Here is a 114,513-nt window from a genome sequence, read left to right as displayed (position 1 = left end):
TCTATTCCTCCGATGCCAGCCTCTATCGCCTGGTCCCGGAGGCGGTGGCCTACCCGCGCACGGTCGACGAACTGGTGGCGGTGGTGGACGCCGCCCGGGCATCGGGTACGCCGCTGACCAGCCGCGGGGCGGGAACCAGCTGCGCCGGCAACGCGGTGGGCCCGGGTCTGGTGGTGGACACCCGGCGCCACCTGCACCGGGTGCTGTCCATCGACGCCGCGGCCCGCACGGCGACGGTACAACCCGGCACCGTGCACGCGATGCTGCAGCTGGCCGCCACCGCACAGGGGCTGCGGTTCGGGCCGGACCCGTCCACCCACACCCGCTGCACCGTCGGCGGGATGGTCGGCAACAACGCGTGCGGGCCCCGGGCGATGGGCTATGGGCGGACCGCCGACAACGTGGTGGCCGCGGAAATCGTGTGTGGCAATGGAGAGCGGCTGCGCGTGGTCTCCGGGGAGTCGACGCCGGCATCCCCCACGCTGGACCGGCTGCGCGAGCTGGTCGCAGACAACCTGGCGTTGATCCGCACCGAGTTCGGTCGCTTCGGCCGGCAGGTGTCGGGCTATTCGCTGGAGCACCTGCTGCCCGAGCGCGGCTTCGACGTGGCACGCTTCCTGGCCGGCACGGAGGGAACGCTGGCGGTGTTCACCGAGCTGACGATGCGGCTGGTGGCGGACGCGCCGCACAAGGCGATGGTCGCCCTGGGGTACGCCAGCATGGCCGACGCCGGTGACGACGCGGTCGTGCTCGCTCGCCACTCCCCGACCGCCGCCGAGGGGTTGGACCGGCGCATCGTCAACGTGGTGGAGCGGGCCAAGGGCGCGGGTTCAGTGCCGCGGTTGCCGAATGGCGACGGGTGGATGCTGGTCGAGTTGGTCGACGACGACCCGGTACGCCTGCGCGAGCGCGCCGACGCGCTGCTCGCCGACGCGAACCCGATCGACGGCTGGGTGGTCGCCGATCCCGCGGAGGCCCTTGCCCTGTGGAAGATCCGCGAGGACGGTGCCGGGCTGGCCGGGGTGTCACTGGAGCGGCCCGCCTATGGCGGCTGGGAGGACGCCGCCGTGCCGCCGGAGAAGCTGGGCGCCTATCTGCGCGACTTCGACGCGCTGCTGAAGCGCCACGGGTTGCACGGGCTGCCCTATGGCCACTTCGGCGACGGGTGTGTGCACTGCCGGATCGACTTCCCGCTGGAGGCCGACGGCGGTGCCGAGGCGTATCGGGCCTTCGTCGAGGAGGCCGCCGATCTGGTCGCCTCCTTTGGCGGGTCGATGTCGGGCGAACACGGGGACGGGCGCGCCCGCTCGGCGCTGCTGCCGCGGATGTATTCGGCCGAGGCGATCGCGCTGATGGGAAAGGTGAAGACGATCTTCGACCCGGAGAACCTGCTGAATCCCGGCGTGCTGGTCGATCCGCGGCCGGTCGAGGGTGACCTGCGCGTGCCGCAGATCCGGCAGAAGTCGTTGTTCCGCAGCGATCCGCACCTGGTGGAGCAGGTGCACCAGTGTTCCGGGGTGGGCAAGTGCCTGGCCGATTCGACCGCGGGCGGGCAGGTGATGTGCCCCTCCTATCTGGCCACCGGTGAGGAGAAGGATTCCACCCGCGGCCGCGCCAGGGTGCTGCAGGAGCTGGTGAACGGCGAGCTGGTCACCGGGTGGGAATCCCCCGAGGTGCACCAGGCGCTGGATCTCTGCCTTTCCTGCAAAGGGTGTTATCGCGACTGCCCGACCGGGATCGACATGGCCACCTACAAGTCGATCGCCACCGATCGGGCCTTTGCCGGGAAGCTGCGGCCCCGGGCGCACTATGCGCTGGGCTGGCTGCCCCGCTGGGGTCGGCTGATCGGGGCAACCCGGGTCGGGCCACTGGTCAACCTGGCCGGTCGGCTGCCGGGAATCTCCGCGGTGCTGAAGAAGACGGCCGGGGTGGACCGTCGCCGGGCCCTCCCCCGATTCGCCGCCGGGTCGAATCGGGCGCGCGCCGAGGCGCCGGCCACCTCGGGCCGTCCGGTCGCGGTCTGGGTGGACTCGTTCTCGGACTGCTTCGACGGCGGTGACCTGGAGGCGCTGCTGGAGGTCCTCGTTTCGGCCGGTTGGGCCCCGCAGGTGGTGCAGCGCAACGCCTGCTGCGGACTCACCTGGATCAGCACTGGACAGCGGGAGGGAGCCAGGCGCCAACTGCGGGATGCCGTCGAGGTGCTGCACCCGCTCGTCGCCGCGGGTGTGCCGATCGTCGGCGTGGAGCCGTCGTGCACGGCCGTGTGGCGCACCGACGCCCTCGAGCTGCTGCCGGACGACCCGCGGGTGGCGGAGCTGGCGTCGGGGATCCTCACCCTGGCTGAGCTTCTGACCCGCTCACCCGAGTGGCAGGTACCGGACCTCAGGGGCGTACACGTGGTGGCGCAGCCGCACTGTCATCACGCCTCGGTGCTGGGGTGGAAGACCGACGCCGCGTTGCTGGCCCGGACCGGCGCCGAGGTGACGACGGTCGGCGGATGCTGTGGCCTGGCAGGGAACTTCGGGGTCGAAGAGGGGCACTACGAGGTGTCGGTGGCAGTCGCCGAGCACGACCTGCTGCCCGCGGTCCGGGGCGCCGGAGCGGGCGCGGTGGTGCTCGCCGACGGGTTCAGCTGCCGATTGCAGCTCGACGAGCTCGAGGGCCGCAGTGCGGTGACGTTGGCCGAGTTGCTCAGCTCGGCGGCCCGGCGTCCCTGAGCAGCATCGTTCAGCCTCCGCTGGAGATCCGCCGGGCCTCGGCGTCGAGCTGCTGGTGGTTCAGCGACAGCCCGGCCTCGGGATAGGCGACGTCCACCCCCGGACCGGTGCAGCGTACGCCCGGACGGCCCGCCACCTGCGTGCGTTCGAAGCGCACCTGGTGCCACGGAATCCTTGCCTCGCGGCCGGGCAGCGGGACGAGCACACCCGGTGGTTGCAGCACCCAGGCGATGCCGTTCGCGGCGGTGATCCCCCGGCCCTGGCCGCCCGGCTTTCGCACCAGCAGAAGGATTCCGCTCACCAGCAGGGCCAGCCCGACCAGCCCGGGCAGGAGGTACGCGATGGTGTATCCGAGCACCATGTGCAGGTAGTCCGAGATCGGCAGCACGAACCCGAGCAACATGGAAGCTCCGTCGATCACCAGATAGAGCCCGAGCAGCGCGAGGACGGCACCCACGATGCGAGCGCCGGATCCGCCTCCCCCGGTCTGCTGCTGATAGCGCACCACGACGTCCATGCGCTGACTCTACCGGTGATCACCGCTGATTCGCCGGGCCTCGGCGTCGAGCTGCTGGTGGTTCAGCGACAGCCCGGCCTCGGGATAGGCGACGTCCACCCCCGGACCGGTGCAGCGTACGCCCGGACGGCCCGCCACCTGCGTGCGCTGGAAACGCACCTGGTGCCACGGAATCCTTGCCTCGCGGCCGGGCAGCGGCACCACCACGCCCAGCGGCTCGAGCACCCACGCGACCCCGTTCGGGGCGCTGATCCGGGCCAGCGGAGAGCGAAGCGTCGAGGCCAGGACACCGCCGGCGATCAGCAGCAGACCCAGCAGGGTCGGCAGGATCAGGTCGAGCGGTGGCTTCAGCACCTGACCCGGGAGCGCCGCCAACCCACCATGGATCCGCAGCAGCGGATGAGCGATCCCCAACCAGAACAGGAAGAGTCCGGGCACCAGCAGCGCGACACCGATGATCCGCCGGGCGATACCTGAAGCCTGTTTGCGATAGCGCACCACGACGTTCATGGCACCGACCCGATGGGTGGGACGCTCAGTCGCGGGTCAGGCGGCGGTGGGTGGTGGCGTGCGGACGAGCCGCCTCGGCACCGAGCCGCTCGATCTTGTTCTTCTCGTAGTCGGCGAAGTTGCCCTCGAACCAGTACCACTTGGCCTGGCTCTCCGCATCGCCCTCCCAGGCCATGATGTGGGTGGCGACGCGGTCGAGGAACCAGCGATCGTGGGAGATGACCACCGCACAGCCGGGGAACTCCAGCAGCGCGTCCTCCAACGACTGCAGGGTTTCCACGTCGAGGTCGTTGGTCGGCTCGTCGAGCAGCAGCAGGTTGCCGCCCATCTTCAGCGTCAGCGCGAGATTCAGCCGGTTGCGCTCACCGCCGGACAGCACCCCGGTCGGCTTCTGCTGGTCCGGGCCCTTGAAGCCGAAGGAGGCGACGTAGGCGCGGGAGGGCATCTCGAAGTTGGCCACCTTGATGAAGTCGAGCCCGTCGGAGACCACCTCCCAGACGTTCTTCTTCGGGTCCAGTCCGCCGCGCCCCTGGTCCACATAGGAGATGGAGACGGTCTTGCCGAGCTCGAGGGAGCCGTCGTCCGGCTGCTGCTCGCCGACGATCATCTTGAACAGCGTCGACTTGCCGACGCCGTTGGGGCCGATGATGCCGACGATGCCCGAGCGCGGCAGGGTGAAGCTGAGGTCCTCGATCAGCGTACGGTCACCGAACCCCTTCTTCAGGTCCTTCACGTCGAGCACGTCGGTGCCCAGGCGCGGACCGGGCGGGATGTTGATCTCGCTGGTGTCGATCTTGCGGTTGCGCTCGGCCTCGGCGGCCATCTCCTCATAGCGGGCGAGTCGGGCCTTGTTCTTGGCCTGGCGGGCCTTGGGGCTGGAGCGGACCCACTCGAGCTCCTTCTCCAGGATCTTCGCGCGCTTGGCGTCCTTCTGCCCCTCGATCTGCAGCCGGTTGCGCTTGGTGTCGAGATAGGTGGAATAGTTGCCCTCATAGGGGTGCAGCCGTCCGCGGTCGATCTCGCAGATCCACTGGGCGACGTTGTCCAGGAAGTACCGGTCGTGGGTCACGGCGAGGACGGCACCGGGGTAGTCCTTCAGGTGGCCCTCGAGCCAGTTCACACTCTCGGCGTCCAGGTGGTTGGTGGGCTCGTCGAGCAGCAGCAGGTCGGGCTGCTGCAGCAGCAGCTTGCAGAGCGCGACGCGTCGTCGCTCACCGCCGGAGAGGTGGTCGACCAGCTCGTCACCCGGCGGGCACCGCAGCGCGTCCATCGCCTGCTCCAGCTGGGAATCCAGGTCCCACGCGTTGGCGGCGTCGAGCTCGGTCTGCAGGTCGCCCATCTCGGCCATCAACGCGTCGAAGTCGGCGTCCGGGTCGGCCATCAGCTCACCGATCTCGTTGAACCGGTCGAGCTTCTTCTTGATCTCGCCGGCCGCCTCCTCGACGTTCTCCAGGACGGTCTTTCCCTCGGTCAGCGGCGGCTCCTGGAGCAGGATGCCGACCGTCTTTCCCTTGCCCAGCTGGGCATCGCCGTTGCCGGGCTGCTCCAGACCGGCCATCACCTTCAGCATGGTGGACTTGCCCGCACCGTTGGGGCCGACGACGCCGATCTTGGCGCCCTCATAGAAGGACAACGTGACGTTGTCGAGGATCACCTTGTCGCCGACCGTCTTGCGGACGTTGTGCATGGTGTAGACGAACTCTGGCATCGGCTTGATCAACCTTCGGTGTCGGGATCTGGACCGCGTCACAGTATGCCAGCCCGGCGAAGGACGGGCCGACCGCGTCCCCATCCCCTGGACCGCGGGCGGCGGGCATACCCTCGGTGGAATGGACGTGCGGATCGGAACCTCGGGCTGGACCTACCGGCACTGGCGGGGCACGTTCTATCCCGACGGCGTACGCGTAAGGACCAGCTCGACCACTACGCCGAGCGCTTCGACACCGTGGAGTTGAATGGCTCGCACTACCGCTGGCCCGCCGACTCCACCGTTTAGGGGTGGCGCGACCGGCTGCCGGAGGGGTTCGAGATGGCGCTCAAGGCGTCGCGGTATCTCACCCACTTCCGCAAGCTTGCCGACCCGGGCGACTGGATCGAGCGCATCACCCACACCCACGAGCTGCTCGGTGACCGGGCGGGCCCGTTGCTGGTCCAGCTGCCGGCGGACCTGGGGCGCGACGACCAGCGGCTCGACTCCTTTCTGGCGCGGCTGTCCGAGCGGGTGCGCGTCGCGGTCGAGTTCCAGCGCGCGAGCTGGCTGGCCGGGCTGGACGATGGGGTGCTCGACCTGCTGGACCGCCGCGGCGCCGGGTTCGTCGTCTCGGTCATCGCGGGGAAGGAGCCGATTCTGCGGGCGACCGGGCGGCTGGCGTACGTCCGCTTGCACAACGCCGATCCCAACTGGCGCTACGGCGGCAGCTTCGATGACGCGGCACTCGCCGAGTGGGTCCCGCGGCTGCGCCGGCTCACCGCCGACAACCGGCCCGGATACGCCTACTTCAACAACGACAACCACGGTCACGCCGCGTTCAACGGGTTGATGCTGAAGCGGTTGGTGGCCGACGCCGGATAGCCCACGACGTCGGCCGGCCGCCGCGCTCAGGCGACCAGTCCCCACCCCACCAGGACCACCAGCAGCAGGCAGATCGCGGAGCTGATCCCGAGACCGAGCCAACCGAGCACCGGGTTCCGGCCGGTCCACGGGGCACCCCGGGTACGCCGCAGGGCGAGCAGCCCCGCCGCCACCGCGGCGCCGGTGAGCAGCCCGAACACCGCTCCCGGCAGCAGCTGCCAGGGGCCGAGTCGCCAGGCGAGCAGGGCCATGCTGAGCGCGTCCAGACTGGCGGAGAGCACGCTCATCCGCGAGCTGGGACGGATCGCCCGGAAGGCCAGCTGGCCGACCGCTGCGGCGTACAGGACGAGCACCAGCAGGTTCATCCAGGGGATGCCGTGCCCGGCCGGGGGGTTGCCCCGCAGCAGGTCGGTGCCGATCCCGGTCACGTCGGTGGTGGAGTCGTTCAGGATCAGCACCGCACGGCCCTGCTGGCGGTCGAGACCGAGGTAGCTGGTTCCGCCGCCGGTGCCCCCGTTGTGCCAGACCACCGCGGCTCCGTCCCGACTGGTGGTGAACCAGTGCAGCCCGATCCGGCGCGACTCCGATCCCGCCGGCCAGCGGGGGTCGAGGGCCTCCATGCCGGGGACGGTGCCGTTCAGCAGCGCCTGGGCGTACCGCGTCAGGTCCTCGGTCGTGGTCCAGGTCGAGGACCCCGCCGGCGCCGTGCCCTCGGCCGTCCACGGTTCGGGAGTGCCCCCGTTGTCGGTCCGCCCGACGGTGCGGCTGGCGGGCACCTGCTCGGGCCGGGTGGCGATGACGGTGTCGCGCATGCCGAGCGGCTCGAAGATCCGGACCCGGACCAGCGTCGGCCAGTCCGGCTGGTGCGCGGCCCGGGCCAGCGCGTGGCCCAGCAGCGAGGCGCCGACGTTGGAGTAGGTCACCTTCCCGCGGCCGTTCAACGGGGTTCGACCCACCTCCGCGATCAGCCCGGCGGCGGTGGAGTGGTAGGGGCTCTGCATGGTCAGCGGGTGCAGCAGTCCGCCGAACGCCTCGCTGAGCAGCATCCGCGGGAGGCCGCCGCGGTGGCTGGCCAACTGGGCCAGGCTCACCTCACCGGCCGGCGTACCGGCGAGCTCGGGCAGGTGCTTGGCAACCGGGTCGTCGAGCGCGACCTCGCCGCGCTTGACCGCATCCGCGAGCAGGTGCCCGTTGAACGTCTTGGTGACGGAACCGAGCTCGTGGTGCCTGCCCACCGGACCCAGGTCGGCCCGGCGTACACCGCCCCGCTCGAGCTCGACCACGCTGAGCGAACCGAACCCGCGGGAGCCGGCCAGGTGCTGCTGCACCCTGCTGGTCAGCCCGGGGTCGCCCGTGCTGGTGGTGGGTGGGCTGAGACCGGGGCCGAGGAAGACGCCGAGCAGCGCGCCCACGAGGGCGCCGATCAGCAGGCCGGGCCAGGTCCGGGCGCGTCGTGGTGTGGGAGCCATCGGCTGGGCGGCGGGGTCGTCCGGGGCGGGAGGTGCGGTGGCGGTGGACATCGTTCTCCTCGGATCAGGTCGGGCGGGCGGCCAGCAGGATCGCCAGCAGCGGTACCACGCGGGAGGCCGGGATCTCGTAGTGGCCGCGGCTGGTCGACGACAGCCAGCCGGCACCGAGCAGCACCCGCAGGTGGTGGTGCAACTGGCCGGTGGTGCCGAGCTCGTCGCGGGCGGCCAGGGCGGCGGTGGAGCGTACGCCGGAGAGCACCAGCTGCAGCAGGGTGAGGCGTACCGGATGGCCGAGGGCATCCAGCGCGGCGGCCAGCTCGGCCCAGTCGAGGTCGAGCAGGCTCGCCTGGGCGAGTCCGTACTGCCAGCGCACCGGCCCGGCTTCGGGCACCTCCACCGAGCCGGCGAGCAGCACCGCACCCTCGGGGTGTCGCTGCTCCAGTCCTTCCAGCGCCCAGAACTCCCCCGCCTGGGCGGGGGGCAGTGGGGTGCCGGAGTGGTTCGATCCCAGGCCTGCCTCGAGGCGGGCCATGGCGGCCTCCAGTGCCGCCACGCGGTCGGTCAGATCGTCGGACATGAGTCGATTATACGTTCTTACGTATTTTCGATCAATCAGGTTTGTCCACAGTCGGATCGGCACCACGAGCTCTGTCCACAGGTGGAGCCTGGCCGGTGCACGATTCCGGCGCAGAGCCGCACTGTATCGGTATCGAGCCCTAGGAGAGGACACACCAATGGAGCCCATCGTCAGCATGACCGGTCGCCTCGGCACCCCCGTCGACGAGCGGACCACCCGCAACGGCACCCCCTATGCCACCTTCCGGATGGCCAGCACCACCCGATTCCGGCGCGAGGGCGTCTGGGTCGACGGACCCACCACCTGGGTCAGCGTGCGCTGCTATCGCGGCCTGGCCGAGCACGTGCAGTTCAGCCTGCAGAAGGGCCAGCCGGTGCTGGTGATCGGCCGGTTGCGCACCGAGAGCTGGCAGGACCAGTCCGGCGCCCAGCGGGAGCGGACGGTGCTGGAGGCGCAGAGCGTCGGCCACGACCTCAACTGGGGGGCCAGCAGCTTCCGGCGACTGGTCAAGGAGCAGCCGCCCGCCGAGCGGGATGACGAGGACGTACGCCCCGAGCCCGACCAGTCCGGTGAGTTCATCGGGGAGGAGGCGGAGCGGGTCAACCAGGCCGAGCGGGTCGAGCAGGCCGCCTGAGTCAGCGGCGGGCGCGTTCGAGCCCCGAGCGGACCCCCTCGTAGCGGTCCAGCTCCTCGTTCACCGGATCGATCACAAGTCGCCGGGTGACGCCGGAGATGGAAGCCAGCAGGGCGGCCCGCGCCCGCCGTTGCTTGCGTCTGGCACCGACCTCGACCCCGATCCGGGCCAGGGCCGCCACGAGCAGGCCGAGCCCGACGCCGCCGACCAGCAGCACGGTCGGGGCGGGGATCCCCCACCAGCGCACCTCGGGGAGCGGGGGCAGTTGCAGATAGAGCATCAGGAAGGCGACCCCGAGCCAGGCCAATCCGGCGACCACGGCGGCCACCAGGATCCACTGGAGGACGGTCACCACCTTCCACCAGCCGCGGTTGCGGTCCAGCTCCAGGTCGGTGGTGGCCACCGCCCGATCGAGCTGATCGCTGACCCGCTCCTGCTGCCCTCGCGCGGCCGCCCGAACGGCCGCCACCCAGCCCCGGGACAGGCCGTCGGCTGCAGCGTCGGCCAGGTCGCGCACGGCGGAGTCGACTCGGGCCTGTTGCACCGAGGTCGTCGCAGGCAGTGAGGTCCGCGACACCCGGGCCGGGTCGATCTCCTCGCCCCGCTTGCCCGCCCCCCAACGGTCGAGGTGGAGCCGGCGCAACGGGTCCGGCCGGAATCGGGCGAGCCAGGCCAGCACCGGCCAGCCGGTGGCGAGCCCGCCCCGATGCCGCCAGGCACCGCCGACCGCCTCGGCCACCACCTCGACCCCGGCGGCGGCGGCCATGGCCTGGTCCAGGCGCCGGGCCGCACCCTTGGTGACGTGGCCGACGGGCGCGGTCCCCGACTCGGCGGCCAGCGCCTCGGCGGCGCCGTCGACGTCGGCCGAGATCCGCCCGGTGGACGCCTGCTTGTCGGCGACCCGGCTGCGGATCAGCTGTTGCAGCTCGGCCACGCCTTCGCCGGTGCTGGCGCTGATCGCGGCGATCTGGGTCTGCTGGAGGCCCTCGGAGTCGAGCAGGCGGCGCAGGTCGCTCACGCACCGCTTGCGTTCGGCCTCGTCCAGCCGGTCGATCTGGTTCAGCACCACCAGCATCACCGGTGCGTAGCGGGCCAGCGGTTTGAGATAGCCGTCGTGCAGGGCAGCGTCGGCATACTTCTGCGGGTCGACGACCCAGATCAGCATGTCGACGAGCTCGACGAGGCGGTCCACCTCCTGGCGGTGCGCCACCTCGGTCGAGTCGTGATCGGGCAGGTCGATCAGCACCAGGCCGTCGAAGTTGGCCGGCCCGGCCTCGCGGCGCCGCAGCGTCGGCAGCTTCGGCAGGTGCTGGGTCACGCTGGGCATTCGGGTACGTGACCGGTCGGGTTCGAGCTGGGCCGCCCCCGCGGCTTCGATGTCCGCGGCCGCCGCCGTGGGGTTCGGCACGTGGTGGCGGGTGCGGATGTCCAGCCAGTCGAGGAGGTCCTCGGCGGCGGTGTCTCCGAAGGTGGCCGCCATCGCCTTGGAGGTGGTGGGTCGGCGTACGCCGGCCACGGCCAACTCGGTCCCGGACAGCGCGTTGAACGTGGACGACTTGCCGGATCCGGTGGCCCCACCCAGGGCGATCACCGTGCTGTCCCCGGCCAGCTCCAGCCGGCGTCCGGCCCGGTTGACGACGGTCTCGGCCCGCTCAACCACGGCGTCGTCGACGCGTCCGCGCGCCCCCTCGGCGGCTTCACGCAACGCGCGGAGTCGACCGCCGAGATCCTCAGCGCGGGCCATCGGGACGCTCCTCGACGATCTCGGCGTCCACCACGTCCGCGGCGGGATCGGCATACCGGGTGTCGATCGCACGGGCGGCGACCTCCCCACCGTCCTCGAGCTCCAGGCGGCGAGCCCCCGGCAGCTCGGTGTTCGTGTCCGATCGCCCGGGTTCGCCGGTGGTCAGCTCCGCGGTCTCGGCGGCGGTGATCGCCTCGGCGGGCAGCGGTGCGCCGTCGCGGGCCGCCCGGACGTCCGCAAGGGCGCTACGGAGCCGGGCCGCCGAGTCCTCGCTGGAGCTGATGCCATCGAGCAGGTGGTGGTACCGCTCCAGCTCGTGCGCGAGCAGGGCGGACACGCGGGCGTCCAAATCCTCCTTGGCCCGCTCGGCCAGGCGGCGTACCGCGTCGTCACCGAAGACCGCCTCGAGCACCCGCTGGGCCAGCGCCGCAGTGCCGCCGGCCACGCCGATCTCCGCTCCGGTCAACCCACCGGTGTGCGCGAAGACGACGATCATCAGCGCGAGACCGATGGTGTTCACCCCGAAGGCCAGGAACCGTGCCTGGGAACGTTTTCCCATCCCCTCATCGGCCACCAGGTCGAGCACCGCACCCTGCCAGTCGCGGACGGTGCGGGCCGCGTCGCCGGCGTAGTCGCGGGAGGATCGCGACAGGTCCTCGCGGCTGGCCTTGAGCAGCGTCCGTCCCGCCGGGTTGGCGGCCCAGGCGGCCTCGGCCCGTTCGGCCGCCGCGTCCCCCTCCTCGCGCAACAGCGCCTCGAGGCCGGACTCGACGGCGACCTGCACCTTGTCGGAGGCGGCCGGGCGGCCGCGGAGCGCGTTGACGACCTTGTCCCGTAGCCAGCCGACCTTCTGATCGAGGGCTCGGAACAGTTCCCCGGTGCCGATGAAGTCGTGCCAGCGGGTGAGCACCTCACCGCGCAGCAGGGTGCCGTCGGCGGTCTGCACCGACACGGCCCGGACCCCTTCGGCGTACGCCTTGTCCGCGTCCTCGCGCAGCTGGGCCAGCACCCGGTCCTGGTCCTCCAGCGCCGAGACCAGGTCCGGCCCGCGGGCCAGCAGCGACCCGATCGCGCCGTCCAGGGTCTGGTGGACGACCTCCTGCCGGCTGGTCGCATCGTGCGCCAGGGTCGCCAGCCAGCTGCGGATCGGCGAGACCGCGGAGTCCGGCAGCAGACCTTCGGCATCGGTGCGGGTCTCGGGAACCGCGAACAACGGTGAGTCGCCGAGACCGCGCTGGGTCATCATGGTGCCGAGGTGGGTCGGGATGTCGTCCATCGCGGCCGGGGGCACCCGGTCCAGTACCACGGCCACGGCGGCCGAGCGCTCCGCGGCCTGCAGCAGGAACTCCCAGGGCACCGCATCGGCGTACCGGGCGGCGGAGGTGACGAAGAGCCACAGGTCGGCCGCCGCCAGCAACTGGGCGGCCAGTCGCCGGTTCTCCTCGACCACCGAGTCGACATCGGGCGCGTCCAGGATCGCCAGACCCGGTGGGATCGTGTCATCGGCGACCAACTGCAGCTCACGCTGATCGTCGGACTGGGCGGTGGTCCGTGCCAGCCCGGGCAGGATCCGGTCGTCGTCGAACCAGTGCGCATCCCGCGGATGGTGGATCAGCACCGGCGCCTTGGTGGTCGGCCGGATCACCCCCGGACGGGTCACCACGCGGCCGATCAGGGAGTTGACCAGGGTCGATTTGCCCGCCCCGGTGGACCCGCCGACCACCGCCAACAACGGCGCGTCCAAGGTGGCCAGACGCGGCAGGATGTAGTCGTCGAGCTGGTCGGCCATCTCGCGGGCCGTCCGCTGCTGGGCTCCCGATGAGGGCAGGCCCAGCGGCAGCTCCACCCCAGCGACCACGTCGCGCAACCGGTTCAGGGATTCCTGCAGCCGGTCGCTCGCCATCGGGCCTCCTAGGGGGCCGGCGGCTTCCAGCGTGGATCAACCGCCGAATACTGGGTCGCTCGCGATCCTAGCGGTACACCGCCAGGGGCGGCCGGTACCGACGCCGGGTAATTGCCGCCGAGGCCGGCCGGTCCGGGATAGCTGGGCGCCGACCACAGCTGGGCCTTCCGGCGCCGGCGCTGCCACGGGTAGACGGTGCGCGGCAGCGGCGCCACGATCGCGCGCTCCCGCAACCCCCGGATCCGAAAGAGCAGTTGCTTCTCGCGGACCAGACCCGCGTCGTCGACCAGTCCCCGGGCGATGGAGTCGCGCAGGTACGCCAGCTCGGTCAGCGCCCGTTGCATCATCCACGTGCTCAGCAACCGTCCGCCCCACAGGGCCTGCCACAGCACGCGGATCCGGGTCAGCGGGCGGGGGGCGTACTCGACGTCAGTGTCGTTGAGCCAGCCCATCCGCTCGTAGTCGGCCAGCCGCGCGCCGATCAGTCGGCGCTGGGCGAGGAACTGGCGCACGGTGAAGACGATCAGCGTGATCACCATCGGGTACGCCACGAACAACAGCGGGATCAACAGGGCCTGCTCCGGCAGTCCCGCCGAGGCGACCCCGTTGAACAGCATGTGCAGCAGGGCGGCGGCCAGGAAGCCGGTCACCGGTGCCAGCACCCGGACCAGCTTGCTCCGGGTGCGCAGCGCGATCGCCAGCCCGATCCCGGTCATGGCGGTGAACAACGGGTGACCGAAGAAGGTGAGCACACCCCGCTGGAAGAAGGTGGACTGCAACAGCAGGGACTCGTCCACCCCGTACTTGTAGGCGAGCCGGACCGACCTGGTGTAGTAGATGATGTTCTCGGTGAAGGCGAAGGCCGAGGCGGAGAGCCCGGCCAGGGTGATCCCGGACAGGGTGCTCACCCAGCGATAGCGCATGGCGATGGCGAGGAAGAACAGGATCGTCGCCTTGGTCGCCTCCTCCACGAAGGGTGCCACGAACACAGCGGCCCGGGGCGCGGTGGCCGGATCCCCGTCCCCGGCGACCGAGAGGTGGGCGGCGGCCCAGGTGTTCACGTGCAGGGAGAGGTAGGTGGCGACGCAGGCGCCCCAGCCGAAGGTGACCAACCAGACCCAGAATCGCTGCGGGCGGAAACGATCCGCCCACAGGAAGAGCAGCGTCAGCGGAATCACCGTGATCAGGGCATACGGCAGCGTGAGCCAAACCGTGTCCTCGCCGATCCCGACCACCGACCCACCCGGCACCTTCTTGTCGGGGACCAGCTCGAACCACATCCGGACGATGCAGATCGCCTCGATCACCAGCGCTGCGAAGATCAGCCAGGTCATCGGTGAGGTGAGGAACCGCTTGATCCAGGGATCCTCCGGCCGACCCGGAACGGGCAACCCGTTGCGCCGCAGCCCCGAGCGGAGCCGCGGGTCGCTCAGGTCAGGCTCGTTGGCGGCGGCGAGATGCATGGCGCCCAGCGTACCGGGGTGACGGGCTGGGTCTGGCGCCCCGAGTAGGAATCGAACCTACGACCGTCAGATTAGAAGGCTGCTGCTCTATCCGCTGAGCTATCGGGGCCGGGCAGCGAACAGTCTAACGGTCGGTACGTGGTCAGCCGGTTGCCCGCGTCATCGGTGGGGATAGCGTGGGAGGGTGGCGGAGACGATCGAGTGGCGGAAGGTGGCGCTGGCGGCGTACGCCCCCACCCTGCTGGTCTCGATCGGCTGGGGAGCGATGCTCCCGCTGGTCGCACTGTCGGCCCGGGAGATGGGCGCCAGCGTCGGGATGGCCGCGCTGGTGGTCGGACTGCACGGATTCGGCCAACTCGTCGGGGACCTGCCAGCCGGCTCGATCGCGGCGCGGATCGGCGAGAAGCGGGCCCTGGTCGGCGCGGCCGTCCTCGAGGCCGCCGCCATGCTGGCCGCCTGGCGGGCCGGTCATCTGATCGTCCTCGCCGCGGCGGTGTTCGTGGCCGGGCTGGCGGGAGCGGTGTTCGGGCTGGCCCGGCAGGCGTACCTGACCGAGGTCGTGCCGTTCCGCCAGCGCGCCCGGGCGCTGTCCACCCTGGGCGGGACGCTGCGGGTCGGGATGTTCGTCGGTCCCCTGGTCGGGGCCCTGGTGGTCGGCCGGTTCGGCCTCTCTTCGGCGTACGCCGCAGCGGCGGCGATGTCCCTGGCGGCGGGGTTGCTCACCCTGGCGCTGCCCGACGTGCCCCGCCCGACCGTGCGGGGGCCGGCCCCGCCCCGGCCGCGCACGATCGAGGTGATCCGGGAGCACCGCAAGGTGCTGGCCACGCTCGGCCTGGGCGCCCTACTGATCATGCTGGGCCGGGCGGGGCGGCTCAGCCTGCTGCCGCTGTGGGCCGAGGCCGCGGGGCTGAGCGCCCAGGCGACCAGCCTGATCTTCGCGGTGGCCGCGTTCGCCGACATGGCGATGTTTTATCCCTCGGGACTGATCATGGACCGGTTCGGCCGCTTCTGGTCCACCGCCCCCACGCTGGTGCTGCTGGGCCTGGGGTTCGCGTTGCTCCCGCTCAGCCACGGCCCGTGGACGATCGGCCTGGTCGCGGTGCTGCTCGGGATCGGCAACGGCTTCTCCGCCGGGATCGTGATGACCCTCGGCTCCGACGCCTCCCCGGCGGCCGGGCGACCCCAGTTCCTGGGTGCGTGGCGGCTGCTCTCCGACGCCGGGAATGCGGTCGGCCCGTTCCTGGTCGGAGCGGTGGTGGCGGTGGCACCGCTGTGGGCGGCGGCCCTGGTCACGGCGGCCACCTGCTGGTTCGGGGCGGGGTGGTTCGTGAAGTGGCTCCCCCGCGGCCGGCAACCGCTGGAAACGGTGCGCCGGGCACCCGAGCGGTAGGGTGGGGGCCCGTGAATGAGCTGTTGGTATGGATCGACTGCGAGATGACGGGCCTGGACCTGGCCGGGGGCGACGCCCTGGTCGAGGTGGCGGCGTTGGTCACCGACCCCGAGTTGAACGTGCTCGGCGAGGGTGTCGACGTGCTGATCAAGCCCTCTGCCGAGGCGTTGGAACGGATGGGTGATTTCGTCCGGCAGATGCACACCAGTTCGGGTCTGCTGGCGGAGCTGGATGGGGGGCTCACCCTGGCCGACGCCGAGGAGCGCGTGCTGGCGTACCTGCGGGAGTTCGTGCCCGAACCGCGGAAGGCGCCGCTGGCGGGCAACACGATCGGCACCGACCGGGCCTTCCTGGCCCGGGACATGCCCACCCTGGAGCAGCACGTGCACTACCGCAACGTGGACGTCTCCAGCCTCAAGGAGTTGGCCCGCCGGTGGTTCCCCCGGGTGTACTACAACACCCCTGCCAAGTCGGGCAACCACCGCGCCCTGGCCGACATCCAGGAGTCGATCGAGGAACTGCGCTACTACCGGGAGGCCCTCTTCGTCGCCCCTCCGGGTCCGGGCACCGATCAGTTGAAGGAGATCGCCACCCGGCACCAGGGGGCGCTCACCGGGGCCACGCCAGGGCCCGACGGCTCCGACCTCACCGAGGACCCCTGCTGAGCCTGCCGCGAAACGATTTCCCACCGGCCCTGGTTACCGGTAGCATGAACACTCGCCCGAACAGGGCACATGGTGGGTATAGCTCAGCTGGCAGAGCGCCTGGTTGTGGTCCAGGAGGCCGCGGGTTCAAGTCCCGTTACTCACCCCAAACGGGTCAGGTGTGAACTTGCGACCAAGGGGCCACCCTTGGTCGCGGTTCCCGCCTGGCCCATTTTCTTCGCCTCGGCGGCCCAGCTCAGGGCGTCGGCGTGGAGGCCGGGGACACTCAGCCCGTCGTACGGGTTCCGGTAGCCGACGCGCACGTCGTTGTCCTCATCTATGTAGATCGCCTTGAACAGGGCTTGGTTGCACAGCCTGCGGTTCGCGTCGTCGGCGTGCTCGTAGAGGTCGGCGGCGTTCGACAGCAGTTTCAGCGAGTCGTCGAGGTTCGCACGCGCGTCAGCGTAGTGGCCGTGGTGAGCGGTGATCCGGTGCTCGATGGTCTCCAGCGACGCAGTGATCCGGTCCTGCTCCTTCTTGAGCAGATCGAGCGGGATGGCTCCGGCGTAGTGGGCTTGGAGCAGCTTGTGCTGCTCGCCTTCGAGTTGGGTTCTTCGTGTCGCCAGGTCAGTGAGTTCGGCGGCTCCTTCCGCCATCATCTCGTCGAACCTGGCATGGAGCATCGCCGAGACCGCCTGCGTCGTTTCGGGGTCGAGCTGGACCTTGGCGTAGAAGCGTTCGACGAGGCGTTCGACCTGCTCGATCAGCATCGCCTGCCGGGTGCAGTCGCCTCTGCCACCATGCCGGCTGGCGCACACGAAGTACGGGTAGATCGTGCCCTGACTGCTCTTGGCGTTGCACACCAGCAGCCGCGAACCGCACTGCCCGCAGAACACCGTCCCCTTCAAGTAGTGCTCGTGCACTTGCGTCGCGTCGGCGGCCGAGCGGTGCGTGCCGAGCACGGTCTGCACCTGATCCCACACCTCGTTCGGGACGATGGCCTCGTGCGCTCCGGCGTAGGTGACGCCCTGGTAGCGGACGCTGCCCTTGTAGTACGGATTCGTCAGCATCCGATGCACGGACGACTTCCCGATGGGTCGAGATGGCCGTCGCGGCGACGCCGCTGTCGTGAGCCCGCGCGCCACTAGTTCTTGGTGGAGTTGGCTGGTCGTCCAGTCACCGGAGGCGAACACCTGGAACGCCCACCGGACCAGTCGCGCCCGCTCCTCGTCGATCTCGACGGTGCGTACCTCCCGCCCGAACTCGTCGCGCACACCGACATTGAGGTAGCCGATGGGTGCCTTCGTCACCGTGCCGCCCTGCGCGGCCTTCTGCGACAGGCCCTTGACGACCTCGGTCGCGAGGTTGCGGGAGTAGAACTCCGCGATCGAGGACATGATGCCGTGCAGCAGCATCCCTGATGGGGTCTCGTCGATGTTCTCCGTGGCCGACACCAGCGTGACGCCAGCGTCCTTGAGCGCGAGATGGATGGTCACGTCGTCGGCTCGGTTGCGGGCCAGCCGGTCGACCTTGTGGACGATGCAGTAGTTCGTCTTGTGCTTCGCGACGTACTGGATCATCCGCATCAGCTCGGGCCGGTCGGCCTTGCGCGCCGACTCGCCCGCATCGACGAACTCCTCGATGATCGTCGCTCCGAGCTGGTCGGCCTTGCGCTGGTTCGCCTCACGCTGCGCCGGGATCGAGAATCCCTCCGCCTGGCCGCCCTTCTCCGCCTGCTCCTTCGTGGAGACCCGCAGGTAAGAGACGGCGAACGATCCGGGGAACGGTGTTGGTGATACGAGGCTGTCTATCGCGGTTCGGTCCGCGTCGATGATCGTCATGGCTCTTCTCCACAGTCACTGGTCCTGCCGACGCGGACGGTGTGACGGCGGATGTTGATCGTGAGAAGAGCCCGAAGGCTGTAGGACTAGGCCGAGTCGGCCACGTTTACTTTGCCTCGCCGGGGTGGCGAAGCGCTAGGACCACAACATCCGCCATCCGCGACGGATGCCTACATTTTACGACGACGTGCTCGCCGTGGCACGAGGGCGCTTCGGGCGCGTCGTGCCCTCTGAGCGGCACGAGCCCGATTGCTGGAGCGCCAGGCGGATCAGCAGCTCGCAGAGCTTGTCCAGGTCCGGCGGTTCGTGGAACTCGGCCCGGATCGTCAGCTCGCGTTCGCTCTGCTGGCGCTGCCCGGTCTTCCGTTCATAGCGGCGAGCCACGACTCACACCTCGCCGGTCTCCGGGTCGACGCCCGCGAAGAAGGCATCCTCTGCCTCCTGACGCGCGTTCACCATGTCGATGACGAACCGGACGAAATCCTCATCGCGATCCGTGATCGGTGAGTCCTCGATGGACGGGGCAGGGTCTTCGCCGGGCCAGCTCGTCTGGCGAGTCGGGCGGTCTCGGTCGAGCCGAGTGCCGCACGCCGCAACCCAATCGCGAAGTCGGGCGCGGGCGTCCGCGAAGTCGCGGTGCCAGCCGAGGGGTGCCGAGCCGTTCTGCTCCGGGTCGTACGCGCACAGCCAGTGCAGGTGCAGCGCCGACAACTCCCAGAGGAGTTCGGGGTGACGGTGCCAGAAGGGCGGGACGACGCTGGCGGGGAGTCCATAGGTGTGGCGAAGCCAGTCCACCCAGCGGTTCAGTTCGAGCAACTCGGCTTCGAGATCATTAGCGGTCAGCAAGTTCCAGTTGACCGGATGCGGAGGCTCAGGCGCGTCAAATCGTGGGGACGCGAGACCTGCCTCGGGTGGCATGTCGTCGTGCTCAGGGAAGAACTGATCGGTCATGGCTGACCGCTCACATTCCGATGGCGGTCGCGTTGGACGGCGCAGCCTGCTGCGGAGCGGCGAAAGCCGTTGCGTCCCGGCCGGAAGTGCGTTCGCTGCGGTCCACTTCATAGCGGGTGCGGGCGAGGTCGTGTCCGATGCGCGTCGCGATGAACTCCTCACCCTCGTACCGCTGGCCGTTACGCTCGTAGGAGTAGTCGCGCACCCGTCCGTCGGCGATGATGTTGTCGCCCTTGGCGAGCCGCTCGGCTCCCTGCTCTGCGGCACCGCGATACGCGATGAGGTCGTGGAAGGTCGTCTCCAGTTGCGTGAAGGTGTTGTCGGGCTCCTTGCGGTAGTGCTCGATGCCGACCTTCATGTAGAGCCGTGCGTCGCCGCGGTCGGTGTAGCTGAGCTGCGGGTCCGAGGCGACGAAGCCGGAGATGGACTGGTGCGTACGAATGGCCATGATGGCGTCCTCCTGAACTCGGGCGACCAGCCGTGTGTGGCCGCTGTGTCAGGCAGGTGCGCTCCCGCCGCCAGGTCTGCGCTCAGGTGTTACCGATCACGCTTGTTGACGATGGCGGCGTCGCGGTCGATGACGAGGTGCAGAGAGGCATTGGTCGTCGTGGTGACGGCGCGGTCGTCATCGGTGACGGGAACGACTTCTCCTCGGGCGAGGCGGTGATGGGCGATTTTGGGCAGGGCTGCGCCCGGTGATGGCCCGGGTCTTACGTGCGCAGCACCGGCAGCAGGCGCCCGCCGGCCAAGAACGCGATCAGGGTCCAGGGCGGGTCGCTCAGCCCGAGCCGGGCCCGCAGGGCCAGCGCGGCACCGGCGAGCAGGTTCAACGCGTCACCGAGCCGGGTGGGCTGGCTTGCGGGCATCAGCTGCGCGTCGATCACCGCTGCGGCCGCCATGCCCTGCTGGTGGAGCCGGTCGGCGTGCCCGGCGTCAGCGCCGCGCAGCCACGCCTTGACGGTGCTGACCGGTCGGCCGAGCGCGGCGGCGATGCGCCGCGCACCGGAGCCACGGGCCCGGGCGGCCAGCGCGATCCCGATCACCTCGCTGGTGTCCGCGCGGCGAGGCTGCAACGCGGCCGGCAGCAGCACGTGGGTGCGCCCGCAGCCGGGGCAGCGGGCCCGCCGCGGGGTCACCGTCAGGCTCGACTCGCCGGGGCCGCGCACGGTCCGGACCCGGCCGTGTCCGTACGCGCGCAGCGGGCGGTCACAGTCCGGGCAGGGCAGCCGCCGCTCGGACAGCACCTGCTCGCCGTGCTCGACAGAGCGGACCGCGATCACGAAACTGTACTCCCGTCAACGTTGTTCAGGCTTTCTACCACACCGTGCGCGCTGGGTGGGTCCGGTTCGTGTTGCGCCCAGGGAGAGCTCGTCGGCCGGGATCAGCGGGGCGGGCGTGTCCGGGTGGCGTCAGCGTGACGACCCGATCCGGGCAGAGTGCACGCTGCCGATCCGGGTACCGGGGGTTGATCGTCACGCTGACGCCGCCGACCACCGCTCCTTCATCGGAACCCGCAATGACGGACACACCGTCATACGAGGCGCCGCCTAACATCAGGGCGTCGGACGACGCAGCAGTGCTTCGAGTTCGTTGCGGTCGCTGCGTAGCTGCGCAGCGTCGGCGCGGGTCGGCCAGGCGCGGAGGTCGGTGACGATGGGCGGTGCGGAGCGCAGCATCGTGATACCGGTGCCGAATGGCAGGGTGCGGATGCGGTCTGGCGGCAGGATCGGGACGCGGCGGATGGACCGTTGGTTGGAGCGGGTGCCGTGGTCACCGAGGGTCACGCTGTCGGTGTACTCGTCACGCTCTCCGATGAGCGTGGAGAGGTCTTGAAGGTCACGGCTGTTGGATGCGCCGCCGAGGATGATCTTGACTATGCTGGCGTCCCAGATCGCTCCGGCCTGGTGTTCACTCCACCGGTCGCGGGCTTGGGCGAGGGACTGCAAGACCGGCATGGTCGTGATTCCGGTGCCGCCGCCTTCGGCCATGAGCGTCGGAAGGGAGGGCAGCGGCGCGAGGTTGCCGATCTCGTCGAGCGCGAGGAGCAGTGGCGGGTCGAGCCGGGCTCCGGGTGAGCGGGCGGCAAGTCGTCGGGCGGTTTCGATGAGGTCTTCGACGAATGCCGCGACAAGGGACGCGGAGGCTCCTGCTCCGGCCCCTGTTGCGAGCAGGTAGAGAGTGCCTTGCTCGGTGAGGAAGGTCTCGGGGTCGAAGTGTTCGTGCGGGCCTGGTGTGACGGCATCGAGCACGCGCGGGTCGGCCAGTGCGGCGAGTGCGAGGGAGACGCCTTGCCAGATGCTGTCGCGGGTCTTGGGGTCGGCGTCGATCATCGCGCCCAGTGAGTCGTCCCAGCCCATCGCGGCGTTCGGGTGGGAGTTGAGGATGGCGACGGCCTCGGACGCGGCGCTGGGGTCAAGGGTCCACCGGAACAGCTCGGCCGGCTGGCGGCCGTCGAGCGCGGCAGCGTGCAGCAGGCTCTGGAGTGCGGTGCGGGTCTTGCCCTCCCAGAACCCGCCAGACTCGACCCCGCCTGCACTGAGGCCGGTGGCGGCAGCGAGCCCGTTAGCGCGGATCATCGCAGTCAGCGGATCGTCGCACCCGCGAATGGGCGACCAGCGCAGCCCGGCGGGTATGCCCTCGGCGAGGTGTTGCGGGTCGAACACGGCGACCGGCCCACCCTTGCGGCGTCGAGCACGGAGGGTCGCGGTGAGATTGTCGGGCCTCGTGCTGGTGGTCACGACCGCGCCGGGTGCGTCGAGGATCGCGTTGATGACGACGTGCAGGCCCTTGCCGGAGCGAGGCGGGCCGATCAGCAGGATCGAGTCTTCGACCGATGCCCAGACCTTCGTCCCACGACTGGCACCCAGGAGGTAGCCGACATCCTGTGGTGCTGGCGACTCCAAGGAGGGCCGCAGCGTGGCCGCGCGGTGAAGCAGTGCCTTCGCAGATGCTGCGGTCTTGACCTCGTGACTGGTCGCGATCCCCGCCAGTCGGTGCGGGTCGGTCTCGGTCTTCCGCGTGTGGCGGCGCAACACGATCCACACCCAGACGATCCCGGCGGCGAGTCCGCCGAGCAGCGCCGCGCTGACGAGCCAGTACACGACGGGATTGAGCTTGTCGGCACCGAGCGCGGTCGCAGGGTCCCCGGGGTTGAAAAACACGGCGAGCCCCGCCGCCACGCCGGCTTCGGGCAGCGGTGTGCCGGTGAGGAACGCGGCGACGCTGCCAGCGGCGCGGAGCACGAGAGCGATCCCAAACATACCGATCAGGCCAATGAGGGCGGCGTTGGTGAGTTCGTCGCCCATGCCCCCGGCTTGCCGCTGGTTCATGTCAGTCGCCGCATCGCGAGGGTGCCCGAGATGCGCCCGAGCAAGATCACCTCGTGTGTGCCGTCGGGTAGGTCGTCGAGGTCGATGAGTGCGCGGGCCTCGCCGGTTCCGGTGGCGTCGGTGTGGGAGATGATCGTCGCGACCGCGACATCCTCGCCGGGCACGAATCCCTCCGTTATGACCTCAGCCAAGCGAGGCACCCGGCGGGCGTGACGACTCCGACGAGTTTCCGGCACGGAGGTCTCGGACGCGGAGGTCTCGGACGGTGCCGCTGTGCGTCGGGGCTTGCGGGTGCGGAGGATGTCGGTGAAGACGGTCCCGTCGTTCTCGCGGACCTCGACTCGGACCGCGATGGTGCGGTCCTTGGTGATGGCATCCATGAGCGGCCCGAAGGTCGCCCGCGCCCAGGCGCCCGCGTCCGGTGACGGGAATGGTGTTCCATCGACCGTGGCGGTGAGGGTGCCGTCGTTGGCGACGGTGACGAGGACGTGTGGCAGCTCGACGGGTCCGGTCGTGTCGTCCTCGTTCGGCAATGTTCGACGTGGGCTGGTGAGGTTCATCGGTGGCCTCCGGCTGCGCGGCTGCTGGTGTCGAACAGGGCGAGTTCGTCTGGGTGGAGTTGGTGTTGGCAGACGAAGCTCCTGGCCTTGATCCGCCACAGGCCTTGGCCGACGCCGAGGTTCGGCAAGAGCTGCTGCTCGGTGCCGGTCAGGCCGAGGGCGGTAGCGGTCGGCCCGAGCTGGTCGGACTCTTGCCGGTACACGATCCGCGTCTCGGCGTTCGCGAGCAGTGAGTTGGCCAGGGAGCGCATCGCAGAGCCCTGATCGCCCACGTTGTCGAGGTCGGTGAGCTTATGGAAGATCAGCATGTTCGCGATCCCGTAGTGCCGTGCGAGTCGCCAGTGCGCATCCATCCGCCGCAACAGCGCGGGATGGGACATGAGCCGCCAGGCTTCGTCGTAGATCACCCACCGCTGCCCGCCGTTCGGGTCGAGCAGCGCAGACTCCATCCATGCCGACGAGCACGTCATCAACACCGAGATCAGGGTCGAGTTCTCGGTGACCCGCGAGAGGTCGAGCGAGATCATCGGCAACGACGGATCGAACGCGACCGTCGAAGGCCCGTCGAACAGCCCGGCCAGGTCGCCGGCGACGAGACGGCGCAATGCGTGGCCGACGAGCCGACCGTCCTCGGCCAACCGGCCGTCCGCATCCGCGCTCGGGGCGAGGATGCGGTCAACGACCATCGGCAGGATCGGCACGTCGTTCTCCCGCACTGTCTGGGTCAGGGCGATGTCGATCGCGGTGTGCTCCAACGGCGACAAGCCCCGCGCGAGCACGGTCTCCGCAAGCGCGCCGATCAGGTCACGCCGCCGGGCCGCAACGGTCGAGGCCCACTGCTCATCCGACAGGCCACTTGGCCGGTGGCCTTCGTCGAGCGGGTTCAGGCGCGTGTTGAGGCCGTGGCCGAGGACGATGGCGCGTCCGCCGACGGCGTTGGCGACCGCGGTGTGTTCGCCCTTCGGGTCGCCGGGCACGTACACGCGCCGCCCGAACGGCAGCGACCGCGTGTAGAGGGACTTGGCCAGCGAGGACTTGCCGGAGCCGACGATTCCGGCCAGCACCACGTTGGGGGCGGTGATGATGCCGCGCGCGTAGAGCACCCACGGGTCGTAGACGAAACTCCCGCCCGAGTAGAGGTCCTGGCCGACGAACACGCCATCGGCACCGAGCCCGCCCTCAGCGACGAACGGGTACGCGCCCGCCAGCGTCGCCGACGTGTCCTGATGCCGCGTCAAATGGAACCGACCCGGAGTCCGCAGCCGCGCAGCGCCAGCCTCGCCCGACTTCGGCAAGTAGACGGTGGCGCGCCGCTCGGCACGCTCCTCCTCCGCCTTCGCCTTCGCAGCGGCGAGCGCGGTCCGACGCTGCTCGGCATGGAGGCGGGCCTCGGCCTTGCGGCGCTGCTTGCGGAGCTTCCGCCGCTCCTTCGACGGTGCCACCAGAACGGCGGTGTGCAGCCGCGCGCGATCCTCGATCACCGCACCAGCCCCCGCGCCTGCTTGACCGCCGTGATCTTCGCCGGCTCGAACCACGAGCCATCCCGCTTCACCGTCGGCACATCGGGCCGCTCGGGGGCACCCGGCGACGAGTACGACACCAGCAACTCCGGCCCACCCTGCACCGGCTCAGGCTCGATCTGTTCGGCGTCCTGGGTCTCTGCCTCCGGTACGGTGTAGCGGCGCAGCAACGAGACGTAGCCGACGTGCGGATTGACGACCAGCGCGTAGTCGCCCGAGAGCGCCACCCGGTCGTTCGTGCCCTCGCCGGGCTCGTCATAGACGTACCCGTTCTCCAGCGCGGCCCGCGTGGTCTCGTCGCCGTAGTCCCACTGCGCGAGGAAGTCCACCGCATCGACATGCCCCAGCTCACCGAGGATGCGCAACGGCCGGTCAGCCTCCTCGCCCTGAAGGAACACCACGCTGACCCACCGCGACGGCACGGTCTCCTCGACGGCCGGGTCCGGGTGCCAGGCGATCCGGCCCGCAGCGATGAACCCTTCCGCGAGCCGGTCGTACGCCCGGTCGACGAGGTTCGCGGCCTGACGAAGTTCCTCCGCAGTGGCGAGGGCGTCTCGCACTCCTGCCTCGTGGCTTCCGGCATCGTTGAAGGCGTGCGCGGCCTTGCGCTCGTGAACATCAGCGATCTGGTCGAGCGCCTGCCGCAACGAGCGCATCCCCGAAGACAGATCACCAATCACCCCGTACATCTCGGCGGGCTGATCGAACCCCCGGCTCGCGTGAGCCAAGCCCCGCAGCGCCTCGGACGCCTCAGCGGCGTCGGCAGTCGAATCGAAGAACGTGGGCATGGTGACCTCCTGGTGCCGTGTGACGGGGAGGTGCGCACCATCGGCCCGGAAATGTCGGTGGTCCGGCCTAGCGTTGTAGATGACACGAGGGCAAACGAGGCAGGAGCACGACAGAGTGAGCGCAAGTCAGTACCGAGGACAGCTTGACCGCAAGCGCAAGCAGCGGATCGACGCGGACAAGAAGGCGGGTGAGTACCGGTCGAAGGAGTCCTCGAAACGTGCCGATGCCGCCAAGGCACGGCAGGCTGCCGCAAAGACGACGAGCAGTTCCAGCCGCAGCAGCAAGTTGCGGGACGCCGAGCGCCGCGAGAAGGAAGCGGAGACTGCGGGCAAGGAGGCCAGCCGCTGGCAGACACGGGCAGCCGGCTACGCGAAGGACGAGGCCGCGCTACAGACCAAGCTCTCCCGCGCCGAACAGTCGGAGGCCGATGCCGTCGAGAGACGCCGAAAGAGCGAGCAGCAGCGTGCCGACCGGCGGGCGGCGGCTGAACGTGCCCAGCTTGAATCGCGGATCAGCGGTGCCGAGGTAGCCGTCAGTCACGCGCTGCGTCAGCTCCCAGCGCCCAAGCCGGAGAAGCTCCGAGTGCTCATGCTGGGTGCTTCGGCCGAAGGTGACCTCCGCGTTGGAAGGGAGCAGAAGCGCATCCGGGCAGCGGTCGAGTCGGCTTTGCACCGTGACCAGATCGAACTCGATGTGCGGCCAGCAGCAACCACGGCTGACCTACTGGACGGCATCACGAAGTTCCGCCCTCACGTAGTCCACTTCTCGGGCCACAGCAACGACGACCTGATCGTCTTTGAGGATGAAGCAGACGAACCCCACGAGGGAGTGATCGTGACGGCGCGAGCCTTCGCACGCGCGATCAGCGCAACCGACGATCCTCCACTCCTCGTCCTGCTGAACTCCTGCCGTTCCGCAGCCCAGATCGACGACCTGGTGGCCCAAGTCGTGCCGTTCGCGATCGGGATGGCCGACAGCATCGAAGACGCCGATGCGATCAACTACGCCGCACAGTTCTACGCGGCAGTCGCAAACGGGCAGTCCATCAACTCTTCCCACCTGTCGGGACAAGCTGCGCTCGAACTCGCGGGACTGGAAAGCGCTGACCTGCCGACCCTGGCCTGGGCGCCCGACGTCGATCCATCAACCACGATCCTCGTCAGCCCCGAAGGCTGAACTCAGACCCGACGGCAGAGCGGAAGCGCGGCGGCTGTGAACGCGGCTGCTTGCTGGCCGACGAGCAGCCGGGTCTCACACGACGCCTGAACCGCGGCCTGCTCAATCGCGGCGGCGGCGGCGTCGAGTTCCTCGACGGTGGGCGCGGAGACGGCGATGAGGCCGGTGTAGCGGAGGATGCCGTGTCCGGCGGTGAGGTCGGCTTCTTGTTGGAGCACGTCGTGGTACTCGGCGGTCTGGGAGGCGTCTTCGATCTGGCCGAGCTTCGCGCGCTGGGTCTGGTCGGAGATGTGCTCGACCTTCTTCTTGCGGATGTCGCGAGCAGCGGCATCGGAGCGCATGGGGGTGCAGATCAGTGAGAACGACCGCTGGATGCCGGTGGACAGCAGCATCGGCGACAGGAACCCCGGATAGACCAGCGACCGGGGCCACTCGCTCACCCAAAGCACCGCATGGTGAGCGGAGTCGGTGCGCAGCCTGCCCCAGGTCTCCGTGACCGCAACCGGCCCTGCGGTCGCGAGTGACTGGCCGAGCCTCCCGTGGCGTTCCAGCGTGGCAGCGATGGCGGGGTCGTAGGCGGAACGCAGCATCACCGCGATCTGCCCCGGTGTCAGCCATCCCGACGGCGAGAGGTCGGCGGAGCGGAGCGCCGCGACGAGCGTGTTCATCTCCTGCCGCAGCACGGCGGCAGCACCGCGCATCCCGCCGCCAGCGGTCCTGATCTGCCGCGCTGCCGTCTTCATGTCCAGTGACAGCGAGAGCGTGGTGGCGTGACGTTCGCCGGCGGGTCCGGCGCGGTCGATGAGTTCGGCGTAGGTGTCGGCCGCCCATGATCCATCCGGGGTGCCGTGGGTGGCCCACCATTCGGCCAGTCCGGTGCCGGAGTCGGGGAGGGTGCGTTCGAGGACTTGCAGCGTCGCGATCCGTCCGGAGCGGCAGACGGTGGCCAGGACGCGGCCCCACGAGCTGACGCGGCGTTCCTGCTCGCCGGGATCGAGGAGCACGAACGCGGGATGGGTGACCTCGCACACCACGGTCAACGTGGCTGCGTGGGGGTCGTGGATCATCCCAGCGTTGGTGTCGGGGTCGGTGTACTCGCGCAGTCGCGCCATGTCGCCGGGCAGGGCGAGGGTTCCGACGGGACGCGGGACCACGATCCTGCGCCGGTACAGCAGTTGTCCGCCGGTGGTGCGCCACAGCCACCAGTAGGCGATGGGCAGCCACTCTACGATCGGCCGGCCCGCCATGGGTATCCAGGTCAGCGCGGCGGCGAGTACCCAGATGGGGGCGGTGTAGGCGAGCAGCATCCCGCCTCCGGCGTAGAACGCGCCGATGAGCGTGGCTCCGCCGATGGCGAGCGTGATGAGCTGGGTCAGCGACAGGCCGAGGAGGACACCGCGGCGGGTGAGGCGGGAGAACTTCACCGGCACGAGTTCGCCCGCGGTGGGCCGGTCGTGGTTCGTGCTGCTCATCGTCTACTCCTTCGGTGGGCGTGGCGCGGGCGGTGGGGGCTGCTTCGGTGGCGGTGACGGGTCGGTGCTCGGCGGTCGTGGTGCCGGGCTCGACGGCGGTGCCGCAGGCGATGTTGCGGGCGGTGGCGGTGTCTGCGCGGCGGCGTCGGCGGCGTATCCGCCTTGGGCTCCCAGGGCGGTTCCGGCCTTCGGGCCGGCGGTCGCGGCACCCTTGGCGACACTCGCCCCGACCACGACCCCGGCGGCCACGGGACCGGCTGCGGCTGCACTGCCTCCGCTTGCTGCGGCCCCTCCACCACCGGCGGCCCCTCCGCCGCTCGCGGCGGGTGCCGGTGTCGGGGTCTTGGGCGGGGGCGGGGCGCTGGTTCCTCCGCCCGGGTTCCCGCCGCTGCTGGTTCCGTCGAGCACCTTCTTCGGGTCACCACCGCCTTGCGGCTTGGTCGGGACGGGGATCGGGCGGTTGAGTGCGCTCTTGGCGTCCTGCTCGGAGCCGATCGCGTGGTACATGTCGAACCCGACGAACGCGATGAACTTGTAGGTCAGGTATGGGGCGAACGCCGCCATAGCCATCAGCACGATCCCCGCGATGGGGTCACTGACCGAGGCCAGGTCGGCGTCGATCGGTGCGGAGACCTGGGTGATCGCGACGAGGAACATCACGACGAGCACGAGCTTGGAGCAGATCAGCGCGACGACGAACATCGCCCACTTCCCGATCCACCCCCGCGAGGCGTCCCAGGATGCGCCGCTGAACGCGAGCGGCGCGAACACGACCGCCACCAGCAGGAGCGCTTTCCTGACGAGGAGGGACAGCCACACGATCGCGGCGGCCGTGATCGCGAGCCCGGCCATGAAGATCGTGATGATCGCTCCGACACCGGGGGCGGCGATGTTGATGCCGACCAGCCCTGCGGCGAGGAGGGCGATCTTGTCGCCCATTGACTCCGTGGTCTCGCCGGCGGCCTGCACGATCCCGATGCACAACTGGTCAACGACTTCCAGCAGCAGCGCAGTGAGCGTGATGACCACGAACGACCCGAGAACGGACTTCGCCAGGCCAAGAGCGGCGCGGGTGAGTGCGGTGGGGTCGCGTCGGATCAGCCCGGTGATGAGTTGGAGGCAGAAGAAGATCAGCATCACGAAGACCGCGATGCCGAACAGCAGGTTGTAGACGGCGATGTAGGCGGGCCTGGTGACATCCACCAGGGTCGTGGTGTCGAAGACCGACCAGACCGCCTCGAACAGCCACCCGGCGGCGGCACCCATCGCCTGGGCGAGCCAGTCGAACGGGGCCGCGACCAGAGACGCGGCTCCTTCGCGGACGGCATCACAGACCGAGGAGATCACGGGAACGTCGCACACGCCCATCACGAACACCAGCTCTCGACGACGGTGCGGGTCAGACGGACTGGCCGACGTTCCAGAAGAAGTTGATGAGCGTCACGCTCGCGCCGCAGATCACCGCAGCGCCGCAGGAGACGAGGACGCCGATCTTCCCGCGCGAGGCGAGGTGCGGGTTGGAAGAGTTCGCGCCGAAGCCCCACACGATCGCGGACACGATCAGCGCGAGCACGGACAGGATCAGGCCGATGGTCATCACCGCGCCGACGATGGTGCGGAGCTGGTTGATCCCCGGCAGGCCGTTGGTGTTGGGGTCGATGTTGATGTCCATCGGCACCAGCAGCGGCGCGGACATGACGTTGGCGAGCAGATCGAACACGGTAGGTCTCCTTGGCGACGGGCGGCCCGCCCACGGACTCGCAGACGGGGTACACGCGACAGGTGCACCCCGTGACCCTCGAAGTGGAGACGACGATGCCCACGCCGGTGAGGTCGTGGGCATCGAGAGGCTCTGAGGTGTCTTGGCGTCAGAGTTGTTGGCCGAGGTTGAGTAGCCAGTTCATCCAGGCGACGCCGCCTCCGGCGAGGACGGCGGCACCGACGGCGACGAGGACTCCGATTCGTCCCTTGCTAGCGGTGGCATAGTTGCCGTGGGCCGTTGCGATGGCCCAGACGATCGCCGAGACGATCAGCATGAGGACGGCGACGATCAGGACGAACGTCAGGAGCGCGCCGACCACGGCGCGGAGGTCTCCGATACCGCCGAGCCCGTCGAAGTCGGGGAAGACACCCATCGCCGATCACCCTACCGGCAGGGTCCGATGATGGAGATGACGGAATAGCCCCGGCCAGGACTGGCCGGGGCTATGTGTGAAGAGGGAGAGGTCCATGCCCGGCAGGTGCGCCGGGCGGCCCAGGGTCAGGTCAGTTCAGCGACGAGGGCGCGGACGCGGTTCTCGATGTCGTCGCGGATCGTGCGCACGGCGTCGAGTCCTTGCCCGGCAGGATCGTCGAGCTGCCAGTCCTCGTAGCGCTTGCCGGGGAAGATCGGGCAGGTATCCCCGCACCCCATCGTGATCACCACATCCGAGGTCTTCACCGCGTCGGGGGTGAGCAGCTTCGGGCGTTCGGCGGTGATGTCGATCCCGACCTCGCGCATAGCTTCGACTACGGCGGGGTTGAGCTGGTCGGCGGGTTCGGAGCCGGCGGAACGGACCTCGATGCGACCCGCCGCCATGCGATTGAGGTAGGCGGCGGCCATCTGCGATCGTCCGGCGTTGTGGACGCAGACGAACAAGACCATCGGGAGCTGCGGGGTGGTCATGATGCCTCGGTTTCTGTCTGGTAGGGGTTGGTGTGGAACCAGCTTCTGGCGGTCCAGAGGGAGACGTAGACGAGGCCGACGAGGACGGGCACCTCGATCAGCGGGCCGACGACCCCGGCGAGGGCTTGGCCGCTGGTGGCGCCGAAGGTGCCGATGGCGACGGCGATGGCGAGCTCGAAGTTGTTGCCTGCCGCGGTGAACGCCAGCGTGGTCGAGCGGGCGTAGCCGAGGCCCAGTGCCTTGCCGAGCAGGAGGCCCGCGAACCACATGAGCGCGAAGTAGACCAGCAGCGGCAGAGCGATCCGGGCGACGTCGAGCGGGTTGGAGGTGATGGCGTCGCCTTGGAGGGCGAACAGCAGCACGATCGTGAACAGCAGCCCATACAGCGCCCACGGCCCGATCTTCGGGATGAAGCGCTCTTCGTACCAGGCCCGGCCGCGGCGTTTCTCGCCGATCCATCGGGTCGCGAACCCCGCGACCAGGGGCACGCCGAGGAAGACGAGGACGTTGAGGGCGATCTGCCCGACCGAGACGTCCAGGCCTTGGGTGTCGAGGCCGAGCCAGCCGGGGAGGATGGTGAGGTAGAACCAGCCGAGCACCGAGAACATCACGACTTGGAATACGGAGTTGATCGCGACCAGCACGGCGGTGGCTTCCCGGTCGCCGCATGCGAGGTCGTTCCAGATCACGACCATCGCGATGCAGCGGGCCAGGCCGACGATGATGAGGCCCGTGCGGTATTCGGGCAGGTCCGGTAGGAAGAGCCAGGCGAGGGCGAACATGACCGCCGGGCCGAGCAGCCAATTCAGCAGCAGAGACGAGACGAGGAGGCGCTTGTCTCCGGTGACGGCGGCGATCTTGTCGTAGCGGACTTTCGCCAGCACCGGGTACATCATCACCAGCAGTCCCAGGCCGATCGGCACCGAGATCCCGCCGACCTCCATCCGAGCAAGCAGGTCCGAGAGGGCGGGCACGAACCGGCCCAGGAGGAGACCCGCGATCATGGCCAGGCCGATCCAGGCCGGCAGCCACTTGTCCAACGTGGACAGGCGCTTCGCGGCCGGGGCCTGCGTCGGGGTCGCGATGCTGGTGATGTTCTGGGGTGCGGGCATCGTGCTGCTCAGTCTCCTCGTCAGCTCGGGATCAGTTGGCAGGCTTGGTGGCGCGGACGATCGCGGCGTGCATCCCGTCGGCGGCCTCGTGGGTGAACTCCACGCTCGCATCCGCGAAACCACCCTTGGCGAGCCCGTCGAGGTACTCGGTCTTGGAGAGGGCTCCGGCGATGCAGCCGACGTAGGAGCCGCGCTCGGCCCGCTGCTCGGGGGTGAGGCGGTCTTCGGCGACGACATCGGAGACCCCGATCCGCCCACCGGGGGTGAGGACGCGGAACATCTCGGCGAGCACCGCCGGCTTGTCGGTGGACAAGTTGATGACGCAGTTGGAGATCACCACATCCACCGACCCATCGGGCAGCGGCACGTCCTCGATGGTGCCCTTGAGGAACTCGACGTTCTCCGCCCCGGCTTCGGTCTTGTTCTTCTCGGCCAACGCGAGCATCTCGTCGGTCATGTCCACGCCGTAGGCGAACCCGGTCGGGCCGACCCTGCGGGCCGACAAGAGGACGTCGATGCCGCCGCCGGAGCCGAGGTCGAGCACCCGCTCACCCTCATGCAGCTCAGCGACCGCGGTCGGGTTGCCGCAGCCGAGGCTCGCCTCGATCGCTTCGAGGGGCAGGCCGGCGGCGGTCGCCTCGTCATAGAGGCCCGCGCCGAAGCTGCGCTCGGTCGGAGCACAACACGAACCCGAATCGGCCTCCTCCACGGCGGGCGTGCTGGTGCAGCACGAGCCCGCGGGGGTCTCCTCAGCCAGCAAGTCGGCGTTGCGGGTGCCGCGGGTCACGGCGGTCGCGGCCTGCGCGTAGCGGGCGCGGACCTGCTCGCGCAGCTCGGTGTTCTCACTCATGGCGCGCTCCATTCGGTCGGGTGGACTCGTCATCTACGTATTGATGTTCGTCGATGCATCGACAGTTGTCAATGCGTGGCGTAGGATCAGGGCCATGACGACTTCGCTGCCACTGATCGCCGCCGATGCGGGTGGGTGCTGTGCTCCGGTCACGGGCGGGGTGCTCGCGGTCGAGGATGCCCAGCGGTTGGCGCGGATGTTCAAGGCGCTCGGTGACCCGACCCGGGTCCGGTTGTTGTCGATGATCGCGGCGCAGTCCGGCGGGGAGGCGTGCGTGTGCGACCTGACCGAACCGGTCGGGCTCTCCCAGCCCACGGTCTCGCATCACATGAAGCAGCTCGTCGACGCCGGCCTGGTCACCCGCGAGCAGCGCGGCAAGTGGGCCTATTACGAAATCGTGCCCGAGATCCTGTCCATGCTCAGCAGCGCCCTCGACCCGCAGGCCCTGACCGACGGTGGCCCTGCCTCGTCGTGCTGAGACGGGTTCAGCGCGGCAGGGTCGCGTAACGGTTCCAGGAGGCTCCGGCGAGACCGGCCCAGCGGGTCGCGGTGCCGATGCTGACGCCGATCAGTGAGGCGAACACCGCCGGTGGTGTGGTCGAGGCCAGATGCAGCAGGGCGGTGTTCCGGCTTGCTCTGGAAGTCACCCCGAGCTGGTGCATCCGGCGTAGGAGCGAGGCGGGATGCAAGTGGGTGCCGGCGTTCTTGCCGGTGAACAGCCACCGGGAATCAGCCAGCCTGCTCGCCGCCCCGAATGGCTTGGCGACCGGCAAGGCGGTCACCAGCGCATCCAGCGGCGGGATGAGCAACACCGGCTCGGAGCCCAGACGCAGGTAGGTTTCACCATCGCGGACCTCGATGTCACTGGTGATCAGGGCGGTGATCTTCGCGACCGGCTGGGCGTAGAGCAGGATCAGACAGGCTGCGGCACGGTCTTCGATGCTGGCGCTACCGGGCTCGTGTAGCAGCCGGCGAACCAGGGCGAGCTGTTCTTCGGGGTCGACGTCGTGGGCCGGGTCTTTCGCCGGAACCGGCTCAGGGAGCCAGACGTGCCGGAGGTAGCCGCCTCGTTTGAGCCAGCGGACGAACCCGAGGCGGCGGCTCCGGTCGGTGGTAATCCAGGCGTCAAGGTGGTCTTGCGGACAGTCATCGAGGTCGTAGCCGCTGGAGCTGAGATGGTCGAGGAACGCGCGGGCAGTGTCGATGTCGCCCCGGCAGCGGGCGGCCGCGTTCGGCGCGATCCGGTCGTGCCGGTCGGTCTTGGCGCGGCCGACGACGTGCCAGCGGGCGTAGCGGGTGAGCACGCCGCGCATCTCGGGATCGCTCACCTCGGCGACGACGTCTGCGGCGTATCGGTGCAGTCGGGCGGCGTTCTCATCACGAGGCGGCAGGGTGCCCGCGGCGACGAGCATCGCGCGCAGATAGGTCACCGAGAACATCTGTGGCCGCGCATCGAGCGCGTCGTGACTGAGGTCGACCTGGCCGCGGGCGATCGAGGTCAGCAGACGCAAGGATGCCAGATCGTGCCAGTTGGTCAGCAGCGATCGGGGTCGTTCGAGCTCGGTGAGGGCGTCGCGGACGGGTTTCAGTTCTGGCCGGATCACCCCGTCCGGGCCGGTGAGAGCGGCGTCGATCTGCTGGGCTGCTTGGCAAGCGAAACAGCGTGGTCGGCCGTGATTCGTCGTGCGTCGCCCGAGAGCCTGCTGCCCGCAGATAGAGCAGTCGATCACGGGCGCTTGGTAGCAGGTCGGGCAGACGTCCGGGCTGGTCGCGGTGGCTTTCAAGGCGACTCGTTTGAGCCTGCCGCAGACGCCGCAGACCCGGCACGGGTTCCGATAGCAGCGACCGCAGAGGTTCGCCGCGCCGGGTCGCTTCCCGCCAGCTCTGGTCGCCAGCGGGCCGATCATGCCGCACTCGTCGCAGGCATCCTCAGGGTGATGGTCGCGGGCATAGCAGGTCACGCAGACCGCGCCGCCGTCGTCGGTGCGGGCGTTGACCCTGCGCTGGCGTCCGCATCCGGTGCAGGTCTCGATCGGTGACCGGTGAGCGCGGCAGGCGCGGCACTCACCCCGATCCAGCGTGTGGTTCCAGCGCAGAGACTTCAGCCGGCCGCAGCGAAAGCAGATGCCCTGGACGATCGTGTTCGCCACCGGCGCCGGTCATTCGTCCGCAGGGGTGATGACCGCTCGGGTCGGGCGGTTCTTGCTCCCGCCCGTCGGCGGTTTGACCGCACCCGCGGTGCCGGTCTTGCGGCCCCGCCGCGACGCCGACTCGACGTAGGGCTCGATCAGGTCGGCCGGTGTGCAGCCGAATATGTCGCAGAGCGCGGCGAGGAACTGCATGTTCAGCCGCTCGGGTTGGCCGACCACGATCCGGTAGACCTGGGTGGAGGTCATCACCACGCCCCGGTCGGCCAGCAGCGGCACCAGATCGGTCGTGACCTGCATGCCGTGTTCGTTCATCACCTTGCGTAGGTGCCAGTGATAGGCGACGGTCTTCGTCATCGTGATCCTCCCTCGATCGCTGTCGGTGGGGTGAACGCGCCGTCGAGAGCGCGGCGCAGGGTGCGGTTGCGGTAGTCACCGGAGACCCCGGTGTAGAGGGCGGTGGTCGAGCCCCAGCGGTGCCCGACCTGCTGCTGGACGAACAACGGGTCGTAGCCGTCCTCGATCAGATGCGTCACATACGAGTGCCGCAAGCAGTGCGGGTGCAGCAACGGGTCCAGGCCGAGATCATCGCGCCACTCGGCGAACCGGTCGTCGATGTGCTTGAGCCGGATGCGCCCTTGTCGCTCGGTCGGCCACAGGATCGTCTTGTCGGCAAGGTCGAACCGAGGCCGAACCTCGCTCACGTACTCCTCGATCACCGGCCGGGTCCACCCGAACACGGCCAGCACCGCCCGGCGGCGCGGCTGCGAGCCGCGCATCGCTTTGCCCCAGCGGACGTTGCAGACCCCGAACCGGCCGAACTCCCAGCCCTGCGGGTTGCGGGTGAAGTCCGGCAGATCGAGCATCGCTGCCTCGCGCCGACGCAACCCGAACGCATAGATCATCTTGAACAGCGTGGCGTCGCGGAACAGCGTCAGCCATCCCTTGCGCTTGGAGGAGCGGGCCTGATCCACCAGGTCATCGGCGTAGTCGAAGAACATCTGCAGCTCATCCCGCGAGAGCGGTCGCACGTCCGGCCGTGCCTCGTGGTCGCTGGTATGGATGACCGTGTTCCACTCGTGGCAGACCTGCACCGGATGCGTGTCGAACAGATCGACGCAGCGATCGACCCAGCCGTAGCGGTGATCGACCAGGTAGTCGCAGAACAGCGCCACGGAGTTCTGATAGGCCCGCACCGTCGACACAGACAGCGGCCGCGGTCCGGAGACGAGCGAGGTTGTCCATTCCTCCACGTCAGCCGGTGACCACTCCCACGGCGGGGCGTTGCAGAAGTCCGCGAACCGGCGTACCCGCGAGGCCCTGGTCTTGATGGTTTGCACCGCGAGCATCCGCGAGGTCTGCTGTGCCGACCAGCCCGCCACCATCTCATCGAAGAACTGCTCCGCCGGCCGCAAAAGCGACACGTTGCCAGACGACAAGACCCCCGTGCCGGGTACCTGATCGTCTGAGAACACCATGCCACGACCTTACATTAAATGTAAGAATCATGCATCAGATGTAAGATGAGTAGCGAAACCCCTGGTCAGGCGGCGGTGACGCTGCTAGGTTGGAGACGGCTTTGGTTCCGCGGAACAGCGTGATTCCGGCTTACATCTAAGGTACGAATCTTACATTAGATGTAACTTCGGACCTTACACCTTGACTGTGACGTGGAGGTGGTCGTAGTGGCCTCCGGTGATGGAGGCGGGGTCGTGCATACCGCCGCCGTTGTAGGGTCGCCAGCCCTCGGTGTCGCGGGTGACGGACCAGATTTGACCTTGCCAGATCAGGTACTCGACGCCGAGCACGTCGGCGTTGTCCTTCATCCAGTTGGTGACCTTCCAGCCGGCGTCGAGCTGTGCCGGGGTGGGTCGCTGGCCGATGCGGTTGCCGAAGGTGATGTCGCACGCCCTGCCGAGGGGATGCTCTGACTTGGTGCCGGGGCGCGGTGAGTAGCAGCCCCAGCCGGTGTCGGGGAACGTGGCGAGTGTCTGCTGGTAGAGGTGCAGCATGCGGGCGGTGATCGTGCCCGAGCTGGTGGGATCGTCGACGAGCCGGTCGGGGTCTCCATCGACGCCGGTCGGCGTGCCCGCAGTGGCGTTGTTACAGGCGGCGGGTGATCCGCTGGTCGCCGTCGGCAGGTTCGCGGCCCCGTGCTCGTTGAGCCAGGCGGCGGCGTCGATGGCCTCACCGTTCGTGCCGCCTGGCCGGACCTCGAAGTGCAGATGTGCGCCGGTGCTCATGCCGGAAGAGCCGACATCGCCGATGTGCTGTCCGGCGCTCACACGGTCTCCGCGGCGGACGTGGATGCCGCTCTGCCACATGTGCGCGTACGCGGTCGCGACGGTCTTGCCGCCGATGGTGTGCTCGATGACGATGAGACCGCCGTACCCGCCCGAGAACTCCGCGACGGTGACAACGCCGGCCGCGGCCGCGAGGATCGGCGTGCCGTCGGCCGCGGCGAAGTCGGTGCCGGTGTGCAGCTTCCGTTCGCCCGTGATCGGGTGGACGCGCATCCCGAACGGCGAGGTCAGCACCCAGGTGCCCTCGGGCAGCGGGAACACCACCCGCGACGACGAGACGGCCGGGCCACCCACGCCACCAGCGGTACTGACACCGTTGGTGAGGGCGGCGAGGATGCTGTCGGCGACGGGCGCGTAGTTGCGGTAGCGGTCGGGGTAGGCGGAGACTTCGACGGCTTGGGCGGCTTCGCCGGGGTCCATCTGTTGCCAGCCGGGGATGTCGAGCAGGCCGCGCGGTGAGGGGTAGTTCGGTCCGGTCGGTCCACCGAAGAACGCCCGCGCTTGGTACTGCGGGTCCATCAACTCTGCGACCGAGCCCCAGCCCGATTGTGGGCGCATCTGGAACAGGCCGAGGGAGTCGTGGTCGCCGCCGTTGCCGTCGTGCGGATAGTTGGCCGACTCCGGGTAGGCGCCGGTGTTGGTGAGCATCCGTAGCGTGGACTCGGTGAGCGCGGCCATCAGCGCGATCTTGATGCCCGGCTTGCCTACGTCGGTGATGCTGTTGCCGACGGAGATGATCATGGCCGCGTGCGTGAGCTGCTGACGATTCAGCGTGAAGGTCTCGCCGTTCGCAGTGCTGACGGTGAGCGAGTCCGGGATCGGGCCAAGGTTCACCGTCCCGGTAGGGGTGGCGCAGTAGGCGGCAGCGGGGTTCATCAGCGCCCCGATCCCGAGGAGTGCTGCGGTGGGGGCGAAGAAGAGCAGGGCCAGGGCTGCGATGGCGGCTTTGCGGAACATGACGCCAACCCCTTCAGCGCAGCGGGTTGTCGAGTTGCGAGAGCCGCAGCAGATGGCAGGTCGGGTAGGTCGGGGCGCAGACGACGAACACGGTGAACGCGACCGGATGCTCGCTGGTGACCGGCTGGCCGTTCCAGACCCCGGCACGGTGGCGGGTGCCCTCGATCGTGACGGCGGTCGTTCCTGCTGCGAGCTGTCCTGGCTGGGCCTGCGCGACGGCGTCGGCCCAGGCGTCGGGGATGTACGCGGTGTCGATGGTGAGGTGCTGGCGGGTGGCGTACTGCCGCAGCTCGATCCAGGCGTCGCGGGTCGGCAGGTACGCGGCCACGTCGGAGGCCAGCCCGGCTTGCTCGTCTCCGCTGGGGTCACCGACTGCGAGGATCGCCGAGGTGTAGTCCAGCGGCCACAGCCCCGAAGCCGTGTCCCACGCGAACAGCGTGGATGCGACGCCCCGGGCGAAGGTCTCGGGACTGGCCGAACGCGGGACCGTTGGAACCTGCGGTGGTCGCGGCGTGCTCGGTGCCGCGGTGGGCGGTGCCGTGGTGACTGGGCCGGGCTCCGGGTCGCGATCGGTGCTGGTGCTGTTGCGGGGGCCGGTGAGGAGTCCGTAGACGCCGACACCGGCCAGGAGCAGCAGGACGATGCCGGCGGCGATGAGGGCGACGAGTCGGCGGCGGGTCCGGGTTTCAGTGGGTGGAGGGCTCATGCCGAGCAGGTGCGCACCCCGCACCTTGGCTGTGGTCAGAGCGCGCGGAGTCGTGGCCGCTCCGTCGCGCCTTCGCGGGCGGCCCGGAGTGCGTCGGCGAACCGGACGGTGCCGTCGGTGGTGGCGAGGAAGTTCTCGAACTGCTCGTCGGTCAGCTCGGCTGCGAGGGTGTCGGCGTCGTAGTGGGTCCACCAGTTGGTCAGCTCGCCCCAGGTCTGGATGAACGCGCGCAGCGGATAGCGGACGGGTTGCCCGTCGCCGCTGACGAGAGGCAGTGGTCGCGGTGGGGTGCGCTTGCCTTTCTTGATCGACTTGGCGCGGGCCACGGCGGCTTCGGCGCGGGCGTGCAGCTCGGCCTCGCGCCGCTCTCGCTCGGTGGTGTCGGCGTCGCGGATCGCTTGATAGATCGGATGCACCGGGTCACCGGCCTCGATCCGCTCCAGCCCGGCGGCGGCTTCGGCGCGCAACGTCTCGGGCTGGGTGAGGTTGTTGGCGACGTCTTCGAGGTAGCCGATCTTCTCCAACGTCGTGTGCGACGCACCGCCGGGAATCATCGCCGCCGCCTGCTCCCGGGTCTTCCCAAGCGGCCCGTTCGACGGTGGTGCAAAGTTTGCACCACCGTCGTTTCCGGGCTGGTTCTCGCTGCTGAACTGCGTGGCGGACTTCCGGCGGGCGGCGTCCTCGGCCATGACTTGCTTGATCTCGCGGTAAAGTCCGGCGGCTTCGAGCTGGGTGTAGGGCTTGTGGAGCATGTTGTCGTCCTGCTCGGCGAGGAGCTTCCCGAGTCGGTCGGACAGGCCACTGCGAACCCACACGTTGACGGTGCGCCAGCCAAGCTTCTTGATCGCGGCCAGGCGCCGTGCCCCGCACACGAGCACGCCGTCGATGGTGATCGTGAGCGGTTGCAGCAGTCCGTCGCGGTCGATGGATGCCGCGAGGGCGTCAATGTCGCCGAGGTCGGCGCGGTGCCGGGTGCCGACGAGGATCGAATCGACGGTGCGGTCGAGCTGGATGCTGCCGATCTGTGGCTCGGTCACGACGACTCACCGCCTCCGCTCTTCGGGGCGGCAAGTGCGAGCGCGAGGATCAGGTCGTCGTCGCGGAGCAGCAGGTCGAGCGTTTCGCCGAGCAGGAGCCGGAGCAGGATGCCGCGGCCACTGCTGGTGGCCACGTAGGCGGGGTGCGGGTTCCCAAGCAGTGCTTTCAGCAGCGCGGCCCAGGAGCGACGCGGCAGGTCGAGCAGTGCCCGCGCATGTCGATCGCGGCGCAACGTCTCGTAGGCGGACTGGCGGGTGCCGGCCTTCATCAACGCCCCGCAGACGTGCTCGACGGCGGCCCGCGCGGTATCGGTTGGCCAGTCGAGCAGGCACAGCATCACGATGGCGTCCTCGGCCGCCGACCCAGCGGACATGCACGCCTGCGCCGACCCGAGACTGTCGCGCGGCTCCGGTTCGAAGTCACTGGGACGAAGGTCGGTGGTGTGGAACGCGGGATGGTATTCGGCCAGCGCGGTGTCGCGTTCGGAGAACCGTTCGGGGTCGTGCAACGCCGAGACGTGCGCGCGGCGGGCCTGGTGCACCGAGCACAGCAGACCTTGGGCGCGTTCCTCGTAGACGCAGGTGATCCGCACGGCGTGGGTGATGATCGCCCACGGATCGTTGGCCTCGCGGGTCGAGCGGTACTGCATCGCGTCGAACGCCGCCGTGACCGCTTCCCAGGTGTCGAGCTTGTGCTTCCTCGCGAGAGCGCGGTACTTGTCGGCGGCGAACTCCATCAGGTCGCGGGCTACCGGGTCGTGAACCCAGGCATCCTCGCCGCCCTCGGCGAGGCGATTGAGCAGGGCGCGCAGGCCCTCGCCGGTGGTGAAGTCCTCAGCCCCGAAGGCCGTCGCCTGCTCGCTGCTGGTGCGGGTTGGTGTGGTCATGATTTCGGCACCTCCTGGCAGGCAGGTGCGCACTCGCTCCCACGAGCGCGTCCTGCATGCCGATGCCGTCGCAGCCATCAACTCTCACCACCGTCAACTCAGCGAGACCCCAGAGCGGGACACCTGCGACACCGGTGCGGTGCTGCGCCCGAACGCCGAGATCGGCGGCAACCGCCGGGCGCGATCCCCGAGACGACGAACTCCGGCACCGATCGGGGTGCGGCTGCGGCGTGCCAGCTCGGCCTGGAAGTCGAGACCACGGCCGGCTGCGTGCGCCGAGTGGCGGGCGATCAGGTCGGTGGGGCGGACCCACTCCACGCCGCGTCCGCGAACGATCGCGTGCTGCTTGTCGTCGCGAGCGACCTGCGCGGCCCGCACTGCCTCCGGCGTGCCCGTCGCCTCGACGGGCTCGGGGCGTTCCCTCGGCTCATCGGGCACCAGCCGTGCTGGATCGGGTCTCGCGGGATCGATGTGCTTCGGGTTGTCGGTGGTGTTCATGGGGTCGTCCCCTCCCGCTCGTCGGTGGTGTCAGTGAGGTGCGCGACGGCGAACCAGCGGCCCACGGTCGAGGGATGCACCCCGAGTTCGCGGGCGATCCGCTTGTTCGACCAGCCCACCTCGCGCAGCTCCCACCCCAGCGCCCGCCGATCCGCCACACCATCGTCGCGACGAACCGGTTCCGCCTCGCCGGGCGGCAGCTCTGGGACGGACGCCGCAGTGTCCGTCGGGAATGAGGCAGCGGCAGGTGCCGTGTCGGGTCCGCTGGTGCGGGTGAGGATCACGGTCAGATGAGTGATGGCCAGCAGCACGACGGGCGGCACCGCGGCGACCGAGGCCGCGAGCATCCTGGGCACATCGGCGTCTGCTGCCACGACGGCATGAATGGCGTTCGCCGTCACCGACACGAGCGCGCCGCCGACCAGCAGCGCCCACGGGTACCAGGCCGAGCGCTGCCCGGCGAGGGCGACGACGGCGACTGTCGCGACGACGATGATGCCGTCCACGATCAGCGGCCACGCCCACGCCTGCCCCGCCCCGATCCCGGAGCGTGCAGCCAGATCGGCCAGCGACGTGAACGACAGCCAGAACGCCCCGACGGCGATGAACACCGTCCCCGCGACCGCCGTCATGGCGGCCCAACGCCGCCCGTCCGATTCACGCATCACAGCCCGGCCCTCCCCACGGCTGCGGACGGTGGGCCCGCCGAGCGACCGAACCAGCGACCCGCGCTCTGGCTCCGGCCGCCTGACGTGGCCCCGGATGCGGGCTGGGTGGCTCGGTAGGCCGAGCGGACGGTCGTGGTGACCTCACGATCGCCCAGACCCGCCGACTGTGCGGCAGCACCCAGGGCATCGAGCGCTTCGGTGGGCGAGACGCCGTTCTCGGCGAGGCGGCAGGCCGCCCAGAACAGGCCCCGGTTCCGCTCGCCCTCGCCCCGCCCGGCGACCCATGTAGCCAACCGCTCAGAATCCACATCCATCGAGCCGCTGCTGGCGCGTGGCGGGGCGACGGGGCGCGGGTCGAGGAAGTCCCGCAGCCGGACCGCGTCCACCGTGCCGACCGAGTGCGCGGCGATATCGGCGACCTCGTAACGCCTCACATTGCCGTCGACGATTCGCCGGGAAGGAGGAGCGATGATGTAGCCGCCGTCACCCCGGAAATCGACACCCGCCCTGGCGGCCTGCCACGACCGCTGCTCCTTGCCCGTGGTCGCCGGGAAGTACACATGCGCGCCACCGGTGGGCGTGCGCACCAGCAGACCCGCTCCATCGACGAGCCCCGCTTCGGTGGCGCGCTTGAACGCCACGCGGCCATCGTGGGGGCCGTGGACATCGACATCGACGACCACCACGCCCGATGGAGCGCCGGTCGGGATGCCGATGTTCGCCTTCGGTGTGCGCGACCACCAGGCCGCAACCTGCTCCGGGTCGCTGCTCGCGTCGAGGAACCCACGGCGGGTCAGCGGACGCTTCCCCTCGACGACGCACGGGAACACGGGCACGCCAGCCGCCGCGAGGGTGCCCGCCGCCAGCATCAGGCTTGGTGAGCGATCCACACGGATGAGCGCCGCAAGGACATCGAATGCTTCGGGCATCACAGCCCCCGCCCTGCCAGCTCGGGCACCGGCGCACCACGCGGACGATCCGTCTCCACCGCACTCAAAGCCGCGCGGGAGGTGCGCGGACTGGGGGTGTCGCGTTCGAGGCCCGGCGGGGTGCCGTCGCCGACTTGGAGCGTGTCGAGCTGGTCGAGGATCGCCAGCGCGGCCTTCCGCACCCGCTCGCCGGTGGCCTGCACCACCTGGACGGGCCCTTGGCCGTCCACACGGGCGGCCCAAGTCGAGACGTACGGGATCGTGTACCCGGCGGTGTCCATGCCGTGCGCGACACTGATCATCAGCGCGACGGACTCGGCTTCGACCTCGCGGATGCCGCGATGCTGCCGCGCCTCCTCGTCGTCGGGATCGTGCATCACAACGTGGGCCAGCTCGTGCGCGAGCGTCTTGACCTGCGCGGCAGGGTCCATGTTCTCCCGCACCGCGACCGTGCGGGCCTCGTAGTCCGTGAGGCCGTTCGCGCCGGAGATCATCCCCTCGTGCGGCACCCGCAGCACCTCGAACCCCGCCCGGCGAATCTGCCCGGCCAACCCATCCCACAACCCCGAAGGTGCTTCGCCTTCCAGCAGCGTTGGAGTCGGCGGCACCGGCAGCGGCTCGCCGTCGGTCTGGGAGGCATCCCACACGTACGCTGGTCTTGCGCCGACCATCCGCGAGCGCACCACCTCGCCGGCCTTCGGCTTCTCCCTCGGCCCGAGCCGCCGCCACGATCCCGCATCGGCAGGGGTCGCGGTAGCGAACCGGCCCATCACCGGGGCGAAGATCATGTAACCCGGCTGACCCTTCATCACCTGCCGCCCCAGCCCCTGCCACTGCCGGTACCCGGCAACCAGAGTCGGGAAGGGCTCCGGCACGCGGCCTACCTCGAAGGCGGCCTCGTGCTGCACCCAGATCAGCATCGTGTTGTTGAACGACCGCGACCGGAACCGTGCCGCGAAGGCCAGCGCCTGCCGCCAGTCGTCACCCGAGATCAGCGACTCGACCGCGCCAGTCAGCTTCTCGTGGAGCTCATCGAGCTTCGCTTCCCTTGCCGCGCGGGCGTCCTCGTTCGATGCCATGCTCCGGCCTCCTCTTCGGCGGGCCACGCCAAGATTGCGCGCGGCGGTATACCTGGCAGGTAGGCGCGAACACCCGCGCCCAGACCGTGAGCTGGACATCGATCACCTCCTTGAGGCAGCCCAAGCCGAGACCGGCACGCGACATTGAGCATGCTCAAAATGCCCCGGAGTCCTGTTCTAACATCGACCGTTGAGCATGCGCAACCCTTGATTTGTGCATGCTCAACGAGTACGGTTGAGCATGCACAACCACCCATTGGGTGGAGTGCATCGATGCCTTGCCCGTCGAGAAGGGAAGGGGGTCACCGTCATGACCGAAGACGAGAGCCAGGCTGCGGCCGAAGACCTCGCCAAGCGTCTGCGTCTCCTGATGGACGTCGCCGTCGCCGAGTCCGGTACTGAGCCGACCTACGCGCAGATCGCCGGCTACCTCCACGAACGAGGCACCAACCTGTCGCGGTCGCGCTGGACGTACATGGTCAACGGCCACCGCTATGTCCAAGACCCCGCCGTCTTCGAGGGGCTGGCCGCGTTCTTCGACGTGGACGCCGCGTTCCTGCTCGGCGAGGACGGTGCCGCTACCCCCGAGAAGGTCTCCGCGCAGCTCGATCTGGTTCGGTCCATGCGTGCCGCGAAGGTGAAGTCCTACGCAGCGCGCACTCTCGGCGACATCTCGCCGAAAGCACTCAATGCCATCACCAAGTTCCTGGACGAGGAAATGACACATATGCCCGAGCACTGACCGGTACCGCGCGACACGGAGCCGCCACCGGTCCTGCTCCCCACAGACAAGGGGCGAACCGTGAATATCGAACAGACCGTATCGGCGGCCGTCGCGGGCCTTCAGCTCGGCAACACCTTCACCCTCGACGACCTCCGCCACACCGTCCAAGACCGGCGGCACCGGCGGCTCCGCATCGTCGAACTCGCAGACCTCGACGCCCACGACGGCCTCTGCGCGGCCTTGATCTCCACCGACGCCGAAGACTTCGTGCTCCACGCCCGCAGCGACTCCGCGCTGCACCGTCAGCAGTTCGTGCTCCACGAGCTTGCCCACATGATCCTCGGGCACTGCGACGGCGACGACTGCGCCGTCGAGGAAGTCTTGCTGCCCAACATCCCGCCGTACACCCGTGCCCGCCTGCTCAGTCGGCAAGACCTCGACAGCGAAACCGAGATCGCCGCCGAGTCCCTCGCGGACCGGCTCGCCGCAGGCATCCGAGGGGCGGTGTTCGCCGAATCGGCCTACTCGGAGGTCTTCGGATGATCCAGACGCTCGTCGCGGCGCTCATGTGGGCGCTCGTGGCGAGCCTGCTCATCTTCCGCCGCAAACGCACCGACCGAAGCGTCACCTACGCCGCACTCACCATCGCCATCGCGATGACGCTGAACGTCGATGGCATCTACTCGGTCGTCGATCCGCTCCTCGGCGGCACGAACATCGCGACGCTGATCGCGGACGCCCTGCTGATGACCGGGCTCTTCTTCCTCGGGCGCGGCGTCATGAAGTCCGGCGAGTACCGGCCCAGGCTCGTCCGCGCCGCCGTCAGCGCACCCGTCCTGCTCATCGCACTGCTCGCGATCACCTCATCGTTCCTGTCCATCGACCGCGGCACCACCACGACACGATTCATGAGCGACCTCGGCGCGCAGCCAGCAGCCGCGGTCTACTCGATCATCAACTTCAGCTACGGAACACTCGTCATCGCGACGATGCTCGTCCTCGCCGCACGGCAGTACCGGCACAGCAGCGGCACCCAGCACCTGCCGGCTGCACTGTTGAGCCTGGGATCGGCCTTCGGCGTCGCGCTCTGCCTCGCCGTGATCGTGATGGACATCGCCCATGCCACCGGCCACCTCGGCCTCATGCACGCCATCCAGGCCGCCTACGACCCGCTCTCCGTCCTCACTTTCGTGTTCCTCTGCGCCGGGTTCGCGGTCCAGCCCGCCGTCCGCCGCGCCCAGCACCACGCCAGACTGCGGCACACCATCGCCTTCACAGCGCAGCTGGAACCGCTCTGGCACCGGGCCACGCTCGCGCGGCCTGGGCTCAGCCAGGCCGACCCTCTCGCGGCCAGCAGCGAAGACCCCGAAGGGCACCTCCACCGGGTGATCGTCGAAATCCGCGATGCGATGATCGACCCCCGCATCACCTTCGACATCAACGCCGCCGAGCGCGATCTGCTCGAACGCGCCGAGAGCCACCTCGTCGGAAGCGACAGCGCTATCGCGGTGGCCTTGCCCGTTCCGCGCGCTGAGGAGCGTAGATCATGATCGGGCGCATCGTTCTCGGCAGCGGGATCGCAGCGGCGGCGGCTGCTGGGCTCGGATGGGCCATCGCGAGACGGCTCACCGCCCCCGTCGGCCCACGCACCTTCGACCTCACCATCCGAGGAGTCGAGTACGACGACGACGGCCTGATCGTGCTCGACCGCACCGAGCAGACCACAGCGCCTGGCATCTACAACCTCTGGTTCGAGCACGGCGGCTGGGCGCAGCTCTGGGCCGAGATCGTTGATCGCGGACCCGACCGCGTCGCCCGCAGGATCACAGATACTGCGCCCGGCCGTACACCGAAGGCCGGTGACCGCGCTTCGTGGAGCGGCATCTACTACGCCACGCCAGCCGACGCCGGAATCCGCGCCCGCGACATCACCATTCCGGCCCCAGCAGGACCATGCCCGACCTGGCGCATCGACGGCGAGTCTTCGACCTGGGCGATTCATATCCACGGCCTCGGCAGCACCCGCGCCGGCACCCTCCGCGGCGTCCTCGCCGCAACCGAACTCGGCTACAACTCCCTGGTCGTCAGCTACCGCAACACCGCAGAAGGGCCACGAGTCGGTACCGTCCGATCAACACTCGGCGACGCCGAGACGCCGGACGTTGACGAAGCCATCGGATACGCCGTCCGACGCGGAGCCCAACGAATCGTGATCTTCGGCTGGTCAATGGGTGCCGCGATCGCACTCCAACTCGCCGACCACCCGCGGCACCAGGGACTGATCGCCGCGCTCGTCCTTGACTCACCAGTCCTCAACTGGGCCGAAGTCGTCAAGACGAACTGCGCCCGCAGCGGACTGCCCGCAGCAGCCGGGCACCTCGCGATCCCGTGGCTCACCCTCGCCCCACTGGCACGCACTGTCGGCCTGCCGGGCCGCATCCCGCTCCGCTCCTTCGACTGGACATCCCGAGCCGCAGACCTCGCTACGCCGACCCTGATCCTCCACGGCAGCCGAGACGACTCCGTGCCGATCCGGCTCTCGCAAGCACTCCGAGAAGCACGCCCGGACCTCGTCGAGCTGGAGACCTTCGACGCCGGCCACACCCTCTGCTGGAACACCGACCCCGACCGGTGGCAGCGGACAGCGACCACCTGGCTCAATGCCTGTGTCTCGGACTGATCGGCCGAGTGGGCCCCGGTTCAGCACCCGTCTCGTTCGGCCACGCCCGGAGAAACCCAACTCAAGCCGTACCTCCGCCGGTATCATCGTGAGTGTTGGCCTGCCTGGGCCAGAGCGAGGGAGGACCAACGTGGCTGAGCCGTGGCTGTCCGCAGACGAAATCGCCGCCCACCTCGGGGTCACCAAAGACACCGTCTACACCTGGATCGCCGAGAGGGCCATGCCCGCCCACAAGGTCGGACGCCTCTGGAAGTTCCAAGCCAGCGAGATCGACGACTGGGTGCGACGAGGTGGCGCAGCCGCCGACTCCGAACCCTCCCCGCCAGGGTGAGCGCTTCGCTCGCTCCGAGCCGCCGCTGACACCTTGTCGGTGGCACCCCATATCCTGATCCACTGCCCAAAACCGGAAGGAGGCACCAGATGAGCATCACGTCTCAGGGACAGGACCGATACGCCCTGTCCTTCACCAGTGGTGCCCTCCTGACTCGGGAGGCCGTGATCGCCGCGCCGCTCTTCCTGGAAGTTCGTGACTGGGGTCTGGTTCGAGACCGGCTCCGTTCAGAGAACTTGCTCCAGGCGCGAACCGCCTCGTCCGGATTCCGGTTGGTGCGCGAGGTCGCGCAGCGCTTGGCGGTGCTCACGGACCCGGAGCTGGAGTTGCTGCGAGACGCTAGCCCCAGCGAACGCGGTCACCTGATGTGGGTCGCGGCGTGCCGTCGCTACGCGCTCATCGGCGACTTCGCGGAAGAGGTCGTGCGCGAGCGCTTCCTCCTGCTCACTCCCACCTTGGGATACGACGACTTCGACAGTTTCGTTCGTGGGAAGGCGCTGTGGCACCCCGAGCTCGTAGAGGTGAAGGACTCGACGTTGCAGAAGCTCCGGTCGACCGTGTTCCGCATGCTGACCGAGGCTGGACTGCTTGCAGGCAGCGAGATCGTCAACGCGGCCCTGTCAGAGCGTGTCCGGGACGCACTCGACGCTCAGCTACCAAGTGACCTCCGCTACCTCCCGGCCCGCGACATCAAGGAGGTCTCGTTGTGACGCCCCATGAACTTTCGCGCCAGGAGGAGCATCTGTTCGCGGTGCTCAGTGGCGAGCGCTTCCTGAAGATGGAGGGCTTGTCCAACGAGGTCCCGTTCTTCATCTACCCCTACGAGCCGGAGCACGCGCTTGATGTGGCGAAGGCCAAGAAGCGGGTCAAGAACCGCCTGGCCGGCAAGGGCATCGAGGTACGCGAGATCAACCTCTACGACCTGTCCGTCGACGTCCTCAAGCAGCGCGGCGACTGGGATGAAGTGCTTGAGGTCGAGCCCGAATTGGACAAGGCCGAGTTCACGGAGATGCTGCAGTCGATGCTCAACCCGCAGCAGCACCTGGCTCCCGCGATCCGAGAGCGGCTCGCAGACGGCGAGTTCGACATCGTGTTCCTGACCGGGATCGGCGAGGTCTTCCCCTACATCCGGTCTCACAACGTGCTCAACAACTTGCAGAGCGTTGTGGTGGGCCGGCCGATGCTCATGTTCTTCCCCGGCCGCTACGAGCAGTCCGACACGCTCGGCTCATCGCTGGTGCTGTTCGGCAGGTTGAAGGACGACCAGTACTACCGCGCCAAGAACATTCTGGAACAGGAACCGTGACAGTTATGCAGCTCACCGAGATTTTCGCCAAGGACGTCCAGCGGCCCATCGAGGGCGTCATCAAGGCCGACGACGTTGCGCACCTGGGCACCGAGGTCGACGAGTATGTCCTGACCAACGAGGCCGCCAAGGGGCTGGAGTTGCTGCTTGAGGCGTACACGGATTACACCAACGCGAACGGCGTATGGATTTCGGGCTTCTTCGGCTCCGGCAAATCGCACCTCTTGAAGATGCTCGCGCACCTCCTCGGCGACGTGGAGGGCGACGACTTCCCTCGCGAGCGTGTCTCGGAGAACTTCCGCGCCAAGGCGACGGATGCGTTCTTGCCGCCGCTGCTCCACAAAGCTGACCGCATCCCGGCGAAGAGCCTCCTGTTCAACATCGACCAGAAGGCGACCCTGATCAGCAAGGATCAGACCGACGCCCTACTACGCGTGTTCGTGAAGGTATTCGACGAGTCCCGCGGGTACTACGGCGACCAGGGTCACATCGCGCGGTTCGAGCGGCAACTCGACGACGAGGGCCAGCTCGACGCGTTCAAAGACGCCTTCCTTGAGGTGTCGGGCCGGGACTGGGTGGAGCGCCGGCCGAGCTTCGGGCTCCCCACCGTGCGACGCCAGGTCAACGAGGCATACGCACAGATCACCGGGTTGGACGCGACGACCGCGCCCGACATCCTGAAGACCTATCAGGACACCTACTCGGTGTCGATCGAGGACTTCGCCGACGAGGTGCGCGCTTGGCTGAACAAGCAGCCTGCCGGCTACCGGCTGAACTTCTTCGTCGATGAGGTCGGGCAGTTCATCGGTTCCAACACTCATCTGATGCTGAACCTTCAGACGATCGCTGAGTCGTTGAACACGAAGTGCGGCGGGCGGGCTTGGGTGTTCGTGACCTCGCAGGAGGATATGGACAAGGTGGTCGGCGACCGCACCAAGCAGCAAGGCAATGACTTCTCGAAGATTCAGGCGCGGTTCAAGACCCGTGTGAAGCTCACTTCCGCCGATGTGGAAGAGGTCATCCGCAAGCGCCTGCTGGAGAAGAACGACAAGGGCACGCAGGTGCTCGAAGCGGTCTATGCGCAGGAGTCAGCGAACTTCAAGACCCTGTTCGACTTCGTTGATGGCGCGAAGACCTACCGAAACTTCACTGACGAGGCCCACTTCGTCGGCACCTACCCGTTCGTCAGCTATCAGTTCCCGCTGTTCCAGGCCGCGATCGAGGGCATCTCCGACCACAACGTGTTCGAGGGCCGCAACAGCTCCGTCGGAGAACGCTCCATGCTCGGCGTCGTCCAGCAAGTCGCCAAGGACATCGGCGACGTCGAGATCGGGTCGCTGGCAACCTTCGACGCCATGTTCGCCGGCATCCGCGCGTCGTTGAAGTCCGCAGCACAGCGCTCGATCGACCGCGCCGAACGTGACCTCCCCGACAGCGGCTCACCGGTCACCAAGCTCGCGGTGCGGATACTCAAGGCGCTCTTCCTGGTCAAGTACGTCGAGAGCTTCCAGGCCACCCCGCGCAACCTGACCGTGCTGGTCTACGACCGGTTCGGGCGCGATCTGCCAGCGCTGTCCAAGCAGGTCCAGGAAGCGCTGACGCTGCTGGAGACGCAGACCTACGTGCAGCGTAACGGCAACGTCTACGAGTACCTGACCAACGAAGAGCAGGTGATCGAGGAAGAGATCAAGAACGTCGAGATCGACTCCTCCGAGGTCTCTACCCGGCTGAACAAGATTCTGTCCGGCGATGTCGTCAAGACCTCCAAGCTCCGCTACGCCAAGAACGGGCAGGACTTCCCCTTCGGGTACAAGCTCGACGACCAGGCATTCGGCCAGCAACGCGAACTCTCCCTGCACTTCATTACTCCCGAGTACCCCTACGGTCCGGAAGAGATTCGGATGCACTCGGCAGGCAAGGACGAGCTCCGTGTCATCCTCGCGCCTGATGACCGGGTGCTGGCCGACCTACGGCTGCTCATCAAGACCGAAAAGTACACCAAACGCAAGCAGACCAGCTCGCTGTCACCGGTCGAGGAGCAGATTCTGCGCGTCAAGGCGACTCAGAACGCGCAGCGGGAGAAGGAACTTGTCGAACGCATCCGACGGGCCGTGGGACGAGCCGACCTCGTGATCAATGCCGCCGACCTCACCGTGGCGTCGCAGGATGCGGTAACGCGAATCACCGACGGATTCCAAGACCTCATTGCCCGGACCTATACCCAACTGAGCCTCCTTGACGGGCGCACGTACTCCGAGCAGCAGGTTGCCGGGTTCGCGAACCCCGACCAGTCCGGAATGATCGACGACGCCTCGATCCATGCGCTCGCAGCGCCGGCAGACGAGATGCTGTCCTACCTGCTGCAGCGCGACCGACTCGGCGAGCAGGTCACGGTCAAGAAGATCGTCGAGCACTTCCAGGCCAAGCCCTACGGCTGGGACCTGGCCTCCATCGAGTGCGTCATAGCCTGGCTCGTCGGCACCTCGAAGATCACCCTCACTGTCGACTCGAACATCCTCAAGCGCAGCGAAGTCGCTTCCGCACTGCGCAACACGCAGAAGCACTCCCACGCCGTCGTCGCTCCGCAGAAGACCTTCGACCAGCGCAAGATTGCGGCACTGCGCGCGTTCTGCACGGACTTCTTCGACGAACCTGCCGTGCCGAAAGACCCGCTCGAACTTGCCCGGCACACCAGCGAACGCCTTCGGGCAAAGTGCGAGGAACTCAAGGCGCGAGTCAGCGGTTCGAAATACCCATTCGTGACTCAGCTCGATGCGCCGATCGCTCTACTGGAGTCCGTCGTTGGCAAGCCCGACGACTGGTACCTCACCGACTTCGCGATCGCCGACGATCTGCTCGATGCGAAGAGCGACCTCATCGACCCGATCCAGGCATTCCTCGGCGGTGCCCAGCGCAAGATTTACGACGAGGCAACCCAACTGCTCGCAAGCAACGCGAGCAACCTGAACTACCTGCCCTCCGGCAGCAGCCAGGAAGTGGCGCAGCTTCTCGCCGACCCGCAGGCCTTCCGCGGCAACCGGATGACCAAGCTCAAGGCCGCCTCCGTCGACCTCCAAGGCCGCATCGACGAGGCGCTCGCGGCAAACCGCGACGGAGCACTCCTGGAGATCGACTCCCGATGGGCACCGCTCCAGACCAGCACGCTCTACCTGGAAGCGACCGACGAAGCGCAGCACGGCGTGGCCCAGAAGGTCAGGTCCATCCTGGACAGGATCGGCGGAGAAAGCCAGATCGCTGTTGTCCGCGAGATCGCAAACACCTTCGAGGAGCGCACCTACCCCGCCATCCTCGACGAACTTGCCGCCTCTCCCCGGACCACCGACACGGACGGCGGCGATGAGCCCGCCCCGGCACCGGCCAAGAAGCAGACTGTCTCGGTCAAGAGCATCAACGCTCAAGGAGTCCACGGCGTCCTGGAGACCGAGGAAGACGTCGATCGCTACCTAGACGCGCTGCGCACGGCCTTGATCCGGGCCCTCAACGACGACAAGCGCATCGCGCTGTAGGAGACAACACGCATGGAAACTGCACCGCTGAAGAGCTTCGCCACGTGGGCCAGGCGCGAGCTCATCACTCAGGTCAGCGCCCGCCTGACCGCCGTCCTCGCGCCAGCATCGCCGGAGCGAGTCGAGAACCAGCGCGCCGTGACCATGCTTGAGCGCGACATCGCATCCGCTGGCGGCGGCGCAAAGGGCAAGGACGCTGTCGCCGACAAGGTCGCCTACATCTGGTTCAACCGCATCATCGCCCTCCGCTTCATGGACGCCAACGGCTACACGGGAGCTGGTATCGTCTCGCCCGCCCACGACCAGCAGACCGGGCAGCCAGAGGTACTCGCCGATGCCAAGCGCGGCAGCATCGACCCCGCTGTCGTCAGCAACAAGCGCACCCTCGATGCCATCACTGGACTCCTCGACGGAACCCGCCCCAGTGCAGACGCCCAGGGTGAGGCCTACACCCTGCTACTCGCCGAGTACTGCCGCTACTGGAACCGCTCGATGCCGTTCATGTTCGAGGGCGAGGGCGACTACACCGAACTCCTCATCCCCGCGAACCTTCTCGCCGCGGACTCCATCCTCGGCAAGGCCGCATCGACGCTCACAGCCGAGGTCTGCCGCGACGTCGAGGTCATCGGCTGGCTCTACCAGTTCTACATCTCCGAGCGAAAAGACGAAGTCTTCGCCGGGTTCAAGAAAGGCAAGAAGGCCGGCGCTACTGAGATTCCCGCCGCGACCCAGCTCTTCACCCCACACTGGATCGTCCGATACCTCGTCGAGAACTCCCTCGGCCGCCTCTGGATGCTCAACCATCCGTCCTCTCGGCTCATCGAGCAGATGGACTACTACGTCGCCCCACTTGATGAGGACACAGACTTCCTCACGATCAGCAGCCCCGAGGGACTGAAGATCATCGACCCAGCCTGCGGCTCCGGCCACATGCTCACCTACGCCTTCGACCTGCTCTACGCGATCTACGAGGAAGAGGGCTACGCGCCATCCGAGATTCCTGAACTGATCCTCACTCACAACCTCTATGGCGTTGAGATCGACCCGCGTGCAGGCGCCCTCGCAGCTTTCGCACTCACGATGAAGGCACGCGCCAAGCAGCGCACGTTCTTCGGTAACCAAGTCAAGCCGAGCATCTGCGTGCTCGAACCGATCTCGTTCAGCCCTGACGAGCTCGATTACCTTGTCACCGAGGATGGCGACAAGCACGAAGAGGAGCTCTTCTGGAACCAGTTCGCCGACGCAGACACCCTTGGATCGCTCATTCAGCCCGATCCTGGGTTGGCCGTCCGGCTCGCGCGCCGTCTTCAGACACTTGACGCTGCTGACGACATACTGAAAGTCGACCTATTGGGGCGCGCAGCGCTCACGGTGCGGCAGGCCGAGGACCTGAGCCGTCGGTACCACGTCGTGGTTGCCAATCCTCCTTACATGGGCAACAAGAGCATGGGCGCAGCGCTCTCGGCGTTCGGCAAGCAGACCTACCCGTTCTCAAAGTCCGACCTGTACGCCATGTTCTTGGAACGGAGTGTGAGCCTTGCTCTCCCTTCGGGCTATGCCGCGCTCGTCGCCATGCAGTCCTGGATGTTTCTCTCGACTTACGCGAACCTACGAGAATCGATCCTGGCTAACGGAACCATCGCGACACTCGCGCATCTCGGAGCTAGCGCATTTGACACGATCTCTGGCGAGATCGTTCAGACGGCCGCGATCGTTCTCGAAAGGTGTGCGCGCCCACGGCAACAAGGTGTCTACCTGGACGTGACCGCTGGACGCAACGAAGCAGCAAAGTCGTCTACCCTACGATCTCTCGCCGCCGGGGAATCATCCGATGGGCGGCGCTACGAGGTTGATGCGTTCGATCTGTCGATAGTCCCAGGGATGCCCGTGGCCTATTGGTTGTCGCCGGCGGCGCGGAACCTCTTTGCTGAGCACAAGTCACTCGGAGACGAACTCCACATTACTGGCGGCATGACTACCGGCGACAACGAGCGCTTTATTAGGCGATGGTTCGAGGTCTCACAGAGCCGGGCCTGTCATAGCGCGCGATCGGTATCCGAAGCAGTTGAGAGCAGGCGCCGCTGGTTCCCCTATAACAAGGGTGGCGGCGCACGCAGTTGGTTTGGAAATAGAGACTTCTACGTCAACTGGGAAGACGATGGTCGAGAGATTCTCGCGACGGGCCGAGCTACACCGAGAAGTCGGGCGCGCTACTTTCAAGAGTCACTCACCTACTCTGCTACTGGCTCGACTTCACTCTCAATCCGATACTCGGAGCCCGGGTTTATCTTCGACGCCAAGGGGTCTTCCTGCTTCTCGGACGGCGGATCGCTCCTGTCCAGCTTGGGATACCTCGCATCGAGCTCCGCTTCGTATCTCTTGCGAGCACTGAATCCCACAATCGAGTTTCAAACCGGCGATCTTTCGAGACTTCCGAATGTGCCGGGCGGGGACGAGGGCGTTGTCAGGGGATTGATTGATATCGCAAAGGAGGACGAAGCGCGTCAGGAGACATGCTGGGACTTCGCGGGGTCGCCATTGGCGAGTTCTGGCACTGGGCTCCTCGGGGCCTTCGAAGCTGACCTTTTCAACGAGTCCAGCCTGCTCACGCAAGAGTTCAGACGGCTTGCATCTGCGAACAATGAGGTGGTCGCGGTTGCTACGGGTCTCATTGGCGAGGTCGATACGTCGGTGTCGATCAACCAAGTCACACTCGACCTGAATCCTATTTTCCGGTTCGGCAGCGGGAAGAGCGACTCGGAGTACCGGGACATGAGTCGTGCGTCTGCTATCGAAGACCTCGTCTCCTACGCAGTCGGCTGTATGTTCGGCCGGTACAGCCTCGACAAGCCGGGCTTGATCCTCGCTGACCAGGGGGCAACGGCTCAGGACTACATCGCGAAGGTGTCGGCGCCGTCGTTCGTGCCCGATGCAGACAACGTTCTCCCGATCGTCGATGGCGACTGGTTCGAGGACGACATCGTGGCGCGTCTTCGTCAGTTCCTGCGAGTGGCCTTCGGAGAGCAACACTTCGAAGACAACTTGCGTTTCGTTCAGGAGTCGCTCGGAGTCAAGTCGCTCCGGGAGTACTTCATCACCCGAGCGGGCCGGTCGAAGTTCTACGACGATCACGTCAAGCGGTACAAGAAGCGTCCGATCTACTGGCTGTTCTCCAGCCCGAAGGGATCGTTCAATGCGCTGATCTACATGCACCGCTACACGCCGTCCACGGTCTCAACCGTGCTGAACGAGTACCTGCGCGAGTTCGAGTCGAAACTGGAGGCGAACCTCCAGCACCAGGAGCGTCTCGCCGCCGGGGAGGGTACGCCTCGCGAGAAGGCAGCGGCGCTGAAGGAAGCCGAGCGGCTCCGAAAGGTGCTGGTGGAACTCAGCGAGTACGAACATGACGTGCTCTACCCACTGGCGTCTCAGCAGGTCGCCATCGACCTCGATGATGGGGTGAAGGCCAACTATCCGAAGTTCTGCCCGGCCCTCAAGAAGATCGCAGGGCTGGAGGCTACCGATGACTGAGATCGCTCGGAGCCGCGGGGAGGCAGAGCGAGACCTGCTCGTTCGCGCCTCTGAGGTGATCGAGGAGGGACAGGCTGCGGCTGCTCGTCAAGCCAACCTGGCCCTCACGCTGACCTTTTGGCGGCTCGGCCGCCTCGTTGGCGAGGAGGTGCTCGGCTCAGAGCGAGCCGCCTACGGGGAGCAGATTGTCGTCTCGCTGGGACGACAGTTGGTGGAGCAGTACGGGCGCTCGTACGAGGAGAAGAACCTCCGCCGCATGATCCAGTTTGCCCAACAGTTCCCTGACGAGCAGATTGTCGTCTCGCTGGGACGACAATTGAGCTGGACGCACTTCCGGGCGCTGCTTCCCCTGAAGACCCCCGAGGCCAGAGCCTTCTACGTGCAGGAGGCCGTGAGCCAGGGGCTGAGCGTCCGCGGCCTGCGGCAGCTGATCGCGCGGAAGGGCTACGAGCGCCGCGAGATCGCCAACGCGCAGATCGTTGGCGAGACCGCTGTCCCGCGAGATGTGTTCCGCGACCCCTACCTGCTGGACTTCCTCGGCCTGGAAGACACCTTCCTCGAACGCGACCTAGAAGCCGCGATCATCCGGGACATGGAGGCATTCCTGCTCGAAGCGGGGAACGGCTTCGCCTTCGTCGAACGACAGAAGCGAATGATCATTGACGACGATGACTACCACCTCGACCTGCTCTTCTTCAGTCGGCCTCTGCGACGCCTCGTCGCCGTCGAACTGAAGATCGGCAAGTTCAAGGCCGCTTACGAGGGCCAGATGAAGCTCTATCTGAAGTGGCTCGACCGCTACGAACGCAGGGAGGGCGAGGAATCGCCGATCGGCCTGATTCTCTGCACTGCGGCGAGCCGCGAGCAGATCGAACTACTGGAGATGCACAAGGACGGAATCGTGGTGGCGGAGTACTGGACGGCGCTGCCGCCGAAGGCTGAACTTCGGGCCCGCATCCAGCAGATTTATGAGGCAGCAGCCGAGCGGGTCGCAAGGCGCGAGCTCGAAGCTTCCTCAGAACGGGAGGACAACGAATGAGTTCGCTCAGTGCCGTCCTGCCTCACCTGGAGCAGAGGTTCGATTCACAGCGCCTGGTCTTCTGGCACGACGCCGACGGTGAGTACGCCGCCGAGATTGACGCGCTTGATCTCAGCGGCGTGACCGCCGTCCGCGTGGAGAACAACGAGTATGCCGTGAAGAACCGCGTGCTTCACGACGAGCCGGCGGGCAAGTTTCTCTTGTACCGAGGCGCTCCTGTGCCTCCGGGTACTGGGAACTGGTTGCTTGATCTTGAGCTTGCCTATGGGGTCTTCACCGCTGACCGGACCGCGCTCGTGAGCCAAGACCTCGGTCTCAGCGGTAGCGGGATCGACGAGGTGGTGCGAGAGCACGAGAAGTTCTTCCGAGCCGTCAAGCGAGTCCAGAGCCTCAAATCCCTCCTCGCGACCAACGATGACGCCGACAGGTTGCGAGCGAAGATGTCTGCCGTGGTGCTTGGTCAGCACGAGCACAGCATGCTGGAGCTCACGCGCGCGTTGCTGATCGAGAATGCGCGGGGCGCGCACACCAAGTACGCCGCGCTGGCCGAACAGGGTCTCGATGGCTTCCACTGGGCCGGTGTTGCCAAGATTTACGGCTACGAAGCAAGTGAGCCCAGCGTCGATGACTTCGTGCTGTGGATGTTCCGCCAGGCGATCAACGGGTTTGCGTCGGACACGCCCGGAGCCCTGCGCAATATCCAGCTCGACTTCGCGAGCCTGCGCAACGACCGACGCAGCGCCGATGCTCTCGCTGTATTGGCTCGGCGCGCAGCCGAAAGCCTCGACTACGCCAACACCATCGAGGATGCCGACCTAGCCGAGCTTGTAGGCAACGATCTCTTCGAGGACGTGGAGCGCACGATCATCAGCGTGCTGACGCAGGCAATCGTCGAGCGGACGATGAGCGCACGCGAGGTGTCCGAGATCATCCGTTCCCGACAGAGCAGCATCTGGGTTGATGGCTACCGGGAACTCTACGCGGCGCTCGCCGCTGCCTCCGACCTGCTGAGCGAGCTCGCGACTGCAAGATTCGAGATCGCGTCGTTCGATGACGGACTCGACCGGTACCGCAAGCACTGGTTCCGCATCGACCAGCTCTACCGGCAGTTCCACTTTGCCGCCCGTACAACCGAGTACGCAGGCCCCCTCGAAGCCCTCCGGGTCGAGGTGGAGAAGCACTACGCGAACCGATACCTCTACGAGCTCGGCAACGCCTGGCAGCAGCAGGTCGATGCCGTGACTGACTGGCGAACTGTTGCACTGCGCTCGCAGACACGGTTCTTCACCGATCACGTCGAGCCCATCATCAGGAAGGGCAACCGGAAGGCCGTCGTCATCATCTCCGATGCGCTGCGCTACGAGGTCGCCGAAGAATTGGGTTCACGTATCCGTCAGGAAGACCGCTTCGACGCGGAACTCGACGCGATGCTGGGCGTGCTTCCGAGCTACACACAACTCGGTATGGCCGCCCTGCTTCCCCATAAGACGCTGGCCCACTCGCACGATGGCGACCCGGTGCTCGTTGACGGCCAGCGTTCCGACGGGACAGGGAACCGCAACAAGGTGCTGGCTCCGGTGGACGGGTTCGCGATCCAGGCAGAGGACGTCCTCGCGATGCCGCGCGGCGAACTGCGCGAACTCTACGGCGCGCACCAAGTGCTGTACGTGTACCACGACCGCATCGACGCGGCAGGCGACAAGGCCCGCACCGAACGTCAGGTGTTCGAGGCCGCCAACGACGCGCTGCGCGAACTGGTCGACCTCATCAAGCGACTGACGAATGCGAACGCCACGAACATCCTGGTGACTGCTGACCACGGCTTCCTCTACCAGGACACCGCGCTCGCCGACGCCTCCTACCTCTCGACCAAGCCGCAAGGCGACGAGCTCGTCGTGACGAACCGTCGATACGTCCTCGGCCGGGGACTCAAGGATGATCCCGCGTTCCGGAAGTTCGAGCCTGAACAGCTCGGGCTCTGCAGCGACCTTGAGGTGCAGCTTCCCAAGTCGATCCATCGACTCAAGCTGCCGGGCGCGGGCTCCCGGTTCGTCCACGGCGGCGCCGCACTCCAGGAGGTCGTCGTTCCGGTACTCACCGTCAACAAGAAACGCAAGAGTGACACTCGGCCCGTCAACGTCGAAGTACTACCCGAGACGGACAAGATCACCACCGGCCAGCTCGTCGTGAAGCTCTTCCAGTCCGAACCGGTCGGCGAGAAGGTCCAGGCTCGCACGCTACGGGCGGGCCTCTACGTCGGCGAGACCCTGATCTCGAATCAGCCCGAGCTGCTCTTCGACCAGCCCTCCGACGACAAGCGCGACCGCTACCAGAGTGCACGGATGCTCCTCAGCCAGGACGCCAACGAGTTCAACAACCGCACGGTCGAGTTCCGACTCGAAGAGCAGATACCCAACACCACCCAGTGGCGCGTCTACCAGCGGGCTCAGTACCTGCTCAAGCGCTCGTTCACATCGGACTTCGATTTCTAGAGGAAGCAGCAGCCATGACGGACACCGAGAGCCACTCCGGCGAGGCACCGGGCGCCGAGCCCGGCACACCGCAGCAGAGCGATCTTGACTACAAGATCAACCTGCTGTTCGGCGGCTCCGTCGTCCGCAAAGACCTCGTGAAGGCTGTCAAGGGCAACGCGATCGTCCCCTCCTACGTGCTGGAGTACCTGCTCGGCCAGTACGCCGCCTCCGACGACGAAGCAACCATCCAGGCCGGCATCGACGCGGTGCGCAAGATTCTCGCCGACCACTACGTGCACCGCAACGAGTCAGAACTAGTGAAGTCCACCATCCGCGAGAAGGGCCGCCACCGGATCATCGACAAGGTGACTGTGACCCTGAACGACAAGCAGGACGTGTACCAGGCCTCGTTCGCCAACCTCGGGCTCACCGGCGTCATCGTCGAACCTGCAACAGTGAAGGCGAACCCAAAGCTGCTGGTCGGCGGCGTATGGTGCATCTGCGACATTGAGTACTTCCACAGCGACGACGCCCGCGTCGTGCCCTGGATTCTGGGGAGCCTGAAGCCCATCCAGATGTCGAGCTTCGACTACGAGGGCTACCTCGCGTCGCGGAAGGGGTTCAACACCGAAGAGTGGATCGACCTGCTGATCCAGTCCATCGGGTTCAACCCTGAGATGTTCGGACGACGAGCCAAGCTGCTGCAACTCGTCCGTCTCATCCCGTTCGTCGAGCGGAACTACAACCTGGTCGAGCTGGGACCGAAGGGCACCGGCAAGTCACACATCTACTCCGAGTTCTCACCCCACGGCATGCTGATTTCCGGTGGCGAGGTCACCGTCCCGAAGCTCTTCGTGAACAACGCCAACGGTCGCATCGGCCTTGTCGGCTACTGGGACGTGGTGGCGTTCGACGAGTTCGCCGGCAAGAAGAAGCGCACCGACAAGGCGCTCGTCGACATCATGAAGAACTACATGGCGAACAAGTCGTTCTCCCGTGGCGTCGAGACTCTCGGGGCTGAAGCGTCGATGGTGTTCGTGGGCAACACCTCGCACAACGTGCCGTATATGCTCAAGCACTCGAACCTGTTTGACGAACTGCCGGAGGCGTACCACGACTCCGCCTACCTCGACCGGCTCCACTTCTACATCCCCGGCTGGGAGGTAGACACGATCCGCAGCGAGATGTTCTCCTCCGGCTACGGCTTCGTCGTCGATTACATCGCCGAAGTGCTGCGATCCATGCGCAACACCGACTACTCCGACCGCTACCAGCAGTACTTCGCCCTCGGCTCGGACATCTCCACACGAGACCGCGACGGCATCCACAAGACCTTCTCCGGCCTGATGAAGCTCATCTACCCCGGAGGCGAGGCCACGCAAGAAGAGATCGAAGAACTGCTGCGCTTCGCCGTCGAAGGACGCAAGCGCGTCAAAGACCAGATTCTTCGGATCGACACCACAATGGCCGCCGTCAACTTCGGCTACTCCGACAAGACCGGCACCTGGCGTGGTGTCACCACACTGGAAGAGGACGAGTACCCCGACTACTACCAGGCTCGCCGCCCCGAGGCCAAGGGCGAAGTAGAGTCGTCGGCGGAGCCTGGGTCCGCGCAAGCAGAGGTCGCAGTTGCGGCTCCAGTTGCTCCCGAGGTGGCGGCGCCACTGTTCGAAGGGCACCGCGAGTTCCAGGAGAACCAGCGTGGGGTGTCGTACGAGACGCTGCTCATGCCCTACCTGCGCGATGCCACCAGCATCACCATCGTCGACCCCTACATCCGGCTCCCGCACCAGGGGCGCAACCTCGTCGACCTGCTGGCCCTGCTGGCAGCGGCCAAGGACCCTGCCGACGAGATCGCGGTGACGCTGGTGACGAAGGAAGACCGCAGCGAGTACGCACAGCAGCACCTCCTCATGCTCAAGGACATCCAGGACAGCGCCGCCACCGTCGGTGTTCAGTTCACGGTCACCTGGGATCAAACCATCCATGACAGGTCGATCCGCACCGACGACGGTTGGAAGCTCCTCCTCGGACGTGGCCTCGACATCTTCCAGAAGGGCTCAGGAAGCCAGTTCGACCTCGGCTCCCGTCGCCAGGAGTTCCGTCAGGTCTTCGCGTTCGGCATCACCTACATCAACGAAGGCGAGGGCGGCTCATGACAGACGTCAGCATCAATGGCGTCCCGCATACGCCTGTGGCGGGCAAGTCAGTTGACGACATCAGCGCAGAACGTCTTCGTACGATCGTTCAGGACTCCCACCTGAGCTTCCTGATCGGAGCCGGAACTCCTTCGTCGTTCTTCGGTCTGCTCGGAAATGTCGAGGACGCACTCACCGAGCTCTCTGAGCTGGACGCGTCCGACGATACGAAGGCCATTGTCCGGGCCTCCATCTATGGGTACTTCTTCGACTCGGTGCTTGCACCGAACCTGAAGGTTATCAACCGCCATTCTGAAACGGAGGCCGTCTTGACTTCGTACGCAAAGTTCTTGCGCACGGTCAACCGCATCCTCCTGAAACGCCACAGCTCGATTCTCGCCAAGCAGGCCAACATCTTCACCACTAACGTCGATTTGGTCTTTGAGGTTGCGCTGGAGCAGATGGGCATTGACTTCAGTGACGGGTTCAGCGGAAAGATTCGGCCCCGATTCGACCTCGGCGACTTCAACACCATCCGTCTTCGCATGGCAAGCAGGTTCGAGCAACGTTCCGAGGTGCCGGTGTTCAACCTCGTGAAGCTCCACGGCTCGGCCGGGTGGCGCCAAGAATCACACTCGCCTGGACAGACCGAGATCATCTTCGACCATGGGTTGACCGTCATTGCTGAGGTCCAGAGAACACTGGCTGCGGCGCGTGATCAACTTATCCCGATCTCTGAGCCGCATGAGGTCAGCGCTTCCGCCCTCGCCGCGAAGGTGCCGACGGGAACTGCCTCAGCCGCGGTACACGACTTCATGACCGCCTACAGCGCGCTCGGCATCGTCAATCCTGACAAGCAGAAGTTTGCCACCACAGTCCTCAACGAGACGTACTACGAACTGATCCGCCGATTCGCAAACGAAATGGAGAAGGAGAACAGCGTCCTGTTCGTGCACGGATTCTCTTTCCGAGACGAGCACCTTCGCGATGTCGTGCTTCGGGCAGCGCGCGCAAATCCCACGCTTCAGGTGATCGTATTCTGCTACTCGCGGGCCGATCGTGCGGAGTACCAGAAGCTGATCCCAGAGGTCGACGTCAAGAACAGCAACATCATCTACATCGCTCCCGCAGCGCCCGACGAAGGCGCCGATGAGACCAGGGCGACGCTCGACGTCGTCACACGGGACTACTTCGCTCCGATCGTCGCAGACAAGTTCCCTGCACCCGACCAGCGGATCGAGCTTGGCATCCACATCTCGGCCAGCGAGAGCGCAGATGTCTGAGGGGGACGCGGTCGAGCAGGACGGCGTCTTTCGTGTAGGCCGCGTCGTCTCAGTCGAAGGGCGGCAAGTCCACGTCGCCGTCGACAAACTCAAGAACGGCTCACACTTGCTCTTCCGAGGAGGCATCGTTCGCAACGTTGCCGTCGGCGGGTATCTCAAGATCGTCAAAGGGTTCTCAGAACTGATCGCCAAGGTTGATGGCGAGGTTGTCGAGCAGGATCGCAGCGCATCACCCACCTACAGGCGCGGAGTCGACCCGATGAGCCGTCGTCTTCAGGTCAGCCTGATTGGGTACATCGAGAACGGCCGCTTCGAGCGCGGAGTTCGCGAGATGCCGCTCCTCGACAACGAGTGCTTCATCCTCACCGAGGCGGAGTTCGGCCTGCTCCACGCATTCGTAGGCGACTCGGACACTGCCATTGAGGTTGGCGTCCTGGCAATGGAACCTACTCAGCAGGTCGCGCTCGGTGTCGACGCGATCTTCGCCAGTCATGTGGGGATTTTCGGCAACACCGGAAGCGGCAAGTCATACACCCTAGCCAAGCTCTATCACGAACTGTTTGAGCGGTACGGCCCGCTGGAAGGCTTCCGCCAGAGGGCGCAGTTCGTGTTGATCGACTTCAATGGCGAGTATCTGAATCGCAACCCGTCCGACGGCGACAACCGCTCCACGGCGGTGCTGACTGGCGACGGGAACAAGCGCGAGTACGCCCTCAGCACACGTCGTGACGGCGGCCCACGCCTGCCACTTCCATCGACTGCGGTCAGTGACCTGGCGTTCTGGACGGTCCTTCTCGATGCCACGGAAAAGACGCAGGCTCCGTTCCTCGCGCGCGTCCTCAACAGTGACTACTGGGATCGGCGACTGGCGGACCCTGCTGATCTCCTAACCGTTCTTGGCGATATGGTCCTTCGCGCAACCAAGAGCAGCGACAAATCTATCGACCGACAGACTCTGCTCAACCTCCTGGCCGAGGTTCAGACATGCCTTGGCCCGTCAGCGCCCCAGGAACTGGCCGACCTGATAGACGAGTTCCAGACGAACCTCCACTACAACGCAACGATGACGAAGTTCTTCTGGGGCGAATGGAGTAACTACATTGACCCCGATCATTCAACTTGGGAGTCGCTGACCAAGGACAAAGTCGTCGCGCTGCCGATCGATTTCTCTGCGATCGAACCCGGCATCGACCTGATTCGTTTCAAGATCGTGCTCCAGTACTACAACGACATCATCAGCGGCTTCTCCAATCGAGAGCACCTGTCGCCGCTGATCAAGCGCCTCGAAACCCGGGTGCCCGACATAAAGAAGCTGATCACCGCCGACGACGTGCAGGCATACGACGAACCATTGATAGTCGTCTCACTGCGCGATGTGAACTTGTCCATGCGCAAGGTGATCCCGATGCTGCTTTGCAAGCACCTATACGACCAGAAGAAGGAGAACGACCCCACCAACGCGCGTTACCTCAACCTGATCATCGATGAGGCCCACAACATCCTGTCGTTGGAGTCGTCACGGGAGAGCGAAGCCTGGCGTGACTACCGGCTAGAGACGTTCGAGGAAATCGTCAAGGAAGGCCGCAAGTTCGGCGTGTTCTTGACTCTCGCGAGCCAACGCCCTCATGACATCTCGCCCACGATCATTTCGCAACTTCACAACTACTTCCTACACCGACTCGTAAATAACCTGGACGTGCAGGCGATTGAGAAGGCAGTCGCCTACCTGGACCGCGTCTCATTTGAGCAGTTGCCCATCTTGCCCCGAGGGGTCTGCGTCCTCGCTGGCGTCTCTGCTCAGGTTCCAGTGATCGTGAGGATCAGTCCGCTCGCGCCGGAGACAGAGCCAAACAGCCGGACCATGTCCGTAGCTACTGACTGGCTGAGGCCCTTGGACGAAGCAGCATCGTCGGGGACTGAACTCCTTGAAGCAATCGATGAAGCGGCTCAGGTTCCCGATGCGTCACCGCCCGCATCCTCCTCCTGGAGCGCTAATGAACCACCGTTCTGACGATGCGAGGTCCCAACACTCAGACTCATCGGTGAGATTCGCGTCGCGGGTGACGATCTCAAGAGCACAACACGGAAGCGTGCGCCGTGGACAGGCATGACTGGTGTCCACAAGCGCGTGATCAGCTCTTCGGCCCCGAACCGGAGCGTCATGATCCGCTGCCCGCCCGCTCAAAGGCAATCGCACTTTGCCGCTCGATCCTGCGCGAAGCCCACCACGAGAGCCTTCGCGCTCTGACAAGCAACGAGGCCACCGCGTACCTCCTGGAAGTCGTGGAAGCTGCCGCCATCACCGAGACTTCCACGGCCGGTCGACCAATGCGAGTGGTTCTCATGGGCCGCACGATGGCTGGCAAAAGCACACTACTTGCAGCACTGACGGGCGGGTCGGCGGAACGGATCGGTGTCGGTGCCCAGCGCACCTCCCGCGATGTGTTCGCAGCTCCCGCCCTCGATCTTCAGGACGTTGAGATCGTCGACACACCCGGTGTTGGAGCCAAAGATGGTGCCGAAGACGTCGCCCTCGCGATGGCAGAGGTCCCCGGTGCTGACCTTGTGCTGTGGGTAGCCAGCAACGACTCCTTCCAGGAGGAGACAGCTCAAGCGTTGCGCGCCGTGGCGTTTCGAGGCAAGCCTGTCGTGGTCGCCCTGAACTGCCGCGCAAGTCTCTTCGACGAACTCGATCGTGAGGACTTCCTGGATGATCCCACGTCCGTCTTCGATCAGCACCAAGGGCATTTCAACACGATCCGTGCCCACCTCTCGGCCGCAGGAGTCCAGCCGGTGGCGGAGGTGATGCTGCACGCCGAGGCAGCGCGCCAAGCCCGCGCCGATGAACAGTTCGGCGCTGCTCTCAAGAGGGGGAGTAGGGTCCTGCACCTTCTGGACACGCTTGAGAACGAGTCGCGAGTTCACCGGACCGCTCGCCGCGTGCTTCGAGCCACTGATGAGGTCCGCGTTCAAGCCCAGGCGCTGAGCGAGGTCTTGGCAGACAGTGAGCAACAGATACGGGAGCTCGCGCGTGTTGCGCGAGGGCTCCGAACGGACCAGCAACTCCGCGCCGGACGGCTAGTGGACGCCTGCCGCCAGCGCATGGAAGACGATGCGGTCCTCATCGTTGGCCAACGCCACGGATGGCACCAGACCATCACCGACTTCGGTCCGCAAGTGTCGGAGAAGTGGGAGGAAGAACAGAACTCCCTCATCACTGAGCTCGGCCAGACTCTGACCTCACATCTCGACGAACTCTCACGGACCATCACCGACGCGAACAGCGCCGCCCAGCAGGAGTGGTCAGCCGCAGCCCCTGCCGCTGTCAAGATCGAAGGACTACGAGACTTCCGGGGCCTCTGGAAGCGGCGCGCTGTCGGTGCGGTAGTGGGCGCCGGCGGAGCGCTCGGCGCGGCCTTAGTTGGCGCAAAGGTAGGAGCGCTCGCTGGTGGCGCATTCGGTGGGCCGATCGGCGCCGGTATCGGGGTGATCGTCGGCGGGCTCGGCACTGTCTTGGTCAGCTCTCTTCGAAAGAAGGTCCAATCGCTCTTCAAAGGCAAGGGCAGAATCCTTGAAGAGAACCGGGAGCTGCTGCGAGTAGAGATCGGCAGTGTCCTTGAAGAGCTGCAGCGACAGACTCGCATCCAGATCGACACCATCATCAGGCAGGTCAGGGCCGACCTATCCTCAACGGCAGAGCAACGAGCTGTGGCAGAGATGGCTGTGTTTGATGTAGCCGATCTCCTGGCGGCTCAGCAACAGATCATCAGCGTCGCCACGGCAGAACTCGACCACGGCACGGCCGTGTGCCTCCTCCAGGTCGATGGACGGTCGCGCCTGGCTTCCTCTGTCGAGCGGGTCACGAGGCTGGCCGGGGTGTGCATCGCAGTCGAGGTTACCGACCAATCCTTCGCGGAATCCTGGCTCTTCCCACCGTCGTCACCTGAGGTCATGACCTTCGGGCGACCTCCGTCTCCCGAGGTACCTGGCGCGCGTGCAACTTCGTATGTACTCGGTCTGACCGAGCAAGTGCCTAAGGCGTTGAGCGCTCGCCCTGACCGCACCACCGTCACGATCGAGGCGCTCGTGCCCGAACCGGTCCTCGCTGCATGGTCAGCAACACTCTCAGACCATCTGGGTACCCAGATCACAATCGCTCGCCCAACATTGCTAGGAGTTCGTCGGAATGAATGATCTGCTATTTCACGCTGCCCCCGCAGCGGTACGCCGGCTCTCCCAACGCCTGACTTCGCTGCTCGACCAACTTCCATCGGAAGTGCGATCGAGGTTCCTCGGCCTCCTCGTCGCTGACGAACATGAACGTCCGCGGATGGTCCTCACCGGGCAGTACAGCAGCGGGAAATCGACTCTGATCAAGGCGCTGACCGACGAGGCGGCAGAGGTCGTCATCGACTCTGCCGTCGCGACCGACCAAGTCCAAGTATTCGACTGGGACGGACTCGTCGACCTCGTTGATACGCCTGGCGTGCAAGCAGGCTTGTCTGATCACGACCGCTTGGCCGAGGAAGCGCTCCGCGCTGCCGACCTCGTCCTGTTTGCTGTCACAGTCGACCTCTTCGATGATGGATCGGTCGAGCACCTGCGCCACATCACTGAAGACCTGCGGAAGGCACCGCAACTGGTGGTCGTCATCACCAAGAGCCGCACGCTCCACGCGGCGGTCGGGATACGCGAAGCTGCGGTCCGCGCTGCTCTTGGCACGTTTGCAGATCAGGTGCCTTGGGTCGAGTGCGACGCCAAGACCTACCTCGACGGCCTCCACGAGACCGATCCGCTTCGCGCTACCCGCCGAATCGAGGCATCAGGCATGGCAGACGTAGCGGACACGATCAACCGAATCGCACGGGAGCGCGGGGAGCTGGCCCGCTTCCGCGTTCCTCTTCAGCAGATCGCGTTGGCCGCTGGTGAAGCGTTGGCCTCGCTAACCGATGACCCAGACGAGGAGGCCATCCTCACAGTCTTGGCCCGGCAGCGTAAGGCGCTGACGAATCGCCGTGTGCTTGTGGACTCGGCTCTCGACCGGGAGGCATCAGAGTTCCGTTCAGCATGCATCCGAGCTGTCGAGACATTGGCGGACACCGCGGAGTCCATCGAGGAGTCCGAGAACCCTGACTGGTCAAAGCTCGAAGCCGCCTCCGACGTGCTGAACGCCCAGCTATCCGTTGCCAACCAGCGGTTTACCGATGGAGTGCACGCCGTCGTGAGTTCGCAGCTCGCCGACTTCACTTCCGAGGTGCGCGAGATTGAAGCGTCACCATACGCCCACCAGCTACGAGAGCTGGAGGTTCACGGCGTCGTCGAGGCTCAGGAAATCCCGGCGGACACCGGGCTTCTGCGAGATACAGGTCGCAAGCAGCGGCGAGTACCTGCCTGGGCGCCAAAGGCAGCAGAACACCTGAAGGGCTTCCAGAAGAGCTGGGGTGCTGGCGATGGCATCAAGCAAGCCGCCGGCAGCAGCGGTCATCAGATCGTCTACAAGGTGGGCAAGCTCGCGGGGTGGAAGTTCGAACCCTGGCAGGCCGTCCGCTGGGCGAACAACATCGGAAAGTTCGCCAAAGCTGGGGCTCTTGTCCTGCCAGTCGCGCTGGAAGCGTACGCAGTTGTCAGCGACGAGCGCCAGGAAGTGCGAGTCATGAAAGAGAAGCTTCGTCGACGTAACGCCCTGGTGGGCAGGGTCTTGGCGCAGTGCGACGACATCTCACGGTCGGCGCTTGCGCAAGTGCGGATGGAACTCGACGCAGAGTTCGATGCCGCTGTTCGTGAGATCGATAGCGTGAACGAATCGGTGCGCGCCAACCAGGCTCTTCGTGGAGACCTGAATCGAGACATTGGCGCGATCCAGTCGGAAGCCATAGCGATGCTCGACCGACTTGGGGAGTCCGCAAGCGACGGGTAACTCGCCGAGCCTGGCTACGGGCCTCCGTCGATTCTGTCTACCTGCGCGAGGATCGACGAGAGAGCCGCGCAGGCTTGAAGAGGAAGGACGCCGTTGCCGAGCGCGGTGATCTGCTGGTTCTGGGTCAGGTCATCGGCGCCGGTGACCCACTCGGTGGGCAAGCCCATGAGCCACTCCACGAACGCGGGTGCTGGGCGGGGGCCGTCGGCGTCGTTCAAGCGGGCCGGTGCGGGCGCGGCTCGCCCAGTGATGTGTTCCCAGCGGGCGATGGTGTCGGCGTAGCGTCCCCAGCGCTGAACAGTCCGTCGATCAGGGACCACAGCGTTTCCGACTCGGCTCTCCTGCTCGGTGAGCCAGCCGGTCCGTGGAGTGCGAAGTCGATGATCTGGTGGGACGATGCGATCGTCCCTCGTCTCGCTCGCACTTGGTCGAGCGTTTCCCCGCCGCGCGATGAGTCCGTCGCCAGCGGGGTGCGGAACAGTGCGCCGGGCGAGGGCGAAGATGCGGAAGCGTTGGTGAGGAGCGCCGACAAGGGAAGCCGGTAGGCCGATCCATCGTGCATCCAGCCGCAGGTCGGCCAGATCGCCGAGAACGGCGCCGAGAGCCCGTAGAGGTCGAGCTGCCTTGTCTCCCAGATGCCACGAGTCGGGTTCCACGCCGCGAAGGGATGCGCCGTCGGGGGTTGCATCCCTTGGGTTGCGTCGGTCATGGTCGTCTCCTTCTGCGGCTGGCCGTGTCGCGGGTGAGGACAGCAGCCCGCGGACGTTCTCGATGACGACCCACTCGGGCTGGAGCGCGTCGATGGCTGAGGCCATGTGCGCCCAGAGCCCCGAGCGCGTACCTGGCGCGAGGCCTGCGCGCTTGCCGACGGTGGACACGTCCTGGCATGGGAATCCGCCGATGAGGATGTCCACGGGCTCGACGTGACTCCAGTCGATGGCCGTGATGGCGCCGAGATTCGGTGCATCTGGCCAGTGGTGGGAGAAGACGCGGGCGACGGGTTGGTTGAGTTCGGAGAACCACACGGTCTTGGCGTTGAAGACGTGCTCGACCGCGAGGTCGAGGCCGCCGTAGCCGCTGAACAGCGATCCGATCCTGAGTCGTGGTTCGCTGCTGACGTCGAGGTCGTGCATGAAGTCGCTCCGGTGAGGTCGTCCCCGGCATCGCCTCGTCACGAAGTTGATGCCGAGCTGGTCACCTGTCAGGTGCACGACTTCGACACGCACCTGGTGCTCAACTGAGCCATCCGAGCGGCACCGCCTGACGCCGCATCTCCCGCATCTGCTCCGACTGCCATCCGAGGTCACACGCGTCTTGCAGGTCGAGGTTGAGCCGGGCCCTACCGGCTCAGAAGTCACCGGGCGAGGGTGCTCACCTGCTCGCCAGGAGCGGAGGTGAGTATGACGGTTTCGATGCGTGTGATGTCGGCGGGTGACGGCTACAAGTACCTGCTCAAGACGGTCGTGGCCGCCGACGGCAACAGGCCGCTGTCGACACCGCTCACTCGCTACTACATGGAGGAGGGCACACCTCCTGGTCGCTGGCTCGGCGCGGGCGTAGCAGCCCTCGGCAAAGGCGAGATTCAGGTGGGCGACCGAGTATCGGAAGACCAGCTCCAGCTCCTGATGGGCACGGGCTGTGATCCGATCACCGGCGACAAGCTCGGCTTGGGCTTCCCGGCGTACAAGAGCCAGGACGAGCGGATCGAGGCACGGATCGCCGGCCTCGAACCGACGATGACGCCTGGCGCCAAGGGCGAGGCCGTCGCGCAGATCGTGGCCGAGGAGAGCGCACGGAGCACGCGACGTGCGGTGGCGGGCTTCGACTTCACGTTCTCGATCCCGAAGTCCTCGTCAGTGTTGTGGGCAGTCGCCGATGCCGGAGTGCAGGCGCTGATCGCCGAGGCGCATCATCGAGCGGTTGCGGAGGTGGTTGCGTTTATGGAGCGCGAGGTTGCAGCCAACCGCACGGGTGCAACCGCCGGGCACGGTGCGGTTGCGCAGGTCGATGTCACCGGGCTCATCGCGACCGCGTTCGATCACTTCGACTCCCGCGCCGGCGACCCCCACCTCCACACGCACGTCGTCATCAGCAACAAGGCCAAGACCGTCCTCGACGGGAGGTGGCGCTCGCTCGACGGCAGACCGATGCACGCCGCCGTCGTCGCGCTCTCCGAACTACACGAAGCCGTGTTCGCCGACCACATGACGCGCGCCTTCGGCGTCTCCTGGGAGGCACGCGAGATGGGCCGCGACCGGAACCCAGCGTGGGCGATCACCGGAGTGCCGGAGGAACTGGTCTCGGAGTTCTCCACCCGCGCCCGCCACATCGACGTCGAGAAGAACCGGCTCATCGCCGAGTACGTTGCCCAGCACGGACACCAACCATCGAACGCGACGATCCTCAAACTGCGAGCCCAGGCCACGGTGTCCACGAGGCCTGAGAAGCAGGTCCGATCCTTGGCTGACCTGACCGCCGAATGGCGAACCCGCGCAACTAGGACGCTGGGGCGGGACGCGACGACATGGGCACGCGAGACGACCGACAACGACAAACCGCTGCTGCTGCGCGTCGATGACCTGCCGCTCGATGTCATTGGCGAGATTGGGCGTTCGGTCGTCGAGGTGGTCGGTGAGAAGCGTTCGACCTGGCGACGGTGGAATCTCATGGCCGAGGCATCCCGGCAGACGATGGGCTGGCGGTTCGCCACCATGCACGACCGGGAAGCGATCGTCGCGATGGTTGCCGATGCCGCCGAGCTCGTTTCCCTTCGGCTGACGGCGCCCGAACTCCGCCTCCTCGCCCGTCGTCTTCCGTCGGCCCGACGGCAGTTCCGTGTTCCGTCCGAAGAGCTCGACCGTGTTCACCTCCGAGTCCCAGCTCGCGGCCGAGGACAGGCTCCTCGAACGAGCCGCGAACCTGGCCGGTCCGACGGTGCAGCTCGCGACAGTCGAAAAGATTACGCGCAAACCCGACGCGGATGGTCGCATGCTCGGCGGCGACCAAGCCGATGCCTTGGCCCGCATCGCGGTGCCGGGGCGGGTGCTTGACGTGCTGGTCGGTCCTGCTGGGGCGGGCAAGACCACCGCCATGAACGCGCTCCGCCGCGCCTGGGAAGCTGAGCACGGCTCCGGTTCCGTCGTCGGGCTCGCCCCGTCAGCGGTCGCTGCCCAGGTCCTCGCGGACGATCTCGGGATCGGTACTGAGAACACGGCGAAGTGGTGGCAGAACCGCCTCGTCCACGGCGCCACGTTCGAGGCGGGACAGCTCGTCATCATTGACGAAGCCTCCCTCGCCGGCACCCTGTCACTGGATCGCATCACCCACCTCGCCCAGGACGCTGGCGCGAAGGTGCTTCTGGTTGGCGACTATGCCCAACTGCAATCCGTGGACGCGGGCGGCGCGTTCGCGATGGTCGCCCGAGACCGGGCCGACACGCCGGAGCTGGTCGACGTTCACCGCTTCACCCACGCCTGGGAGAAGACCGCCTCACTCGAGCTGCGCCACGGGCGCACCCCAGCCATCGACACCTACCTCTCCCACAAGCGCATCACAGAGGGCGACGGCGAGGCGATGACCGACACGGCCTACAACGCATGGCGCGCCGACCGGGACGCCGGGCTCGTCTCTGTGCTGATCGCCGAGACCCACGAAGACGTGACCACGCTGAACGGTCGCGCCCGCGCCGACCTGATCCTCAGCAAGACGCTGAACCCCGACCGCGAAGTCGAACTGCGCGACGGAACCGCCGCCGGCGTCGGCGACACCATCATCACCCGACGCAACAACCGGAACCTCCGCACCCTGGCCGGGCGGGACTGGGTGCGCAACGGCGACATCTGGACCATCACCGCCGTCGGCGACGACGGGACCATCACCATCGCACGCGACTACGGGACCGGCACCACCGTCCGCGACGACGGGAGCATCACGGCTCGCAGGCGTGGCCGCAGGTTTGGTGGCAGCATCGTGCTTCCAGCCTCGTACGTAGGTGAGCACGTCGATCTCGGCTACGCAGTCACCGCCTACCGTGCGCAGGGCATCACTACGGACACGGCGCACGTGTTGGTCGAACCGACCTCGACGAGGGAGACCTTCTACGTCGCGATGACGCGAGGGCGGCACGCGAACCACGCCTACGTGACTCTCGACCGCGCCGACGACCACGGCCAGCCGCACCCTGGCGACGACCTGCATGCCACCGCGCGAAGCGTGCTCTACGGCGTTCTGCAGCATAGCGGGGCCGAACTCTCGGCGCACGAGACCATCGTGGCCGAGCAGGAACAGTGGGGCTCGATCGCTCAGCTCGCCGCCGAGTACGAGACCATCGCCGCAGCAGCCCAACACGACCGCTGGGCCACGCTCGTCCGTGGCTCCGGGCTCACCGACGAACAGGCCGAGAGCGCCATCGAGTCCGACGCGTTCGGCCCACTCGCGGCTGAACTTCGCCGGGCTGAAGCCAACGATCACAATGTCGATGCGCTCCTTCCGCGCCTCGTCGCAGTGCGCGGGTTCGGCGACGCCGATGACATCGCCGCCGTCCTCCACTACCGGGTCGAGCGCGCGACCGGCCGCCCCGCAGGCTCCGGCAGGACTCGCAAGCCAGCGCGACTCATCGCCGGCCTCATCCCGCAGGCGCACGGAGTCATCGACGCCGAGATGCGAGCAGCTCTCGACGAGCGGGAGGAACTGATCGAGGCACGCGCCGACGCTGTACTCGAAGCTGCGCTGACGGAGAGCGCACCGTGGACGAAGACTCTTGGAGCGCAGCCGAACGACCGACGACGAGCCGCGGCCTGGCGCAAGTCCGCACGCGTGGTCGCCGCCTACCGCGACCGCTACCGCATCACCGACGACGCGCCCATCGGTGCCCCGCCCGAGTCCGCCGCCCAGAAGATTGACGCCGCCCGAGCGCGCGCCGCACTCGACAAGGTACGTCAGCTGGTCGCCGATGAGAGCCGACACGCAGAGGCCGGTCTGCAGACCATCAGGCGCGACCAACCCGGGCCTGGGCGCAGCATCTGACCCTTCCCAATGTCAGGACTGCGGCGTAGCCTTGAAGCTGAGGCGGATTTCTCCTTACCTTTGGGCCGCTCGCGGCAGACCTTCGGGTCACTCTCCACGCACCGTCTCGACGACGACTCGCGTGTTGAGAGGAGCCCATCATGATCCGCCTACTGTGGACAGCCAGCGCCGAAGTTCGCTACTTCCTGCGTCGCTACATGCCGAGCAACATCGTGCTCGACCTGATCCGCACCAGGAAGGAACTGAAGTGGGGCATGCCAGCCATGCTGCTCGCCGGCCCACACCTGGCCATCGCCTTTTGGTGCACCAGCCTCATTGTGAACGGCGGCCCAGGATGGCTTCACCTCGTCGTGCTGGTCTGTATCTGGAACGCTCTCAAGATGGTGGCCATCGGCCCGGTGAGCGTCGTTCTCCTCGTGAAGGCTCGCGCCCGTGAGCACCGAGCGCAGCGGCAGCAATTGCGGGAAGTCTTCGAGACCGTGCCGCTCCACGAACTCACTCGAAGCTCTCGCTGAGTTCAGGTTCCGGCGTCCACCGCCGGCCGGCGCGCTAGAGCGTGCGCGTCGGAGCAGGCGCAGGCGGGCGGACGGGCACCCTGTCGAGCGGGACTCGCGGAGTCTGGTCTCGTTCCACCAAACTGGCAAGGTCCGAGGTGTCCGCCGCCAGGGATGCAATGCCATCGCGACGCAAACGATGCGGGCCCACACTCGCGGCGCTCGTGACCGGACCGGGAACGGCTCCGACACGTCGGTCGAGTTCGGCGGCTCGCTGGGTAACCAGTAATGAACCTGACTGCGCGTCCGCCTCCACGATGACCGTCGCGGAGGACAGCGCAGCGATCAGCCCGGCGCGGGCGATGGCTGATGTCGGGTTGGAACGGCACCGGGCGGAACTTCGCAAACGACGAGGCTGACGTCAGCAACGCGAGACTCTCTCATCCGTGATCCAGCCAGACGTCGACGAATGGCTCACCGGCAAGCGCTCGTCCGTTCCTGCACCACCGCCGGCAAATGGACGGGACGAGACGGGATGTCTCGACAGCTCGCAGCCCCACGCCCGCCATCAGGAACGCTGAATCCGCAAGCTCTGAGTGACGACGAACGCTGGCGGCTGTTCGCGGACGTCACCTCCGATGCCTCAATCGATCCGCACACGAAGTTCGCCGCGGGGCTGATGCTCATGTTCGGCATCCGCGCGGCGAAGATCGTCCAGCTGCGCGCCGAGGACGTCACCGTCACCGATCAGGAGGTGATCGTCCGCCTTGGGGAGGAACCTCTCGTACTCCCCGCCGAGCTCGCCCAGGCCGCTGTTGGAGCGGCCAGCAATCGCACCGCACCTCGGATGTTCGTGGAGAGCATCGAACAGGAATGGGTTTATCCCGGAGCCCGGGCGGGCCATCACATGGCCCCCGACACGCTCAACGCCCGGCTCCGCGCTGTCGGCATCCCGCCACGGCTGGCGCGCACCAGCGCTTTGATCGCACTCGCGCAAGAAGTCCCGCCCGTTGTTCTCAGCCGGTTGACGGGCCTGGACATCTCCTCGGCGATCGCCTGCTCCAATGCCATCGGCGCGAACAACAACGCCTACGCCGCGGCCGTCATCGAGCGCGCCGGCATGACCATCCCTACCTTTGACACCAGGCCATCACACCAAGCGCAACGCCGCTTCGATCTGTGATGCTGTCGGTGCTCCGGCGTACCCGCCATCCGTCGCATAGACCCGGCACGCCAATGAGCGAACTGGCGTCGTCGGGAACAGGTCGATGCCGTCGACAAGGATCGTGGGAGACCCCCCGAACCGTGAGCTCGCCGCATCGGCCTCAGTCCGGACCATCACCAGCTCGACGGACACGTCGGTGAGTCCTACCGCATCGAGCGCCGTGCGCGCGTGTACCTCTGCGACGACCGCGTTCGGGCAGTCGACGATATGCAGCAGTTCCACCTTCATGAGACTTTTTCCGTTCGTTCACTGCCAGCTGTCGTGCGAGGGTTCGGTGTGAGGAGGTTCAGGCAGAGCAGACCGACGCCGGCCACGACGAAGACGTCGGCGACGTTCCCGACGAAGAGGTTCCCGTAGGCGAGGAAGTCCGTGACGTGGCCTTGCCCCCAGGAAGGAGGGTTCACGAGCCGGTCGACGAGGTTACCGACCGCGCCGCCGAGGACCAGCCCCAGCGCGACGCCCCACCGGGCACCGCGCAGCCGCACGGCGAACACGACCACGGTCACGGCGGCAAGGAGCCCGACGATCGTGAAGATCCACGTGGCCCCAGAGCCGAGAGAGAACGCGGCTCCGGGGTTGTAGACCAGGGACAGGCCGAACAAGTCGCCGACAAGCGGGACCCGTTCGCCCAGTGTCAGCTGTGCCACTGCGAGGGCCTTCGAACCCTGGTCGAGCGCGACAGCGAACACGGCCACAACCAGGGCGACGCCGAGGGCTCTCCTTGGCTGCGGCCGCACGCCCGCATTCTCGTCGTCGATCACGGCGACGGCCTCCTGCATGGTCACGCGCCGCTCGTGCGGGTCCGGGCGGCCCGCAGGCCGTTGAGGATCACGATGACCTCGGCGATCTCGTGCACGAGCACCACCGCGGCAAGTCCCAGGACGCCGAAGAGGGCGAGCGGGAGAAGCGCGGTGATGATCAGCAGCGACAGGGCGATGTTCTGGTTGATGATGTGGCGTCCGCGACGGGCGTGGTCGAACGCTCGCGGGAGCAGGCGTAGGTCGTGGCCGGTGAAGGCGACGTCGGCGGACTCGATCGCGGCATCCGACCCGGTCGCGCCCATCGCGATGCCGATGTCCGCGGCCGCAAGGGCGGGGGCGTCGTTGATGCCGTCACCGATCATCGCCACCGAGCTGTTCTTCTTGCCGAGTTCGCTGATCGCGGCGGCCTTGTCCTCCGGGCGCAGCTCGGCACGCACGTCCTCGATCCCAGCCTGGGCTGCGAGGGCGCGAGCGGTGCGGGCGTTGTCGCCGGTGAGCATGGTGACCCCAACACCCTGTGCGGCGAGGGTGCGGACCACTTCGGGGACCTCGGGGCGCAGCTCGTCGCGGACGCCAATCGCGGCGACCGGCGTGCCGTCCCGGTGCACGATGACGACCGTCATGCCCTGTTCCTCCAGGCCCGCGACCCGGTCGCCGAGGGTCCCGGCGTCGAGCCAGCGGGGACTGCCCACGGTGATCCGGGCCCCATCGAGTTCGCCTTCGATGCCGTGCCCGGCCTGCTCGGTCACGCCCTGCGCTGCAGGAGCGTCGGGCGCGGCGGCGGTGATCGCCGCGGCGAGGGGGTGTGTGCTGTGCTGCTCCAGCGACGCGGCCCACGCCAGCGCCTGCGTCTGCGAGATGCCATCGGCGGTGAGCACGGCTGTGACGGCGGGCTCGTTGCGGGTCAGGGTGCCGGTCTTGTCGACGGCGACGTGGCGGATCACGCCGAACCGTTCGAACACGGCACCAGACTTGATGATCACACCGAACTTGCTCGCCGACCCGATCGCGGCGACCACGGTCAACGGCACCGAGATCGCCAGCGCGCACGGCGACGCCGCCACCAGCACCACCAGGGCGCGGGTGATCCACAGCTCCGGGTCACCGAACAGCGAGCCGATGATCGCGACGAGGACGGCGAGGATCAGCACACCAGGCACGAGCGGGCGGGCGATGCGGTCGGCGAGGCGGGCCCGGTCGCCCTTCTCCGCCTGCGCCTTCTCCACGAGGTCGACGATCGTGGTAAGCGAGTTGTCGGTGCCCGCCGCAGTCGTCTCGACCTCCAACGCACCGGCGGTGTTGATCGCCCCGGCCGAGACCGCATCTCCCGGCCCGACCTCGACCGGGATCGATTCGCCCGTGATCGCAGAAGTGTCCAAGCTGGAGCGTCCCGCGCGGACGATGCCGTCGGTCGCGATCCGTTCACCGGGCCGCACCAACATGAGCTGACCGATAGTGAGGTCCTTCGCCGGGACCTCGACCGAGGCCCCGGCGCGGCGGATGGTCGCGGTCTCGGGAACGAGCTTGAGCAGCGCCCGCAGCCCGCCGCGGGCACGATCCATGGCCTTGTCTTCCAGAGCCTCGGCGATCGAGTACAGGAACGCCAACGCGGCGGCCTCCTCCACGTAGCCGAGGATGACCGCACCGACGGCGCTGATCGTCATCAGCAGCCCGATGCCGAGCTTGCCCTTGAACAGCTTCCGGATCGCACCGGGCGTGAACGTCGATGCACCCAGGAGCAGACCGATCCAGAACAGCACCAGCGCCGGGACCTCCAGCCCGGACCACTCCAGCACCAGACCGGTGAGGAAAGCGACCCCGGAGAAGACCGGGACCATGATCCCGCGATCCCGCCACCAGGGCCGCTCCGCCTCCTCGGACTCCTCGTCGACGGTCGAGACCGGCTCGTGCTCGCAGCCGCACGCCGCGCTCACTCGCCCGCTCCCGTCCCGCAGCAGCCCGGCACCGTGCATGACGAGTCCACGCACGGCGCGTGCTCGTCGACGGCCAGCGTCACGTCCACCAGCGCGGTCAGCGCCGCCGCCAAGTGCGGGTCCGCGATCTCATAGCGCGTCTGCCGGCCCTCCGGCTCAGCGACGACGATCCCGCAGTCGCGCAGGCAGGTCAGGTGGTTCGACACGTTCGAGCGGGTCAACTCCAGCTCGCGCGACAGCACGGCGGGGTAGCTCGGGCCAGCGAGGAGGGTCATCAGAATGCGAGAGCGCGTCGGGTCGGCCATGGCCCGGCCGAGCCGGTTCATGACGTCGAGGCGCGAAGCAATAGTCAGCATGCACTGAACTATACAGTGATGACTGACGTGTTCATAATCGGGACCGCTGTCCTGCGCGTCCGCGGCAGCGCAAAAGCTGCCGCGGACGGCGGTGATACGACGTGTCGACGCTATCTGGCCGGGCTCAGCACCTTCGTGTCCGTGGCCGTGATCTCGACGATCCCACGATCATCGACGAGCACGACGCGGTCGTCGGTCAGGATGTTGAACGCCTGCACCGTGCCCGTGGTCGACGCACCACGGCCCCACGTTCCAGCGGCGTTCTGGGACCACAGGACACCATCCGTGCCAACCCCGACAAGGGTGCCATCGCCACGGGCGGCGAGCGTATAGAGCGCGGGTGCACCCGCAACGGCAGCGAATGTTGTTCCCTGGTCGGTGCTGAGCATGAGCCCGTTCTCGGTCGCGGCGTAAAGCCCGGCGTCCGTAGCGAGGAGATCGGCCGCGGCGATCGTGGCCTTGTTCTCCCATTCCTCCCCATCCGTGGTGCTGATCAGGAGACTGTCGCTGCCAGAGGGGATGCCGTAGAGCGTCCCGTCAGCGCCGGCGGTCAGAACATGAAAGTCGGTGCTGCCGGTGAGCGCCACCGGAGTCCACGTCTGACCGAAGTCATCGCTGCGGATGACGCCGAGATTGGGTGAGCCGAGCTCGGCCGGTGTGGAAAGACCCGGGTGCCCGGATGCGAAGAACGTCGATCCGACGACAGTGAACCCCATCGCGTCAAGATCGTCGTCACCGATCGGACCTGTGACCTTGCCGTCGCCCGTCACGGTGAACACACCGTTGTGAGTGGCGATCAGGAGATCGTCTCCCCGCGGATCCGCGGCGATCCCGTGCACATGCTCGATGGTGGGCGGAGTGGCATCGGAGACCGCGCCTGGCGCGCATCCGGCAAGAAGGAAGACCGTCGCGGCCGCGAGGGTCAATGAGACAATTCGATTCATGAATAACTCCAATAGGCGCTCGAACGGGCTCTAAGCGCGATGCAGCAAAGCCACCACTCTGGTTGCGATGACTCGCGGGGATCGAAGGTCGCGTGACGACGCGACAAGAGGCCAGAGCCGCAGACGGCAGCCCCGGGTTCAACACGTTGGGCAGCCCGGCTCAGGTGCGACTGATCGAAAGCTCAGTCAGAGAAAGACACCGTGGCCGCGCACGCGTCACCAAGAGACGCAGCGAGGAAACGAGGGCCGTCGGATCGGCATCAGCTCGCGCCCCGGCCAGTGGCGGCACGAGGAACAAGAAGCCCGCCATCAGTGCGAGCACACACGTGAGCATCATCGAATAGGCGGAACCCACCCCGGTGACACACACGCCACCACAGAGCATCGGATCATCCATGCTCGTGTCAGCAGTCACGTCCGGGTCGAGAGCGATGCTTGAAGCGGACGCGATCGACGCAGGGTGGGACGCCAAGTCATCATGTCTAACCACAAGATTCGTGGCGATGAAGTGCATACCGAGAAGGCCGATGATGACGAAACCGGCGACGCCAGCGACCAGAACGCACGCAGCCAACGACCGCCGACTCCGTGCTGCACGGCGCGTGAACTGCATCCCAGCCTCCCTCCGCCAACGGTAGCATCGCATCATCATCGGTTCCTCTCGGCGCTCGTTACCGAGGAGTGCGCCGAACGCTACTGCCGGATCCGCTACTCGGAACCGCGGTTACGATTCATCGCTCGCGTCGTCCACGATGAGTCCCGCCTCGACGAGGGCTACCCGCACAGCCTTGCGGTCCACGCCCATCCGGCGCCCGATCGCGCGCATCGAGACACCCGCGCGGGCCAGCCGTACCGCCTCTGCCTTCTCGTCGATCCCCAACCCTGGACGGCGGCTCGGCACGTTGCGACGGCGAACGTGAGAGAACACCGTGGCGCGGTGGATGCCGTACCTCTCGGCGAGCGCCTGGACGCTCATCCCGGCCAGGTAGTCGCCGACGAGCGCGTCCACCTCGGAGGCGGTGAGAAAAGTTTGAGCCGTCTCGACAGTCCTCACGACAGGGCCACGATCGTCCTTCGGAGCGCTATTCTGGGGACGTCGAGAGACCTCGTAGACCCCACGGTCTAGGCGGTTGACCAGGGTTTTCGTCTTGGGGGCAGAGTTGCCAAACGTACTACTCAGGCACCCCAACCGATGAGGCCCGAGGCCGACCAGAAACGGTCCACCTCGGGCCTCTCGCATCTTCCGCCTCGGGTATGAATGGTCCCATGCGAGCGCAGCAGCAGAGAATCATCGCCGAGTTCGGCGTCCACCCGCAGATCGACCCGACCGCGGAGGTCGAGCGCCGGGTCCAGTTCCTGGTGGACTACCTCCGGGCCACCCGCACCGCCGGCTTCGTGCTCGGGATCTCCGGTGGGCTCGACTCCACCCTGGCCGGACGGCTGGCCCAGCTGGCGGTCGAACGAGTCCGCGCGGATGGTGGCTCGGCCGTCTTCGTCGCGGTACGCCTGCCCTACCGCGTCCAGCACGACGAGGCGGACGCGGCGGCCGCCCTGGATTTCATCCGGGCCGACGAGACGCTCACCTATCAGGTGGCGCCGGCGGTGGACGGCTTCGAGTCCGAGTACCGCGCGACGACCGGCACACCGCTGACCGACTTCACCAAGGGCAACACCAAGGCGCGGTTGCGGATGGTGGCCCAGTACGCGGTGGCCGGTGATCGCAACCTGCTGGTGATCGGCACCGATCACGCCGCGGAGAGCGTCACCGGCTTCTTCACCAAGTTCGGCGACGGGGGTGCGGATCTGCTGCCGCTGTCGGGGCTGGATAAGCGCCAGAACCGCCAGTTGCTGCAGCACCTGGGCGCCCCGGACCGGCTGTGGCAGAAGGTGCCCACCGCGGACCTGCTGGACGGGAACGCCGGTCGGCCGGACGAGGACGAGCTCGGCCTCAGCTATGACCACATCGACGACTACCTCGAGGGCCGCGAGGTCCCCGACCAGGTCGCCGAGCGGATCGAGCAGGTGTGGTGGCGTACCCGACACAAGCGGACCACCCCCGTCACGGTCGACGACACGTGGTGGCGTCCGTGAGCTGATTCGGGGGCCCTGACCGGGAGAGCTGGGGCGTACGCCGCCTCAGCGACCCACGATCACCTCCCGGGTGTCGAACCGGTACTCGATCCAACCGCCCTGGAAGTTGCTGCGCCGCCCACCCGGCACGTCGTACTCACCGCTGGTGGGATAACCCAACCAGGAGGTCTCCCAACCCAGCTGCGACCACCGCTCCAGGATCGCGCCGTACACCTCGTGCGCGCCCGTCTGCGGCGACCAGTACACCGAGCCACCACGGAAGTGGTTGTAGCGACCGGTCCCGTCCGGGGTGGGCAACTCGTTGGTGGTCGGGTAGCCGAGCACCGACGTCTCCCACCCCAGCTGCGACCACCGGTTGAGGATCGCCCCGTGGATCTCGTACGCCCCGGTCTCCGGCGACCAGTAGATGGAACCACCCTCGAAGTAGTTGAATCGGCCCACACCGTCTGGCGTCGGCAACTCGTCGGTGACGGGCAGCCGCAGCAGCGACCCCTCCCGGCCGAACTGGTCCCAGCGTCGGTAGATCTCACCGTGCACCTCGTGCGCGCCGATCGCCGGCGACCAGTGCACCGACCCGTACTGGAACAGGTTGAAGCGACCACCGACCGCTGACCGTTCGCTGGTCACCGGGTAGCCGAGCGGTCCCCTCTCCAGACCAGTCGCGGCCCACTTCGTCCGGATGGCGCCATAGACCGCGCTGGCCGGGGTCTCCGGGCTCCAGTAGATCGAGGTCACACCGCCCGTGCCACCCAACAGCTCGTTGAAGCGTCCACGTCCGTCGGCGGTGGGGGTCTCGTCGGTGGCCGCCCGGCCAAACGCGGGTTCCCCTCCCTCGGCCAGGTAGGTCGCCCGGATCGCCCCGTGCAGCTCCTTCACCCCCGTCGCCGGCGTCCAGTGCAGTTCACCGGCGCTGTGCGGTCGGGTGCGGCTGGTGGCCGACCCCGTTTCCGGGCCGATGGCCGGGCCGATCAGCGCACGCAGGGCCGGGTCGCTGTTGAAGCGACGATCGATCGGGGTGAGGTACACCGCGTGGAGGGTGACGTCCGCGTCGGGCATGGTGAGCGTCCGGGCCCGGCTCCCGCCGTCGGACCACCGCTCGAAGCTGGCCACCCCATCGCTGGAGGTCGCCGCGACGGACACCGAGACAGCGGCACCGACCGTCACCGACTGGGCCGAGGTCGCCGTGCTGTTGATCGTGACCGGCGTCTGCGCCGTGCTGGTCACCGACAGGGTGCGCAACTTGGGCCGGGCCTCCCAGCTGGCGCTCACCGAGGCACCCGTCGCGTCCCGCGCGGTGGCGGTGAGCAGCAGGTAGGTGTTGTCCCCGTGGTCGACGAAGGGCTGGTCATAGGTGGCGCCACTGGTCGAGCTGCCCGGATGTCGGTGGCAGTAGCCGCCACTGCAGTGCACCAGGGTCGTCGACCAGGTGACGCCGAGCTGTCCGTCTTCGGCATCCGTCGCGGTGGCGGACAGCCGAACCCGATCCCCCACCGCGAACTGTGTGCCCGCCGGGGGCGTGCGCAGCGTGAGGGTGGGCGTGTGGTTCGCCGGGTGCACCGTCAGCACAGCCGTGCTGGCCGCTCCCAGGGAGTCCGTCGCCGTGTAGCGGACGGTGTAGGGGCCATCCCCGGCGTACTGATGGTCGGCGTGCGCAGTGCTGGCAGTGGCGCCGTCCCCAAAGTCCCAGCTGTGGGTCAGTGCGTCGCCGTCCGGGTCCGTCGTGGTGCCGGCGTCGAAGGTCGCGGTCCGGGTCGCTGGATCGGTGACCACCTCCGGCGCGGCCACCGGCGCTCGGTTGCCGCCCACCCAGCTCAGTCGCTTCATGGTGCCGGACAGGATGTCGGCCCACACGACGTCACCGTTCGGGCCGGGCCGGATCGCGACCGGGGCGCCCTCGCCGGAGATGAAGCCGTTCGGTTCCGGGCCGGTCAGCAGCTTTCCGGTGGCGTCGTGGCGCGAGGTGTACAACCGGTTGGACGCGTAGTCGCCGAAGAAGTATCGGCCCCGGTACTCCTGCGGGTAGCGGGTGCCGGTGTACACGAAGCCGCCGGTGATCGACGTCCCCATCGGGCCGTGTTGATAGTCGATCAGCGGGGCGCTGTTGGTCGCGCCCGCGCATCCGGCCATACCGGAGTAGCCCGGCGTGGGACGGTTGCCCTCGAAGCAGGGCCAGCCGAGCGACTGGCCGGGGCGGACGATGTTGATCTCCTCGCGGTCGTTCCAGCCCACGTCACCGAGGATTGGTGCGCCGGTGACCGGATCCATGCTGAACCGGAAGGGACTGCGCAGGCCGCCGGCGTACATCCGACTGCGCCACGAAGTCGGCGCGGCGGCGTCGTACAGCGGATTGTTGGCGACCCCGCGGCCGTCGGGCCACACGTGCAGCAGTTTGCCGTAACCCTGTTCCGGATCGAGGGCGTCCAGAGCGAGGGGGTCGGCCTTTCGAAAATCGGCGCTGTCACCGACGGACACCCACAGGGTGCCGTCCTGGGCGGCGAGCACCTCAGACATCATGTGCACGTTCGTGCGTGCCGGCAGTTCGAGGATGGTGGTTTCGCCGGCCAGGGCGACCGGCTGCTTCCTGTCGTCCACGGTCACCCGCCACTTGCTCAGGCGGAGCACCGTCCCGGCGGAGGTGGGCAGGGCGCGGGTGGTGTAGATGGTCGGGTCGTCGGGCCAGCCGGGGGCCACCGCCAATCCGACCAGGCCGAGATCCTCGGCGGTGACCACGTCCAGCTGGGCGATCCGGCGGGAGCCGAAGACCGGTGAGGTCCAGGTCACCAGTCCCGACTTGCCGATGGCGAACCATCCCCCGTCCGGGGTGAACTCGAACGCGGTCAGGTCGTACGCCCGCTGTCCGGTGGGCAGACTCGTGACCTGGAAACCGGCAGGCACGGCAGCGCGAGCCGGCGCCGCCGGCACCAGACAGGCGATGACCACGCTGATCCCCAGCAGCGCGCGCAAAAACTTCGAACAGATCCCCGACATCAGTACTTCTTCCCCGAAAACACCACTGATCGCCGACGGCGATCAGACCCGCCCGCGGCTGTCACCGGTCAGGCGTTCCGGGCATACTACTCATGAGTAGGGTCGGCCGCCACCGACGGGTCGCGCGGGTGTCAGTAGGAGTGGTGCGCAACAATGGCACCCATGCCCGCAGACCTCTCCGCCCCTGCCCCACCGGCGCCTCGGCGTACGCCGTTGCAGCAGGTCCGGCTGTCCGCCGGACTGCTGGCCGGTGAAGCCGCCGCCCTGGCGTCCCGGGTGGCCCGCCGCGGTTCGGGAGCCTCGATCCGCGGCCGGGTGCTCACCCGGGTGGATCCGCAGGCCCTGGCCAAACTCCTGCCCGGACGACGGATCGCCGTAGTGTCCGGCACCAACGGCAAGACGACCACCACCCACCTGTTGGCCGCGGCCGTACGCCAGGGCCTGGGCTCGAGCGCCTCTCGGATGGTGACCAACGCCGACGGCGCCAACCTGCACCACGGCATCGCCTCGGCACTGGGCCGGGCCCCCAAGGCAGACATCGCGGTGCTGGAGACCGATGAGCGGGTGGTTGCCGACGTGGTCCGCCTTGGCCACCCGGAAGTGCTGGTGCTGTTGAACTTCAGCCGTGACCAGCTGGATCGGCACCACGAGATCAAATCCCTCGGCACCGCTTGGCTGCGTGCCCTGATGACGGCCGGTGCGGACGGCCCGGTGGTGGTCGCGAACGCCACCGAACCGCTGATCGTGTGGGCCGCCCGGCACGCCAAGCAGGTCGTCTGGGTGGACACCCAGAACCTGTGGCACGCCGACTCGGTGCTCTGCCCCGAGTGCGGCAGCACGCTGGTCACCGAGGCTTCGACGGGCTCAGCCGGCGGGCGGTGGCGCTGCACCGGCTGCGACCTGGCCCAGCCGGAGGCCACCTGGCGGGTCGTCGACGGCCGGATCGTCGACCCCGCGGGCGTCAGCCACGACCCGCAGCTGCACGTCCCGGGAGCGTTCAACGTGTCCAACGCCGCCTGCGCCCTGGCCGCGGCCGCCGTGCTCGGCGTACCGGTCGAGACCGCGCTGACCGGCATGCGCACCGTCACCTCCCCCGCCGGCCGGTTCGCCACCACGAAGTTCGGTGACACCACCGCCCGGTTGCTGCTGGCGAAGAATCCCGCCGGCTGGGCCGAGGCGCTGCCGATCATGGCCACCGACACCGTGGTGCTGGCGATCGACTCCGTCGCCGCCGACGGCAAGGACGTGTCCTGGCTGTGGGACGTCGACTTCGAGCAGCTGGCCGGCAAACAGGTGGTCGCCTCCGGCCCCCGCGCGCACGACCTGGCGATCCGGCTGAAATACGCCGAGGTGGAGCACCGGGTGGAGCCCGACCTGGCCCGCGCGCTGTCCGGTCACCCGGATCCGGTGGACGTGATCGCCACCTACACCCCGTTCCAGAAACTGCGCAAGCTCGGAGGCCTGGCATGAGCCTGGAGATCGTCAACGTCTATCAGTCCCTACTGGGAATCTACGGCGACCAGGGCAACGGCAAGGTGCTGCTCAAGCGGGCCCAGTGGCGCGGCATCGACGCGACGCTGACCCAGGTCGAGCCGGGCCAGCCGCTGCCGGACACCGGTGACATCTTCCTGCTCGGCGGCGGCGAGGACGGCGCCCAGACCTCGGCGGTGAGGGCGCTCAAGGCCGACGGTGGGCTGCATCGCGCGGTCGACCGGGGGGCGGTCGTTTTCGCTGTCTGTGCGGGATATCAGGTGCTCGGGCACAGCTTCGGGGTCGGTGACGCCGACGAGCTGCGCGAGGGCCTCGGACTGCTGGACGTGACCACCACCCGCGGGCCGAAGCGGGCGGTCGGTGAGGTGCTGCACCGGTGGACGGCGCCGGGTGCCCAGGCCGGGGATGACGCCTGGCTGACCGGCTTCGAGAACCATGGCGGCTACACGCACCTGGGCGCTGACGCGACCCCGCTGGCCCGCCGCGAGATCGGCGTCGGCAACGCCGACGACGGCACCGAGGGCGCGGTCCAGGGCAAGGTGGTGGGCACCTATCCGCACGGCCCGATCCTGCCCCGCAACCCAGCCCTGGCCGACTGGCTGCTGCAACTGGCACTCGACCACGAGCTGGATCCGCTGCCCTCGCCCGAGCACGATGCGCTGCGCCGTGACCGGTTGGCGGCGGTGCGCCGCTGAGCCTGTCGTCTCACCCCGGCCCGGCGCCGACACCGTCGCGGACCGCCCGAGGGCCAGTGATCCGCACGCCGAACCGCTCCACCCGGGCGATCAGCCCCCGGTCGGCGGTGACCAGGGTGACCTCCCCGACCTCGGTCCACCGGGCGCACTGCTCGACCAGTTCGTCGTCGCCGGAACCGGGCGCGTGCACCGTGATGACCTTTCCGGTCGTCCCCTCGGATACTCCGCTGCGGGCCCTGCCCTCCAGCACCAGCACGATCCGCGCGTACTCCCCGGGGGCCGCCAGCAGCGCGGCGTGCAACCGCCGGGCCGCGCCGGGCCGGTCCCGCCACCAGCCGTCAGGCACCGAACCGATCACGTTGGCGGCGTCCACCACCAGCACCGGACCGGCGGGCTCCTCCGGTTCGAGCAGGTCGCGGGCCGCTACGGCGTACGCCTCGGCGAGCGCGTCCAGGTCCACGCGGTGGTCCGCGATCCGGCAGCCGCGGCCCGAGCGCGCGAGCAGAATGCCCTCCTCGACCCAGTGCGGGTACGCGCGCTCCAACAGCTGCGGGGGGAACTCCCCCGCGGCGTTGGTCACCCGCCACCACGGCACCGCGGAGCCGTGCACCGCCATGATCCGGCCCACTCCCCGGGCGGAGGTGCCGACCAACTCGGCCAGGTCGCCATAGCTGACCACCCGGCCCGGTGGCACCTGCTCGACCGCGGTCAGCACCAGCTCGACGGTGAGCTGCGGGTCGCGTTCGGCGGTGGTCACGCAGGCACTGTACGCCCGCGGAAACGTGAAGACCCCCGGCGACGCAGGTCGTCCGGGGGCCTTCTGTGACTGGTACACCGCCAGGGACTCGAACCCTGAACCCGCTGATTAAGAGTCAGCTGCTCTGCCAGTTGAGCTAGCGGTGCGCGCGAGGAATAACAATACTGGCTCGCCGGTCGGTGCGCAAAACGAGTTATTCCACCCCAACGAGAGGGGCCCGCCCGGAACCGGACGGACCCCTCTTCGCTGGAGCCTGGTGCTATTTCACGCCACCGGCGGTGAGGCCGGCGACGATGCGGCGCTGGAAGATCAGCACCGCGATGATCAGCGGCACGGTGACCAGCACGCCCGCGGCCATGATCGTGCCGTAGGGGGTGTCGAAGCCGGTCGCGCCGGTGAACTTGCTGATCGCCACCGCGGCCGTGTTCATGTTCTTGTCCTGACCACCGAAGGTGAGGGCGATCATGAACTCGTTCCACACCGCGATGAAGGTGATGATCGCGGTGGTGAACACACCCGGTGCCGCCAGCGGCAGGATCACCCTGAAGAACGCCTGCATCGGCCCGCAACCGTCCACCATGGCGGCGTACTCAAGCTCCACCGGCAGCTGCCGGAAGAACGCGGTCAGGTTCCACACGCACAGCGGAAGCGCGAACGACAGCGAGGGCAGGATCAGCGCCTGGTAGGTGTTCATCCAGTTGATCGGCCACCACTCGTAGGTGCCGGTGAACATCTTCAGCAGCGGGATCAGCAGGGTGATCTGCGGGAACATCGAGCAACCGATGATCAGCGCCAGCACGATCCCCTTCAGCGCGAATCGCAGCCGGGCCAGGGCGTACGCCCCGAGGATACCCAGCATCAGGGTGAGCACGGTGGTCACCGTGGACACCAGCACCGAGTTGAACAGCGCCCGCCCGAAGTTGTTGCCCGGCGCGAACACGGCCGAGAAGTTCTCCGTCGACGGCGGGTTCGGCACCAGGTCGGTGCTGCGGCCCATCGTCGGCAGGCGCAGCGAGGAGACGACCATCCAGTAGAACGGCAGGATGCAATAGAGGACGATCAGCGCCATCCCCACATAGGCGGCGATCCGTCCGAACCGCTCCTTGCCCGACGGCTTGGTACGGGCCAGGACCGCCAACTCCTCGGAGGTGGTACCGCCCTGCTGCTCCTGCTTGGCGGCGGCCGGAGTGTTGATCTCGGTGCTCATGCTGCCGACTCCCCACTGGTGATGGTCTTCTGCTGCTTGCGACGTCGCTTCTTGGCCTCGCGAACGGCCTTCACCTCCTCGTCACCGACGACGTCGGCGCCGAGGAACTTCACGAACAGGAAGGCGATCAGCATGATGTAGAGGAACAGGATGATCGAGTATGCCGAGGCCGGCCCGTAGCGGGTCTGGTTGGCCTCGTCGTAGGCGAACACCGACAGGGTTTCCACGAAATACTTGCCGGGGCCGATCATGCCGTAGGGCAGATCGAACATGCGCATCGTGTCGAGGGTGCGGAAGAGCACCGCCACCACCAACGAGGGCTTGATCATCGGCAGGGTGATCCGGGTGAACTGCTGCCAGGCGCTGGCGCCGTCCACCTTGGCCGCCTCATAGACCTCGGCCGGAATCGTCTGCAGACCCGCCAGGGTGAGCAGCCCGATGAACGGCGCGGTCTTCCAGACGTCGGCGATGATGATCGCCCAGAACGAGGACGTGTTGTCGGCCAACCACAGCACCTGCTGGCCGAGGATCTTATTGGCGATACCCGCCTCGTCGAAGATCAGCTTCCACATCAACGCCGACACGATCGTCGGAATCGCCCACGGGACAAGGATTCCGGCGCGGACGATGCCGCGGCCGCGGAATGCCTTGGACATGATGATCGCCATCGCGACACCCAGCACCGTCTCCAGGATGATGCAGATCAGGGTGATCGCCGAGGTGTTCCAAAACGCGTTCCAGAACCGGTCCATCGGCCCCCACATGCCGGTGACCGTGGCGTTGTCGGCGAAGATGCTGGCGTAGTTGCCGAGGCCGACGAACTGCTCACCCTGCTGGACCAGACCAGTGTTGGGGTCGACCCCGTCGTTCCGCTTGAAGAACGACTCGCGGATGGACAGCAAGATGGGTACGCCGACGACGGCGAGGATGACGACCATCGTGGGTGACAGCAGCAGCGCGGCAAAGCTGGACTGGCCGTCGGACAGGGCGTTCTTCTTGCCCTTGCGGCCACCGGCCGAGCTCTGCGGAGCGGACTTGGTTGTTGTGGACACAGCACACCTCCTTGTGGCGCGTCTGGCAGTGGGGCCACCACGGGCGGGTGGTGTCGGTTCCGGCACTCACCCGCCCGTGGTGTTACTTCACTTGACCAGGCCCTCCAGCTTGGTCTGGAGCTCCGCGGTCGCGGACTTCGCGTCCTTCTGGCCCTGCAGCACGCCATACGAGGCGTCCTGGATGGCCTTCGAGGCATCGCCATACTTGACGACCTTCGGCCGCGGCTGGGCGCCGGCGATCGACTGCTTCAGCGGGGTCAGGTAGGGGTACTTGGCGACCAGCTCCTGGTCGGAATAGAGCGACTCCAGGGTCGGGGCCAGCGAGGAGGTGATGGTGCGCTGCTTCTGTTGCTCCTCGGCCGCCGCGAAGGCGATGAAGTCGAGCGCGGTGCCCTTGTTCTTGGCGTGCTGGGCGACGGCGTACGAGTGGCCACCCAGCGAGGAGACGCCCGGTCCACCAACACCCGGCAGCGCGGCGACGCCGAACTTGCCGTTGACCTTCGACGAGCCGTCAGCGGCGGAGAACTTGGAGTAGACGTAGGGCCAGTTGCGCAGGAACATCAGCTTGCCGTCCTGGAACGCCTGACGGGACTCCTCCTCCTTCCAGGTGATCGCACCCTGCGGGATGGTGCCGTCCTTGAAGCCGTCGGCGATCCACTGCAGACCCTTCTGGGCCTCGGGGCTGTTGACGCTGACCTTGCCGTCCTTGACGATGTTGCCGCCGGCGGAGTTGATCGCCTCGGACACGTTCACCGTCAGGCCCTCGTACTTCTGGAACTGACCGGCGTAGCAGTCGGCATTTTTGGCCTCGGCCACCTTCTCCTTCATCTGCTTGCAGGCGGTCTTCACCTCGTCGAGGGTCTTCGGCGCGGCGGTGATGCCGGCGGCGTCCATCCAGTCCTTGCGATAGAACAGCAGCCCGCCGTCGGAGGTGACCGGCACGGCGTACAGCTTGTTGAAGTAGGTGGCACCGTCCACGGCCGGCTTCAGCATCTTGGAGGTGTCGAACTTGCCGTCCGGGAGGGCGACGACATACTGGTTGGCCGCGAACTCGGCGGTCCAGACCACGTCCATGTCGTAGATGGTCTTGTCGGCACCCTTGGTCTGATAGTTCTGGATCATCGCGTTGCGCTGCTCATCGGCCGAATCGCTCAGCTCGATGAAGGTCACCTTCTGATCGGGGTGCTGCGCGTTCCACTTGTCGATGATCTGCGGGACCGCGTTCGAGGTGTCCTTGCCGGAGACGAACTGGATCGGGCCCTTCTCGTTCCAGTTGGGGCCGGCCTGCTGCTGGCCTCCGCCGGTGGTGTTCCCGCCACTGTTTCCGCCACCACCACAGGCGGCCAGCAGCACCATCGCACCGACGGCTGCTCCGACGGTCGCCACGCGACCGGTACGGCGTACGAATGACATGTGTGCCTCACTTCGTTGTGTCTGATGCCCTCTGCAGGGGTGGACAAGGCACACAGTAGACCCGGGTTCCCGCTTCTGAAACGTTCAGCTACCCATTCCCGGACGGATCGTTATGAAGTTCTGACCATTCGGTATTCAAAACGGTCTTGACGACTGCCCAGCCCATGGAAACGCACCCGAAGTCGCGGGCCTACAGATAGAGGCCGGTGTGCCCGTCGGAGAGTCGCTCGGCGGCCACGGCGTGCAGGTCACGCTCGCGCAGCAGCACGAAGTCCTTGCCGCGCACCTCGACCTCGGCGCGATCCTCGGGGTCGAACAGCACCCGGTCGCCCACCTTGACCGAGCGTACGCTCGCGCCGGCGGCGACCACCTTGCCCCAGGTCAGGCGGCGTCCGATCGCCACGGTGGCCGGGATCACGATGCCGCCACCGCTGCGCCGCTCACCGGCCTCCCCGTCGGTGGACACGAGCACCCGGTCATGCAGCATGCGGATCGGCAGGGACTCCCCCAACTCGTCGGCGGTGCTACTCACGGATTCAGGAATCCCCAGCCTGCTTGCTCTTGCGGACGACCGCACGGAGCACGGAGACGAAGACGACGAAGCCGACCACGGCGCCGCCGACGGCGGCGATCCGATCCAGCCGCCACTCCCCGGTGCGGGTCTTGAACTGCTGCCGGGCGTTGTCGTACTCGCCCTGGGCGAACGACTTGAACTCCTGCACCTGGCGCCGCTTGATGTTCGTCGGGTGGACCTGGTCGATCATGTGCTCCAGGTTGGCCGACAGCCGGGCGCGCGCCGCGGCGAGATCGGCCTCGATCTGCGACCGGCTGCGAGAATTCTGGTCTGCCACTGGGACTCCTCGTCACGGTTGGCGTACCCCCCAGGTGCCAGGGGTTACGGGTCGGTACCGCAGCCTAGTACAACAGGGCCGCCCGCGGGGCTGACGCTAGGGTGTGGCCATGAACACGCGACTGGAAGCCGGCGACGCCGCCCCCGCCTTCACCCTGACCGACTCCAAGGGCGACAGCGTCTCCCTGGCCGACCACGCCGGACGCCGGGTCGTGGTCTATTTCTATCCCGCCGCGATGACCCCCGGTTGTACCACCCAGGCGATCGACTTCACCGCCGCGATGAAGGAGTTCGAGGGGGCCGGGGTCGACGTGCTCGGCATCTCGCCGGACAAGCCGGAGAAGCTGGCTAAGTTCGCCGACAAGGAGTCGATCGCCTTTCCGCTGCTGTCGGACCCGGACCGTTCGGTGATGGACGCCTACGGCGCCTATGGCACCAAGACGATGTATGGCAAGCAGGTGCAGGGGGTGATCCGCTCCACCTTCGTGGTGGACGTGGACGGCGACGGCAAGGGCACCATCAGTCTCGCCCAGCACAACGTCCGCGCCACCGGTCACGTGGAGCGGCTGCGCCGCGAGATCGGCGTCTGAGCCCCACTCGCCAGCCCCGTACACTTGGGGCCAGGCCGAAGTGGTGGAACTGGTAGACACGCAGGATTTAGGTTCCTGTGCTTCGCGCGTGAGGGTTCGACTCCCTTCTTCGGCACGCTCGGTCCTCGGACGGATTTGCCCGTGGACCTCCGGGGTGAGAGTTTTTCCGCGTGGGTCACGCCCCCCGTTGACCCTCGCTCGGCCTGTAAGGAGAATCCCGTGGAAACAGTCAAGACCCGAGACGCTGCTGCCGCGGAAGAAGCTGCCCAGATCTGGGCCCACGCCACCGCCAAGCGCGACGAGAACCCGGCGAGCGATGTCAACCACGACGAGGCCGTCAACCTGGTCCAGGAGTCGCTGGCCCACTCGGACCGTTCCTTCCTGCTCTGCCTGAACACCGACGAGGGGATGATGGCGTTCGCCGCGATCGAGCCCTCCCGCGGATCGGGTGAGGAGGTCGGCGAGATCCGTTATCTGGGCGTGGCCCCTGGGCACTGGGGCGAAGGCTGGGCCCGCCGCCTGCTGGTCGCGGTGCCCGGCGCGATGCGGGAGAACGATTTCAGCTCGGGCGAGTTGTGGGTCTATGCCGACAACATCCGGGCGATCTTCGTCTATGAGGCGATGGGATGGATCGGCACCGAACAGACCCGCCGGCACCCGGTCACCGACCGGGTCGAGCAGCGGTTCGTGCTCAAGCTGGGCTGACCCGCCGATAGCTCACCCAGCGGAACCCGTCGCGCTCCTCCCGGGCGGTCTCGGTCCACTCGGCTGGGTCGATCTCGGGAAACAACACGTCCCCCTCCAACGCGAGGTCGACGTGGGTGATCTCGAGGGCTTCGGTACGCGCCCACGCCTGGGCGTACACCTCTCCCCCGCCCAGGATCCACACCCGGCGCCCGGTTGCCAGCGCGGCGTCGATCGCGGCGTCCACATCGTGATGGACGTCTACGCCGTCGGCCCGCCAGTGCTGGTTGCGGGTGACCACGAACGACTCCCGGCCCGGCAGCGGCCGCCCGATCGCCTCGTGGTTCTTGCGGCCGAGCACCAGCGCCCCGCCCATGGTCAGCGCCTTGAACCGCTTGAAGTCATCAGCGTTGCGCCAGACCAGGTCGTTGTCGGCACCGATCACCCGATTGGCCGCGACCGCCGCGATCGCCGTGATCGGCTGATTCACACCGCCACCGGCGCCTTGATGCCGGGGTGCGGGTGATAGTCGAGCACCTCGATGTCATCGAAGCCGAAGTCGTCGATCTGGCGTATCTGAGGGTTGAGCCGCAGCCGCGGCAGGGGCCGGGGGTCGCGCGTCAGCTGGGTGCGCGCCTGCTCCAGGTGGTTGCTGTAGAGGTGCGCATCTCCCAACGTGTGCACGAATTCCGCCGGCCGCAGGTCGCACACCTGGGCGACCATCTCGGTGAGCAGGGCATACGAGGCGATGTTGAAGGGGACGCCGAGGAAGATGTCGGCCGAGCGCTGATAGAGCTGGCAGCTCAGGTGTCCGCGCCGGTCCGGGTCACCCTCGGCGGCCGGGGCGACATAGAACTGGAAGAAGGTGTGGCAGGGCGGCAGCGCCATCTGCTTGAGCTCGCTCACGTTCCACGCCGAGACCAGGTGCCGCCGCGAGTCGGGGTTGCTGCGCAGCCCGTCGATCAGTCGGGCGATCTGGTCGACGTGGCCGCCGTCCGGTGTCGGCCAGGAGCGCCACTGCACGCCGTAGACGGGGCCGAGCTCACCCTGCTCGTCGGCCCACTCGTCCCAGATGGTGACGCCGTTGTCGTGCAGCCACTTGATGTTGGAGTCGCCGCGCAGGAACCACAGCAGCTCGCCGATCACCGAGCGCAGGTGCACCTTCTTGGTGGTGAGCAGCGGGAAGCCGGCGGTCAGGTCGAAGCGCAGTTGCGGCCCGAACAGGCTGAGCGTGCCGGTGCCGGTGCGGTCGGACTTGGCCACGCCCTCGTCGAGCACCCGCTGCACCAGGTCGAGGTATTGCTTCATCGGTTCTCCTCCGCCTGCTGCGCTCGCTCGGCCGATCCGGCCAGCTCGGCGAGCCGGGGCAGCATCGCCCGGATCGCCTGGCCGCGGTGGCTGATCGCGTCCTTCTCCGCTGCCGTCAGCTCAGCCGTCGTCCGCTGGTCCCCCTCGGGAACGAAGATCGGGTCGTAACCGAACCCGTTCTGCCCCGCGGGCTCAGTGGCGAGCCGGCCCGGCATCACCCCGCGGGTGACGTGCTCGGTGCCGTCGGGGGTGACCAGCGCCAGGGCGCAGACGAACTGGGCGCCGCGGCGTACCCCGTCGAGATCGGTGAGCTGGCGCAGCAGCAGCCGCAGATTGGCCTCGTCCCCCTCACCGGGCCCGGCCCAGCGTGCGGAGCGTACGCCCGGCATCCCGTTCAGCGCGTCGACGGCGATCCCGGAGTCGTCGGCCAGGGCCGGCAGGCCGGTCGCGGCCACGCAGGCGCGGGCCTTGAGCAGGGCGTTGCCGTCGAAGGTGGTCTCGGTCTCGGCCGGTTCGGGATAGGACGCCACGTCGGCCAGGCCGAGCACCTCGACGCCGAGCCCCTCGCACACCCGGCGCAGCTCGATCAGCTTCTTGGCGTTGTTGGTCGCCAGGACGACCTTCACGAGCCCTGAGCCTCCCCGTCGGCCGCGAGGGCGCGCCGCTGCAGCTCGGTCAGGTCCGCGCACCCCTTGGCGCCGAGGTCGAGCAGCTGGTCCATCAGCGCCCGGTCGAACGGGGCCCCCTCGGCGGTGCCCTGCACCTCGATGAACCGGCCGTCGTCACCCATCACGATGTTCATGTCCACCTCGGCCGTGGAATCCTCGGCATAGCAGAGATCCAGCATCGGGGTGTCCCCGACGACGCCGACGCTGACCGCGGCCACCGAGCCGGTGAGCGGCTCGCCGGCCAGCAACTCACGGTCGCGCAGCCAGGACACGGCGTCGCTGAGCGCCACGTAGGCGCCGGTGATCGAGGCGGTCCGGGTGCCGCCGTCGGCCTGCAGCACGTCGCAGTCGAGCACGATGGTGTTCTCGCCGAGCGCCTGATAGTCGATCACCGCGCGCAGCGAGCGGCCGATCAACCGGGAGATCTCATGGGTACGCCCCCCGATGCGGCCCTTGACCGCCTCGCGGTCGGAGCGGTCGTGGGTGGCTCGCGGCAACATGGCGTACTCGGCGGTCACCCAGCCCAGTCCCGAACCCTTGCGCCAGCGCGGCACGCCTTCGGTGACCGAGGCGGCGACGAGCACCCGGGTGAGTCCGTATTCGACCAGCACCGACCCCTCGGCGTGGTCGAGCCAGTTGCGGGTGAACCTCACCTCCCGGAGCTGGTCGTTGGCGCGGCCGTCTCCACGGGTGTTGGTCATGGCCGCGAGTCTAGTGCTCCCCCACCGACAACACGGCCCCCGTCCTCGCCAGTTCGAGACTTCCATCGAAGTGTGGGCGCGCCTCGGCGTACGCCTCCTCGCGGCTGTACCAGGGTGGGATGTGGGTGAGCACCAGCGTGTCGGCCCCGGCGGCGCGGGCGTGCTCGGCGGCCTGCCTGGCGGACAGGTGCACGTCGGCCGGCAGGTCGTCGGCGTGCTGGAAGGCGGCCTCGGCGAGCAGCAGATCGGCCCCGCGGGCCAGCTCGATCAGCTCGGGGTTCGGTCCGGTGTCACCGGTGTAGACGAGCGATCGGCCGCCGGCCTCCAGCCGGATCGAGTACGCCTCGGTGGAGTGCCGGGCCGGGATGGTTCGCACCGTGAACGGCCCGATCCGCTGCTCGGCGGCCCAGGGCCGGAAGTCGCACCACCAGTCGGTCTCGTCGCTGCCCGAGCCTGTCGAGGGCTCGTACGCCCGGCTCATCCGCTCGGGCGCGTTCCCCGGGGCGTACACCGGGATGCGCGGCCACGGCGCGGTCGGCGAGAACGTGGCGGCCACGTTGAACGCACACAGATCGAGACAGTGGTCCGGGTGCAGGTGGGACAGCGCGATCGCGTCGACGGTGCGCGGTTCGAGGTTCCACAGCCCGCCGAACCCGCCGGGCCCGAGATCCAGCAGCAGGTCGAACCCGTCGTGTCGGACCAGGTAGCAGCTGGCCGGACCCTCGGGCCCGGACACCGATCCCGAGCAACCGATGACCCGCAGTTCCATGCCAGTCAGCGTAGGGGGTCCCAGGGCCCGTCGAATGATCCCTGAGCCAGTCGAAGGGTGGCTTCGACAGGCTCAGCCACCGGTCAGGCGTACTGCTGCACGTCGGCGACCAGGCCGCCGATCAGCCGCCGCCCGATCCCCTCGAACCGTTCCGGGTTGCCGGTGGTGAGGAAGCGGCGTACGCCTTCGCGCGGGGTGGTGCGCAACAGGTCCAGCTCGGTCAGCCGGGCGTACGCCGCCTTGGCGCACTCCTCGGCGCTGGAGACCAGGGTGACCCCGTCACCGAGGACATAGGAGAGCGGCCCGGTGAGCAGCGGATAGTGGGTGCAGCCGAGGATCAGCGTGTCGATCCGGGCCGCCTGCAGCGGCGCCAGATAGTCACGCGCCGCCCCGAGCAGCTCCTCCCCGCCGGTCACCCCCGCCTCCACGAACGGCACGAACCGCGGGCAGGCCCGGGTGTGCAGGTGGATCTGCGGGGCGGCGAAGAACGCGTCGTCGTAGGAGCGGGAGGTGGCGGTCGCCTCGGTGCAGATCACCCCGACCTGCCCGGTCCGGGTGGCCTGTACGGCGCGGCGGGCGGCCGGCAGGATCACATCGACCACCGGTACGCGGTAGCGTTCGCGGGCATCCCGCAGCACCGCCGAGGAGGCGGAGTTGCAGGCGATCACCAGCGCCTTCACCCCGAGCGAGACCAGGTGGTCGAGGCACTCGAGGGCATATTCGCGCACCTCGGCCAGCGTCTTCCCGCCGTAGGGCGCCCGGGCGGTGTCCCCGAGATAGATGATGTCTTCGGCCGGGAGCTGGTCGACCACCGCACGGAGCACGGTCAGCCCGCCGAAGCCGGAGTCGAAGATGCCGATCGGGGCGTCCCGGTCGATCTGCTGGGTCAGGGTCACGAGGGCCCATTGTGCCAGCGCGCCCCACCTGGGCCGGCGTCCTGCCCGGCCCGGAAGATCTCGTCCAGGCTACGACCGAACAGCTCGGCGATCCGGATCGCCAGGGACAGCCGGGGGTCGAAGTGCCCCTTCTCCACCGAGATCACCGTTTGTCGGGTGGCGCCGAGCCGGGCCGCGCACTCGCACTGGCTCAGGCCGGCCAGCTCGCGAAACTCCCGGACCCGATTGGGTTGCCCGGACATGGTGGCCTCACGCGTGCCGGCCGCGGAGCACGACGATCCGGACCAGCATGCTGATCAGGCCGATCGCGAGCGGGGCGTACACCGGGATGACCGCCGGCTGCCCGGCCAGGCCGAACTACCGATGTCAAAGAAACCAGACAGCCGGTCTCAACCGGGCCGGTTCGCCTCGATCACCGCGTCGAGGCCGAGGGCACCACTCAACCCCTGCTCGCGCGCGGCCGCGATCCAGCCGGCCTCGGCCTCGGCGACCTTGCGGGCAGCGGCGAGCACCTCGGCGGCGGCCTTCCGCGGGATCACCACGACCCCGGTCTCGTCGGCGCGGATGAGGTCGCCGGGCTCGATCCGCACCCCGGAGCAGTCGATCGCGGTGTTGATCGAACCGGGTCCGGCGAGGGTCTGCTTCCCGGGAATCGCACAGCGGGCGTACGCCGGGATGCCGGCCTCGGCGATTCCTGCCAGGTCACGGATCGCGCCGTCCACGACGATACCGACGGCACCGCGGGCGGCGACCACGCCGGCATAGATCTCACCGATCAGTGCGGCCTCGGTCCAGCCACCGCCGTCGATCACCACCACATCACCGGCCTCGACCAGATCGGCCGAGCGCAACGGATACAGCAAATCACCGGGGTTGGTCCACACCGTCAGCGCGGGCCCGCAGAAATCCCGATCCCCCACCAGCCGGCGGATGGCGCTCGGGAACACCTGGACCAGCGGCGAGGCGTCAGCCAGGTTGCCGGTCTCGATCTCACCGAGCGCGTCGACCAAGTGCCGGTCGGGGCGGGTGATCTCGGCGTTCAGGATCCAAGGCTGCTGGTTGCGGTTCATCGGGAATCCTCACTGCTCGGCGGGACTCCCCACGGTAGTGCCCGAGCGCCGCGCGACCGATCAGGTCTCGTCGTCGTGCGCCACGTCGTGGAGTGCCCCGTCGTCGATCAGTTCGATGATCACCGACTGCAGATAGGCCAGCCAGTCCATGATCGCCGCGAGCACCGAGCGCGGGTCCTGATCGGGCAGCAGCTGCAATTGCTCCATCGACTCCTCATCGTCGACCCCGAGCCGGCTGGCCAGCACCAGCCGCAGCGAGTTCAGCGTCTTGATCCACGCCGGCACCTGGGCCATGGGGACGATCACCGGGTTGCCGTGCAGCGCCTCCCGCACGGTGGCCGCCTGGGCGAGCTTCAGCCGGCGCTGTTCGCCCTCGCTGTAGCGACGGTGGTCGGAGGCGGCGGCCGGGTCGTGCGGATAGGGGTTGGGGAACAACCGCTGCAGCGCCGGATCGGTCAGCTCCTCCGGTTCGTCGGGGGACTCGGCCAGGTCGGCCTCCCACAGCGCGAACGGATCCTCGGGTTCGGCTTCGTCGGCCGACGGATGCTCGGGCTGATCGGCCTGCAGCAGCTCGATGAACTGCTCGGTCAGCGAGTCGAGCAGCTCGACGTCGTCGGCACTCAGGTACAACCGGACGGTCTCCCCGTCAAAGTCGAATCGGGCCACCGGGTCACTCCGCGCGATCCAGGGTCGCCCACAGGCCGAAGTCGTGCATCGCGTTGCAGTCGCGTTCCATCTCCTCGCGTGACCCGCTGGCGACCACCGCCTTGCCCTCGTGGTGCACCTGCAGCATCAGTCGCTTCGCCTTCGCCTTGGGGTAGCGGAAATAGGTGACGAACACGTGGGTCACGTAGATCTGCGTGTTCACCGGGTCGTCCCAGACGATGGTCACCCACGGCGTCTGATTGACGGCCTGCTCGGCGGGGCGCTCCGCGATGGCGGTCCCGCCCTGCGGGTCACCGACCCCGGGTGTGTTGGACATGGGTTCCATCATGGCAAACAGCGAGCACCTCGACCAAAGCGCAATCAGTCGTGGCACCCTGTACCGGTGACCAACGCCGATCGGCTGCGCCCCAGCAGCGCCCTGCTCACCGACCACTACGAGCTCACCATGGTGCGCGCCGCCCTCGGTTCGGGCACCGCGCTGCGGCGCTCGGTGTTCGAGTTGTTCCCGCGGCGACTGCCGGAGGGCCGCCGCTATGGCGTGGTGGCCGGCGTCGGGCGGGCACTCGACGCGATCGAGGACTTCCGCTTCGACCAGGCCGAGCTGGACTTCCTGCTGGAGCACAAGGTGGTCGACGACGCGACCGCCCAGTGGTGCGCGGACTATCGCTTCTCCGGCAACATCTGGGGGTACGCCGAGGGCGAGGTCTATTTCCCCGGCTCCCCGCTGCTGGTGGTGGAGGGCACCTTCGCCGAGGCCTGCGTGCTGGAGACGGTGCTGCTGTCGATCTACAACTACGACTCGGCGGTCGCCTCGGCCGCCTCCCGGATGGTGGCCATGGCCAACGGCCGGCCCTGTATCGAGATGGGCTCTCGGCGTACCAACGAGGGAGCCGCGGTCGCCGCCGCACGCGCGGCGTACGTGGCCGGTTTCGGCGCCTCCTCCAACCTGGAGGCGGGGCGCCGCTACGGCGTGCCCACCACCGGCACCGCGGCGCACTCGTTCACCCTGCTGCACGACTCGGAGACCGACGCGTTCACCGCCCAGCTGCACGCGCTGGGCGAGGGCACCACCCTGCTGGTCGACACCTATGACGTGGAGGAGGCGGTGCGGACCGGCGTACGCCTCACCGAAGGCCGGCTCGGCGCGGTCCGCCTGGACTCCGGGGATCTGCCCGAGATGTCGCGGCAGGTACGCCGGCTGCTCGACTCGCTGGGGGCGACGGACACCCGGATCATCGTCACCTCCGACCTGGACGAGTGGCAGATCGCGGCACTCGCCGGCGCCCCGGTGGACGGCTATGGCGTGGGCACCAACCTGGTCACCGGGTCCGGGCAACCGACCTGCGGATTCGTCTACAAGCTGGTGGCCCGGGCCACGGGTACCGGACTGGACGCCGAGCTGCAGCCGGTGGCGAAGAAGTCGCTGAACAAGGCGTCGGTCGGCGGGCGCAAGTTTGCGTTGCGTCGGCTGGATTCCCGCGATCGTGCCGAGGCCGAGGTGATCGGCGTCGGTACCCCGCCGCGGGGTGATCACAACGATCGGCCGCTGCTCACCGAGCTGGTGCGTGGCGGCGAGATCGTCGGGCGCAGCACCTTGGTGGCCGCGCGCCAGCGGCACCTCGATTCGTTGGCGGAGCTGCCGCTGACGGCGCGGAAGATGTCGCGCGGCGAGGCGGTGATCCCCACCCACTATCTGGAGGCGGACGGCGACGACGTGGGCAACCCGTTCGCCGCCCGCTCCTGAACTTTGTCAGTTGTTATGCCCAACCCTGGAGGACCCATGACCGACCAAGAGCCGCGGGCGCTGATCGTGGTGGACGTGCAGAACGACTTCTGTGAGGGAGGGTCGCTGGCCGTGGCCGGAGGTGCCGCGACGGCGCGGGCGATCACCGAGCTGCTGAAGGGTGAGCACGACTATTCGCTGGTGGCGGCGACCCGGGATCACCACGTCGACCCGGGGGCGCACTTCGCCGATCAGCCGGACTTCGTGGACAGCTGGCCGGCACACTGCCGCGCGGGTACCCCGGGAGCGGATTTTCATCCTGAGCTGGGTTTCCGGGAGTTCGACGAGGTGTTCTTCAAGGGCCAGCACGCGGCCGCCTACTCCGGTTTCGAGGGGGCCTCCGAGGATGGGACCCGGCTGGCCGATTGGTTGCGGGAGCGGGGCGTACGCCGGGTCGACGTGTGCGGGATCGCCACCGATCACTGTGTCCGCGCGACCGCGCTGGACGCGGCGACCGAGGGGTTCGACACCACCGTGCTGCTGCCGTTGACCGCGGCGGTGTCACCCGACCGGATCGAGGACACCCTGGCAGCCTGGGCCCGGGCCGGCGTGGCCACGGCGGGCGAGCTCCATCCCGTGCGCTGAGCGTCAGCGCACCCCGAGCGCCCGGAACTGCACGCTGACCCGGGGCCCGACCGGCTGGCTGGTCTTGGCGATGCCGTGTTCCCAGGTGCGCTGGCAGGAGCCGCCCATCACGAGCAGGTCGCCGTGCCCGAGCGCGAACCGGTGCCGGGTCGGGCCGCCCCCGCGAGGCCGCAATCCGAGCGTGCGCGCCGATCCGAGCGACAGGATGGCCACCATCGTGTCGACGGTCGCCCCGCGGCCGAGGTTGTCCCCGTGCCAGGCGACGGAGTCGGCACCGCTGCGATAGAGGCACAGCCCGGCCGAGACGAACTCCTCCCCCAGCTCGGGCAGGTAGTGCGCGCTGAGTCGTCGCCGCGCCTCGGTCAGCTCGGGATCGGGCAGGGTCTCGCCGCGTTCGTAGAACTTGGTCAGTCGGGGCACGTCGACCTCGCGGTCATACATCCGGCGACGTTCGGCGTGCCAGGGGGTGTGCTGCAGCAGCCGCTGGAACAGCGGGTCGGAGCCGGTGAGCCAGCCCGAGAGATGGTCGACCCAGGCGGTGCTGGACAGCCGGGTGCGGACGACCGAGGTGAGCGGCGCGAAGCCCCGGACCGGGTCGGGCAGTGCCTGGTCCAACAGGGATCCCTGGTATTCGATCACGTGTACGATGCTACACCTTGCCGCCGGCCACACAAGGATCGCTAGGTTCGTGTCATGACACAGCGCAGCACCAACCTGCCCACCGCCTCGGCCGAGGCCCTCGGCGTACGCCACGAGGCGCTGCAGGCGTTCGTCGACGACCTGACCGCACGCTCGGTGGAGGTGCACGGTCTGGCGGTGGTCCGCCGCGGTCACCTGGTCCAGCTGGGCGAGTGGGCGCCGTGGCGAGCGGAGCGACCGACGCTCGCCTATTCGGTGAGCAAGACGGTCACCGCCAGCTGTGTCGGGCTCGCGATCGCCGACGGGCTGTTCGCGCTCGACGATCGCGCCGCCGACCTGCTGGGCATGGCGCCGGACGCGGTCGCCGAGGGTGCGGACCGGATCACGGTGCACCACCTGCTGTCGATGGCCACCGGCCACACCGAGGACACCCTGCCGGCGCTGCGCTGGCACGGCGATGCGGTCGCTGCCTTCTTCGGTACGCCGCCGCAGGCCGAGCCGGGCAGCGTCTTCTGCTACAACAACGGCGCCACCTGGGTGCTGGGCGAGCTGGTACGCCGCCACACCGGCGAGCGGTTGGTCGACTTCGCCACCCGGCGCTTTCTCACCCCGTTGGGAATCGACGATCTCGCCTGGCAGGCCGCGGACGGGGGCGAGCTGGGCTTTTCGGGCTGTTTCCTCACCGTGGAACAGATCGCGGCGATCGCCGAGCTCTATCGCTGCGACGGAGTGTGGCAGGGCGAGCGGTTGTTGCCCGAGGGGTGGGCCCAGCTGGCGAGCGCCCACCAGGTGGCGACCGGGGAGCAGGAGAACGCGCACAGCCGACTGGGTTACGGCTATCAGCTCTGGCAGCACCCGGACGGTTATCGGCTGGACGGAGCGTTCGCCCAGTATGGAATCGTGCTGCCCACCCAGGAGGCGGTGATCGCGGTGACGAGTGGGCAGTTCCCGTCCCAGGACGTGATGGAGGCGGTGCTCGCCCACCTGCAGCCGGGACTGGCGCCACTCGAGGAGCCGGCGCGGCCCGGCGCCCCGGGGTCGTTCACGGCCGCGGTTCCGTGGCCGGGTGACGGCGAGCCGCTGGAGCCGGTCGCGGTGAGTCGGACGATCGAGCCGCGGCAGCCGCAGGAGGCGCCCGAGCAGTGGTGGTTCCCCGAGCTGAGCGAGGCCGAGCTGGCGTACGCCGACGGCTGGCAGCTGCGGATCCGGCTGACCGGGGAACCGACCACAGTCGAGTTGGGGGAGAACGAGTGGTTGATCACTGATTTCGTTGCCGAGCAGGGAACGCGGGTTCCGGTGGCGACCCGCGCCCGGCGTTCGGCAGGGCTGACCGAGGTCGGCCTGTGTTTTCTGGACACCCCACACCGGTTGACGATCACCCTGGCCGACGACGGCACCGCCGTTCAGCGGTGGAACTGTCCCCCGCTCAACGGCGCCCCGCTGGCGGGGTTGTCGGCCGAGCACGCGACGGTGCACCCTGACCCCGTGCGCCCTAGCTAGCTCATTCGCCGGCGTAGGAGCCGAGGTTCCACTCGTTGCCCTCGGGATCGCGTACGCCGGCGCTGCGACCGCCGTAGTCCATCTCGGTGGGTTCCTGGGTGCTGACGCCGCCTGCAGCCATCGCCCGGGCGTACACCTCGTCGACCTCGACGTCGCTGGCGAGCACCAGATAGCAGTTGCCGCGGCCAACCCGGTCCTCGGCGGCGTGCTGCTTCTCGGGGCGGACGGAGCCCGCCATCAGCCCGCCATTGTCGCGCCAGCGGAATTGGGAGTGCTCGACCCGCGTGGGGTCGGACTCGTTGCGGACCACGAGCACCTCGTCGAAGCCGAGTTGCTTCAGGAAGGCGGCGCCGGCGTCGAAGTCGCGGTAGATCACGGACGGGAACAGCTGTGGTTTGTTCATGGCTCCAGCCTGTCGGGTCGCTCGCGGGTCAGTCTTGAAGAATTGGGAACTCTTCGGCGAGGGTCTGGCTCGGGGTACGCCCGGCCAGCTGGACCCATTCGCGGGTCAAGTGGGACTGGTCGCTGAATCCGAACCGGTACGCCGCATCAGCCAGGGTGAGGCCGGAGCGCACCGCTTGTCGGCTGCGGTCGAACCGGGCGAGCCTAATCACCTGTTTGGGCGCCACCCCGAACTCGGCCACGCACCGGTTGGTCAGGTGCCGACGACTCCATCCGACCGATCCGGCGACCTCGTCGACGCGGGCGCCGGTACGGCGCAGCAGTCGCCAGGCCTGGGCGACCTCGTCACCGGGTTGGCTGGCACGCTCGTCGACTGCCCGCCGCAACAGTTCCTCCTCGAGCAGCGCGAGACGGCGGTCCCAGCTCGGCTCGTCGGCGAGGCGGGCGTGCAGTGCTGACGGTACGCCAAGCTCGTCGAGACCGGCCACCTCATTGGCGAGTGCGCCGATGGGTGCGTCGAGGATCAGCCGGAATCCCAACGGAGTCAGCGAAAGCTGGATCCCACACTGGGTTCCGTGGGTGTGCACGAGGGCGGGCCGGGTGTGCATCCCGGACACCATCTGCCAGTGCCTGGCGGACTCCCCCGGCGTGTCCGCCCAGCCCACGTCGATCGGTTCCTCGAACGCGAGAATCACGGTCGCGGCCGGCGCGGGCAGCCCGAAGTGCACCGCCCTCGGGTCGGTCCGCAGGTCATAGCCGACCATCGGCCCCGCCAGCAGTCCGCGCAGGGCCGGATGTACCGCCCGCACGGCCCCGGTCATGAGCTCAGTCTAGATACCCGGATGCGGGCGCAGTGGTACCCACCGACGTTCCTTGAGTAGCAGGGCATGCGGAGCAATGCCCTGCGTGTCGAAAAGAACTCGATCAAGGAACGGTCGTCAGGGTGGTGAGTTGTTGGTGGGTCCGCGGTCGCGGTGCAGCCGTTTGCGTCCGGTGTGGGCGGCGTCGAACAGGATGCACGGGTCTTCTTCGTGGTCTCAGTGGGGTCGTTGACGACGTGTTCGGGTGGTGGTTTTCGCCACGTCCCGTGGCAGCTGGTCCAGGCTTGTTGTCCGGCGGGGGTCATCCAGTGCAGGAGTCCGTTCTTGATCTGTTCGACCCGTAATCCGGCGTGGGTTTTCGCTCGGTGGGGGTGCGGGTGAACGGGGCGAGGTTGGTCTGGTGGGTGGGTCCTTCGGGCCATTCCCTGGTGTGGTGTTCACCACCTCCCCCGTGGGTGTGACCGCGGCGCCGTCTAACAGCGACGGGGGCGCGGAGGACGTCGGCAACCTTGTTCAGCGTGGCATCCAACTGCGCCGCGGCACCCGCGTCCAGGGTGCCTTCACCATGGGTGATGCCAGGGGTGCGGGGAGGGATGGAAGCTCCCTCGCCGGCCGGCGAGGGAGGCTTGACGGTGTTCTTCGGCGTCCAGCAGCAACGCGGCCCGGGTTTCGGTGACGTTGCTGATCTTCCCCGGTGTCCATCCCGGCAGCTTCGGCCCGAACTCGGAGTCGAACTGCCGCGCTTGCTGGAAGGACAGGTGCCGACAGGTGTGCTGCCACGGCACCGGATGCCGATGCCGCAGGTTCAACACATCCGCGACCCCTCCAGCCTGATGATCGTCCCTGAGGGCGGGTTCCGCTCGACCCGTCCGGCATTGCTCCGCAGGCTCCGCATTGCCGGCCTGCTCGGGGAACGTAGGAGGCTTCGACTCGCAAGCTCGCTCAGCCAACGGAGGGCTGGGAACTGGAGGTTGGGCGCTGAGGTGGTGGAGGCGGAAAGGGCGTCGGGGCGTGGTCGGGCGTACCGAGCTGAAGACCCAATCGCGGCAGCGCAAACCCAGACCGCCAGCGAGGTGGGCGGGACGCCCTTTCCGCCGCAACCACCGGACGCAACCACAACCAGCAGGCTTCGACAGGCTCAGCCAGCGCGGGGGGCTAGAGGCCTTCGGCCAGGAGGTGGCAGGCGGCGGCGGCTCGGTCGCTGGTGAACACCTGTTCCAGCGTCATCGGCTCGCCGTTCGGGCCGGTCAGCGGGACCCGCCAGTTCGGGTACTCGTTGCTGGTGCCTGGCTGGTTCTGCGTCCGCCGGTCCCCCACGGCGTCGGTCAGCGCCAGGTTCAGCATCCGCGAGCGGGTGCGGACCAGGAACCGGTGCAGGGCGCGGACCACCTCGGCGGACCCTTCCTCGGTGTCGACGTCAACCCCCTCGGCCAGCACCCCGTGCTCGCGCAGCACCGCCAGCCACTCGTCACGCTCCGACCGGTCGCGCGCCAGCTCCTCCTCGAGCCCGTCGGTGAGCAGGCCGAGCCTGTGCCGCAGGCGTACGTGATCCCCGGCCAGATAGCCGGTGGTGGGCGGCAGGTCGTGGGTGGTGACCGAGGCCAGGCAGTATTCCCGCCACTCCTCTGGCGGGAGCGGGCGCCCGCCGGGCACGGTCCAGTCCTGCTCGAACCAGAGGATCGAGGTGCCCAGGATCCCCCGCCGCAAGAGATAGTCGCGCACCCACGGCTCCACCGTGCCCAGGTCCTCACCGACGACCAGCGCACCGGCCCGATGCGCTTCCAGGGCGAGGATTCCGATCATCGCCTCGTGGTCGTAACGCACGTAGGTGCCGCGGGTGGCCGGCATCCCGGTCGGCACCCACCACAACCGGAACAGGCCGATGATGTGGTCCACCCGGATGCCGCCGGAGTGCCGCAGGATGCTGCCGAGCATGTCCCGGAACGGCCGGTACGCCGTGTCCGCGAGCCGATCCGGACGCAGGGGCGGCTGCCCCCAGTCCTGGCCGAGCTGGGTGAACTGATCCGGCGGCGCACCCACCGACACCGAGCGGGCGAACACCGAGCCGAGCGACCAGGCGTCCGACCCGGCAGGGCTCACGCCGACGGCCAGATCGTGCACGATGCCGAGTTCCATGCCGGCCGAGGTCGCGGCCCCCTGAGCCTCCCGGAACTGCTCGTCCAGGCACCACTGCAACCAGCGGTGGAAGTCGATCTCCTCGGCGTTCTCGTCACGGAATCGCTGCACGGCTTCGGTTTGCGGGCTCTGATACTCGACCGCCCAGGTCCGCCAGTCGGCTCCGAGTGCCCGGCTCAGGGCGCACCAGGTGGCGAAGTCGAGCAGCCCCTGTCCCTCCCGCGCGCAGAAGCCGGCGAAGGCGTACGCCCGGCCCGGCCGCAGACCTGCCTCGAAGACCGCTCGCAGGGCCGGCTCCTTGGCCAACCACACCTGGTTGCGGTCGATCGCGTCCACTCCGGCGAGCCGCTCGCTCAACTGCTCGAACTGTGCCCGCACCCGCATCCGCTGTGCGGGGGTCAGCTCGGCGTACTCGTCGATCGCCTCCACCCGCAGATAGATCGGGTTGAAGAAGCGCCGGCTGGTGGGCAGGTAGGGCGATGGTTCCATCGGCACCTGCGGCTCCGCCGCGTGCATCGGGTTGACCAGCACATAACCGGCCCGGTGCTCGGCCGCCGACCACACCGCCAGGTCGGTCAGGTCACTCAGGTCACCGATCCCCCAGGACCCGCCGGACCGCACGCTGTACAACTGGGTGGCCAGTCCCCAGGTCCGTCGATTTCCCAGCTGGGCGGGAAAACCGAGATGCTCGGGGGTCACGATCAGCGCCCCCTCGGCACGTTCGGAACCCGAACGCGCCACGATCTGGTGATAGCCCAGCGGCAGGTCCGACGGCACCAGGAAACTCGCCTCGCCGACCAACCGGCCGTCGACCTCGCGGGCCGGTTCCCAGTTGTCGACCTGGCTCACCGACCTGGTACCACCGACCTCGAGTTCGATCTCGACCTCGACCGGGTCTCCGGCCGGGACGTGCACGGCGAACTCCCGACGCTCCCCGGCCGCGACGACGACGCAGGCCGGCAGCATCCGGCGCCATGGGCCGAGCCGGTGCTCGGCGAGCGCGGTCCGCGGATCGTCGATATCGACCTCCAGCGCGCCCAGCACCGCCGACAGGGTCTCGGCGCTGACGACGGTGCGCCGGCCCTTCCAGTCCACGAACTCGGTCGCCACACCGAGGGCGGTGGCGAGCTCGACGAGGGCGGGATCCAGTTCGGGATCGGGGGTGGGATCCGGGGTGGCGTCGGGGGCGGCAGGGTCGCGGGCAGGCTCAGCGGGAACTGGGGAGGAGGAGGTCACGGCTCACGTTCCGGGTTGCGGCGGCAAGGGCGTGTGCACCCTATCCGGAGCGATCCCCCCAACTCCACCCGATCCATTCGCCGAGTCGCGGCTGGCGTCCGGAAAGCCGCCCTCGGTCGACAGCGGCCGCGTGAGGGCCACCAGCAGGGCGCCCAGTAGCAACGGGGCACCGATCAGGTTCAGCCCCATCGCGGCGAAGTTGTCCAGGTCCAGGGTCGGCAGGTCGGCCCGGGACACCGCCACCACGGCCAGCGTGAGCACCGCCAACAGTGAGTTCGCGGCGTATAACAGCACGCGCGTCACCTTGGGGAAGGCGCGGGATTCGCCACGGGTGATCGAGGCGTCGGTGAACAGCCGCCAGAGCAGACCGAGCAGCAGCACGGCCATGCCGGACACCCCCGCGGCCAGCGAGGCGGGCTCGGCCAGCACCTCGCGGCGTCCCACTCCGACGGTGATCAGCAGCACGATCAGGGTGGGCCACAACGCCTCCCCCGCCCGTCCGCGCGCAGCCGCCCAGGCCAGCCGAAGCAGGGCCGCGAGCGCGCACCAGGCGGTGATCGTCTCCACGCTCCAGGCCAGGGCGAAACGACCGCCGGTCCACAGCGCCAGGGTTCCGCCACCGACCAGCACGACGAAGGCGGCGGCCGGTACCACCGTCACCCGGTCCCCGCCCCGCAGCCGACGGATCGCGAGCAGCAGCACGGCGAGCGCGACCAGGCAGCGGGTGGCCGCGACGGCCTTCTCACTGGTCATCCAGCCGGTGACCAGTTGGCCGAACTCGGTTCCGCCGGGCAGGCCGATCATGCCGATCAGGGTCCCGGCGAACAGGCCCACCGTCCCCACCACCAGGAAGCTGATCAGACCGATGGCGATCGGATAACCCAGCGAGCCGTACGCCTCGCTGACCGCCGGCGCGGCGGCCGGTCGGCGTCGGCCGAGCAGCACCGCGACGAGCGCGGCGGTGAGCGCGACCGCCAGTGCTGAGGACAGCCAGGACTCCCAGCGCCAGTCCCACTCCGCTTCCGTGATCCCCGAGACGATGTCCCAGGCGGTCACCGCCGTCGCCACCGCCAGCAGCACCCACAGCCCCGATCCCGGCCGCGGGCCGAACTCGCGGCGTACGCCCTCCCCGATCGCCTCGGCGACCCGGACCGGGATCTCGGCCAGGGAATAGCCGGCGAGCACCAGGGTCGGCAGCGCGAAGAGCATGGTGACGGTGATCAGGCCGAGCAGGGACTGGATCCGGGTGTCGATGCCGAGCACGTCCCGCTGCCCCAGCGCCATCGCCCCGAAGACCGCCGTCACCAGCAGCAGGAGCACCACCGGGAACTCGAACCAGGCGGGGCGGCGGCGGGCGCGGGCGACCGTGAAACCCACCAGGGCCAGAAAGCACGACAGCGCCACCAGGATCGGTAGTGGCCCCGGCGCGACCGAGATCAACATCAGCACCAGCCCGATCAGCAGCAGTCCCAGCACTCGGATCAGCGGATGCACGTGCAGCAGCGCGGTGGCGAGCAGTGCCAGCGTGAGCACCATCAGCCAATAGAGAGCGGTCACCGTCCAGGCGCCGATCACCAGGTTTCCGTCGGTGATCAGCCGGTCGTTGGCGCGGATCCAGCCCGAGGCCAGCACCAGTCCCCCGGCCAGGGCGTACGCCGCAGCGGCCAGCACCAGCACAGGCCGCAGCCAGCCGGGCCACTCGCCGCCGCGCGGTCGCCCCTCCCGGACCGGGTCGATCAGCACCCGCGCGCAACCGACCAGGAAGGCGTACCAGAGCACCCTCATGATCGCCGCCACAGCGTCACGCCGGTCGAGTCGACGATGACCGGGCCGAGGGCCCCGTGGGCCAGCACCGGGGTGGACACCGGGCGCGCGGGCACCGGCTGCGGCGGACCCAGGCGGCCGTCCGCGCTCACGGTTCGCGCCTCCGCAGGCCCGGCCAACCAGCCGGTGGTGCCGTCCGTCACCGAGAATTCACTGGCCAGTGCGTGGTGCCAGAGCCGCTCGCCGGTGGCCAGGCGTACGCCGTCGATGCCGTCCCCGTTGCGCACCAGCACGACGTCACCACCCAGCAGGTGCAGGTCGTCGGCCGGGTCGGTGAATCGGGTCAGCCACCGCGGATCGCCGTCGTCGGTCGAGAAGGCGTGCAGCCGACCCTCCGCGCCGGAGACGACGACCAGGTCACCGCCCACCACGACGCGCCGGACCGGGTCGGGCATTTCCCGCTCCCACAGGGATTCCCCGTCGGCAGTCAGCATCCGGAGGGTCTTGCCGGCGGCCGTGACCACCGCCGGCCCTTCGGCCGTCTGCGCGACGATCGGCTGGATCGCCGATCCGGCCTCGTCAACGCTCCAGCGCACCCGCCCGTCTCGGCAGGAGACCGCGTGCAGCTGCCCGTCCAGGGTGGCCACCAGCAGGTCCTCGCCGAGCCGACCGGGGGCGGGATGGGCCACGTCCTCCAGCTCGGTGGTCCACAGCCAGTGCCCCTCGGCGTCGTGGGCGACGAGGCGACGCTGGGCGGTGCCGGCGACCACGGCCTGGCCACACCCGGCGACCATGGTCAGGTCGCCGCCCGGGTGGACCTGGAGCTCGGAGAGATAGGCCGGACCCTGGCGTCGCAGCCGGAGCACGTTGCCGGTGTTCCGGTTGCCGACCCAGAGCCGGTCCTCGCCGACCCCGGTGACCCCGATTGGCGCCACGGCCAGGTCGGCGCCGCCGCGTTGGATGGGGATCCGGGTGGCGCGCAGCCCGTCGACGGGACCGGGGACGGCTTCGACCTCCACGCCGCCGCGGGCCGGCTGCCGATCTGCCTGCTGCCACCGGCCCTCGACGTGCACCACGCCGCGCCCCGGGCAGCGTACGGTGATCGTCTCGCGGGCGGGCGCGGAGCCGATGGTGAGTTCGTGCTGCACCCGCACGCACCCGTCACCGAATGAGCTGCCGTCCGACAGCGTGGCGCGATCGGTGTACGCCGCCTGCCCGGCCTCGCTGGTCACCGTGCCCCGGGAGTCGAACTCAGTGCCCGCCCGGGGGTCGGGCGGGAGCTCCAGCAGCGCGGGACGGAAGACCAGCCACCCCTGCGCGGACTCCTGCACCGGCCTGGGCCCGGCAATGAGATGGGTGTGCAACCCGGATTCGTCCAGCGAGCGCAGTTCCGGCGTACGCCCGCTGCCCGCGTCGTCGGTCTCGACCACCCAGAAGCGGCTGCGGACCTCCGCCAGGTCCTTGATCGCCATGAAGTATTCCTGAGGCCCGTCGGCAAAGGCGCGCGTTCCGGGCAGGTGCGCGGTCTCGCGGACCACGTCACCACCGGGGCCTGTGCCGCGTTCGTGGTGCCCGTCGGGGGCGACGAGCTCGGCGGCACCCGAGGAGGGCAGCTCGCCCGGGGGGCTGGCGGCGCCCAGGGCGGCGAGCAGGCTGAGCACGGCTGCGATCGCGAGCAGCACCAAGGCGGCGCTGCCGGGTGAACGCTCGACCCGAAAGTTCCGCGGGATCAGGTGCCCGCGGCCGGGCCTGCGCCTCATGGGTCAAGGCTAAGCGGGCCCCGGGCCAGTTCGGCCGGCGAATCAGCGGTTGCGGACAACCTGGGTCTTGACCACCTTGTCGTGCAGGGTCTGGCGGCGTCGGTCCCACAGCGGGAACAGATAGTCGATCAGGCCGAGCAGCGGCACCAGACCGAGCAGCCGGGTGACCAGCGGTCGCAGCAGGGCGGTGCCCCAGGGCAGGCGAACCGGGGCGTGCCCCTGTTCGGCCGGTACCACCCGCAGGCCACAGGCGAGTTTGCCGAGGGAGGCGCCCCGGAAGCGCAGCATCAGGCCGTGGTAGATGACGAAACAGGCCAGGGTGACCGCCTGCAGAATGTACATCTCGGGTGGGGTGATCAGCGAGATGGCATATCCGAGGTCGGGGGTGCCGCCGGTGGTGCTGATCTCGGTCAGATAGGCGAGATAGGCGCTCATGCCGCGCTGGATGGCTGCACCCAGTCCGGTCACCTGGGAGATCACCTCGGTGACGACCGAGATCAGGATCCAGTCGATCACGTACGCCAGCAGTCGCCAGCCCCAGCTCGCCAGCGGCACCCCGTCGGCGGTCTGCGGGATCGGGGGTCCGTACGCCTGATGCTGGCCGTAGGAGCCTTGGCCCCAGGGCTGCGCCGGGACGCGGGGATGGCCGTGCCCCGGACCGGGGGCGTACGCCGCGCCGCCCGGAGGACCGAACCCGGGTTCTCCGAACTGCCCGCTCGGCTCGGAGGGGCGGGTGTTGCGGGTCCATTGCCAGCCGTCCCAGTAGCGTTCCTGCCCCTGGTTGGCGGGGTCGGCGTACCACCCTCCGGGTGCCGCGTGCCGGCCTGGGGGTGCGGGCGGGCTGCCGACCGGGATCTCGTCGCTCACCCGGCCAGTGTAGGGGCGCTCGCCGGCCGCGCGACCGGATCGCTCGGCGGCACTCCCACTGGAGCGACTCGGCGCGCACCTGGCCGCCCTGACACTGCACTCCGCAGCGATGGGGTCCTGATCTCCCCCGGGCGGTGAAACCGCGCCTTGATCTCTCACAGCGATCAAGGCCCGAGCGTTCGAGACCCGTCCCACAAGGGTGTGGGGTCGGGTCCGGGGAACGCCCGGGCCGGAAGAGATCGAAGAGAACGCGATCAGAGGTTGCCGCGGATCTCCTGCTCGCGCTCGATCGCCTCGAACAGTGCCTTGAAGTTGCCCTTGCCGAAGCCGAGCGAGCCATGCCGCTCGATGATCTCGAAGAACACCGTCGGCCGATCCCCCGAGGGCTTGGTGAAGATCTGCAGCAGATAGCCGTCCTCGTCGCGGTCGACCAGGATCTTGCGGCTCTGCAGCTCCTCGATCGGCACCCGCACGTCACCGATCCGGGCGCGCAGCTCGGGGTCGGAATAGTAGGAGTCCGGGGTGTCCAGGAACTCCACACCCTGATCCCGCATGTAGTCCACGGTGGCCAGGATGTCGTTGGTGGCCAGCGCCAGGTGCTGGGCGCCCGGGCCGTCATAGAACTGCAGATACTCGTCGATCTGCGAACGCTTCTTGGCGATCGCCGGCTCGTTCAGCGGGAACTTCACCCGGTGGTTGCCGTTGGCGACGACCTTGCTCATCAGCGCCGAATAGTCGGTGGCGATGTCGTCGCCGATGAACTCGGCCATGTTGGTAAAGCCCATCACCTTGTTGTAGAACTCGACCCACTCGTCCATCCGGCCCAACTCGACGTTGCCGACGACGTGGTCCAGCGCCTGGAAGATTCGCTTCGGGGCACCCTCGGGACGCCGATAGGTGGAGCTCCGCTCCGCATAGCCCGGCAGGTACACCCCGCGATAGTTCGAGCGGTCGACCAGCGTGTGCACGGTGTCGCCGTACGCCTGGATGCTCGCCATCCGCACGGTGCCGTGCTCGTCGGACTCGTCGTGCGGCTCCACCACGATCGTCGCCCCGCAGGCACGCGCGTGCTCCACGCACTTGTCCACGTCGGGCACCGTCAGCGAGATGTCGATGACACCGTCGCCGTGGCGACGGTGGTGGTCGGCCAGCGGCGAGTCCGGCGCCACCGCGCCCTTGAGCACGAACTTGATCGCGCCAGACTTCAGCACGTACGCCTTGTGGTCGCGTACGCCCTGCTCCGGGCCGAGGTAGCCGATCAGCTCCATGCCGTACGCCGACTGGAAGTAGTGGGCCGCCTGGTTGGCGTTGCCGACCACCCAGACGATGGCGTCCCAACCGGTGACCGGGAAGGGGTCGGAGTCGGCGTCGTACTCGACCAGACCGACGAGCTGTCGAAGCTGGGCGAGGTCAAGCTCGGCGAGTCGTTCTTCATTGGTGAGCACGTCAGTCATGAAAGAAATGGTCCAAAATGCAGTCAATCTGCGCAAGGCATCAAAACGTTTGTGTACATTTTGCCCAGTTACCCGCTGTCAGGGTTGATCGCAGGGAGGCAACGTGACCAACAACACGCACCCGATCGATGAGTTGGACCGCCGGATCCTGGCATTGTTCGCCGCCGAACCGCGGCTGGGCGTGCTCGAGGCCAGCCGCCGCCTGCGGGTGGCCCGGGGCACGGTGCAGGCGCGGCTGGACCGGATGCAGACCAGCGGCGTGATCACCGACTGGGCCCCCACCGTCTCCCCGCGGGCGCTCGGCTATCGGGTCACCGCCTTCGTCACCTGCGAGATCGACCAGGGCGCCGGACGCCGCCAGGTCG

At 67.9% G+C, this 114,513-nt stretch carries 104 protein-coding genes, 4 tRNA genes and 2 pseudogenes (2 of these 110 cut by a window edge); 39 read left to right on the top strand and 71 right to left on the bottom strand.

The window, feature by feature from the left end:
* A protein-coding gene (locus CGZ93_RS12015) for an FAD-binding and (Fe-S)-binding domain-containing protein (RefSeq protein ID WP_094364354.1) crosses the window boundary here: on the top strand, positions 1-2,717 show its 3' portion. 106 nt of this gene lie to the left of the window's left edge; only the last 2,717 of its 2,823 coding nucleotides appear in the window; its start codon lies beyond the left edge, outside the window; its stop codon occupies positions 2,715-2,717.
* A gap of 10 nt (positions 2,718-2,727) precedes the next feature.
* On the opposite strand, the gene CGZ93_RS12010 is transcribed toward CGZ93_RS12015, so the two are convergent.
* Genes CGZ93_RS12010 through ettA form a run of 3 tightly spaced genes read right to left on the bottom strand, consistent with a single transcriptional unit; the run spans position 2,728 to position 5,452 of the window.
* On the bottom strand, positions 2,728-3,234 hold the full coding sequence (locus tag CGZ93_RS12010; RefSeq protein ID WP_094364353.1) for a hypothetical protein: 507 nt from the start codon (positions 3,232-3,234) through the stop codon (positions 2,728-2,730).
* A gap of 9 nt (positions 3,235-3,243) precedes the next feature.
* The gene (locus CGZ93_RS12005) at positions 3,244-3,744 is read right to left on the bottom strand and encodes a hypothetical protein (protein WP_094364352.1); all 501 of its coding nucleotides are present in this window, start codon (positions 3,742-3,744) and stop codon (positions 3,244-3,246) included.
* Between the two features lie 25 nt (positions 3,745-3,769).
* A complete protein-coding gene (ettA, locus tag CGZ93_RS12000) occupies positions 3,770-5,452 on the bottom strand; it encodes an energy-dependent translational throttle protein EttA (RefSeq protein ID WP_094364351.1) in 1,683 nt (560 codons plus the stop codon).
* 45 nt (positions 5,453-5,497) lie between these two features.
* Here ettA and CGZ93_RS11995 point away from each other — a divergent pair.
* A pseudogene (locus CGZ93_RS11995) lies at positions 5,498-6,316 on the top strand (DUF72 domain-containing protein).
* 26 nt (positions 6,317-6,342) lie between these two features.
* Here CGZ93_RS11995 and CGZ93_RS11990 read toward each other — a convergent pair.
* Together CGZ93_RS11990 and CGZ93_RS11985 are read right to left on the bottom strand one after the other, a co-directional pair.
* The gene (locus CGZ93_RS11990) at positions 6,343-7,836 is read right to left on the bottom strand and encodes a serine hydrolase domain-containing protein (protein ID WP_094364350.1); all 1,494 of its coding nucleotides are present in this window, start codon (positions 7,834-7,836) and stop codon (positions 6,343-6,345) included.
* A 13-nt stretch (positions 7,837-7,849) separates the two neighbouring features.
* Positions 7,850-8,362 (bottom strand): helix-turn-helix domain-containing protein, encoded by a 513-nt coding sequence (locus CGZ93_RS11985; protein ID WP_094364349.1) that lies wholly within the window; start codon positions 8,360-8,362, stop codon positions 7,850-7,852.
* Positions 8,363-8,519: 157 nt separating this feature from the next.
* On the opposite strand from CGZ93_RS11985, the gene CGZ93_RS11980 reads away from it, so the two are divergent.
* Complete coding sequence (locus CGZ93_RS11980; protein WP_171196871.1) at positions 8,520-8,996, top strand: single-stranded DNA-binding protein; 477 nt, start codon at positions 8,520-8,522, stop codon at positions 8,994-8,996.
* Position 8,997: 1 nt separating this feature from the next.
* On the opposite strand, the gene CGZ93_RS11975 is transcribed toward CGZ93_RS11980, so the two are convergent.
* The 4 genes from CGZ93_RS11975 to CGZ93_RS11960 all read right to left on the bottom strand — a co-directional run bounded on the left by CGZ93_RS11975 (position 8,998) and on the right by CGZ93_RS11960 (position 14,215).
* Positions 8,998-10,740 carry a dynamin family protein gene (locus CGZ93_RS11975; protein WP_094364347.1) on the bottom strand — a complete coding sequence of 581 codons (1,743 nt, stop codon included), beginning with the start codon at positions 10,738-10,740 and terminating at the stop codon, positions 8,998-9,000.
* Entirely contained in the window at positions 10,727-12,643 is a 1,917-nt protein-coding gene (locus CGZ93_RS11970; protein WP_094364346.1) for a dynamin family protein, read from the bottom strand. The genes CGZ93_RS11975 and CGZ93_RS11970 overlap by 14 nt, the downstream gene beginning before the upstream one ends.
* Before the next feature lie 8 nt (positions 12,644-12,651).
* On the bottom strand, positions 12,652-14,106 hold the full coding sequence (locus tag CGZ93_RS11965; protein WP_094364345.1) for a PrsW family intramembrane metalloprotease: 1,455 nt from the start codon (positions 14,104-14,106) through the stop codon (positions 12,652-12,654).
* 33 nt (positions 14,107-14,139) lie between these two features.
* Positions 14,140-14,215 (bottom strand) — tRNA-Arg (locus CGZ93_RS11960).
* Positions 14,216-14,290: 75 nt separating this feature from the next.
* Between CGZ93_RS11960 and CGZ93_RS11955 the strand changes: the two genes are divergently transcribed.
* From CGZ93_RS11955 to CGZ93_RS11945, 3 genes are all read left to right on the top strand, one after another.
* Entirely contained in the window at positions 14,291-15,496 is a 1,206-nt protein-coding gene (locus CGZ93_RS11955; RefSeq protein WP_229117399.1) for an MFS transporter, read from the top strand.
* 20 nt (positions 15,497-15,516) lie between these two features.
* Entirely contained in the window at positions 15,517-16,161 is a 645-nt protein-coding gene (orn, locus tag CGZ93_RS11950) for an oligoribonuclease (RefSeq protein WP_229117421.1), read from the top strand.
* A 72-nt stretch (positions 16,162-16,233) separates the two neighbouring features.
* A tRNA-His gene (locus CGZ93_RS11945) sits at positions 16,234-16,309 on the top strand.
* Here CGZ93_RS11945 and CGZ93_RS11940 read toward each other — a convergent pair.
* The 4 genes from CGZ93_RS11940 to CGZ93_RS11925 all read right to left on the bottom strand — a co-directional run bounded on the left by CGZ93_RS11940 (position 16,302) and on the right by CGZ93_RS11925 (position 19,380).
* Positions 16,302-17,981, bottom strand: a complete 1,680-nt coding sequence (locus CGZ93_RS11940) for a recombinase family protein (RefSeq protein WP_094364343.1) — start codon at positions 17,979-17,981, stop codon at positions 16,302-16,304. The genes CGZ93_RS11945 and CGZ93_RS11940 overlap by 8 nt on opposite strands.
* Before the next feature lie 177 nt (positions 17,982-18,158).
* Complete coding sequence (locus tag CGZ93_RS11935) at positions 18,159-18,365, bottom strand: hypothetical protein (protein ID WP_094364342.1); 207 nt, start codon at positions 18,363-18,365, stop codon at positions 18,159-18,161.
* A 3-nt stretch (positions 18,366-18,368) separates the two neighbouring features.
* Positions 18,369-18,932 carry a hypothetical protein gene (locus tag CGZ93_RS11930; RefSeq protein ID WP_094364341.1) on the bottom strand — a complete coding sequence of 188 codons (564 nt, stop codon included), beginning with the start codon at positions 18,930-18,932 and terminating at the stop codon, positions 18,369-18,371.
* 10 nt (positions 18,933-18,942) lie between these two features.
* Positions 18,943-19,380: a single-stranded DNA-binding protein gene (locus tag CGZ93_RS11925; protein WP_094364340.1), complete on the bottom strand. Its 438-nt coding sequence runs from the start codon at positions 19,378-19,380 to the stop codon at positions 18,943-18,945.
* Positions 19,381-19,466: 86 nt separating this feature from the next.
* Here CGZ93_RS11925 and CGZ93_RS18970 point away from each other — a divergent pair, with 86 nt between their 5' ends.
* Positions 19,467-19,631 (top strand): hypothetical protein, encoded by a 165-nt coding sequence (locus CGZ93_RS18970; RefSeq protein ID WP_176451743.1) that lies wholly within the window; start codon positions 19,467-19,469, stop codon positions 19,629-19,631.
* Between the two features lie 11 nt (positions 19,632-19,642).
* Here the strand turns inward: CGZ93_RS18970 and CGZ93_RS11915 are convergent, their stop codons facing one another.
* The 5 genes from CGZ93_RS11915 to CGZ93_RS11895 all read right to left on the bottom strand — a co-directional run bounded on the left by CGZ93_RS11915 (position 19,643) and on the right by CGZ93_RS11895 (position 25,129).
* Positions 19,643-20,212, bottom strand: a complete 570-nt coding sequence (locus tag CGZ93_RS11915; protein ID WP_094364338.1) for a DUF6431 domain-containing protein — start codon at positions 20,210-20,212, stop codon at positions 19,643-19,645.
* A 273-nt stretch (positions 20,213-20,485) separates the two neighbouring features.
* A complete protein-coding gene (locus CGZ93_RS11910; RefSeq protein WP_094364337.1) occupies positions 20,486-22,261 on the bottom strand; it encodes a type IV secretory system conjugative DNA transfer family protein in 1,776 nt (591 codons plus the stop codon).
* On the bottom strand, positions 22,258-22,821 hold the full coding sequence (locus CGZ93_RS11905; RefSeq protein WP_094364336.1) for a hypothetical protein: 564 nt from the start codon (positions 22,819-22,821) through the stop codon (positions 22,258-22,260). The genes CGZ93_RS11910 and CGZ93_RS11905 overlap by 4 nt, the downstream gene beginning before the upstream one ends.
* On the bottom strand, positions 22,818-24,302 hold the full coding sequence (locus CGZ93_RS11900) for an ATP-binding protein (protein ID WP_094364335.1): 1,485 nt from the start codon (positions 24,300-24,302) through the stop codon (positions 22,818-22,820). Before CGZ93_RS11900 ends, CGZ93_RS11905 begins: the two co-directional genes overlap by 4 nt.
* Entirely contained in the window at positions 24,299-25,129 is an 831-nt protein-coding gene (locus CGZ93_RS11895) for a hypothetical protein (RefSeq protein WP_094364334.1), read from the bottom strand. The genes CGZ93_RS11900 and CGZ93_RS11895 overlap by 4 nt, the downstream gene beginning before the upstream one ends.
* A gap of 115 nt (positions 25,130-25,244) precedes the next feature.
* Here CGZ93_RS11895 and CGZ93_RS11890 point away from each other — a divergent pair, with 115 nt between their 5' ends.
* A complete protein-coding gene (locus CGZ93_RS11890) occupies positions 25,245-26,306 on the top strand; it encodes a CHAT domain-containing protein (protein ID WP_094364333.1) in 1,062 nt (353 codons plus the stop codon).
* 2 nt (positions 26,307-26,308) lie between these two features.
* Here the strand turns inward: CGZ93_RS11890 and CGZ93_RS11885 are convergent, their stop codons facing one another.
* The 7 genes from CGZ93_RS11885 to arsM form a co-directional block, all read right to left on the bottom strand.
* Positions 26,309-27,736, bottom strand: a complete 1,428-nt coding sequence (locus tag CGZ93_RS11885) for an SCO6880 family protein (RefSeq protein ID WP_456073008.1) — start codon at positions 27,734-27,736, stop codon at positions 26,309-26,311.
* 45 nt (positions 27,737-27,781) lie between these two features.
* Positions 27,782-29,146 (bottom strand): conjugal transfer protein TrbL, encoded by a 1,365-nt coding sequence (locus CGZ93_RS11880; RefSeq protein WP_094364499.1) that lies wholly within the window; start codon positions 29,144-29,146, stop codon positions 27,782-27,784.
* A gap of 31 nt (positions 29,147-29,177) precedes the next feature.
* Positions 29,178-29,498, bottom strand: coding sequence for a DUF6112 family protein (locus tag CGZ93_RS11875; protein WP_054683036.1), 321 nt, complete (start codon positions 29,496-29,498; stop codon positions 29,178-29,180).
* Between the two features lie 148 nt (positions 29,499-29,646).
* Entirely contained in the window at positions 29,647-29,913 is a 267-nt protein-coding gene (locus CGZ93_RS11870; RefSeq protein ID WP_013601305.1) for a DUF6112 family protein, read from the bottom strand.
* Positions 29,914-30,038: 125 nt separating this feature from the next.
* Positions 30,039-30,443, bottom strand: coding sequence for an arsenate reductase ArsC (locus tag CGZ93_RS11865; RefSeq protein WP_094364331.1), 405 nt, complete (start codon positions 30,441-30,443; stop codon positions 30,039-30,041).
* The gene (gene arsB / locus CGZ93_RS11860) at positions 30,440-31,555 is read right to left on the bottom strand and encodes an ACR3 family arsenite efflux transporter (protein ID WP_094364330.1); all 1,116 of its coding nucleotides are present in this window, start codon (positions 31,553-31,555) and stop codon (positions 30,440-30,442) included. The genes CGZ93_RS11865 and arsB overlap by 4 nt, the downstream gene beginning before the upstream one ends.
* A gap of 31 nt (positions 31,556-31,586) precedes the next feature.
* Positions 31,587-32,405: an arsenite methyltransferase gene (gene arsM, locus CGZ93_RS11855; RefSeq protein WP_094364498.1), complete on the bottom strand. Its 819-nt coding sequence runs from the start codon at positions 32,403-32,405 to the stop codon at positions 31,587-31,589.
* A 94-nt stretch (positions 32,406-32,499) separates the two neighbouring features.
* Between arsM and CGZ93_RS11850 the strand changes: the two genes are divergently transcribed.
* Complete coding sequence (locus CGZ93_RS11850) at positions 32,500-32,883, top strand: ArsR/SmtB family transcription factor (protein WP_094364329.1); 384 nt, start codon at positions 32,500-32,502, stop codon at positions 32,881-32,883.
* A gap of 7 nt (positions 32,884-32,890) precedes the next feature.
* Here CGZ93_RS11850 and CGZ93_RS11845 read toward each other — a convergent pair whose 3' ends face one another.
* The 11 genes from CGZ93_RS11845 to CGZ93_RS11795 all read right to left on the bottom strand — a co-directional run bounded on the left by CGZ93_RS11845 (position 32,891) and on the right by CGZ93_RS11795 (position 43,616).
* Positions 32,891-34,555: a hypothetical protein gene (locus CGZ93_RS11845; RefSeq protein ID WP_094364328.1), complete on the bottom strand. Its 1,665-nt coding sequence runs from the start codon at positions 34,553-34,555 to the stop codon at positions 32,891-32,893.
* A gap of 9 nt (positions 34,556-34,564) precedes the next feature.
* Positions 34,565-34,909 (bottom strand): helix-turn-helix domain-containing protein, encoded by a 345-nt coding sequence (locus CGZ93_RS11840; RefSeq protein ID WP_094364327.1) that lies wholly within the window; start codon positions 34,907-34,909, stop codon positions 34,565-34,567.
* Positions 34,906-35,976, bottom strand: coding sequence for a tyrosine-type recombinase/integrase (locus CGZ93_RS11835; RefSeq protein ID WP_229117397.1), 1,071 nt, complete (start codon positions 35,974-35,976; stop codon positions 34,906-34,908). Before CGZ93_RS11835 ends, CGZ93_RS11840 begins: the two co-directional genes overlap by 4 nt.
* Positions 35,977-36,204: 228 nt before the next feature.
* Complete coding sequence (locus CGZ93_RS11830; protein ID WP_094364325.1) at positions 36,205-37,812, bottom strand: M23 family metallopeptidase; 1,608 nt, start codon at positions 37,810-37,812, stop codon at positions 36,205-36,207.
* A 13-nt stretch (positions 37,813-37,825) separates the two neighbouring features.
* Complete coding sequence (locus CGZ93_RS11825) at positions 37,826-38,518, bottom strand: hypothetical protein (RefSeq protein ID WP_094364324.1); 693 nt, start codon at positions 38,516-38,518, stop codon at positions 37,826-37,828.
* A gap of 35 nt (positions 38,519-38,553) precedes the next feature.
* The gene (locus CGZ93_RS11820; protein WP_094364323.1) at positions 38,554-39,555 is read right to left on the bottom strand and encodes a ParB N-terminal domain-containing protein; all 1,002 of its coding nucleotides are present in this window, start codon (positions 39,553-39,555) and stop codon (positions 38,554-38,556) included.
* Positions 39,552-40,442, bottom strand: a complete 891-nt coding sequence (locus CGZ93_RS11815) for a hypothetical protein (RefSeq protein WP_094364322.1) — start codon at positions 40,440-40,442, stop codon at positions 39,552-39,554. Before CGZ93_RS11815 ends, CGZ93_RS11820 begins: the two co-directional genes overlap by 4 nt.
* Positions 40,443-40,535: 93 nt before the next feature.
* Positions 40,536-40,940: a hypothetical protein gene (locus tag CGZ93_RS11810; RefSeq protein WP_094364321.1), complete on the bottom strand. Its 405-nt coding sequence runs from the start codon at positions 40,938-40,940 to the stop codon at positions 40,536-40,538.
* Positions 40,937-41,572 (bottom strand): DUF2637 domain-containing protein, encoded by a 636-nt coding sequence (locus CGZ93_RS11805; RefSeq protein WP_094364320.1) that lies wholly within the window; start codon positions 41,570-41,572, stop codon positions 40,937-40,939. Before CGZ93_RS11805 ends, CGZ93_RS11810 begins: the two co-directional genes overlap by 4 nt.
* A 32-nt stretch (positions 41,573-41,604) precedes the next feature.
* Positions 41,605-42,537: a bifunctional DNA primase/polymerase gene (locus tag CGZ93_RS11800; protein ID WP_094364319.1), complete on the bottom strand. Its 933-nt coding sequence runs from the start codon at positions 42,535-42,537 to the stop codon at positions 41,605-41,607.
* Positions 42,537-43,616 (bottom strand): ImmA/IrrE family metallo-endopeptidase, encoded by a 1,080-nt coding sequence (locus CGZ93_RS11795; protein ID WP_094364318.1) that lies wholly within the window; start codon positions 43,614-43,616, stop codon positions 42,537-42,539. The genes CGZ93_RS11800 and CGZ93_RS11795 overlap by 1 nt, the downstream gene beginning before the upstream one ends.
* A gap of 310 nt (positions 43,617-43,926) precedes the next feature.
* Between CGZ93_RS11795 and CGZ93_RS11790 the strand changes: the two genes are divergently transcribed.
* The 16 genes from CGZ93_RS11790 (at position 43,927) to CGZ93_RS11720 (ending at position 68,566) form a co-directional block, all read left to right on the top strand.
* Complete coding sequence (locus CGZ93_RS11790; RefSeq protein ID WP_094364317.1) at positions 43,927-44,358, top strand: hypothetical protein; 432 nt, start codon at positions 43,927-43,929, stop codon at positions 44,356-44,358.
* A gap of 60 nt (positions 44,359-44,418) precedes the next feature.
* Complete coding sequence (locus CGZ93_RS11785; protein WP_094364316.1) at positions 44,419-44,883, top strand: hypothetical protein; 465 nt, start codon at positions 44,419-44,421, stop codon at positions 44,881-44,883.
* Complete coding sequence (locus CGZ93_RS11780) at positions 44,880-45,890, top strand: MAB_1171c family putative transporter (protein WP_094364315.1); 1,011 nt, start codon at positions 44,880-44,882, stop codon at positions 45,888-45,890. The genes CGZ93_RS11785 and CGZ93_RS11780 overlap by 4 nt, the downstream gene beginning before the upstream one ends.
* A gap of 149 nt (positions 45,891-46,039) precedes the next feature.
* Positions 46,040-47,020, top strand: a complete 981-nt coding sequence (locus CGZ93_RS11775; protein WP_229117396.1) for an alpha/beta hydrolase — start codon at positions 46,040-46,042, stop codon at positions 47,018-47,020.
* 130 nt (positions 47,021-47,150) lie between these two features.
* Complete coding sequence (locus tag CGZ93_RS11770; RefSeq protein ID WP_094364313.1) at positions 47,151-47,351, top strand: helix-turn-helix domain-containing protein; 201 nt, start codon at positions 47,151-47,153, stop codon at positions 47,349-47,351.
* A gap of 89 nt (positions 47,352-47,440) precedes the next feature.
* Positions 47,441-48,061: a DUF1819 family protein gene (locus tag CGZ93_RS11765; protein WP_094364312.1), complete on the top strand. Its 621-nt coding sequence runs from the start codon at positions 47,441-47,443 to the stop codon at positions 48,059-48,061.
* Positions 48,058-48,657: a DUF1788 domain-containing protein gene (locus CGZ93_RS11760; protein ID WP_094364311.1), complete on the top strand. Its 600-nt coding sequence runs from the start codon at positions 48,058-48,060 to the stop codon at positions 48,655-48,657. The genes CGZ93_RS11765 and CGZ93_RS11760 overlap by 4 nt, the downstream gene beginning before the upstream one ends.
* Before the next feature lie 5 nt (positions 48,658-48,662).
* Positions 48,663-52,184: a BREX system P-loop protein BrxC gene (gene brxC / locus CGZ93_RS11755; RefSeq protein ID WP_094364310.1), complete on the top strand. Its 3,522-nt coding sequence runs from the start codon at positions 48,663-48,665 to the stop codon at positions 52,182-52,184.
* A 12-nt stretch (positions 52,185-52,196) separates the two neighbouring features.
* A complete protein-coding gene (gene pglX, locus CGZ93_RS11750) occupies positions 52,197-55,715 on the top strand; it encodes a BREX-1 system adenine-specific DNA-methyltransferase PglX (protein WP_094364309.1) in 3,519 nt (1,172 codons plus the stop codon).
* Positions 55,708-56,754 carry a PDDEXK nuclease domain-containing protein gene (locus tag CGZ93_RS11745; protein WP_094364308.1) on the top strand — a complete coding sequence of 349 codons (1,047 nt, stop codon included), beginning with the start codon at positions 55,708-55,710 and terminating at the stop codon, positions 56,752-56,754. Before pglX ends, CGZ93_RS11745 begins: the two co-directional genes overlap by 8 nt.
* Positions 56,751-59,246 carry a BREX-1 system phosphatase PglZ type A gene (gene pglZ, locus CGZ93_RS11740; RefSeq protein WP_094364307.1) on the top strand — a complete coding sequence of 832 codons (2,496 nt, stop codon included), beginning with the start codon at positions 56,751-56,753 and terminating at the stop codon, positions 59,244-59,246. Before CGZ93_RS11745 ends, pglZ begins: the two co-directional genes overlap by 4 nt.
* Before the next feature lie 14 nt (positions 59,247-59,260).
* Positions 59,261-61,387, top strand: a complete 2,127-nt coding sequence (brxL, locus tag CGZ93_RS11735) for a BREX system Lon protease-like protein BrxL (protein ID WP_094364306.1) — start codon at positions 59,261-59,263, stop codon at positions 61,385-61,387.
* Complete coding sequence (locus tag CGZ93_RS18445) at positions 61,384-62,649, top strand: SIR2 family protein (RefSeq protein WP_141211192.1); 1,266 nt, start codon at positions 61,384-61,386, stop codon at positions 62,647-62,649. Before brxL ends, CGZ93_RS18445 begins: the two co-directional genes overlap by 4 nt.
* The gene (locus CGZ93_RS11730) at positions 62,642-64,660 is read left to right on the top strand and encodes an ATP-binding protein (RefSeq protein ID WP_176451741.1); all 2,019 of its coding nucleotides are present in this window, start codon (positions 62,642-62,644) and stop codon (positions 64,658-64,660) included. Before CGZ93_RS18445 ends, CGZ93_RS11730 begins: the two co-directional genes overlap by 8 nt.
* An 86-nt stretch (positions 64,661-64,746) precedes the next feature.
* Positions 64,747-66,843: a GTPase domain-containing protein gene (locus CGZ93_RS11725; protein WP_141211191.1), complete on the top strand. Its 2,097-nt coding sequence runs from the start codon at positions 64,747-64,749 to the stop codon at positions 66,841-66,843.
* Complete coding sequence (locus CGZ93_RS11720) at positions 66,836-68,566, top strand: GTPase (protein WP_094364303.1); 1,731 nt, start codon at positions 66,836-66,838, stop codon at positions 68,564-68,566. The genes CGZ93_RS11725 and CGZ93_RS11720 overlap by 8 nt, the downstream gene beginning before the upstream one ends.
* Positions 68,567-68,580: 14 nt before the next feature.
* Here CGZ93_RS11720 and CGZ93_RS11715 read toward each other — a convergent pair whose 3' ends face one another.
* A complete protein-coding gene (locus CGZ93_RS11715; protein ID WP_229117395.1) occupies positions 68,581-69,792 on the bottom strand; it encodes a DNA cytosine methyltransferase in 1,212 nt (403 codons plus the stop codon).
* Between the two features lie 174 nt (positions 69,793-69,966).
* On the opposite strand from CGZ93_RS11715, the pseudogene mobF reads away from it, so the two are divergent.
* From mobF to CGZ93_RS11705, 3 genes and pseudogenes are all read left to right on the top strand, one after another.
* Positions 69,967-71,007: pseudogene (gene mobF / locus CGZ93_RS19490) on the top strand (MobF family relaxase); the annotation flags it as partial.
* Positions 71,008-71,425: 418 nt separating this feature from the next.
* A complete protein-coding gene (locus CGZ93_RS19485; RefSeq protein ID WP_229117394.1) occupies positions 71,426-73,591 on the top strand; it encodes an ATP-dependent DNA helicase in 2,166 nt (721 codons plus the stop codon).
* A gap of 140 nt (positions 73,592-73,731) precedes the next feature.
* Positions 73,732-74,106 (top strand): sulfate permease, encoded by a 375-nt coding sequence (locus CGZ93_RS11705; protein ID WP_094364301.1) that lies wholly within the window; start codon positions 73,732-73,734, stop codon positions 74,104-74,106.
* A 34-nt stretch (positions 74,107-74,140) separates the two neighbouring features.
* On the opposite strand, the gene CGZ93_RS20120 is transcribed toward CGZ93_RS11705, so the two are convergent.
* Positions 74,141-74,491, bottom strand: a complete 351-nt coding sequence (locus tag CGZ93_RS20120; RefSeq protein ID WP_407643943.1) for a DNA-processing protein DprA — start codon at positions 74,489-74,491, stop codon at positions 74,141-74,143.
* 129 nt (positions 74,492-74,620) lie between these two features.
* On the opposite strand from CGZ93_RS20120, the gene CGZ93_RS11695 reads away from it, so the two are divergent.
* On the top strand, positions 74,621-75,268 hold the full coding sequence (locus tag CGZ93_RS11695) for a site-specific integrase (RefSeq protein WP_141211190.1): 648 nt from the start codon (positions 74,621-74,623) through the stop codon (positions 75,266-75,268).
* Here the strand turns inward: CGZ93_RS11695 and CGZ93_RS11690 are convergent.
* The 7 genes from CGZ93_RS11690 to CGZ93_RS11660 form a co-directional block, all read right to left on the bottom strand.
* Complete coding sequence (locus CGZ93_RS11690) at positions 75,236-75,538, bottom strand: hypothetical protein (protein ID WP_094364299.1); 303 nt, start codon at positions 75,536-75,538, stop codon at positions 75,236-75,238. The genes CGZ93_RS11695 and CGZ93_RS11690 overlap by 33 nt on opposite strands.
* The gene (lspA, locus tag CGZ93_RS11685; protein ID WP_094364497.1) at positions 75,535-76,089 is read right to left on the bottom strand and encodes a signal peptidase II; all 555 of its coding nucleotides are present in this window, start codon (positions 76,087-76,089) and stop codon (positions 75,535-75,537) included. The genes CGZ93_RS11690 and lspA overlap by 4 nt, the downstream gene beginning before the upstream one ends.
* Before the next feature lie 2 nt (positions 76,090-76,091).
* Positions 76,092-78,005, bottom strand: coding sequence for a heavy metal translocating P-type ATPase (locus CGZ93_RS11680; RefSeq protein WP_229117419.1), 1,914 nt, complete (start codon positions 78,003-78,005; stop codon positions 76,092-76,094).
* A complete protein-coding gene (gene cmtR / locus CGZ93_RS11675) occupies positions 78,002-78,361 on the bottom strand; it encodes a Cd(II)/Pb(II)-sensing metalloregulatory transcriptional regulator CmtR (protein WP_094364297.1) in 360 nt (119 codons plus the stop codon). Before cmtR ends, CGZ93_RS11680 begins: the two co-directional genes overlap by 4 nt.
* Before the next feature lie 110 nt (positions 78,362-78,471).
* On the bottom strand, positions 78,472-79,305 hold the full coding sequence (locus CGZ93_RS11670; RefSeq protein ID WP_094364296.1) for a F510_1955 family glycosylhydrolase: 834 nt from the start codon (positions 79,303-79,305) through the stop codon (positions 78,472-78,474).
* A 160-nt stretch (positions 79,306-79,465) separates the two neighbouring features.
* The gene (locus tag CGZ93_RS11665; RefSeq protein WP_141211189.1) at positions 79,466-79,918 is read right to left on the bottom strand and encodes a DUF6153 family protein; all 453 of its coding nucleotides are present in this window, start codon (positions 79,916-79,918) and stop codon (positions 79,466-79,468) included.
* A gap of 111 nt (positions 79,919-80,029) precedes the next feature.
* On the bottom strand, positions 80,030-80,359 hold the full coding sequence (locus CGZ93_RS11660; RefSeq protein WP_229117393.1) for a hypothetical protein: 330 nt from the start codon (positions 80,357-80,359) through the stop codon (positions 80,030-80,032).
* Positions 80,360-80,571: 212 nt separating this feature from the next.
* On the opposite strand from CGZ93_RS11660, the gene nadE reads away from it, so the two are divergent.
* Entirely contained in the window at positions 80,572-81,396 is an 825-nt protein-coding gene (gene nadE / locus CGZ93_RS11655) for an ammonia-dependent NAD(+) synthetase (RefSeq protein ID WP_094364294.1), read from the top strand.
* A gap of 45 nt (positions 81,397-81,441) precedes the next feature.
* Here the strand turns inward: nadE and CGZ93_RS11650 are convergent, their stop codons facing one another.
* A complete protein-coding gene (locus CGZ93_RS11650) occupies positions 81,442-84,384 on the bottom strand; it encodes a PQQ-dependent sugar dehydrogenase (RefSeq protein ID WP_094364293.1) in 2,943 nt (980 codons plus the stop codon).
* 162 nt (positions 84,385-84,546) lie between these two features.
* Here CGZ93_RS11650 and CGZ93_RS11645 point away from each other — a divergent pair, with 162 nt between their 5' ends.
* Both CGZ93_RS11645 and CGZ93_RS11640 read left to right on the top strand, forming a co-directional pair.
* Positions 84,547-85,854: a MurT ligase domain-containing protein gene (locus CGZ93_RS11645; protein WP_094364292.1), complete on the top strand. Its 1,308-nt coding sequence runs from the start codon at positions 84,547-84,549 to the stop codon at positions 85,852-85,854.
* Positions 85,851-86,570 (top strand): type 1 glutamine amidotransferase, encoded by a 720-nt coding sequence (locus CGZ93_RS11640; protein ID WP_094364291.1) that lies wholly within the window; start codon positions 85,851-85,853, stop codon positions 86,568-86,570. The genes CGZ93_RS11645 and CGZ93_RS11640 overlap by 4 nt, the downstream gene beginning before the upstream one ends.
* Before the next feature lie 10 nt (positions 86,571-86,580).
* Here the strand turns inward: CGZ93_RS11640 and CGZ93_RS20115 are convergent, their stop codons facing one another.
* The 7 genes from CGZ93_RS20115 to CGZ93_RS11600 form a co-directional block, all read right to left on the bottom strand.
* The gene (locus CGZ93_RS20115; RefSeq protein ID WP_141211188.1) at positions 86,581-87,327 is read right to left on the bottom strand and encodes an MGMT family protein; all 747 of its coding nucleotides are present in this window, start codon (positions 87,325-87,327) and stop codon (positions 86,581-86,583) included.
* A 70-nt stretch (positions 87,328-87,397) separates the two neighbouring features.
* Positions 87,398-87,473, bottom strand: a tRNA-Lys gene (locus tag CGZ93_RS11625).
* Positions 87,474-87,586: 113 nt separating this feature from the next.
* Positions 87,587-88,396 carry a carbohydrate ABC transporter permease gene (locus CGZ93_RS11620; RefSeq protein WP_407643948.1) on the bottom strand — a complete coding sequence of 270 codons (810 nt, stop codon included), beginning with the start codon at positions 88,394-88,396 and terminating at the stop codon, positions 87,587-87,589.
* Positions 88,397-88,530: 134 nt separating this feature from the next.
* The gene (locus CGZ93_RS11615) at positions 88,531-89,586 is read right to left on the bottom strand and encodes a carbohydrate ABC transporter permease (protein WP_229117392.1); all 1,056 of its coding nucleotides are present in this window, start codon (positions 89,584-89,586) and stop codon (positions 88,531-88,533) included.
* 87 nt (positions 89,587-89,673) lie between these two features.
* The gene (locus CGZ93_RS11610) at positions 89,674-90,999 is read right to left on the bottom strand and encodes an ABC transporter substrate-binding protein (protein ID WP_094364289.1); all 1,326 of its coding nucleotides are present in this window, start codon (positions 90,997-90,999) and stop codon (positions 89,674-89,676) included.
* A gap of 190 nt (positions 91,000-91,189) precedes the next feature.
* On the bottom strand, positions 91,190-91,486 hold the full coding sequence (locus CGZ93_RS11605; protein ID WP_094364493.1) for a GroES family chaperonin: 297 nt from the start codon (positions 91,484-91,486) through the stop codon (positions 91,190-91,192).
* A gap of 49 nt (positions 91,487-91,535) precedes the next feature.
* Positions 91,536-91,850 carry a DUF3618 domain-containing protein gene (locus CGZ93_RS11600; protein ID WP_094364288.1) on the bottom strand — a complete coding sequence of 105 codons (315 nt, stop codon included), beginning with the start codon at positions 91,848-91,850 and terminating at the stop codon, positions 91,536-91,538.
* A gap of 109 nt (positions 91,851-91,959) precedes the next feature.
* Between CGZ93_RS11600 and bcp the strand changes: the two genes are divergently transcribed.
* From bcp to CGZ93_RS11585, 3 genes are all read left to right on the top strand, one after another.
* Positions 91,960-92,439 (top strand): thioredoxin-dependent thiol peroxidase, encoded by a 480-nt coding sequence (gene bcp / locus CGZ93_RS11595; RefSeq protein ID WP_094364287.1) that lies wholly within the window; start codon positions 91,960-91,962, stop codon positions 92,437-92,439.
* 34 nt (positions 92,440-92,473) lie between these two features.
* Positions 92,474-92,554 (top strand) — tRNA-Leu (locus CGZ93_RS11590).
* Positions 92,555-92,658: 104 nt separating this feature from the next.
* On the top strand, positions 92,659-93,144 hold the full coding sequence (locus CGZ93_RS11585) for a GNAT family N-acetyltransferase (protein ID WP_176451739.1): 486 nt from the start codon (positions 92,659-92,661) through the stop codon (positions 93,142-93,144).
* Here CGZ93_RS11585 and CGZ93_RS11580 read toward each other — a convergent pair.
* From CGZ93_RS11580 to clpS, 10 genes are all read right to left on the bottom strand, one after another.
* Positions 93,131-93,613 (bottom strand): dihydrofolate reductase, encoded by a 483-nt coding sequence (locus CGZ93_RS11580; RefSeq protein WP_229117391.1) that lies wholly within the window; start codon positions 93,611-93,613, stop codon positions 93,131-93,133. The genes CGZ93_RS11585 and CGZ93_RS11580 overlap by 14 nt on opposite strands.
* Positions 93,610-94,431: a thymidylate synthase gene (locus tag CGZ93_RS11575; protein WP_094364285.1), complete on the bottom strand. Its 822-nt coding sequence runs from the start codon at positions 94,429-94,431 to the stop codon at positions 93,610-93,612. Before CGZ93_RS11575 ends, CGZ93_RS11580 begins: the two co-directional genes overlap by 4 nt.
* Positions 94,428-95,057 carry an RdgB/HAM1 family non-canonical purine NTP pyrophosphatase gene (gene rdgB / locus CGZ93_RS11570; protein ID WP_229117390.1) on the bottom strand — a complete coding sequence of 210 codons (630 nt, stop codon included), beginning with the start codon at positions 95,055-95,057 and terminating at the stop codon, positions 94,428-94,430. The genes CGZ93_RS11575 and rdgB overlap by 4 nt, the downstream gene beginning before the upstream one ends.
* Complete coding sequence (gene rph, locus CGZ93_RS11565) at positions 95,054-95,800, bottom strand: ribonuclease PH (RefSeq protein WP_094364283.1); 747 nt, start codon at positions 95,798-95,800, stop codon at positions 95,054-95,056. The genes rdgB and rph overlap by 4 nt, the downstream gene beginning before the upstream one ends.
* A 10-nt stretch (positions 95,801-95,810) precedes the next feature.
* Positions 95,811-96,569, bottom strand: coding sequence for an MBL fold metallo-hydrolase (locus tag CGZ93_RS11560; RefSeq protein ID WP_094364282.1), 759 nt, complete (start codon positions 96,567-96,569; stop codon positions 95,811-95,813).
* Between the two features lie 83 nt (positions 96,570-96,652).
* Positions 96,653-97,465 (bottom strand): glutamate racemase, encoded by an 813-nt coding sequence (gene murI / locus CGZ93_RS11555; protein ID WP_094364281.1) that lies wholly within the window; start codon positions 97,463-97,465, stop codon positions 96,653-96,655.
* Positions 97,462-97,707 carry a helix-turn-helix transcriptional regulator gene (locus CGZ93_RS11550; RefSeq protein WP_094364280.1) on the bottom strand — a complete coding sequence of 82 codons (246 nt, stop codon included), beginning with the start codon at positions 97,705-97,707 and terminating at the stop codon, positions 97,462-97,464. The genes murI and CGZ93_RS11550 overlap by 4 nt, the downstream gene beginning before the upstream one ends.
* Before the next feature lie 147 nt (positions 97,708-97,854).
* Positions 97,855-98,535 (bottom strand): RraA family protein, encoded by a 681-nt coding sequence (locus tag CGZ93_RS11545; RefSeq protein ID WP_094364279.1) that lies wholly within the window; start codon positions 98,533-98,535, stop codon positions 97,855-97,857.
* Positions 98,536-98,595: 60 nt separating this feature from the next.
* On the bottom strand, positions 98,596-99,201 hold the full coding sequence (locus CGZ93_RS11540) for a DUF2017 family protein (RefSeq protein ID WP_171196827.1): 606 nt from the start codon (positions 99,199-99,201) through the stop codon (positions 98,596-98,598).
* 4 nt (positions 99,202-99,205) lie between these two features.
* Positions 99,206-99,517 carry an ATP-dependent Clp protease adapter ClpS gene (gene clpS, locus CGZ93_RS11535; protein ID WP_094364277.1) on the bottom strand — a complete coding sequence of 104 codons (312 nt, stop codon included), beginning with the start codon at positions 99,515-99,517 and terminating at the stop codon, positions 99,206-99,208.
* A 66-nt stretch (positions 99,518-99,583) separates the two neighbouring features.
* Here clpS and CGZ93_RS11530 point away from each other — a divergent pair, with 66 nt between their 5' ends.
* Together CGZ93_RS11530 and CGZ93_RS11525 are read left to right on the top strand one after the other, a co-directional pair.
* Positions 99,584-100,945, top strand: coding sequence for a nicotinate phosphoribosyltransferase (locus CGZ93_RS11530; protein WP_267489733.1), 1,362 nt, complete (start codon positions 99,584-99,586; stop codon positions 100,943-100,945).
* A gap of 36 nt (positions 100,946-100,981) precedes the next feature.
* Positions 100,982-101,569 carry an isochorismatase family protein gene (locus tag CGZ93_RS11525; RefSeq protein ID WP_094364276.1) on the top strand — a complete coding sequence of 196 codons (588 nt, stop codon included), beginning with the start codon at positions 100,982-100,984 and terminating at the stop codon, positions 101,567-101,569.
* A 3-nt stretch (positions 101,570-101,572) separates the two neighbouring features.
* Here CGZ93_RS11525 and CGZ93_RS11520 read toward each other — a convergent pair whose 3' ends face one another.
* The gene (locus tag CGZ93_RS11520; protein ID WP_094364275.1) at positions 101,573-102,208 is read right to left on the bottom strand and encodes an alpha-ketoglutarate-dependent dioxygenase AlkB; all 636 of its coding nucleotides are present in this window, start codon (positions 102,206-102,208) and stop codon (positions 101,573-101,575) included.
* Positions 102,209-102,262: 54 nt separating this feature from the next.
* Here CGZ93_RS11520 and CGZ93_RS11515 point away from each other — a divergent pair, with 54 nt between their 5' ends.
* The gene (locus CGZ93_RS11515) at positions 102,263-103,708 is read left to right on the top strand and encodes a serine hydrolase domain-containing protein (protein WP_094364274.1); all 1,446 of its coding nucleotides are present in this window, start codon (positions 102,263-102,265) and stop codon (positions 103,706-103,708) included.
* A 1-nt stretch (position 103,709) separates the two neighbouring features.
* Here CGZ93_RS11515 and CGZ93_RS11510 read toward each other — a convergent pair whose 3' ends face one another.
* The 7 genes from CGZ93_RS11510 to hppD all read right to left on the bottom strand — a co-directional run bounded on the left by CGZ93_RS11510 (position 103,710) and on the right by hppD (position 114,148).
* Entirely contained in the window at positions 103,710-104,111 is a 402-nt protein-coding gene (locus CGZ93_RS11510; RefSeq protein ID WP_094364273.1) for a VOC family protein, read from the bottom strand.
* A gap of 28 nt (positions 104,112-104,139) precedes the next feature.
* Positions 104,140-104,931, bottom strand: a complete 792-nt coding sequence (locus CGZ93_RS11505; protein WP_094364272.1) for a helix-turn-helix domain-containing protein — start codon at positions 104,929-104,931, stop codon at positions 104,140-104,142.
* Between the two features lie 1,155 nt (positions 104,932-106,086).
* Positions 106,087-108,216 (bottom strand): 4-alpha-glucanotransferase, encoded by a 2,130-nt coding sequence (malQ, locus tag CGZ93_RS11495; RefSeq protein ID WP_212753511.1) that lies wholly within the window; start codon positions 108,214-108,216, stop codon positions 106,087-106,089.
* Positions 108,217-108,306: 90 nt separating this feature from the next.
* Positions 108,307-110,088, bottom strand: coding sequence for a hypothetical protein (locus CGZ93_RS11490; RefSeq protein WP_141211187.1), 1,782 nt, complete (start codon positions 110,086-110,088; stop codon positions 108,307-108,309).
* A complete protein-coding gene (locus tag CGZ93_RS11485) occupies positions 110,085-111,827 on the bottom strand; it encodes an outer membrane protein assembly factor BamB family protein (RefSeq protein ID WP_094364268.1) in 1,743 nt (580 codons plus the stop codon). The genes CGZ93_RS11490 and CGZ93_RS11485 overlap by 4 nt, the downstream gene beginning before the upstream one ends.
* A gap of 42 nt (positions 111,828-111,869) precedes the next feature.
* A complete protein-coding gene (locus tag CGZ93_RS11480; protein ID WP_141211186.1) occupies positions 111,870-112,694 on the bottom strand; it encodes an RDD family protein in 825 nt (274 codons plus the stop codon).
* A 254-nt stretch (positions 112,695-112,948) separates the two neighbouring features.
* Complete coding sequence (gene hppD, locus CGZ93_RS11475) at positions 112,949-114,148, bottom strand: 4-hydroxyphenylpyruvate dioxygenase (RefSeq protein ID WP_094364266.1); 1,200 nt, start codon at positions 114,146-114,148, stop codon at positions 112,949-112,951.
* A 103-nt stretch (positions 114,149-114,251) separates the two neighbouring features.
* Between hppD and CGZ93_RS11470 the strand changes: the two genes are divergently transcribed.
* On the top strand, positions 114,252-114,513 hold the 5' portion of the coding sequence (locus CGZ93_RS11470) for an Lrp/AsnC family transcriptional regulator (RefSeq protein ID WP_229117389.1). It continues 224 nt past the right edge of the window; 262 of the gene's 486 nt are visible here — the first part of the coding sequence; its start codon is at positions 114,252-114,254; its stop codon lies off the right edge, out of view.

The organism is Enemella dayhoffiae (assembly GCF_002250625.1).
Classification (GTDB): domain Bacteria; phylum Actinomycetota; class Actinomycetes; order Propionibacteriales; family Propionibacteriaceae; genus Enemella; species Enemella dayhoffiae.
This window is presented reverse-complemented; position numbering and strand designations above follow the sequence as displayed.

Excerpts from the sequence above, each read along its gene's own strand:
- CGZ93_RS12010 (WP_094364353.1), bottom strand. The coding sequence starts at position 3,234 with ATGGACGTCGTGGTGCGCTATCAGCAGCAGACCGGGGGAGGCGGATCC.
- CGZ93_RS12005 (WP_094364352.1), bottom strand. The coding sequence starts at position 3,744 with ATGAACGTCGTGGTGCGCTATCGCAAACAGGCTTCAGGTATCGCCCGG.
- ettA (WP_094364351.1), bottom strand. The coding sequence starts at position 5,452 with ATGCCAGAGTTCGTCTACACCATGCACAACGTCCGCAAGACGGTCGGC.
- CGZ93_RS11990 (WP_094364350.1), bottom strand. The coding sequence starts at position 7,836 with ATGTCCACCGCCACCGCACCTCCCGCCCCGGACGACCCCGCCGCCCAG.
- CGZ93_RS11985 (WP_094364349.1), bottom strand. The coding sequence starts at position 8,362 with ATGTCCGACGATCTGACCGACCGCGTGGCGGCACTGGAGGCCGCCATG.
- CGZ93_RS11980 (WP_171196871.1), top strand. The coding sequence starts at position 8,520 with ATGGAGCCCATCGTCAGCATGACCGGTCGCCTCGGCACCCCCGTCGAC.
- CGZ93_RS11975 (WP_094364347.1), bottom strand. The coding sequence starts at position 10,740 with ATGGCCCGCGCTGAGGATCTCGGCGGTCGACTCCGCGCGTTGCGTGAA.
- CGZ93_RS11970 (WP_094364346.1), bottom strand. The coding sequence starts at position 12,643 with ATGGCGAGCGACCGGCTGCAGGAATCCCTGAACCGGTTGCGCGACGTG.
- CGZ93_RS11965 (WP_094364345.1), bottom strand. The coding sequence starts at position 14,106 with ATGCATCTCGCCGCCGCCAACGAGCCTGACCTGAGCGACCCGCGGCTC.
- CGZ93_RS11940 (WP_094364343.1), bottom strand. The coding sequence starts at position 17,981 with ATGACGATCATCGACGCGGACCGAACCGCGATAGACAGCCTCGTATCA.
- CGZ93_RS11930 (WP_094364341.1), bottom strand. The coding sequence starts at position 18,932 with ATGACCGATCAGTTCTTCCCTGAGCACGACGACATGCCACCCGAGGCA.
- CGZ93_RS11925 (WP_094364340.1), bottom strand. The coding sequence starts at position 19,380 with ATGGCCATTCGTACGCACCAGTCCATCTCCGGCTTCGTCGCCTCGGAC.
- CGZ93_RS11910 (WP_094364337.1), bottom strand. The coding sequence starts at position 22,261 with ATGAACCAGCGGCAAGCCGGGGGCATGGGCGACGAACTCACCAACGCC.
- CGZ93_RS11905 (WP_094364336.1), bottom strand. The coding sequence starts at position 22,821 with ATGAACCTCACCAGCCCACGTCGAACATTGCCGAACGAGGACGACACG.
- CGZ93_RS11895 (WP_094364334.1), bottom strand. The coding sequence starts at position 25,129 with ATGCCCACGTTCTTCGATTCGACTGCCGACGCCGCTGAGGCGTCCGAG.
- CGZ93_RS11880 (WP_094364499.1), bottom strand. The coding sequence starts at position 29,146 with ATGGGCGTGTGCGACGTTCCCGTGATCTCCTCGGTCTGTGATGCCGTC.
- CGZ93_RS11870 (WP_013601305.1), bottom strand. The coding sequence starts at position 29,913 with ATGGGTGTCTTCCCCGACTTCGACGGGCTCGGCGGTATCGGAGACCTC.
- CGZ93_RS11865 (WP_094364331.1), bottom strand. The coding sequence starts at position 30,443 with ATGACCACCCCGCAGCTCCCGATGGTCTTGTTCGTCTGCGTCCACAAC.
- arsB (WP_094364330.1), bottom strand. The coding sequence starts at position 31,555 with ATGCCCGCACCCCAGAACATCACCAGCATCGCGACCCCGACGCAGGCC.
- arsM (WP_094364498.1), bottom strand. The coding sequence starts at position 32,405 with ATGAGTGAGAACACCGAGCTGCGCGAGCAGGTCCGCGCCCGCTACGCG.
- CGZ93_RS11850 (WP_094364329.1), top strand. The coding sequence starts at position 32,500 with ATGACGACTTCGCTGCCACTGATCGCCGCCGATGCGGGTGGGTGCTGT.
- CGZ93_RS11840 (WP_094364327.1), bottom strand. The coding sequence starts at position 34,909 with ATGACGAAGACCGTCGCCTATCACTGGCACCTACGCAAGGTGATGAAC.
- CGZ93_RS11830 (WP_094364325.1), bottom strand. The coding sequence starts at position 37,812 with ATGTTCCGCAAAGCCGCCATCGCAGCCCTGGCCCTGCTCTTCTTCGCC.
- CGZ93_RS11825 (WP_094364324.1), bottom strand. The coding sequence starts at position 38,518 with ATGAGCCCTCCACCCACTGAAACCCGGACCCGCCGCCGACTCGTCGCC.
- CGZ93_RS11815 (WP_094364322.1), bottom strand. The coding sequence starts at position 40,442 with ATGACCACACCAACCCGCACCAGCAGCGAGCAGGCGACGGCCTTCGGG.
- CGZ93_RS11810 (WP_094364321.1), bottom strand. The coding sequence starts at position 40,940 with ATGAACACCACCGACAACCCGAAGCACATCGATCCCGCGAGACCCGAT.
- CGZ93_RS11805 (WP_094364320.1), bottom strand. The coding sequence starts at position 41,572 with ATGACGGCGGTCGCGGGGACGGTGTTCATCGCCGTCGGGGCGTTCTGG.
- CGZ93_RS11800 (WP_094364319.1), bottom strand. The coding sequence starts at position 42,537 with ATGCCCGAAGCATTCGATGTCCTTGCGGCGCTCATCCGTGTGGATCGC.
- CGZ93_RS11795 (WP_094364318.1), bottom strand. The coding sequence starts at position 43,616 with ATGGCATCGAACGAGGACGCCCGCGCGGCAAGGGAAGCGAAGCTCGAT.
- CGZ93_RS11790 (WP_094364317.1), top strand. The coding sequence starts at position 43,927 with ATGACCGAAGACGAGAGCCAGGCTGCGGCCGAAGACCTCGCCAAGCGT.
- CGZ93_RS11780 (WP_094364315.1), top strand. The coding sequence starts at position 44,880 with ATGATCCAGACGCTCGTCGCGGCGCTCATGTGGGCGCTCGTGGCGAGC.
- CGZ93_RS11765 (WP_094364312.1), top strand. The coding sequence starts at position 47,441 with ATGAGCATCACGTCTCAGGGACAGGACCGATACGCCCTGTCCTTCACC.
- brxC (WP_094364310.1), top strand. The coding sequence starts at position 48,663 with ATGCAGCTCACCGAGATTTTCGCCAAGGACGTCCAGCGGCCCATCGAG.
- pglX (WP_094364309.1), top strand. The coding sequence starts at position 52,197 with ATGGAAACTGCACCGCTGAAGAGCTTCGCCACGTGGGCCAGGCGCGAG.
- CGZ93_RS11745 (WP_094364308.1), top strand. The coding sequence starts at position 55,708 with ATGACTGAGATCGCTCGGAGCCGCGGGGAGGCAGAGCGAGACCTGCTC.
- pglZ (WP_094364307.1), top strand. The coding sequence starts at position 56,751 with ATGAGTTCGCTCAGTGCCGTCCTGCCTCACCTGGAGCAGAGGTTCGAT.
- brxL (WP_094364306.1), top strand. The coding sequence starts at position 59,261 with ATGACGGACACCGAGAGCCACTCCGGCGAGGCACCGGGCGCCGAGCCC.
- CGZ93_RS18445 (WP_141211192.1), top strand. The coding sequence starts at position 61,384 with ATGACAGACGTCAGCATCAATGGCGTCCCGCATACGCCTGTGGCGGGC.
- CGZ93_RS11730 (WP_176451741.1), top strand. The coding sequence starts at position 62,642 with ATGTCTGAGGGGGACGCGGTCGAGCAGGACGGCGTCTTTCGTGTAGGC.
- CGZ93_RS11720 (WP_094364303.1), top strand. The coding sequence starts at position 66,836 with ATGAATGATCTGCTATTTCACGCTGCCCCCGCAGCGGTACGCCGGCTC.
- CGZ93_RS11705 (WP_094364301.1), top strand. The coding sequence starts at position 73,732 with ATGATCCGCCTACTGTGGACAGCCAGCGCCGAAGTTCGCTACTTCCTG.
- CGZ93_RS11695 (WP_141211190.1), top strand. The coding sequence starts at position 74,621 with ATGTCTCGACAGCTCGCAGCCCCACGCCCGCCATCAGGAACGCTGAAT.
- CGZ93_RS11690 (WP_094364299.1), bottom strand. The coding sequence starts at position 75,538 with ATGAAGGTGGAACTGCTGCATATCGTCGACTGCCCGAACGCGGTCGTC.
- lspA (WP_094364497.1), bottom strand. The coding sequence starts at position 76,089 with ATGCAGGAGGCCGTCGCCGTGATCGACGACGAGAATGCGGGCGTGCGG.
- cmtR (WP_094364297.1), bottom strand. The coding sequence starts at position 78,361 with ATGCTGACTATTGCTTCGCGCCTCGACGTCATGAACCGGCTCGGCCGG.
- CGZ93_RS11670 (WP_094364296.1), bottom strand. The coding sequence starts at position 79,305 with ATGAATCGAATTGTCTCATTGACCCTCGCGGCCGCGACGGTCTTCCTT.
- CGZ93_RS11665 (WP_141211189.1), bottom strand. The coding sequence starts at position 79,918 with ATGCAGTTCACGCGCCGTGCAGCACGGAGTCGGCGGTCGTTGGCTGCG.
- nadE (WP_094364294.1), top strand. The coding sequence starts at position 80,572 with ATGCGAGCGCAGCAGCAGAGAATCATCGCCGAGTTCGGCGTCCACCCG.
- CGZ93_RS11650 (WP_094364293.1), bottom strand. The coding sequence starts at position 84,384 with ATGTCGGGGATCTGTTCGAAGTTTTTGCGCGCGCTGCTGGGGATCAGC.
- CGZ93_RS11645 (WP_094364292.1), top strand. The coding sequence starts at position 84,547 with ATGCCCGCAGACCTCTCCGCCCCTGCCCCACCGGCGCCTCGGCGTACG.
- CGZ93_RS11640 (WP_094364291.1), top strand. The coding sequence starts at position 85,851 with ATGAGCCTGGAGATCGTCAACGTCTATCAGTCCCTACTGGGAATCTAC.
- CGZ93_RS11620 (WP_407643948.1), bottom strand. The coding sequence starts at position 88,396 with ATGGCGCTGATCGTCCTCTATTGCATCCTGCCGTTCTACTGGATGGTC.
- CGZ93_RS11610 (WP_094364289.1), bottom strand. The coding sequence starts at position 90,999 with ATGTCATTCGTACGCCGTACCGGTCGCGTGGCGACCGTCGGAGCAGCC.
- CGZ93_RS11605 (WP_094364493.1), bottom strand. The coding sequence starts at position 91,486 with ATGCTGCATGACCGGGTGCTCGTGTCCACCGACGGGGAGGCCGGTGAG.
- bcp (WP_094364287.1), top strand. The coding sequence starts at position 91,960 with ATGAACACGCGACTGGAAGCCGGCGACGCCGCCCCCGCCTTCACCCTG.
- CGZ93_RS11575 (WP_094364285.1), bottom strand. The coding sequence starts at position 94,431 with ATGAAGCAATACCTCGACCTGGTGCAGCGGGTGCTCGACGAGGGCGTG.
- rph (WP_094364283.1), bottom strand. The coding sequence starts at position 95,800 with ATGACCAACACCCGTGGAGACGGCCGCGCCAACGACCAGCTCCGGGAG.
- CGZ93_RS11560 (WP_094364282.1), bottom strand. The coding sequence starts at position 96,569 with ATGGAACTGCGGGTCATCGGTTGCTCGGGATCGGTGTCCGGGCCCGAG.
- CGZ93_RS11550 (WP_094364280.1), bottom strand. The coding sequence starts at position 97,707 with ATGTCCGGGCAACCCAATCGGGTCCGGGAGTTTCGCGAGCTGGCCGGC.
- CGZ93_RS11545 (WP_094364279.1), bottom strand. The coding sequence starts at position 98,535 with ATGAACCGCAACCAGCAGCCTTGGATCCTGAACGCCGAGATCACCCGC.
- clpS (WP_094364277.1), bottom strand. The coding sequence starts at position 99,517 with ATGTCCAACACACCCGGGGTCGGTGACCCGCAGGGCGGGACCGCCATC.
- CGZ93_RS11525 (WP_094364276.1), top strand. The coding sequence starts at position 100,982 with ATGACCGACCAAGAGCCGCGGGCGCTGATCGTGGTGGACGTGCAGAAC.
- CGZ93_RS11515 (WP_094364274.1), top strand. The coding sequence starts at position 102,263 with ATGACACAGCGCAGCACCAACCTGCCCACCGCCTCGGCCGAGGCCCTC.
- CGZ93_RS11510 (WP_094364273.1), bottom strand. The coding sequence starts at position 104,111 with ATGAACAAACCACAGCTGTTCCCGTCCGTGATCTACCGCGACTTCGAC.
- CGZ93_RS11505 (WP_094364272.1), bottom strand. The coding sequence starts at position 104,931 with ATGACCGGGGCCGTGCGGGCGGTACATCCGGCCCTGCGCGGACTGCTG.
- CGZ93_RS11490 (WP_141211187.1), bottom strand. The coding sequence starts at position 110,088 with ATGAGGGTGCTCTGGTACGCCTTCCTGGTCGGTTGCGCGCGGGTGCTG.
- CGZ93_RS11485 (WP_094364268.1), bottom strand. The coding sequence starts at position 111,827 with ATGAGGCGCAGGCCCGGCCGCGGGCACCTGATCCCGCGGAACTTTCGG.
- hppD (WP_094364266.1), bottom strand. The coding sequence starts at position 114,148 with ATGACTGACGTGCTCACCAATGAAGAACGACTCGCCGAGCTTGACCTC.